This is a genomic window from Eisenibacter elegans DSM 3317 (assembly GCF_000430505.1).
Taxonomy (GTDB): Bacteria; Bacteroidota; Bacteroidia; order Cytophagales; family Microscillaceae; genus Eisenibacter; species Eisenibacter elegans.
In genome coordinates, this window is record NZ_KE387152.1 from 1 (window position 1) to 115343 (window position 115343).

Genomic DNA, 115343 nt, shown 5'->3' on the forward strand with positions numbered 1-115343 from the left:
GGCAGCCATGCCCTCCGGTCTCGGGGGTGGGGATTAAGGGACAAATCGCAAGACTAACCGCCCCGTGAAGGTTCGAGTCCTTCCCTTACAGCCAGTGTTTTTAATGGCAAAAATACCCAAACATTACACCCGTTTGCCTTTGGCAAGCGGGTTTTCAAATGATTTTTTGGCAAGGGGAAAATTGTCGGTACTTAGTAACCGAAAGTAGGAGGGACTTTTGGGCAAGTGCCAATAAATCCATAATTTTGCTGTGCGTTTGGCATTCTCATTTCTCAATCCCCTACTCCATGTCTAAAATCATCATTGCTATCGATGGATACGCAGGTTGTGGCAAAAGTACTACTGCCAAGCAGGTAGCGAAAGCGCTCAACTATGCCTACATCGATACCGGCGCTATGTATCGCGCAGTTACACTTTACTTCCAAGAGCAGCAAGTGCCTCTTGATAATGTAGCGGCTATCGATGCAGCGCTCGAACAGATAGACATCCGTTTTGAGGCCAATCCCGCCCAACAACGCAATGAGACTTTCCTCAATGGACGCAATGTCTCCAATGAAATCCGAAGCCTGAGCGTTTCGGAGCAGGTGAGCGAAGTAAGCGCGCTCCCTGCTGTACGCAAAGCCATGGTTGCCCAACAACAACGAATGGGGCAAGCAAAGGGGGTCGTGATGGATGGGCGCGACATAGGCTCCAATGTATTCCCCGAAGCCGAACTGAAAATCTTTATGACTGCTGACCTAGAAGCTCGCGCCCGCCGCCGCCAAGTAGAGCTGCAAGGCCAAAACCAATCGGCTTCGCTCAATCAAATCGTAGAAAACCTACAGAAAAGAGACTTCTTGGATACTAGCCGCGCCGAAGCCCCGCTTACCCAAACCGCCGACGCAATAGTCATCGATACCACCACACTGACGATTGCCGAGCAAACCGACCGCGTATTGGCGCTTGCCACACAAATCCTTGCCAAACAACAAACAATTTGATTCAAACAAATTGTTACCTCTTTGAGAATAATTCACCTAACCCACCCTCCTAACGGCACTGCAAGGTGTCTATGTGTATGCTAAAAGTAACCATCGATAAAAATTCAGGCTATTGTTTTGGTGTGGAATATGCCATCCAAATGGCTGAGGATGCACTCGACGAAAGCGGGCAGCTCTACTGCCTTGGAGATATTGTACACAATGATAAAGAGGTTAAGAGGTTGAAATCCAAAGGATTGCAGGTGATTTCGAGAGAAGAATTAAAAACACTACACGACTGCAAGGTGCTGATTCGCGCTCACGGCGAGCCTCCCGAAACCTACCAAACCGCCCTCCAAAACAATATAGAGCTGATAGACGCTTCGTGCCCTGTGGTACTCAAGCTCCAAAATCGCATCAAAAATGCCTATGACAAAGCCACCGACGAAGCAGGGCAAATCGTCATCTATGGCAAAGAAGGCCACGCAGAAGTCATCGGGTTGAATGGCCAAACCAACCAAGAGGCCATTATTATCACTACGCTCGAAGACCTCGACAAAATCGACTATACTCGCCCCGTTACGCTCTTCAGCCAAACAACTAAGAGTACCCAAGGGTTCTATCAAATAAAAGAGGTCATCAGTCAACGCATCAAAGCCCACCACCCAACACCAGAGGCGGTCTTGTTTGATGCTAACGATAGTATCTGTAGGCAAGTTTCCAACAGAGAGCCACAGCTCGAACAGTTTGCCCAACAACACGATGTCATCCTGTTTGTCAGTGGCAAAAAAAGCTCCAACGGCAAAGCCTTGTACCAAGTGTGTAAGCGCTACAACGAACGCAGCTTTTTTATTGAAGACGAGCAAGATATTCAGCCCGAATGGCTCGAAAACACCGAGACGGTGGGCGTTTGTGGCGCTACCTCCACGCCCATGTGGCTGATGGAGCAAGTGGCCAACTTCGTAACAGATACCCCCGCGCACAGCCTCTCATAAAGAGGCCAAAAAGTAGCTTTAGGCAACTGATTTTCTTGCGAATAAGTGCCTCCCAACTAAGGAAATATCGGATAATTTTATATTTTTGCATCAAATTCAACGAAATTTATATCATTGAACCCTGATGAGAGTTAACATACGCAAAGGCTTCGACATTAATCTGAAAGGCAAAGCCGCCAAAACCTTGGTGGAAGATGTGCGTCCCAATTTGTACGCGCTACAGCCTACTGATTTTGTGGGTATTAGCCGCCCCAAAATACTGGTTCAGCCCGGTGATAACGTACAGGCCGGTACGCCCTTACTTTTTGATAAGTTCAACCCTGAAGTAATGTTTACCGCTCCGGTCAGCGGCGAAGTTACGGAAATAGAGCGTGGCGACCGCCGCAAGCCCTTGGCCATCAAAATATTGGCGGACAAGGAGCTGAGCTATGTCAGCTTCCCCAAGTATGACCTAGGGTCGCTGGCTGGTGTTTCGGCAGAAGAAGCACGCAGCAGCTTGCTCAAAAGCGGTGTATGGGTCAACCTAATCGAGCGCCCCTTTGGCTTGGTAGCCAACCCCGAGCACACGCCCAAGGCAATCTTTATCTCAGGTTTTGACTCTGCGCCCCTAGCTCCTGACTATGAGTTTGTTTTCAAAGGCCAAGAGCAGTACCTACAAGCAGGGATTGATATCTTACAAAAGCTGACTCCGGGCAAAATCCATATCAGCACCCACACCCAACAAGGTGCCGGCTCCATCTTCAAAAAGCTCCAAAAGGTAACCCATCACGAATTTGCAGGCCCACACCCTGCGGGGAACGTAGGTGTTCAAATCCACCAAATAGACCCCATCAACAAAGGGGAATATGTATGGACAGTTACGCCTTATGGACTTCAACAAATCGGACGATTGTTCTTGGATGGCCGCTATGATGCCTGCAAAGTGATTGTGCTTGCCGGCTCAGAGCTGAACCAACCCCAATATTATAATATCATCAATGGCGCACAACTGAAGCCATTGCTCCAAGGCAACGTAAACAACAGCAATGTACGCGTAATCTCGGGCAATGTCCTCACAGGCACCAAGACCAGCGAAGAAGGATTTTTGGGCTTCTACCACACTCAAGTAAGCGTATTGCCCGAAGGCAACCACCATGAGTTCTTGGGCTGGATTCTGCCCAGCACCAAAAAGCTGAGCTTCCAGCGCGCTTTTGGCCTGCTTTCATTCCTCAATGGCAAAAACCAAGAATATGTGATGGATACCAACCTCCACGGCGAGGAACGCGCATTCGTACAAACGGGTGTGTTTGAGCAGGTACTCCCAATGGATATCTATCCAACCTTTTTACTCAAGGCCATCTTGTCTCGTGATTTCGAAGCGATGGAAGAGCTTGGTATCTATGAGGTGCTAGAAGAAGACTTCGCCCTCTGCGAGTTTGTGGACGTTTCCAAAATGGAAATCCAAGCCCTTATCCGTGAAGGTTTAGAAGCACTACAAAACGCCTAATCTTCACATCACTAGCACACTGTTCGTATTTCAATCATAAGCGTATATACTGATGCAATTCATTCGTAACATACTTGACAAACAAAAGCCGCTCTTTGAAAAAGGCGGCAAATTGGAGCGTTGGTATCCGGCTTTCGAGGCATTTGAGACTTTTGCCTTTGTGCCCAACCATACTGCTCCTGCCAAAGGCGCACACGTTCGCGATGCCATAGACCTCAAACGGATGATGATGACTGTCATTATCGCCATGGTACCCTGCTTGCTTTTTGGTATATGGAACGTAGGCTATCAACATTATTTGGCGCTTGGCCAAGCAGCCTCTTTCGTAGACATGATGATTGTCGGTGCTATCAAAGTACTGCCACTGGTCGTGATCTCTTATGGAGTAGGGCTAGGGATAGAATTTGGTTTTGCGGTGATGAAAGGCCACTCTGTCAATGAAGGATACTTGGTCAGCGGAATGCTTATTCCGCTCATTATGCCCGTAACAGTGCCCTTGTGGCAGGTAGCCCTCGCTACTGCCTTTGCCGTAGTGATTGGCAAAGAAGTATTTGGAGGTACAGGGATGAACATTCTCAACGTTGCCATGACGGCACGCGCCTTCCTATATTTTGCCTATCCTGTCCGTATGGCCGGTAGTACAGTGTGGACGTATGTACCCGAAGGTGCTACAGTGGTCAACGGATATTCTGGCGCTACAGCGCTAGGTGTTGCTGCCGAGAAGTCCAAACAACTTTATGATGCAAAAATAGCCGCCATACAAGCCAATGGGACTATTCCTTCTATTGAGGGGGCAATAGAATCGAGCTTTGCTACAGACTGGTGGGCTGCCGATATGTACTCGGCCTGGAGTATGTTTATTGGTACTATCCCCGGCTCTATTGGCGAAACCTCTACCTTGGCCTGCTTGATTGGCGCGGCCATCCTCATCATCACTGGCGTAGGAAGCTGGAAAATCATCGTAGGGGGCTTTGCTGGTGCTTATGCGCTTGCCGCAGCATTTTATGCCCTAGCACTCTATACAGATGCGGGCACTGCTTATATGGCGATTCCACCGCATTATCACCTGATTATGGGAGGTTTGGCCTTTGGAATTGTTTTTATGGCTACTGACCCCGTAACAGCTACCCAAACAGAAAAAGGAAAGTGGATCTATGGCTTCTTGATTGGCGCGCTTACCGTACTCATTCGCGTATTTAACCCTGCATATCCCGAAGGAATTATGCTGGCAGTATTGCTGATGAACGTATTTGCCCCCTTGATTGATTACTATATCGTAGGTGCCAACAAAGCCCGCCGCTTGAAGCGCCTCAAACTTAAAGCTGCCTAACCCATGAATAAGAACTCGAATATATACGTAACGCTCTATGCCATAGGGCTGACAGTCATCTGTGGCGCATTGCTGGCCTCTGCCTTTGAGGTGCTCAAACCCAATATTGCAGCAAACCAAGCTTACGATTTGCGCCGCAACGTGCTCTTAGCTTCTATTAAGCTCGAAAAAGGTGATAACGTAGATGCTATTTTTGAAAAGCGTGTGAAGACTTTGGTCATCAATGCCAAAGGCGAAATAGTAAAAGGCCAAGACGCTGAAAAGGTAAACCTAGCCGAAGAATATCGCAAAAAGCGAGAAGAACGCATCTACCCAGTATATATATTGGGTAAGGAAGGCAGCCCCGATGTAGTCGAAGCCTATATTATGCCCTTGTATGGCTTTGGCCTATGGGACAATATCTTCGGGTATGTAGGTATTGATACCGACGGCGAAACCATCAAAGGGGTAGTCTTTGGCCACAAAGGCGAAACTGCCGGCCTTGGCGCACGCATTACCGACAATGACATCCAACGCCGATTCATCGGTAAGAAAATCTTTGAAGGAGATAAGCTTACCCCCGTAACGATGGTCAAAGGAGAACGCGGTGGCGGAGATGTCAGCATCAAGGCCTTTGCCGACCAACCACACCAAGTGGACGGAATGTCAGGCGCTACCCTTACTGCTGAAGGCCTGTCTAATATGCTTGATGATTACCTCCGTGGTTATGAAGCCTATATTCGCGCTGAGCGTGCCAAAAAAAGTAAAAACTTATAACCTATTGATAACCCATGGCAGAAGTTGCAGTAAAAGAAGTTAAGAAAAAAGAAGCGCTTTTTTCAAAACGTAATAAAACCATATTTGCAGACCCTTTGAGCGATAATAACCCGATTACTGTACAGGTATTGGGTATCTGCTCCGCATTGGCGATTACCGCACAGATGTTGCCCGCCGTTGTGATGAGCTTGTCGGTGATTTTTGTGATGTGCTGCTCCAGTGTATTGTTCTCACTCATCAGCCGGACCGTGCCCAAAAGCATCCGTATCATGGTGCAGCTGGCTGTTATTGCCTTGTTCGTAATCTTGGTAGACCTTTTCCTTAAGGCATACCTCTACGATGTGTCGAAGCAGTTGAGTACTTTCGTAGGACTTATCATTACCAACTGTATCGTAATGGGACGCTTAGAAGCCTTTGCCGGTAACCCCGAAAACAGTGCTTGGTCTTCTTTCCTCGATGCCCTCGGCAACGCCCTCGGCTATGCCATCATCTTGATTGCCATTGCATTCTTGCGTGAGCTTTTCGGGGCGGGCAGCCTTTTCGGATACCCTGTGTTTAATCAAGTATTTGCGCTATTCGGCTCAGAAATGACTTACGAAGGCAACGGCTTGATGTTGCTCCCTGCCGGGGCTTGCGTAGCAGTAGGGGTGATTATCTGGATACAGCGCTACTGGAACGGATACGCAGAGGCTGAGTAAGCACTGCTCAAAATACATTATCACATTCAAAAGCAAATACAATTATGAATGAGTTGATTAATTTGGGCGTAAAGTCCATTTTTATAGATAACATGATTTTTGCCTACTTCTTAGGCATGTGTTCTTACCTTGCTGTCTCGAAGCGTGTGCCTACGGCAATGGGCTTGGGCTTGGCCGTAATTTTCGTACTGTCCGTTACTGCTCCGCTCAACTGGATGATTAGCAACTACCTGCTCAAAAAAGGAGCCTTGGAGTGGGTTGGCCCCCAGTTTGCGGAAGTAGATTTGAGCTTCCTCAACTTCATCGTATTTATTGCCGTTATTGCCTCATTCGTACAGTTGGTAGAGATGATCATCGAGAAATTCTCTCCATCTCTTTATGGCTCTTTGGGTATCTTTTTGCCCCTTATTGCGGTAAACTGCTCTATCTTGGGCGGCTCTCTCTTTATGATTGGTCGGGATTATACCCTGCCTCAAGCTACTGTATTCGGCCTTGGTTCGGGTATTGGTTGGTTGTTGGCCGTATTGGCGCTGGCAGCTATCCGCGAAAAAATCCGTTATTCTGATGTACCCAAGCCCTTACGTGGCCTAGGCATTACCTTTATCTTGGTAGGTCTGATGGCCTTTGGCTTCTTAGGCTTCTTGGGCTTTAAGCTCTAATATAGCCCCGGCAATTATTGTCATAAAAAAAACCGTCTCGTAAATCGTGAGATGGTTTTTTTATGTCCAATCAAGAGATATGATTGGGCTATCTTTTAGACTTCATTTTTTGTGCCTGGCGGGCGGCCAATCGGCGTTTTCGCGCATCAGGTGTATCCGTAAAAGAAGCAAGCCACATATCGCTTTTGAGCCTGTTGAGCGGGCCTTTGACCAAGATGCACAAGGTTACAGATTGTTGGGCAGCAGCCGATACTTTATTGAGAGAGTATTGTTCGGTAAAATTATTTAGAGGCACTTTTATCATCATATCCAGCGATTCGTCGAGCTGGTAGGTTCCGCCAATAGCAAAATAAATCACACTAGTGCCGATGATCATTTCGGGGATGATGAGCTTATCTTGTTTGACTTCAAAAACATTGTTCAGCGTCGGAAAATAAACAGTCTCTAGGTCTCTATTTCTGAAAATATAGCGGGAGAGTTTGATTAGAGGAGGAAACTTGACCAACACCCCGTTGACAATCCGAATGTCGGCAATGGCCTGGGTATGGCGGCTATCGAGGTTGAGGTAGGTATCAAACTTGCCTTGCATGGTAATATCAGCCGAAAAGCGCCCACGGATGTTTTGGTCGGTAAAGAAGTGTTGGCCAAAATTTTCCATCGCCACAAAAAACTGATTGATATTGACACGGTCAATATCGGCATTGAGGGTTACGGCCAAAGAGTCTTGGTTTTGTACTTCGATAGAGGCATCTAGGCTGATAAGCCCCTCCAAGGCGTGCATCGAGAGGCGTTCGAGCTGGATACTACTATCGGCAATATGGATGGCTGCGTGGATGTCGCGGCCTTTGATTTTGCGAAAACTGAGGCTGTCGATAGTGCCTTCGAGGTCTAGATCTATACGGCTCGATGTTGCCAAGGAGTACATCTTGCTTTGCTTGAGCGCTACTGGGTTGAGCTTGCGCAAATGAGATTGGTATTTGAGCGGATTGCGATGCCCGGCTTTGTTGAGCTGAATAATCTCGCTGACATCAATGTAGTGAGATTTGAAAGCGGCCTTGAGCTGTAAGGCATTGTCTCCCAGTAGAAAAGGAGCCAGATTTACAAAGTTGCCGCTGAGGGTAAGATCGCTTTGGCCAATAGACACACGCATTTGTTGTACCTTCACATAACTGCTATCAAACTGAAATAGCCCACTTACCCCGCTGAGCGCTATGCCTAGGTTTCGAAACTTGACGTCGAGGCTGTCAGGGCGTACATACCCTTTGATGAGCATGGGCGCATCGGGGTTGTCTCGAAGGTCATTGAGTCGCCCCTTGAATACTACCATCACATCAGCGGCTCCCCGCATTTTTTCAATACCACTATTGCCAATAATCTCGAAGACGTGGGCAAGATTCAGCCGCCCTTGGCAGCGAATATCAATCTCGGGGTCGCTTAGGTCATTGATTTTCAGCTTGATATCCAAAGGTTTGCCATTGTTGAGCGCCTCTATAGATTCAAAGCGCAGCTGCGTGGTTTTGGGCGAAGGCAATACACCTTTGATGGTATTGGCAAAGCTCCCCCTGAGCTTTAGTTGGCTGAGGGTGTCTTGCAGAGGGCGATTGATGAGGAGCAAATCATAACAAGAAAAATCTACCCGCACCTGTGGTTGGTTGTTGGGAACAAACCTGCCATATAGGTTGAGGTGTGCATCGAGTGTACCCTCGCTCTCGTAGTTGGCCACAATGCTCTGGAGTCGTGGAGGGAGAAACCCAAAAGCTTGCAATAGCCCAACCTGCGGCAGGCGGACACTTAGGTGATAGCTGTTGGCCTCCCGAAAATTGATTTTCATTTTGGCTTCTATGGGCGTGTGGTCAAGCTCAAAACGCGAACTCTCTATCAGCAGTTGGTTTTGTACTATATCAAACCCTGCCTGAAGGTCGATAGAGGCGTATTTGTGTAGCAAAAAATCATTTTCAGGAACACGCCTGCTAAACGACAAGCGCTCTATGGTCAAATCGCCCCGCAGGCGGCCACCGAGCTTCCCTGTTTGTAAGCGTGCTTGGTTCAGCAAAACATCTTTGAACTGTAGGTGGATGTCGCTTTTTTTGGCGATGTTTTGTGAGCGGAATGATACCCCTACCAAACGGATACGAGGCAAGCGCCCCAGGGAAGTTAGGGTCTCTGGAAGAGACTTGGCGGGGGTATCGGTCTTGTCGCGTGGTTTTTGGATGTCAAAAAGTTTTTGGTCTTGCGCATCGTGAACGAGGGCTATCTCGCCGTTGTATAGCGTCAGGCTGTGCAAGCGGATTTTCCCACGCAACAAGGGGCGCATTTGAAGCCTGATATCTAGCGCGGCTAAGTGAACAACACTGGGACATATTTCGGGGTTCAGGCTGGGTAGGTCGATGTGGTGTAGGCGCACCCCCACACGAGGAAAGTGCCGTAGCCACGAAATACCCACATAACGAATCTGTGGGCGAACTCGGAGTTGAGCCGCGCCAAAGGTCTCTAGCTGACCCTGTGCCCACGGTTGGGCAAACCACGAAACACCTTGTAATAGCCCTTCAAAAATCAATGGCAAGAGCAAGGCCAATATCAATAGTCGCTGATAACGCTTGTTGAATCGATAGTTTCGACGCATAGGAATAGCATTCGGTCAAAGATGCTTAAACGCACTTTGCTTTATTCTGACAAAAAGATAACCAAAAAAAACTAGGTTTCGATATGTCAGCGTTTTTTTTTACCTTTGCTGACCAATGGTCATTTTTTGACCATATTCATAATTGCATTTTATTATGGCTTATATCGAAGATTATCACCAGCTCAAGGCGCTATCCGAAGCACTCCCAGTAGGGGGGGCAGGGGTGTACCAAAATTTGACCTTGCGTAGCCTGACTTTTCAGTCCAATATTGATACGGTCTTCCCCGGAGGCCAACAATATTATACCCCCAAAGCAGAAGGCATCAGTATGCAGGCTTTTTACAAAGCCTTGGCCGACAATACGCTGGATGGCATCATTCAAATCAGTGATGCTGAAATAGCCGAAAATAAATCTTTTCGATACCTGCTCTTACAGCCCAAAGAGCAGTTACGCAGTCAAGAGCTGATTATTTTCTTTCACGGCCTCAACGAAAAAGACTGGAGCAAGTACCTCCCTTGGGGGCAGGTTTTGGCCTCGCGCACAGGCAAGAGCGTGTTATTTTTCCCGCTGGCTTTCCATATCGACCGTGCCATAGAGACTTGGGTGAGCAGTAGGCCTATGAACCAACTCAGCAAAATACGTACACAGGCTTTTGATGGGCTGACAGAAAGCTCTTTTACCAATGCGGCGATCAGTGCGCGGCTACACTTGGCTCCCGTGCGTTTCTTCCTTTCCGGGTTAGCCACTTACAATGATGTGATCCAGTTGGTTACTCAGATTCGGATGGACAATCACCCGCACATCCACAACCAAGCCTCGGTCGATTTCTTTGGGTTTTCGGCAGGTGCTTTTCTGACCCAAATCCTGATGATGGCCAACCGTGGGGGCTTGTTTGAGCAGAGCCGCGCCGCGCTTTTCTGTGGAGGCAACTTGTTGAGTGATATGCGCCTGACTTCGCGCTACATCCTCGACAGCTGCGCACATCAGGCTGTGCTTGATTTTTTTGTGCGCAATCTGCCCACACACCTCGACCAAGACCCTTTTCTGCGCTTTTTGTTCCAATCGGCCAGCACAGGGGGGGCGTATTTCCAAGCTATGCTCAGCGACGGGGATGAAGCCAGAAACCGCCTGCGGCAAGACCGCTTCGAGACCCTGAGCAACCGGTTGGCGGCTTTCAGCCTAGCCAAGGACAATATTATGCTTCCCGAAGACATCCAGAAGGCGCTGCGCTTTGATACCACTACCGCGCCCATTATTCACCGCTGTTTTGACTTTGACTTTCCCTATTCGCATATGAATCCCTTCCCCATCCAACCAAAATACCAAAACGAGGTAATGCAGGCGATGGATGAAGTATTTGGGGCAATGGCGGACTTCTACACACAGAGTGCTCCCAATGCATCCACAACCGCCAAAATGCATAAAATGTCTACATTGTAGCAGCTACGAATGCGCACGGAGTAGCATAAGTTTAGTGCATTCGCAGCCAAACTGAAAGCCAAACATAGAAAAAAGTCATCCCAAAAATATTTCGGGATGACTCAGCTTTGTCCAAACACTAGACAACCGTTGGTATGTTTAACAAAAGATGTTATTCTAGGCGGGTGCTGTTGCCGTCAGGTTGGTAGATGTAGCGGAAAGTATAGTAGCCTGTGGGCATAGAAGAGGTAGGTTGTGCAGGCGCATTTTGGTAATAGCTCAAGATTTCGACCTTGGCAAACTTACCATCGTGGGTACGGAACACCAACACACGCCCCGGGATAGGCGTAATAAGGTTGTTGGATGAGTTGTAGTTGTACCAGCCATTGCCGCTACCAGTAGGAATGGCGTAGTTCTGGCCGTTATCTTGCACAAACTCACTGGCTGCTGGTACGGTCGTAACCTCTTCAAACGTAGCTGTTCTGATGACAGCTGCCGCATTGCCGCTGCGTGTCTCAGTGTCGCGGCTAGAGTTTCCCCCATTGATGATGATGGTCGTTCCTTTGAAGGCAATATCCCAGTTATTGCCCGTTACAACTTGTCCGGTAGCGAAAGAGAATTTCACAAACGGGTTTGCTTGGGTTACTTGCCCGGTCGTACGGTCTATCACATCGTTAGGTGCGTGGATGTTTTCTGCAAGGAGAGCCTCCAGTACTGGTGGTGCCTCGTCTTTTTTGTTGTTACAAGCGCTGAAGGTAGTGAGGCAGAGCAAAGTAAAAGCCACTAATCGGGTGAGATACGTTGTTTTCATTTTTGTGTTATATTTAATTAGACTTATAATAAATAATTGAATAAAAATTTTTAGAGCTGACAGCTCAAGCTAGCCCACCATAGCCTACCAGGCATATTGGGCATCATTTGTTGATTTTGTTGGTTAAGTAAGTTTTCACATCCTACTTGAAACTGGAACATCTGCTTATAGAAGCGCTTGGCAGCGGTGGCGTTGAGCGTCCAAAAGCCGGGGACATACTCGCTGTCATCATCGAGGATAAGGTTGCCGTTGCGGTCTCCAAAGCCATATCGCCCACGGTATACAGCGCGCAAGTTGGCAGTAGTACCTGTCTTTTCGTGGTTGTAGAAGAGCTTCACATTGGCCATATGCCGGCTGCGGTTGAAAAGCCCACCATAATCTTGGCGAGTGATGCGTCGGGTGATGAGTGTTTGTGGGTCGCGGCTAAAAAGCTGTCCGGCATCGATTTGATCCAATACTTCTTTGTCTTTGGCATCCAAGAACTGATACCCACCCGAAAGCGTGAACGAAGGACTGAGTACGTAGCTCAGGTCTGTTTCTACTCCTTGGGTGTAGATGGCGCTCAGGTTTCGGTAGCTGAAGATATTCTGCCCGTTGGTGCGCCGCGCTACTACTTGGGTCTCGATCAGGTCTTGGACATCATTGCGGAAGAGGTTGAGTGTCCAGCGGAGCTTGGGCAAGGGCCTGGCACGAAAGCCAAGGTTGTAGGCTGTAGAGCTTTCGGCGCGGATGTTACCCAATAGTGTAGGGTCGAGCAGTAGTTCCGAAATAAGCCCCTGGCTTTGCCACTCGCCAATGATGCGTGGCAGTTCCTCTGCCCCCAATACAGCATATCCGGCAGCGGCATTGTTGAAATTGAGGTATAGTTGGCGAAAATCAGGCGCTTTGAACCCCCGCCCTACGGAGGCCCTCAGTGCCCATTTGGGGCTAAACTCATATTGGAGGGCTGCCTTGGGGCTAATCTGGCTGCCATAAACCGAGTGCGCATCGAGGCGCGCCCCGGCGGTGATATTCCAACGCTCGGACGGAGTCCATTCATATTGGGCAAAGCCATAAATGGTTTCAAACAGCTGCTTGCGTTCATAACGGGTAGCGCTCACATCTTCCCACAGATGCCCGATGCCAAGGGTAAGGTAATGGTTTTCGTGGATGAAGTACTCTGTCTGGTTTTCGAGGCGGGTAAAGTGCTGCGTAAAAAAGGTAGCCTCATACAGGCTGTTGTCTGACTGGTAATTGAGCGCTGAGCGCGTTTGGTATTGCGAATGATAGAGCCGGAAGATGCTTTTCCAGCGCTCACTAACACGCCACTCAAGCGTGGGCGCTAGGTTGTAATCCTGTACCAAACCTTCGCCGCTGATGCGCTGCTCGGCGGCTGTTCCGCTGTTGAGAGCAAAATTACTAGCCTGTGTTTCGCTATAAAAGCGCCCCGAAAGTTGCAGTTTGAGGGCTTTATGGAAAGTATAATAGAGCTTGGTTTGGAAGGTGTAGGCCGCAAAAGGCTCTATGGTTTGCCCAAAGGTTTCGGGCGTGAAGTCGTAGCCGCCGCTGGCATAGCGGTTGGCAAAGAGGTACACACCTAAGTCCTTGTTTTTGAGGTTGATGCCTGCTGATAAGTCTGCTGTGCGGTTAGTACCATAGCGGCTGCTGAGTTGCGCACTGGTGCGGGTGGGGGTCTCGGTAATGATATTGACGACCCCGGCCAAGGCCTCGGAGCCATAGAGGCTCGAAGTAGGGCCTTTGACAATCTCGATTTGCTTGATATTGCCCACCGCAATGCGCGAAAGCTCCAGCGTACCGGCAGTGCGCCCTACCAGCGGCTCTCCGTCGATGAGGATGAGCGTATAGTCAGGGTCAAAGCCCTGCATCTGGATGCCTTGACCGTGGTTGGTAACGATGGCGAGGCCGGTTTGCTCCTGCAAAATCTCATTGAGCCGCAGGCTGCCCATCTGCCGAATTTGCGCCTGATTGATAATCGTTACCGGCATCGGGACGGTACTCAGCGCCCGCTCAGTGCGTGTAGCCGTAATGACCACATCGCTCAAATCCATTTGCCGAAGGCTGTCTCCGGTATTTTTGGCTACTTGGGCCGACAGTGTGCCGCCGTTAAGCAAGCAGATGCTCAGAAGCCCAAGGCAGCGCAAACAGCATATACAAAAACAACACTTAACACGATACATAACAGAGAGGGTTGGTGCGTATGTCCTATGATTTGATGCTGCAAAGATAGAGACTATTTATAATCAATCCAAATAAACTAAACAGATTATTTGTAATTAGTCCAAATAGTTTTAATTTTGCAACATCAATGTGTTCCAAACACCATTTTCAAACCTTTTCCAATGATTGTCCAACCCTTATCTTAAAAGTATAGCAAGATGAAAAAACGCACTCTAACTACCCTGTGGGCTTCTTTGGCGCTGTTATGTGGCGCTGTAAGCTCTTTGAGCGCCCAACAAACATATGACGACAAGCTCCAACAAGACCGCGAAGCTATCAAGGCCATGTGTGGTTGTTATGAAGTAACCTTTGAGTTTGGGGAGACCTTCGCCCCCGATACCAACTATACCTTCAAGCCCAACTACCGCTCAGGCGGCCTCGAATGGGTAACATTGGTAGAAGACAGTGACCGCAAGCTGGTGCTCCAACACCTGCTCATTGTAGGCGACAACAGTATCGTCAAGCACTGGAGGCAAGACTGGCTCTACGAAAATACCGACCTCTATCTATTCGACCAAGGCAACCACTGGCGCTATACCCGACTGCCCAAAAACGAAGTGCGCGGTCAATGGACACAAAAAGTGTTTCAGGTAGATGACAGCCCCCGCTACGAAGGGTCGGCTACTTGGGTACACGTAGACGGTCGCCACTTCTGGGAAAACACCACGCCCGCCCCGCTACCCCGCCGGGAGTTTACCCAACGCAGCGATTACAACGTCATGATACGCCGCAATCGACACGAAATCACCCAATACGGCTGGATGCACGAGCAAGACAACAACAAAGTGCTCCGCTCCGAAGCCGGCGACAAGCTCATTGCCGCTGAAAAAGGCCTCAACCCCTATCGTAAGGTAGACGATAGCCGTTGCAAACCTGCCCAAGACTGGTGGAAAGAAAATCAAGCCTTCTGGGCCAAAGTGCGCACCGAATGGGATGCCCTCTTCGCCCAAAACAAAAACCTAGAACTGCACGGCAAGCTCGACGACAAACCGCTCTTTATGCACCTCTTTGCCCTGCCCGCCGATAGCGACCAAGCCGCCATCCGTCAGGTAATCCAAAAATTTGTCAAAAACTAACCCGCCCTCCTCATCAGGCCAACAACCCAAAAAGCTACCCAGCCTTATGCTCGGTGGCTTTTTTTGATACCAACGGGAAGCAACCTTCACCATTATTGTCGATTTTCTTGGGGGTACTTCCCCCGCGCCCCGGTTGTGTAGCTTCGTTCTTCGCAGAAGACTTGTTAGATTTTTGAAAACTTGACGGGTCTTCGTTGAGACAAAAAGCGTATAATGCAAAGCTTTATTGCAGATGTACTGCTTTTTGAGTATTATTATCTCTTCTTTTGTGGATATTGGGTGAGTTGTATCCCAAATATTTGACTATGAGCAGATTATCCCAACAAACATATCACACCTGGTGTCTATTCTCATTCAAGAATATTACCACGAAATAGAGCAACTCATCCAATATGGCGGCAGCCGTCAAGAAACCTCTATCCGCAGGGCGTTTGAGAAACTGCTCAATGAATACCCCAAAAAGCGTAACTTGCTGTTGGTAGCGGAGCTGGACTACCAAGCCAAGCTCGGCACAACCGTTTATCCTGATGGTACACTCAAAGATGCGATGCGCTTAGACTGGGGCTACCGGGAAATCAAAGACGAATTTGATTCGCTCATGCCTGTTTGCAGCAAGGAAGTAAAAGTAGGCAAAGGCAACACAGAGGCAATTTTTGAACTATTTTCAAGTGGAGTTAAAAGCCAGCGCGACGAATGGGCATATGATTTTTCAAAAGAAGCGCTCACACAAAAAATCCGCTTCTTGACCGATGTGTACCAAAAAACCATTCAATCTAAAGACAACCCAGAAAAATTTTTAATCAAGTGGGATAGAGAATTAGAGAAATATCTCAGCAGAAGCATCAAGAAGAAATTTGAGGCCAAACAGATTGTCAAAAGTATTTATCGCCCATATGTTGCCCAATGGTTCTATTTTGACAAGCATTTCAATGGAATGACTTATCAGTGGTTTAGCATTTATCAGAATGAGAACACGGATAAGAGTATTTGTATTTCTGGTATAGGGTCAAGCAAAGATTTTCAGACATTAGCAACAAAGCATATAGGTGGACTTGATTTTCTTGAAAAAACCCAATGCCTTCCCCTCTACCGCTAAGATGGGTCGGACAATTGTCGGGATAACATTACGGACTGGGCCTTGGAGCAGTTTCGGGCGCATTATGGCAACAAAAAACTCACTAAAGAGGCCATTTTTCATTACGTATATGCCGTATTGCACCACCCCGCCTACCGCAGCAAATACGAGCAAAACCTCAAGCGCGACTTTCCACGCATTCCGCTCTACCAAGACTTTGGCGCTTGGGCAGCGGCAGGTCAAAAGCTGATGGAATTGCACTTGCATTATGAGCAAGTAGCACCCTATGCCGGCATCAAAATCGTGCAGGCCGATAAGCCCAAAGCCGAGCCTAAGGCCAGACTACAACGCGATAAAGAAATCAATGATATTGTATTGGATGAAAACACCACACTCACAGGCATCCCGTCCGTGGCTTTTTTGAGTACAAACTGGGCAACCGCAGCGCCTTAGAGTGGATACTCGACCAATACAAAAAACTACGTTGCTTTTTTTTAAATATGATTTAACGAAAAAAGAGCACAAAAGTGCTCTTTTCCAAGGCTTGCTTTAGGGCTACCTATCAAACGATTGGCGGGGACTTATACCGGTGCAGTGAGCCATTCGGGGCGATTGGTTTTGACGGTAGCGCCCAGCTCGTTGAGCATCGAGTATAGTCCAAAATACGTACGGTTGATATAGAGCGAATGGCGCGAGCCACGGGCTTTTTTCGACTCTCTCAACTCTTTGAGGGTAGACATATATTCGCCAAACTCATAAATTTCTTTGAAGTAGGCATCGTCGCTGAAGTCGAAGTTGTCCTCGCGGAAGGGGCGGCAGAGTAGGCCAATCATATGCTTGAACAAGCCCATAAACAGCTCCACCTCCTGCGGGGTATCGTCTTCGAAGAGGAAGTCCATTGTATAAAACACCTGCTTGAGCTTCTCTTCGTTTTCGAGCAGGTAGGGATTTACGACCACGAAGTAGTTTTGATAAAATTCTTCGGGCACGACCTTGATACAGCCAAAATCGAGGATGGACATCGTACCGTCGGCACGCATCAAGAAATTACCTGGGTGTGGGTCGGCGTGGATGCTCTTGAGGGTGTGCATTTGGAAGTCATAAAAATCCCACAGGGCTTGGCCGATTTGGTTGCGCACCTCCTGCGAGGGGTTGGTGGCCAAAAAGTCCTTGAGGTGCATCCCGTCGAGCCACTCCATCGTCAGCACACGCTGACACGAGAGCTCGGGGAAGTACTTGGCAAAGGTGATATTGGGCAAGTGGGCGCAGGCCTCCGACATTTCGATGGAGCGGCGCAGCTCCAGGTCATAGTCGGTCTCTTCTATCAGTTTTGACTCCACCTCTTGCAGATAATCGTCAATATCTTTGCTGGGCAACTGTAGGATTTGGGCGGCAAAAGGCTTGACCATCTTGAGGTCGGAGCTGATGCTTTCAGCCACGCCCGGGTATTGGATTTTGACGGCCAGCTTCTGCCCATCTTTGTATGCCACGTGTACTTGGCCGATAGAGGCCGCATTGACAGCCTCCATCTCAAAGCTGTCGAAGAGCTGATGGGGGGATTTTTTAAAATATTTCTGAAAAGTTTTTACCACCAAGGGGCCTGATAGCGGCGGAGCGCTATATTGCGCCATCGTAAAGCGGTCGGCATAGGCTTGGGGCAGCAGGTTTTTGTCCATACTGAGCATCTGCGCCACTTTGAGCGCGCTGCCTTTGAGCTGGCTGAGCGAGTCGTAAATGTCGCGGGCATTGTCCTGATGCAGCTCATCTTTGGAGAGGCTGGGGTTAAATGCCTTTTTGGTATAATGCTTTACATAATTCCCTCCTACTTTGACACCCGTCTGCAAAAACTTGGTAGCCCGTTGGACTTTACTGGTAGGGATATTTTTTTGTGATTTCATAAACAATCAAGCTTAAAAGGTAACGAAGAAACGTTAGGTGAGTCTTAGCGATTCTGGAGCATATAGCGCAAGTAGTCCACAGAAGAGTCTACGAAGCTACGGTTCATTAGGTCAAAAGCGAGGTTGACATTTTTCTCAATAAACACGTCCGTTTTTTCAAAGGCGGCGCTCATATCTTTGAACCAAAAATCCAGAATCAATCGGAGTTGGCCCCAAAGTATACTAGGGTATTGGTCGGTGATGAAGATACGTTGTGCAATTTCGTTGCTTTCTACCCCTTCTTGTATCAACTCTTGGGCATAGCGGATGAAATGTTGGCGCATCTCCTTAAATATCGCAGGAGATAGGCGGCTATCGGGGGGGAGTTGTTGATAGCTCCATAGAAAAAAGCTGCGTTGGGATTTTAGCTCCTCAATAAAAGTATAATAAAAGGCCAGTAATTTCTCCCGCACACTATAGCCGGCATACACTTCTTCTTTTTCGACACGGGTGCGGCTATCGGCGAATGTTTGTGTCCAAATGGCCGCTTCTACGGCTTCTATGGTGCCATAGGTGTCATAAAAATCAGCTTCTTTGAGCTTGCTATTTTTACAGAAAATATAAACATTAGGCCGCGCATTGTGCTCTAGCACATACTCGATATAGGCTTGTGTGATTTTTGCTTGGGTGCTCATAAAAACGCTTGGGTTTGTCAGTTTTATTAACTGATAATCCAAACAGATAGTTTTCTTTTGCAGCCTCGAAAAAATAAAAAAGCCACACAATCATCAGACTGTGTGGCTTTGTTGCAGAGAGAGAGGGATTCGAACCCCCGGACCCGTGAAGGTCTCCGGTTTTCAAGACCGGCGCGATCGACCACTCCGCCATCTCTCTTTGTTTGCAGCTCATTGCTGCTTTCGGGATACAAAGGTGATACTTTTTCTGAGACTGTGCAATACTAGGCGGGTATTTTCTTTTAAAAAAAATACAATTGCCTCATAATCAGTGATAAAAATTATGATATAGCATTGTTGTATCGTTGTGTCAAGGGCTTTTTTTGTAACTTGCTGCTTTTTGAGTACCGATACAACATCAATCACCATATGACTCCACTTACCCGCCGCCCGCGCCGCAATCGCCAGACAGCCGCCCTACGCGCCCTGACAACCGAAACAACCCTCAGTCCAGAGCACCTTATTTTGCCATTGTTTGTGGTAGAAGGGCACAACATCCAGCAGCCCATTGTGTCTATGCCCGGTATTTACCGCCACAGTCTCGATCGGCTGCTTGGCGAGGTAGAGGCCGCGTTTGCGCTTGGAATCAAGGCTTTTGCGCCTTTTCCGAGCCTGCCCGATAGCCGCAAAGACTCACTGGCTACCGAAAGCTACCGCCCCGACGGCCTGTATCCCAACACCATCAGGGCAATCAAAGAACGATTTCCGGAGGCAGTCTTGTTTACAGATGTGGCGATGGATCCCTACAGTAGCGACGGCCACGACGGGCTTGTGCGCGATGGGCAGATTCTGAACGACGAAACCCTGCCGATTTTGGCACAGATGGCCATTGTCCAAGCTCAGGCCGGCGCCGATTTTATTGCGCCTTCAGATATGATGGATGGCCGTGTAGGGTATCTGCGCCAAGCGCTCGATCAAGCAGGGTTTAGCCAAGTGGGCATTTTGGCCTACAGCGCCAAATATGCCAGTGCTTTTTATGGCCCTTTTCGCGATGCCTTAGATTCGGCACCAAAGTTTGGCGACAAGAAGACCTATCAGATGAACCCTGCCAACCTACGCGAGGCGCGTGAGGAAGCCGCCCTCGACTACGCCGAAGGTGCTGACATCCTCATGGTCAAGCCAGCAATGCCCTACCTAGATGTCATCAGGGCTTTGAGAGAAGACTTTGATATTCCCATCGCCGCATACCAAGTCAGTGGAGAATATGCGATGCTTCAGGCCGCAGCCCAACAAGGATGGCTCAACCTCTCACAAACAATGAACGAGAGCTTGCTGGCCATACGCCGCGCCGGAGCAGATATGATTTTGACCTATTTTGCCAAAGACTTTGCACAACAGTACAAGCAGCAGGTCTCATAGTCTAGGGTAAAGGTTTTGCACACCACTGGAGTAGCTTGGTGCTCCAGCTCCGAGACAAGCTCATGAGACTTAACCCGTTGTTTTACACCCAACCAAAATTGCTTTGGGAAATGTTATGTGCTAAGAATCTTTGAGAATCAAGAAAATCAAATTTTGTGAATCTTGGTATAAAAAGCCATCCCCAAAAAACTGAGGATGGCTTATTATGCTTGATAAGTATGTAGTGTACGGCCTTATGCTTAGAGCTTGTCTAAAATTCTCTTCATTGACACCAAAATCAGCTGTTTTGAGCGCCGCGCTAAAAACTTAGTAAGCTCTTAGCCTTCGACTGTAATTGTGGGAGGGCTGAAAATTTAGACAATTCTTAGAAAACACTCATCTCCACGCGGCGATTATTGCGTTTGCCCTGTGGGGTATTGTTTGTATCGATAGGCTGAAGTTCACCAAACCCTGCCGAGGTGATGCGCTCAGGCTCGATGCCTTTGTTGATGAGGTACTGGCGTACAGAAGCCGCACGTTGTTCGGAGAGCACCTGGTTGGCTTCTTCGGTGCCGTCACTATCGGTATGGCCTTCGAGGTGTAGGCGGGCTTTGGGGTATTTCTTGAGCAGGTCGGCCACACGGTCAAGCTCAGGGTAAAACTCCCGCAAGATGACAGCACTGGCGGTGTTGAACTGCACACGGCTGGCCGCCTTGAGAATTTCCTTCTCCTCTTCTTTGATGAGTTCTGGGCAACCTTTGTTGCTCTTGGGGCCGGGCTCGTCGGGGCAGAGGTCTTCCTTATCAGGGATGCCGTCGCCGTCGCGGTCAGGGTCGGGGCAACCACGGTTTTTCTTGGAGCCGGGCTTGTCGGGGCAGTCGTCGTAGATGTCGGGGATACCGTCGCCGTCGGAGTCTTTGAGCGTGCAACCGTATTTGTCCACAGGCTCACCTTTCTTGGTATCAGGGCAGCGGTCGTTGAAGTTGGGCACGCCGTCGCCGTCATCGTCGGGGAAGCATCCAAATTCGTTGACGTGAACATAGATAGAGTCACGGCCATTGATGACGAGCAAGTCGTTGTGTAGGCTCATACTGACACTGTCTTTGCTGCCCACATACACCCATACTTTTGAAGGAGTGGAGGGGCACTTGTCCGCATCACCGACCACACCGTCGCCGTCAGGGTCGCGCTTGTAATATTCGGGAACATATACAGAATTTTTGCGGGAGTCTGCCTCAGCGCGGATGCGTTGGCGGCTAAGGCGATAAAGGATGTAATGATTGCCGTCCTTGGTTTTCTGGTTGGCTATTTCCTTAAAAGAGACCTCGGTATTGGCATTGGCAATGCGCGACATAACGGAGCGGGTGGTATCTCGCTGCGCCCACAGTTGCTGCGAAGCGCCTAAGGATAAGCTAAAGCAGGCCAAAAGTAGCAATAAGGGGCGCGGCAGCCGGACTAAATAGTTCATAATTGTAGTGGTGAAAATCACAATAGTAAAACACTGAGGAGCTTATCGTTGGGTACGAGAAGTGCTACAAAAAAGATTCCACGATTGCTTAGCCGTAATTTTTTTATGATAATCGAAGCATTATTCCCTGCCTGCACTCAAAAATTGGTGAGTGCAAAGGCCACCAAGTTGGCTCCCATCTGTAGGGCGGCGCGGCGGATGTGCTCGGGGTCGTTGTGGATGGAGGCATCTTCCCAACCATTCCCCAAATCGCACTCATAGGAGTAAAAACAGACGAGGCGGCCTTGATAGATCAGGCCGAAGCCTTGGGCGGGCTTGCCATCGTGTTCGTGGATTTTGGGCAGGCCTTCGGGGAATTTGAACTTTTGGTGGTAGATGGGGTGCGAAAAGGGTAGCTCTACAAACTCTAGCTCTGGGAAGACTTTTTTCATCTCGCGTCGCACGTAGGAGTCCATCCCGTAGTTATCGTCGATGTGTAAAAAGCCGCCCGACATCAGGTAACGGCGCAGGTTGAGCGCCTCAGCATCGGTAAAGACGACATTGCCGTGGCCGGTCATATGTATCCAAGGATAGGCAAAAATATCGGGGCTGCCGACCTCTACGATGTCCTCTTCGGGGGGGAAATTGGTGCCGAGGTGTTGGTTACAGAAAGCAATCAGGTTGGGTAGAGAAGTTTTGTTGGCATACCAATCGCCACCGCCACCATACTTGAGTTTGGCCAACCTAAAGCCTGTGGATTGTGCTTGGAGCGACAGGGCAGCGGTATAAAGGAGTAATCCTAATAGAAGGGTGCGTAGGGTTTGGAGCATTGTATGGGCAAAATAGGCAGGTGGTGAGCTGTTGTGGGTGGGTGAAGCGCTCCCCCACGCGCTGTGTCAGTGCAGACAGTGGAGGAGGCAGCATCAAGTGATTCTGTAGGCAAGTTACTTATTTTCGACGAATTTCATCGCCACCGAATTGATGCAATAGCGCTTGCCGGTGGGAGGTGGGCCGTCGTCGAAGATATGGCCAAGGTGCCCATCACATTTGGCACAAAGCACTTCGGTACGTACCATGCCGTGGCTGCGGTCGTCTTCAAACCGAATGGCACCCGGGCGGAAGGCTTCAAAGAAGCTAGGCCAACCGCAGTGAGAATCGTACTTGGTGTCGGAGTGGAACAACTCATTGTCGCAGCCGGCACAAAGGTACAAGCCCTTGGCTTTGTGGTTCCAGAAGGCTCCAGTGTAGGCGCGTTCGGTGCCTTTTTGGCGCAAGACTTGATAGGCTTGCGGGTCGAGGACTTGTTTCCATTCTTGGTCTGTTTTGACGACCTTTTCTGATTCGGGAATGGCTTCCGTGCGGGGAAGGTTTTTACTGCTCTGATCTATCATACGGGCATTGGAGTTTTGTTGGGCGCAAGCGCTGAAGCTGACCAAAAGCAGCCCCAAACACAAGCTACTAAAACGAGAAAGAAAATGAGTTTGCATAAGCGTTGAATCTCTAGGTTCACAGAGGTTGTCTCTGTGTTTTTAACTCTTTTATGTGTAAATTTGTTACGAGTGGCTTCGGTAGATACCCAAGGCGTTCCCTAAACCCAAACCAGCCGTTGGCATACTTTTGTGGCAATTGTACCGATAATGTCTTAATATCACCCAATCAAACTCCCAAGCGTATGCCAACTACCAAAACCAGTAGCTTATTTTTCATCCTAACGCTCAGCAGCTGGGTGATGCTTTGTACCAACCTCTATGCGCAAAAAGGGTAGCCCTTAATCCTCTCAAAAGCGACACCTATACCCTACAAGTGGGAGAGCGCGTCCACTACAGTGCCACCGAGCACCCTTCGGTAGGATACACCTTCGCATACACTATCACCAAGCCCGCCGTTGTAGCACTGCTAGAAAAACAAGAAGTGTACGAACAACCGAACCCCAAACTGCGCGGCGGTGACGGCGAACGGGTCACCACTACGCTGATTTTTGAGGCCAAACAACCCGTTAAGACAATCATCAAAATCACCCACTTCTTTAGAGGAGAGGAAAAAGAACGCCATCTATTCGATATTCTAGTGTTAGATGAGAGGCTGCACCATCGGACATTTTTGGTTTTCGTTGTGCTTATTTTGCAGGCTGTAGTTTTTCAAAAACAAGCTACGAGCCCACGGTAGGAGGGCAATTTGCCTTGCGCTCAACTCTTTTCTTTGTAGATTTGTTATAAAACAATTGGGTGGATTTTGAACCACCCAACAAAAGGATATTTTTGCAATCACAAAGCGGAGTATTTCCGCCTTATGCTTATGGTTCGTGTACTTTTTGTTTGTTTGGGCAATATCTGTCGTTCGCCCATTGCTCAGGGTGTTTTTGAGCAATTGTTGGAAGAACGTGGTTTGAGCGATCAAGTCAGCGCCGATTCTGCCGGTACAGCAGCCTACCATATCGGAGAGCTGCCCGATGAGCGCACCCGCGCCAATGCCCGCAGCCACGGGATAGAGTTGACACACCGCGCCCGTCAGGTGTCAGCAGCAGATTTGCAGGCTTTTGATTATGTCATCACGATGGATAAGAGCAACTACGACAATGTGCTCAAACTCTACCAAACCGCCGGGGGCAAGGCAAAGGCTCTGCTACAGATGATGCGTAGTTTTGATGTCTCTCCCGACGATGTGGATGTACCCGACCCTTACTACGGGGGGGCGGAGGGCTTCGAGCACGTCTATCAGATTGTCCGGCGTAGTGCCGAGCGCCTCATCGACTATCTCGTAGAGCGGCATCACCTCAACCCCAAACAAGTCTGATAGGTATGCCTAGCCAAAAAGCCATTTTTCTGGATCGAGATGGGGTACTCAACCGCGAACGGGGCACATACACCTATAAGGTTTCCGATTTTGAGGTGCTGCCTGGTGTTCCCCAAGCATTGGCACAGTTGAAAGCAGCAGGGTTTTTACTCATTATCGTCACCAACCAAGGCGGTATCGCCAAAGGATTGTATGCGATGGCTGATGTAGAGGCCTGCTTTGCCCATTTGCAACAAGCCTGTAATGGACTCATTGATGCACAATATGTTGCCCCCGGGCACTCAGAGGTAGGAGCCTCGCTCTCGCGTAAGCCGGGCACACTGATGATTGAGCGAGCCTGTGCCAAATTTGACATCGACCGCAGCCGCTCGTGGCTCATAGGCGATAGCCCCCGCGACCTCGAAGCCGGACACGCCCAAGGGCTGCGCTGCATACACATTGCCGAAAACGCCCCCTCACATCCCCTAGCCGCCGCCACTGTGAGTAGTTTGGTAGCCGCTACAGAGGTGATACTAGGCTCATAAAAATACCAGACTTATTTTATGTGACTTCTGGGCTTTCATCTTGGTCTTGACACAGCCGCTTTCGCTTTCCTAGGACATAATGACTTCTCAAGAATACACAAAGTCACTGTCTTTGCTCTTCTCTGTGTTCTTTGCGTATACTTTGCAGTTATATTGATGTTGAGAACCAGAGGAGGTAAAATGAATGTGGTGTCGACAAAAACCAAAAATGTCTAACTGCGGATATCCTACATTACCTCTTATTTTTGGAAAAGCAGTGCTGATGGTGTATTTGAATCCTCAAATCAAGGAAGTCTTGGGATAAAAACAGCGTGGCGCTTTGTGTCGTCTGTAGCGCGCCGGCAGCGGCGAAATGATGACCAAGGGAGCTTCAATTTATAAAATAACTTAAATTTCTCCAGCGTCGACGATAAAAGTTGGGCTTGTTTGTGATGTTAGCAATACCTTTTTAACTTTGCGAACTCAATACGCCAAAGGTTGTGTGCCTGCTTATTGAACACTCCACTCTACACAGTGCACTGTCAGGCGCTGTATCACACACAAAAAGGCTGTTACTGTCCGAATGAAAGAACTTATTGATATAGAAGGGCTTCCCAAACACGTGGCCGTGATTATGGACGGCAATGGCCGTTGGGCGAAGAAGAAGGGAGCAATGCGTATTTTTGGCCATAAAAACGCCATCAAAGCTGTCAGAGAAGTAACAGAAGCCAGCGCCGAGCTGGGGATTCAGTATTTGACATTATATGCCTTTTCTACCGAAAATTGGGCCAGACCCAAAGACGAAGTAGATGGGCTGATGCAATTGCTAGTGTCTACCATCCGCAAGGAAATCAAGACTTTGACCAACAACAACGTGCGTCTCCTTACTATCGGCGACATCCAAAGTCTGCCTGCTTCTTGTCAAGAGGAGTTGCAGGAAGCTGTCCGGATGACTGCCCACCATACCGGCTTGACCCTGATACTGGCCTTGAGCTATAGTGGTCGTTGGGATATTCTCAGTGCTGTCAAACAGCTTATGGAGGCTCAAGCGCAAGGGACACTCCCTACCGATGTGCCGCTCGAAGAGCTATTTGAGCAGCATCTCAGCACAGCCAATATTCCTGATCCAGAGCTACTTATCCGTACTAGTGGCGAAATGCGCATCAGTAATTTCTTATTGTGGCAATTAGCATACACCGAAATATATATATCCCCTATCCTGTGGCCTGATTTCAGAAGGGCGCATCTCTATGAAGCGCTCATAGCCTATCAACAACGTGAACGAAGATTTGGAAAAACAAGTGAACAATTACAGAAACACCCCCAATAAGCGCCGCTTCCTTCGTCTCGGCCTTTTTATCAGCTTTGTAGTGCTATTGTCAGGCGGATTATGGTCGCCTTTGCAGGCGCAATCACAGAAAGAAATCGCTAGCCTAACCGTTACGGGCTCGCAATACCTCGACCCCAACATCATCGCCAATATGTCTGGCTTGCGTGTGGGCGACAAGGTCAATCTGTCGGGCAAAGACCTCAGCGACGCTATCCGCAAGCTCTGGAAACAAGGGCTTTTGGCCGACGTGGCCATCGATATTGTCAAGGTCGAAGGCGAACAAGTCTCGCTCAATATCCGTGTACGGGAGCGGCCTCGCCTGCTCGACATCAAGTACAAGGGCTTGCGCAAAGGCCAAGTTACGACGCTCGAAGAAAAGGCTGTCAGCCTCACAAGGGGCAAAATCGTAACCGATGCGATGCTCAAAAATACCGAGATGGGCATCAAGAAGCACTTTGCCGACAAGGGCTACGCCAATACCAAGGTGCGGATAGACCAAAGGGTAGACAGCAACTCCAACAACCGCGCTGTATTGACCATTTATATCGATAGGGGCAAGAAGGTAAAGGTAGAGCGTATCAATTTTGAAGGCAATACAGCTTTCAGCAACAAAACGTTAGAGCGAAAACTAGGAAAGACCAACTCGGTGAAGTTCCGCAACATCCTCCGCAACACCAAGTATATCAAACGCCAATACAAAGAAGACAAACAAAAGCTGATTGCTTGGTATAATACCAAGGGACACAGGGATGCCCGTATTATTGCTGACTCGGTGTATGTAGGCAGCAACCCTGACCGTGTACGCATTGATATCAAAATAGAAGAAGGACGGAAGTATTACTTCCGTAATATTACTTGGACAGGCAACTATCTCTATGATGATGAAACGCTCTCAAGAGTATTGGGTATCGAAAAAGGAGACGTATACGATACAGATCGAATGCAGAAAAAGCTGCAATTCAGTATGAATGACATAGATGTGTCCTCGCTCTATATGGACGATGGCTATCTGTTCTTCAACGTAACACCGGTAGAGCTGGCGATTGTCGGCGATTCTATCGATGTGCAGATGCAGGTTTTTGAAGGCCCCCAAGTAGATAACAACCGCATCATTGTCAATGGCAATACCAAGACCAGCGACAATGTCATCATCCGAGAAATACGCACCTCCCCGGGGTATAAGTTTAGCCGTGCTGACCTTATCCGTACGCAGCGTGAGTTGAGCGCTATAGGGTATTTTGACCCCGAAAACATCGGAATGCAGCCTAAACCCAATATGATGGATGGCACAGTAGACATAGAGTATACCCTCGAAGAACGACCCAATGACCAGATAGAACTCTCTGGTGGCTGGGGTGGTGGCTTTGGCTTTGTGGGCTCGCTCGGCTTGGTGTTCAACAACTTCTCTGCGCGAAAAATGTTGAACCTCAAAAACTGGAGACCATTGCCTTCTGGTGACGGCCAACGCCTCGCACTGCGCTTTCAGGCCAATGGGCGTGCTTTCCAAACATACTCCTTTACGTTTACAGAGCCGTGGCTCGGTGGACGCAAGCCCAACTCTTTTTCTATCAGTCTAAGCCACTCTGTCCAAAATATTACTGCCGGTGCGTTGGGCAACCCCTTTGGCTTTGGTGGTCTAGGAGGCGGCTTTGGCGGCGGCTTTGGCGGTGGTTTTGGTGGCGGGTTCGGCTTCAATCAAGGGCCTGTCGTACAGTCATTCAAGCTCTATGGCATTACCCTCTCTTTAGGTCGTCGTTTGCGCTGGCCAGATGATTTCTTCACAATGATTAACTCATTGACCTATAACTACTACGACCTCTTCAACTTTAGCGTTGCCAGGGACTTGTTCTCGACAGGTATAGCACAAAACCTTAACTTCAATACCACGATTGCCCGAAACAGTGTCGACAACCCAATGTATCCCCGTGGTGGTTCCAATATCTCACTCAGTGCTACATTGACACCACCTTGGTCGCTCTTCAGGCCTGATGTCAACTACCAAGAGCTGACCCCTCAGGAGCGTTTCCGACTGATTGAGTACCACAAATGGATGTTTGACGGCTCGTGGTTTACGACCATCACCGGCAAGCTCGTGCTCAGTACCCGTATGCACTTCGGCTTTATCGGTACTTACAACAAAGACGTAGGGATAGGGCCTTTCGAGCGCTTCCGACTAGGGGGGGCGGGTCTTGCCGGTTTCAACTTCTTGCTCGGCACAGATATCATCGGCCTGCGTGGTTATCGAGACAACTCCATTCCGCCGCCGACTTTGTCGCCGGGCGGGGTAGTATACAACAAGGCCGTGATGGAGCTTCGATATCCTCTATCGCTCAACCCCTCGGCTACTATTTATATACACAGCTTCCTCGAAGGAGGGAATGCCTGGGATAACTACGAAGAGTTCTCTCCCTTCAACTTCAAGCGTTCTGCTGGTGTGGGTGCGCGTATCTTTATGCCAGCCTTTGGCTTGTTAGGGATTGACTGGGCCTACGGCTTCGACCGTGTGCCGGGAGCAACAGGCATCTCCGGTGGGCAATTCCACTTTACTATCGGGCAGCAAATTCGATAAACGACCAAAGTACAGTGATTAAAAAAACACCTTCCTTCGGGGAGGTGTTTTTTTGTATACCCAATCAAAACTGGTTTGGTTACGTCACGGGATATTTTCCAAATCCCACAGTTAAAACTGCGGGCTAAGTCTCATTTTACCCTCAAATCAAGAGAGGTTTGGTATAACTTGACATTGCCTGACAGGGAGTATCCCCCTCATCGTTGATTAATTGAGTACCAATGCAAATGCAAAAATAACTTTTGTATTGTTTATTATGTAATATATCGACAATCAAGTGAGTAAAACAGCTAAGCACTCAAAATTAAAAACTCATAACTACTTAGAAGTGAGCAACTGTGCTTTTGCTTTCTTCTGAAATAGGTAGATAGCCAGCCAAGCCATCAGGCTGTATCCTAGCGCCTGAGCCCCAAGTGTTTGCCAGGCGATGCTTGCTTGGGCTGTAGTACCGCCGGCGATGCCCATTGTTCTATAAATCTGCAAGAAGGGGGTAAGAGGAATCATTTGTGCGACATACTGTAGCCACAGGGGCATTTGGCTCAAAGGATAGGTAAATCCACTCAACACAAAGCTTGGGGTCGCAATGACCATCAACAACTCTGTGGCTTTGAGCTGGTTGGGAATGAGAGCACTCACTGCCACCCCTAGACCCGAAGCCGCCACCATCAGCAAGAGGGCTGCCAAGCTCAAGAATTCCAGTTGTTGGGGTAGAGGAATATGAAAACCGAGATGGAGTATGCCATAAAAAAGCCAAATCACGCCGGCCATTAGCAAATAAGGCAAGACTTTGACCAACCACCAATAACCCGCACTTTTGCCCAAGGGCAAAAGCATCGTTTGCCAGCGTTGGTGTTCCCATTCGGCTGCAAAACTCAGGGCAAGCCCCAGTAAGAGCACCTGCTGGAGCACAGTGGCCAAAATTCCCGGATAGAGAAAAAAGGCATAATTGGCGCTTTCGTTGTAGCGGCGATGATAAAACACCCGGATTGGCTGCAACTCCTGCAATGCTACGGCCTCGGCCTTGCCTTGTTTTTTGAGTGTTTCCAAGCTTAACCCGGCATTGAGTGTGGCCAATACTGTTTGGATGGCCTTGGAGGCATAGTTGGCTGTCAAGATATTGGCCGTATTGATTTCGACCATTAACTCGGGGCTGCGCTTATACAAAATATCGGCTTCAAATCGTGATGGAATGACGATCATTGCCTCATAGGACGGCATCTGGGCGGCAGCCAGAGCCTGCTGTGGGAGTACCTGCTTTACGACAAGTGTTTCGGTATCTTGCAACATATCAATTAGTTGCCGGCTTAGCGGCGACTGGTCCTCATCAATCACAATAATGGGCAGTTCATTGACCGTACCCTTCTGATAGACCGCCCCCAGCAATAGGCCATAGAGGAGGGGCGCACCTAGGAAAATGATGCGCAACACACTGTTTTGCCAAAAGAGCCTAAACTCTCTCAGGATAAGATTGAGCCACAACTTCATGGTTGCCACAAAACGGTTTGGTGAGTCAATAGGGCTTTTGCTTCCATAGGGCGCAGCTTGATTTCATACAAGGCCTCACTAAGCGCATATTGCGGATAGGCACTGCTGATATTGGCATAGGCCGGTAGCGGGCGGATGCTGATGGTTGTGGCCTGAAGGCTTTCTTGGGTATGGGGCAGGGTGAGTGTCCATTGTTCGCCCGGTTGGTGTTTTACGGCTATGGCCTCTGGTACTGAAAGGCGGATGTAGGCGGTCTTTTGAGCATAGCCCCTGAAAAGGGCATACCCAGGCAGGGCCAGCTCCCCTTGGTGTAGGGTGATAGTCTCGATGGTCATCGCCTCTGGGGCAATCAAGACACGCTCGCGTTCAGCAATGGCGACTTCTTGCTGTACACCGGCCACTTGTGTACGCTGCCCCAAGGCAGCTTGGCGCATTTCGGTGCGTACCCCTTGTTTGACCTCGGCGAGGCCGGCAGCGGCAGCCTGCCACTGGGCGAAGGCCATTTGGTATTTGGCTGTAGCTTCATCAAACGCTTGGGGGGCAATAAGTGAATCTGTAACCAAAGCTTCGAGGCGCTTGAGGGTTTTGCGTGCAAACTCATACTGATCTTTGGCGGCTTGGTGTTGGGCTTCTGCCCGCTTGATTTGCTCTTGTGTAGCACCGTTATGCGTCATTTGGTACTGGGCATCGGCTGCTTGCCACAAGCCCTCAACCTGTTGTCTTTTGGCCTCAACTTCTGGGATTTCGAGGAGGGCAAGCGTATCGCCAGCCTGTACTTCCATCCCTTCGGTTACATAAATCTTGGCCACACGACCAGCAATTTTTGGGGCAACACTGATGACCTCTCGATAGACTTTGCCTTCAAAGGTCGGTGTTTGTTCGGGTTGGCAGGCAGACAGTAACAGCCCTAATGCCAAACACCAGACAATCAACTTGTTCATATTAATTTAAGGGGTTAATTAGGGAATAAATACGGTTTCAATGTCTTAGAAATCAAAGGCTTGCTGGAGGTCATAACCAGCAGCACGCCAATAGCTTCGTGCGGCAGCTCTCTGTTGTATGACAGCCTGCTGATAGGCCAATGAGGCCTGTTGGTACTCTTGTTCGCTGGTGAGCCATTCGCTCACAGAGAGCAGCCCAATACGGTAGCTTTCGCTGGCCGTCAGGTAGTTGTGTTGGCTTATGTCTAGTTCTTTGGCTTTTAGTGTCAACAGCTGTTGTGCTAAGCTATGTTCGCGCCAGGCTTTTTCGTAGGCCAAGGTGAGCTGTTGTTGTTTGTATTGGCGTTCAAGAGCCTGACTTTCTTGGTTTATTTTGGCACTTTCGATGCGGTGCTTTTCCTCTAGGCCGTCAAACAGTGTCCATTTTAACCCTATACCCACTAGGAGTGCAGGGCGAGCCTGTAGCTTGTCGAGGTGTAGGCTGATGGGGGCTTGTTGCCCGCCGGGTAGCATAGCCTCTGTATGCAGTCCTTGGCCAAAAACTCCTAGGTAGCGATAGCTGGCAAAAGCCTGTATTTTGGGTAGATAAAAATTTTTGGCCATCCGCACCTTGGCTTGATAGGCCTCTTGTTGGGCTTCGAGGGCTTGCCATTCGGCCCTGTTTTCGAGCTGTATTTCAAATGGACTGGCCCATAAAGGCGCTATTTGGGCTGTATCTATGGGAATTTGGGCTTCGGGTAGCCCACTCAAAAGACTTATTTTTTGGGACAATAAGCTGAGCTGGTGTTCATAGGTTTTTTCCTTGCTTTCGAGCTGTAGTAGCGCAGCCTCAATCTTATTGCGTTCGTAGGGGGTGGCCAGCCCTTGGGTGATGGCCTTTTGGACACGCAGCTGTTCTTTTTCGAGACGTTTGCGGCTTTCGTCCAAGAGCACCCTACTTTTGTGTAAGAGCAAGAGTTGCTCATAATGCTGCAACAATTCTTCGGCAAGAGCTTGTTCGGCAGCGGCTAAGGCATAGCGCTCGGCCTTGTCTTTATGAACTAGGGTCTTGCTTGCTAAGGGGATTTGTCGGCCACTGAACAACAGTATCTTGGCCGTAAGGCCGGCAGTGGCGGCGTGCCCATAGGTAGTAAAGTGGGATGCACCTTCAAACAAGTTTGTCCCGGCGGGAATACCCATCCCTAAGCCGATAGGCATCAAGGCTTCTGGTAGGGCATCGGCCAAAGGAAGATAACGGGTGGGTGCATCGGCCTCTATTTGGGTATGAAAATAGCCATACAAGGCATCGGCCTCCAAACGTGGAAGATAGCGCTGGCGGAGTGCCTGTTGTGCTAAGTGGGTTTGTTGTTGAAGGTGATGCTGAGCCTGCAAACTTAGGTTGTGCTGGAGCGCCTGCAAAACCAACCACTGCTCGGTATCGTGGAGAGATTGCTGCGCCTGCACAGGCCAATGACTCCCACACAGGAGGGATAATGCCGCAAAACTACAAAAGGCCAGCCTCTTGGAGAGGCCTGAAAAAGCATTCATAGCATATAAAATTTAGGTTGTATAAACAATGGTTAATAAGACAACTATACGATAACGGAAATCAAAATTGATTAGGGAGGCGAATGTGTAATAAATCCTTGATAATCAACAAAATAACCCCATATAAACCCTCTAATAGAGGGAGCCTTGGTCTAAAATCAGCCCTAGCCTAAGGCCGCTGGGTATGCCTTCAGTCCTTGCGCAAGTTCTGATAGACTAGATACAACACCTCCCGGCAGATGAGGATTTTCTCAGGGTCAATGCCTATAAGAGCTTCATCGAGTGTTTTTTGTGCCATCGCTGTAGCTTCTTTTTCTAAGACTTTGCCCTTGTCTGTCAGTAGAATACGCTTGATGCGTCTGTCTTTGGGATCATCCTGCCGAACAACGAGCGCCTGTTTTTCGAGCTTATCGAGCAGTCGGGTGATGCTCGGCTTGTCTTTGAATGTTTTCTCGGCCAGCGCCTGTTGTATCTGCCCATCTTCTTCCCAAAGTGCCACCATCACAGCCCACTGTTCTTGGTTAAGGTCCAGACCTTGGGCTTTGAAGTTGTGCAAAAGGCGGCGGCTGATAGCCACCGAGGTGCGGCCTGTCAAAAGACCGTGTAAATCCTCTACGCTGAAATTCATTGTTAATGCAATAGTTGTTAATGCAACTACAAAGATAATAGCTCATTCAGAAAATACCAAACAACGCGGCTCAAATTTTAGATTTTTTGCAAAAGCTTCAAAAGAGCGCTTCTGTAAAGGATTATCCAAAAAATAACCTACCAATGTTCCCGCAACTACGTTGCTCGGGAAAAATCATACGTCTGTGTCTCTATAGGCGCTAGTAAGACACTATTCAAAAGCGCATCTCTGGCCGTTTGTGAGGCGCAAACAATGGACATCAAAAAAAGTCATCCCAAAAATCTGGGATGACTCATCATCAGCGCAAAGACTGTTGGCGGTAGCGATACTACAACACTTCAGCAAGTGGAGTGAAGGGCAGCTCAAAGGCTTCGGCTACGGCGCGGTATACCACCTTGCCGTTGATGATATTGAGGCCTTCGCGTAGCTCCACATTATCTTGGCAAGCTTGTTTCCAACCTTTGTTGGCCAACTGGATGGCATAAGGTAGGGTCGCGTTGGTAAGCGCCAAGGTAGACGTATAAGGTACAGCTCCGGGCATATTGGCTACGCAATAGTGTACGATATCGTCGATGATATAGGTGGGATTCTCGTGAGTGGTAGGCTTACAAGTCTCGATACACCCGCCTTGGTCTACGGCCACGTCTACGACTACCGTACCGGGGCGCATTGTCTTGAGCATATCGCGGGTGATGAGGTGTGGGGCTTTGGCACCTGGGATAAGTACTGCGCCTACGATGAGATCGGATTGGCGGACGGCCTCGGCGATATTGAACTTATTCGACATAATTGTCTGTACGTTGGCAGGCATAATGTCGGCCAATTGGCGTAGGCGTGGCAGGCTGATGTCCATAATAGTTACATTAGCACCCAAGCCGGCGGCCATTTTGGCGGCTTGTGTTCCTACAATCCCGCCTCCGAGGATGAGGACATTACCGGCGCGTACTCCCGGTACGCCACCGAGCAATACTCCACGGCCTTTTTTGGGTTTTTCGAGGTATTTGGCACCTTGCTGTACGGCCATACGTCCGGCTACTTCCGACATCGGAATCAAGAGAGGCAGCGAGCCGTCGGCACTGGTTACGGTTTCGTAAGCCAAGCAAGTAGCTTTGCGCTCAATCATAGCGCGGGTCAATTCTTCAGAAGAGGCGAAGTGGAAGTAGGTGAATAACAATTGTCCTTCGCGGATTAGGGCGTATTCTTGCTCAATAGGCTCTTTTACCTTGATAATCATCTCGGCTTTGGCGTAAACCTCTTCGGCAGTAGCCAAAATTTCGGCACCTGCTTGGATATACTCCTCATTCACAAACCCGCTGCCTTCGCCGGCGCTAGACTGAATGTATACCGTGTGGTTGAAGCGCTTCAATTCTGCTACTCCGGCTGGTGTCAGGGCCACACGGTTTTCGTTATTCTTAATTTCTTTTGGTACGCCAATAATCATAGTATTCTTGTTGTTGTTAAGGGGGGATTACTACAAAATGAGCAAGCCAACTACAAAGGCTTGGCTTGTTTACGCAAAGATAACTTAAATACAAGCAAGCCTACAAAAAACCCAAAACAAAATTTTGCACACCGATCATTTTTGCCCATTACAGAACCTGAAGGCATATTTTGTAGGCTTATACACCTGGCGCGGGTATGACACGCCCGCTGCGGCGTATGTCGGTTTGGAGGGCTTGGGGGCGATGGTGATAATACACTGTACCGCTTTCGAGGATGGTTGCAGAGAGGCTGCGTATGGGGTAGAGATGAACCTCATTGTAGTAGTCGTGGAGGATGTTGCAGTGTTGGGCAATGAGTGATTGGGCAAAGATTTTACCCAGCCCGTGATTTACAAAAATCTCCAACTCCTCTACACGCCCTTGCCAAGTAATACGAGACACACTTTTGGCGCGCAGGTTGATGGTCTGAGCCACGAAATGCCAGTCCAAATCGCCGGTTCCTTCGCAGTATACCTCTACTCTAGGCTGACTGAACAACACGCTGTCTTGGGTCAGGATGGGCGCAAAGCCTAATTGTTCGATGCGGACAAGGTCTTTTGCGCCCACGCTTACCCGTAGGCGGCTACCTTGGCCGGGGCGTAAGGGGCGGCAGCTACTGTTGTCGGAGAGGGTCAAGATGCCATTTTGTACCTCGGCTTCCAGCCTGTTGTGGAGGTTTTGAGCGCCACTGATGTGGATAGTAGGGTCGTTGTCATTGCGCAACACAATCTCTACACCATCGATAGCGCGCAGCGTATGGAATGGCAACAGGGTACGCTCGCTGGTCGATTGGTCTCCCAAAGGTTGTAGACAAGAAATGGGGTTACAGGCACTAATTGCCCAAAGCCCCAAAAGAAGCAAAAATGTGCTTGGTACTAATAGTTTATGGATTCGATGTAGATACATAACAATCATAATTTAGGCCAAAATAAGTAGTAATATCTCTGAAAGTAAGCGAGATAACATTTTATTGAAACCTCACCTCATAGGCGCGTGGCGGTAGCGCTCCACCTATTTTCTACCTCTTCTTCCAATGGTATCCCAGCCCTAGCTCAATCGCTTCGGCGGCGCCATAGTGTGTTTTGATACCAAAGTGCCCAAACCATCGGTAGCCTGTTTTGGGGGGATAATAGCGGATAGCCAATCGTTGGTACAAAGCCGTGTCTATCGCATCAAAAGGATGGTAGACATACCAGCCAACTTGAGTGTAGAGAGCCCAAGGCCCCACCAGCCAATCGTGTGAGACAAACAAGGCCACCCGCCTGAAATCCGATAACTGTTCGATAGCCCCGATGTTATAGCGGGCGTTCATCTCGGCATAGTGCAACTGACTGTGTGAGTATTCTACGCCGGTAGTGAGCAAGCTACGTTGCCCCAGTTGTTTGCCAGCCCCAATCATCAGGTTGAAAATAGCGTAGCGTTTGGGGTCTCCAGCGGTACGCGACACAGCGCTGCCGATGGCGGCAGTGTGTACAAACCAAGGGCTTGATTTACTTAAATCAGTGCTCGATTTGGCAGGGCGATCAAGCGGAGGGTTGCGCGGTGGCTGATAGCGCAGCCCGGCAGTAAACATATGCATATTCATACCGGCATTGGGTAGGTGATATGCCCCACTCGAGTAATGCACCAACTCTGTACCTAGGCGCAACGACAACTGTTGGGAAAGCCGTTGTTGGTAAGTGATAGAAAAAATCATTGCAGCATTGAGTGCGCCTCCCAGCATCGTATTCTGTTCATTATCAGTTAGGTCAAAAGGGTTGTCGGCATAACACAGTCCCGAACCTATCTGAAAGTGCAGACTGCTTTTTGGGCGTTCAACCCAAGTAAATTCCATCACCGGAATAAGCGCCAAGGTACGCCCCAGAGTAGGGTTATTGTAGTCGGTATATTGCATCAGCAGCCCAAACTTGGGGTATCGATAGCTGCTGTGCCAATCGGCGCTGCCATCAGTTGTACGATAGGCCGCCAGGCGGACAGCGCTTGGGGCTTGGGAAGTCAGGTGCCGAACATTGTCTTGAGAGTTCCAAAGATACCCTCGACTAAGGCTCGCTTCTAGTGTATAAGGAATGATTTTTGTGCGTTGGGCATACAGTGGTGTATGCCATAGGGATAAACTACCCACTAATAGCGTCCATATTCCTCCCCAAAAAAAAGATGATTGCATATCTTTGGTGTGTTTGTCGGATGATAAGCCGCTGGCAAATACATACTAAGGTTTACTTGATTCAAGAATTCACTTGATAATCAATGATTTTCAGAGCATACATTTTCCAAACTAATTTCGATTGGGTATATCTAATGCTATGGTTCTGGGCTGGGGTTTTGCCCAAGGCTTGGGCCCAAGATGCCCAAGGCTACTACCAAGAAGCTCTCAGCGCTTACGAAAATCGGCAGTTGGAAGTTGCCCTACAGCAGCTCAATCAGGCACTAGCTGCCGATACCGCATTTGCCCCTGCTTATGCGCGTAGGGGGCTGTTGTATTATGAGTGGTCAGATTATCCGGCGGCCATCAGCGACTACAACCAAGCCCTGAGCCTAGCGCCTGAGGCCGAAACCTACTACCAGCGTGCAAGCGCCTATACACAGTTGGGGCAATACACCATAGCCCTTGCAGACCTTGACCAAGCCTTGGCGATTGCCCCCAAAGCGACATATCTTGTGTTGAAAGGGGTTTTGTTGGAGCAGACTAACAAACTCAAACAAGCAGACCAAGCCTATACTGCGGCCTTGGCATTGGACGAAACCTACACCTTGGCCTATTATAACCGGGCGCTGCTGTATTTTGAGCAATACAACAAACCTAAGGCATCACTGATTGACCTCAATCAAGCCCTTGCCCTAGTTCCTGATTATGCGGATGCGCTACTGCTGCGGGCAGGAATTTATCTTGACCAAAAAAAATGGACAGATGCGCTGGCTGATTATGACAAGGTATTGACCAAAGACCACCAAAATGCACAAGCATATTTAGGGAAAGGCTATGCTTATTGGGGGCAGAAATCCCCCCTACAGGCCTGCCAAGCTTGGCAAAAAGCCGCCGCTTTGGGTAGCCTAGATGCCCAAGAGGCTTTACAAACCTATTGCCCCTGACCCACGTATGAGAGAAAATATGCGACAAATATGCTGTTTTTGCTATATTTTTGTAGGCCACAAAACCCACAATACTACCAGAATGTCTTTTCCCAATATGTTGCGTACCTTGATGATGGCCTTGCTGTTTTTCGGTACACCAATGCTTGCAAAGGCGCAAATCAATATGTTTCAGGTTTCACTCGAAAGCCCCCGACGTGCGGTATATTATGCGCAATTGGAAGCGCTAATACGAGAGCAAAAAGTAGTCGGAATCATTAATCAAGAGTACAACCCCTTTACCAAGGAGTATAAGCGCATTATCTTGTGGGAAGATGATTTTGTGGCTGAGGTATATTTTGTACACGAACAAAAAGGCTGCTTCTGTGTAGTATATCGCAATTCAGTAGACGAACACTATGTTTTGTATGTCGATGAGCACGGGTCCTTACAACGCCAGTATCTTGGCTGGGAGGTTAAGAGAATTATCTATAAAGAAATCAATCAATATACCATCTTGTTTGTGCTCAACTATGACAGCAACGACACCGGCGAGCAGATGGAGAAGTATGATGTATTTGTCAAGGATAACGACGACTGCTATAGCCGGCATTTTGTGATAGAGCAGTGGCTCAAAAGCCCACGCCCCAAGGTAGGCGGCCAGCTTGAAACAATTTATGTGGCAGACATAGCTTTTCAGGAGATAGATTATGAGTTTTTTGTGATACAAAAATATACTCACCCAGAGCAACGTGTTCGAACATATAAGTTTGACTTTAATATCGGAAGGTTTATTATCTACTAAAACCAACTGCTATTCTTCGAGCTAAAATATACCCCGCCCGTGTTCGTATCCTCGTGAGCAATCTAAAATATAACTTTAGCCTTGAATAGTGCCAGTATACCACTTTTAATAAACCTCTGACAATCATAGAATTTTGGGCAATATGCCGTTTCACCAAAAAAGCTTATTATTTTTGCCTGTATGAAAAGACTGCTTTTATTTTTGAGCCTGCTCAGCCTGAGCGCCTGCTACCAATATCCCGAAGTAGTAGCCATCGATTCGGTCAAGGTGTTGGATGTCAAAAACGACTCTATTTTTTTGGAGGTACAAATAGAGGTCTACAATCCGAATAAATTTACAGTGTCGCTCAATAACATTGATACTGACATCGAAATCAAGAAACTAAAACTAGGGCACTCTGTGAGCAAAGGCAAACTAGCACTCAGCCCAGAGCAAAATACAGCCACTACCTTGATGACCTCGCTGAGCCTCAAAGACGCAGCACATATCTACCCCGAAATCATTGATAAAGACAGTATCTTGGTTGGCCTCACAGGCAACTACCAATGGCAAACTTGGTTTGGAGCATACAATTTTTCTTATACCCAACAAAACTATATGAGTCCGAAGCGGCTGACAGCCCAAACAATGAAGCAGGTACTCTTAGATACAAAGCTGGGCATCAAAAACTACAAATCGCAGCTGGGTACAGAGCAGATTTATTTCAACATCTTACTCCAAATCGAAAACCCCTATTCTTTTGACCTAGGCCTTGATGAGGTCAATGTAGACATCAACATTCCCAACACTGATACGAAGCTGACTCAGTGGCGTTTGCCACAGGGGCGTATTATCAAATCGCGTGAAACCGCCTTGGTATCCGTAAAAGTCTTTATTGAAAGCAAAAACTTGGTTTTGATTTTACCCAAGCTATACCTTGATGGTAAGCCCACGCTCGCCGCCGAGGGGATGTGCAAGGTCAATATTGAAGGAGAAACATTTGAGCTGCCTATCAAACATCACCTGACCTTGCCATACATTCGATTGATGTAAGCCGCCCCTTGATTTAAGCTAGGGCTATAAAGCCGACAGACACCTATTTTGACACTCAATGACATTTTTTACCAATCCTACCACCGGCATTACCGGTTGGCTACGTCCTTATTACCAATTTCGCAAAACCTACAGCCCTTGGCTTTTGGTGCTTTTGGCTTTGGGTGTGCTTTGCTTGGTTCCGGTGGGGATGATTGCCTATCATCTGCTCTTGGGCAGTAAGTCAGCCGTTTGGCAGCATATTTATGAAAACCTGCTTTGGGGCTATATAGCCCAGTCTTCGGTTTTGCTCTTGGGCACGGCCTTGCTGTCTTTGTTGTGGGCTGTCCCCACGGCTTGGTGGGTAAGCGTGTATGATTTTCCGGGACGGCGCGCCTTTGAGTGGATGCTTATTCTACCGCTGGCCATTCCGCCATATTTGGCAGCCTATGCCTATGCTGGTATTTTTGACTATACCGGAGCGCTGTATACAGGGCTAAGGAGCTTGGGGGTAGCATCTCGTTGGATACAGGTGATGAATCTCTATGGGGCAATATTTGTGATGTCGGCGGTGTTGTTTCCTTATGTGTACTTGGCTGCCCGAACGGCCTTCTTGTTACAATCGCGCAACCTCCTAGAGGCAGGCAAGAGTTTAGGTGTATCAGGCTTTCGCCTGTTTTGGCGGGTGGCCTTGCCCTCGGCGCGCCCGGCCATGGCGGGGGGCTTGCTGTTGGTCTTGATGGAAGTACTCAACGATTACGGAACGGTCAAATATTATGGGGTAAGCGCCTTTACTACTGGTATTTTTAGGGCTTGGTTTGCGCTCGAAGACCTTCAGTCTGCACTCAACCTATCGGCGTGGTTGATGCTCTTCGTGATAGCCATTATCGCCTTGGAGCGATACCAACGCAATAAAGCACGCTACAGCAGCAATGTGGCTGCACGCCCTTTGTTGCGCAGCCGCCTAACGGGCTGGTGGCGATGGCTGATTCCGGCGCTGTGTATGCTGCCACTGGCCGCAGGATTTTTGTTGCCAATGGCTCAATTGGGGCACTGGGCTTGGATTGCCGGCGCCAAAGTTTGGAACGAAGACTTCGGGCGTATCCTCTGGAATAGCTTCGCATTGGCCGTGTTGGCTGCGCTGGTTTGTGTATTCGTAACAGTCTTGTTGGTCTATGCGGCACATACGAGCAAACACCTCTGGGCCAAGGGTTTGGCTCAGTTAGCAGTATTGGGTTATGCTGTGCCGGGGGCAGTGATAGCTGTCGGCATTATGAGTTGGGTCATCGGCCTAGACAAATGGCTCATAGCTGTGGCTGCGCGTTATTTCGATTGGCAAATAGGGCTGTTGCTTTCCGGCTCTTGGCTCTTGTTGGTCTATGCGTATATGGTACGTTATTTGGCTGTATCATACAACTTCATCGAGGCAGGCTTTCAGCGCATTGCTTTGGGGTTGGATGAGGCCGCACAGGCCTTGCGTATAGGCTCTGGCCTGCGTTTGTGGTTGATTCATATTCCTTTGTTGCGCAATGCCTTATTGGGTGGGGGGCTGTTGGTGTTTGTGGATGTACTCAAAGAACTGCCCCTGACCTTGATTTTGCGACCCTTCAACTTCCACACACTGGCTACAAGAGCCTATCAGTATGCCTCCGATGAGCTGATTACGCAGTGTGGGCTTCCGGCAGTAATCATTGTCTTGACGGGAGTGCTGCCTATTTTTCTAATCAACCGGTTGCTGAAGGCCAACATCTAGTGGCGAATAATCAGCTTCTCGAACATCGTGCGGCCTTGCTTGTTTCGTCCCTTCAACAAATACATCCCATCAGGCAGTCGAGGTAGCGTTAGTCGGTGTAGGCCTTGGTCACGGGGCAGCGCAAAGCTTGCTTTTTGTTGCCCATCGAGGCTGTAGAGTTGTAGGTTTTCGGGCAAATCAGTGCCTTCTACAGTCAGGCTACCACTGCTGGGATTGGGATAAATGCGCCAGTCAGTGGGTGGGCTTACCGGCTCAAACCCCGTAATGGGAGGTGTATTGACTTCTCCAAAAACAGGCCGTAGTAAGAGACTGCCCCGCAGCTCCGTATTTTGTTGCCAATTGCGGTCTAAGAAAAAGAAAATATCATTTCCAGAGTCGTTATTCTTGTCGTAGCCTATGGTCAGCCGGGTGTCTGTGGTTTGTTGCCAGCCAATGAATATAGTATCCTGTACCGGAATAGGCCGTTCTAGTGTGTAGGTCGTCAGCTCGTCCCTGTTGGAATATGTGATGGGCAGGCTGCGCGCCGATACCAAGGACTCGGGGCGGTTGTCAAGCCGGCTCCATACGGCCAACACAAAGGTTTCGCCGATAAGCGAGCGCTCAAAAGGCACAATATTGATTTGGATGGCGGTCAGGGTATCGGGCGTATTGAGCACAAAGCGATAGGCCACACGAGCCAAGCGCTGATTGACCCCTACAACATACTCTGCCGAGCCATCATCATAGGCATAGTAGTCGCCCAAGGTGGTAAAACTGACAATACTGTCGTTGGGTGTAAAGAGCGCAGGGTCACCAGTAACGACACTGAATTTAGTTTTGAGTGTTTTGGGGTTGTTATTGAGCGGAATCAGCGAGGCACTGAGCGGTGCTTGGACAGCTATGTTGCGCGCTCCGGCATTGATGAGTACCGACTCATTCAGAATCTCTACCGGACTACTTTTGGCAATGGTATCCTCTATAGTACAGCGGTAATTGATGACATTGAAAAAACTATTGAGGTTGTTGAGGCTAGTATTCACAAACGCGCTTAGCTCCTCTGTGGGGCGGGCGTTGAATTGCCGCACAGGCATTGCTCGATAGCGGCGTAATAATGAGGTAGGGGCTTGTACTGTAGCCACATCGAGGCGGGCGATGTCGATGGCGCTGCGGTTACGGTCTAGGTAAACATAATCGACAAACCAATGATCAAAAGGCCCAGAAAGACGGCCAAAAGATTGGAATCGAAACTGAAACTGCGCGTGCCAATAAGCAGGGTTATTGTTGAGCGGGATGAATACCTGCGCAAAATCTTGGGTAACACCACTGCCCCGCTGTACCCATACAGTATGCCATATATCGGCATTGTCCTTAAACTGTAGCCGGATAGAATCATCCCCATCCGGTACTTCGCCTAGGCCAAAGGCCTGCCAATAAAAACTCAAGAACACATCATCAGAAGCTTGGATACTGCTGAGGTCTATGGGGCGTGAAACCAGCTGATCTGCAAGGCCATTGGCCAATGGGTTATTGAATACATAAGGCTGCCCTTGTGCGTCAGCTCCATCGAAAACGGCTACGTTCAGGGTTGGGGGAGCTATACTGATATTGTTGCTGATATAAGTACCCCCGTTGGGCAGCCAATGAGCGGGGTTAGGGAGGCGGCTGGTGGTTGAGAAATCATCAAAAAAAGGCAGGCTCAGCGGTGTTTCTGTACTTCGAGGAGCATAACGCCCATCTGGGGCGGTATAAGTACTATGGTTGGGGGAAAGGATGAGCTGCGCTTGCGCCCAATAGGAAGCCAACAACAAGTATCCGCAGAACAAACAGAGAATGAAAGGCTTGATATTCATAGGCTTGAAGTAACACATCGGTGCAAGCACCCCCGGGTGTGGTGTATGGTGAATTGTGGGGTAGCAGCCTCTATAGGTATGAGAGGCTGCTACCCCACAAAGAGGAGACTATTCGTCTTTTTTCTTGTTTTTATCTTCTTTTTCCTTCTTACGTTTTTGGATGTCTTCGAGTTGTTCGAGGGTTTTGGTGCCCACTACGTTGTCGTCTTCATCTTCGTCGTCATCTTCACGAGCACCGGGGGCGGCATTGCCCGAGACCCAAAGATCCACACTGCGTCCGGCGCGAATCATATTGACGGGGCGGGTATCGGCAGGGCTGCCCGGGATGATGCCTTTGGGCAAGCGCCCGGCACGAACAGCAGGGATTTGCCTCAACACCGTGCCGATGTCGCGGCTGCTGTTGTATTCGTAGCTGATGGTACCTACTTGTAGGTCGCTGCCTTTGATGACCATAATGGCTTCGTCGAGCGGCAGGCCTACGAGGCTCGGCACGGGGAACTCCGTCTCGCCGAGGCCATCGCCCACTACAAGGTCTATCTTAGAGCCTTTGGGGATAGAATCACCAGCTTTGATTTCGCTACTTTTCCACCATTGCTCTAACACGGCATTGGTACTGTAATCGGGGCGGTATTTTACGCGGCCTACCTCTAGGTCAAGGTTGCGCAACATCCGTTCGGCATCACTAAAGGGCACATCCTTGAGCTGAGGCATACGTACTTTGGGTGGGTTGAAGGGCGTTACGATGACATAAATCTTACGGCCTTGTTTGACGGTAGCGCCCGGCTCAGGCGATTGATTCAGAACGGTGTAAGGCTTGACGTTCTTATTATAAGTAGAGTCTTTGACAATAAACACCATCCGGCGCTCACGCATTACCTGTGCTACTTCGTCGACACTCATTCCTATCAGGTTGGGTACTGTTACGCTTTCGCCATAACTTGTAATCCAAGGCAGGTAGCTGCTAAAGAAAAACAGCACGAACAAAAAGGCACCCACGACGATGATGCCTAAGTGGATGAGGAGGTCATAAACTGTGTTGCCTTTGACGAGAATAAGGCGCTTAGGTGCTTCCATAGTATATTATCGTGTTTCGGAGAGGGCGGTTGGATTTTGTTTGGCCAATGCAAAGGTAAGAATTGCGTCAATGAATTGGTAGGGTTTGTACTGATTCAGTGCGGCTTGATGAAAAATGACGGTGGCCGGAGTCATTCCGGGCAGGGAGTTGATTTCAATCACAACAACCTCGGCGCGGCTTTGGTCATACACTCGCACAAAAGCATCAATACGGGCGTAGCCCTCAATTTGGAGTATTTGGGCTACCTCAGCCAAACGTTGTTGTACTTGTGCCAGCAGGGCTTGGTTGGCTTGAGGGTCGGCAGCGAGGGGTGCCGGGGTGATGTTTTGACCTTCACCGGCAAGAAACTTTTCCTCCAGCGAGAGTACATCGCCAAGGGCAGGTGTTTCGGAGGGTAATAAGACTTCATAACGCAGGGAGCCATCGGGCTGATGATGGGTCAGCAGGCCGCAAGTGATTTCAAGAAAGCGTTGTGCGCCCTTGGCATCAATCAACTCCTCAACCAAGAAATATTCTTTTTGAGGAAACTCCTCACTAGGTTTGAGGCGCAGGGTGGTGCTTGCTTCGGGCAAAAACTCCGGTGTTGGGCGGAACATCATCTGTGCAAAAGCCGTCAAGGCTTGGCGAGAGGTGATTTTTTTTACTGCCGAGCTACAGCCATCGTCAGCAGGTTTGGCGATGAGTGGATAGCTAAACTGCGCTTCGAGTCGGTCGAGCAAGGCTTCGGGGTTGGCCTGCCATTCGTGGCGCTCTACCAAGGTATGGCCTGCTACGGCGATGCCCTCTTGGCGCAGGCGTTTGTTGGTTTCGTACTTGTTGATGGTCAGCTGTGAGCTGCTTACACCTGAGCCATTGTAGGGGAGGCCTACCTTTTCGAGTTCGGCTTGGAGCGCCCCATCTTCACCCGGTCTGCCGTGTAGGGCGATGAAAACGGCATCGGCCATCGCAGCCAGCTGCGCATAGTTGAGTTTTTTAGGATGCATCAAGGGGCTTCCGGCATACTTGCGGCGCAGGTCGGCAGTTTCATCAATGATTTGGGTCAAGACCTCACTCCCCAAACGGTAGACACCGGCTTCGTGGTGTTTGATTTTTTCGCGGGTATCGTCGGCATTGTCCTTCAACATAATATTGATAGGAATATGATACAGCTCGTGCGCTTGGTCGGAGCCTGTCAAAAACACGGGGAAAGGCTCGTACTTGGTCGAGGAGGCTAGTTTTTCGTAGACATTTCGCCCGCTCTCCATCGAGATATGGCGCTCGGAGGAGTAGCCACCCATCACCACAGCCACCCGTATTTTGGCCAGCTCTTGGGTTTGTGCTAGGTTGATTTGTGCATCGAGCTGTGTGAGCAATGCTTGGGCTCGGAAGCCAAACTTGCCGTTTTGGTGGCGTGCTTTGAGCGAAGTACGGATGAGGTAGGTCAAAAACTGCGAGGGGTTCAGCCCTATTTCAGCTGCCTGATGGAAGAAAAACGAAGCCGGCATCATCCCAGAGGTCGTATTGGGGTCATTGAGGTAGATATTGCCCTCATTGTCCAAAAACCCATCAATACGCGCATATACTTGGCAGTGGAGCGTCTGAAATAGCCGTTCACAAGCCTGCCGTATTTCGGCTATTTTTTCGGGCGTGGTTTCTATCGGGGTAATCTTGCGGCTGATGCCGGGCAAGTATTTGGCGCGGTAATCGAAAAGGTATTGGGTTTTACGAATTTCGGTAGGCGGCAACGCCACTACACGCGGGGCGTGGGGTTGGTGCGCTTCTTGCTCAATTACAATACACGAAAACTCTTTTCCTTCGATAAAAGACTCCAACAATACCTGTGTTTCGGGCTGCTCGGCTTCGAGCGTTAGCTGCTGCCCCGGGTACTGCTCCAGCAGGGCATACAACTCTTGAGGGTGGTACAGAACCGTCTCGGTGGCATCGGCTGCGTCAGGTCGTAAGCGCACCGGAAAGCCCAAGCCCTCGCGGATGTCCGTAAATTGGTACAAGAAGCGCTCTTTTTCGACAGTACTCAAGCTGCGCCATTGGGCGAGGTCAATGGTTTGGATAAAAAAGCCCTTGTCTATGGCCTGTGCCAGCGCTTCAGCACCTTGTTGCTCACGCACAATGCTGATACCAATAGAAGACCCTTGGTTGGGGGCTTTGACTACTACCGGAAACTGCACGGACTGTTGTACCAATTGTGTAGCCCAGAAGCCGCGTTGGTCGTGGGGCTGTGCCAGCCATTCTTCACGGCTGATGAGCTGCTGCTTGGGGCGCAAGAAGCCCGCCTGCTTCAGAATCTGTCCCTGGATTGTTTTGTTGATGCCAATGGCCGAAGGCAGAATACCCGAGCCTGTGTACGGAATTCCATACCATTCGAGCAAACCTTGGATGTTGCCATCCTCACCGTACCCCCCGTGGAGCGCCAAAAAGGCCACATCCATCAGTTGGGCAAACTCATGTGGATATATCCGGCGCCCCACCTTGGCCACTACAGCCTCTAAGTCGGCGGCAGAGAGCTGCCCTAGGCTTTCGAGATAAATCTGAAAGCGGCTGCCCGCCTCGCCACGCAATCGTTGGATTTCGGCCACCGGAGGGTAAAAATCACGGATAGTCCCCTTATACACATAGGGCCATTCCAGCAAAATAAAATTCCCGAGGCTATCCACAAAGATGGGTACAGGCTCAAAAAGCTGTTTATCGAGGTTGTCATATACGGTGCGTCCACCGGCAAAAGATACTTCACGCTCGCGGGACTGCCCGCCAAAGAAAATGCCTACTTTCATAAATGTATAAACCCAATCAAAATTGGTTTGGGAAGTGTATGTACTGAAAATCCTTGGGTATCAAGAAAATCAAATCCTGTCAATCCCCAAGTCAATTGAATCTTGGTATAAGTTCAGGGCAAGGTACTTCGGGCATTGTATGCTTCTTAGGTACATTGTTGCCGAAGTTCCGCTCTTGTTCAAGAGATAATCCCATAATCTCTGTAAGTATGTTATTCCCCCAACCACTCCTGTGCTTCGGCCACATCCTTAAAAGCAGCGATAGGGATAGTCGGCATTGCTTTTTTGAAATCATCGATAAATTGTTCCTGCGCAACTTGGGCAAAAAAATCAACCGAAAGCACCACTGCAATACGGCGAATAGGATGCTCTTGTGTCAACTGTCCAAACCACTCGACTAACGTATCTTGATTATCAGGAGTGAGAATGTGTTTACAGTTACTCCATTCGAGCAACAGCCGATGGGCTGCCTGTGAGCCTAAGCCTTGTCGTAAAGCCTCTAGCTCCTGCGCAAACGCTTCATCCTCAAGAGTAGGATGAGAAGCCCAAGTGTGTGTCAGCTGTGCCAAAGTCTCATCATATTGAGTGTGGCTGTATTGCGGTTGGTTTGTTGCCATAGTCCCCAAAAAGAAAGTTTTCTGATGTTGATCGCAGGTATATTGAGTAAATATACACAAATCAGTTGGGAATATCGGCGGCCTCCGAAGCCGCAGTATTATTTTCTGTGCTGCTTTTGCCGTTGGGAAGCGCTTGAGACACATCAGTGAAGAGAAAGGCAAACAAAATCACAAACACCCCCACAAAGATAGAAGAGTCTGCAATATTGAATATCGGCCAAAAGGCATAGTATTGATCTCCGATCAGCGGAATCCACGATGGCAGATACCCTTTCCAGATATCGACATAAATCATGTCCACGACCTTGCCGTGAAACCAAACCGTAGGCGCATCTGCCGGTGCATTGCCCAAGGCCCAACCATAGAATGTACTGTCAATCACATTGCCGGCAGCGCCCGCCAAGATGAGTGCCAGCGCGCCACTAGTCCAGCGGGGATAATTTTGGTCAATGATATATTTGAGATAAAAGGCAATCCCAATGGTAGCCAACAAACGGAAAAGCGTCAAAAACAGCTTACCATACACAAAATCCAACTCCAGCCCGAAGGCCATCCCCGGGTTTTCGATGTAGTGGATTTTGAACCAATTGCCCAAGACCTTAATCTCTCCGGCATCCCCCATGGGTATATTGAAATGCACCCAAAGCTTGCTGCCTTGGTCTATTAAAATCACTAACAGCGCTAGCAAATAATAAGGTAAGTACTTCATGTGTGATTAATTTCGATATATCAGGCAAAAGTACGAAATCTTTTGAGGATTTCACCCTTCCCACACGCCACTGGACATTTTTGGAAAAGTAGCTCGGAGCTCAAGCCCCGAGGCAAGCTGAGGCCTTCTTTGTGGACAACATCATGAGGCTTAACCCACAGTGTGATTTGGAAAATATCCAGTAGCATGACTTTCCTATAAATTCCCCGCGCTTTTGCAGGGCATACCCTGACCCAACAATATTTGACGCAAATCATGTGAGCAAGAAGATAGTTTTGCGAAGATTATTCTAAGCCAAAGTTAAGTCGTTTTGTGCCCAGGGTTGAATTTGTAAATCGTTGATTAATAATGTTTTTTAGTGCTTACAATAGTCTAAAGAAGAATATGCTGCATCGGAGCTGCAAATCGAATTAAAAAACTTTTTTGTGGATTATTTTGAAATATAATTGAAACCGGCGTAATTAGCGAGCTAATGCTTACGATGTTAGTAGTTGTGTTTTTCAATCACTAACAAATCAGTATAATTTCTTTCAATTCTCACTTAAACAATCAATTACATGAAGAAAGGTTTACTATTAAGCCTGACCTTGCTGCTCTCCTTCTTATATGTAGGAGTATTTGCACAAGGCAGATTGAGTGGGGTGGTTACCGATGATAAAGGGGAAGGCCTTCCCGGGGTAACCATCACCATTAAGGGAACAACCCAAGGTACAGCAACAGATATCAATGGACGTTATTCATTGTCTGTACCTGCTAACGCGATTCTTGTTTTCCGTGCTGTTGGTATGGAGAGCCAAGAAATTAGTGTTGGAGGACAAAGCACCTTAGATGTGTCAATGGCACCAAGTGTACAACAGCTACAAGATATAGTAGTTGTAGCCTATGGTTCACAGCAAAAGAAAGAGTTGACAGGAGCCGTTTCTTCTGTAGGTTCGGAACAACTCAAGGATTTACCATTATTAGGTATTGAACAAGGGTTACAAGGGCGAGCCGCTGGTGTACAAGTTACACAAAACTCTGGTACTCCGGGGAGTGGTATTGCTGTCCGTGTGCGAGGGCCTAGCTCTATCTCTGCAAGCAATGAGCCATTGTATGTAGTAGATGGCGTGCCAATCAACCAAGGTAACTATTCAAATATTGGAGTGGGTAACCAACAAACCAATGCTTTGGCAAACATCAACCCATCCGAAATCGAATCTATGGAGGTTCTTAAAGATGCCGCAGCAACTGCTTTGTATGGTTCTCGTGCATCTAATGGTGTGGTTTTGATTACTACCAAGCGTGGTAAAGTAGGACGCAGTGAGATTAATGTCAATTACTATACTGGTATTCAGGAAACTTGGAAAAGACTCACTCCCTTGACCGGACCTCAGCAAGTAGAGCTTTACAACGAAATGTTTGCTAATAGACTCGGATTGCCTATAGGCTCACCTGCTGCTATTAATACGGCGTTTAATTTCTTTGGCTCTCTGAATCCAAATGATGAGTTCAGGACACTCAATATATTCCAAAACCCTTCATTAGCTACTACTACTAATTGGCAGAATGAAATATTCCGTACTGCGGCCATACAAAATATAGAGCTATCAGCCTCTGGAGGTGATGCCCGTACTCAGTATTATACGGCTGTTAACTACTTCGAACAAGAGGGTATTATCAAAGGCTCTAAGTTTTCACGTCTATCTGGTCGTATAAATTTAGACCATCGTATTTCCGATCGCTTCAAATTTGGTACTAGCCTAGGTTTTTCTCGTGCAGTAAATTCACGTATCAACAACGATAATAACATTTTCGGGGTACTGTCTGCTGCCTTGTTGAATGCTTCGGATATTCCAGCAAGAAGATCAGATGGTTCTTATGCATTTGACCCTGCCTCATCAACTGACAACCCTCTAGCACAAGCCCTAGAGCCCACCAACTTGGCGATTAACAACCGTTTGTTTAATAACACATTTTTGCAAATTGATATATTACCTGGCCTTAGCTTCCGCCATTCTTGGGGTCTAGATTATGTGTATTTCCGCGAAGACCGTTTCATTCCCACCACTGTTCGTCAGGGTGTTGGTGCTAATGGTCAGGGCGATGTAAGTTCAGCTCAAGAAATCAACTGGTTGAATGAGAACGTATTGACTTACGGAAAATCTTTCGGAGATCATACAATCTCAACTTTGTTAGGTTTTTCTGTACAAGAATCTCGATTTGAGCGTGTAGCAGCACAGGCAACTAACTTCCCCGGCAATGATATCCGAAGATTGGCTGCTGGTGCCGTAAAATCTGAAGCTACATCTACTGGAACCTCTTGGGCACTAACTTCTTATTTCCTTCGTGCTAATTATGATTTCAAAGGTAAGTACTTGTTTACGGCTAGTATCCGTGCTGACGGTTCTTCTCGATTCTCTGAAAACAACCGATATGGTGTCTTCCCTGCGGCTTCAGTAGGATGGCGTATTTCTGAAGAGGGTTTCATGGACAATTTGACTTTTGTTAATGAGTTGAAACTCCGTGGTGGTATTGGAGTTACTGGTAACCAAGAAATCCCGAACTTTGGAGCCTTGGGCTTGTTTGGTGGAGGGGCTAATTACCTACAATTGGCAGGATTAGCACCTACTCAGATCGCCAACAATGATTTGAAATGGGAAACAACTGTACAGTATTCAGCTGGTTTGGATATAGGGTTATTCAATCGTGTAAACATTACAGCGGATCTCTTCCTAAAAGATACACGCGATTTGTTGTTGAATACGCCAATTCCTGCTACTTCAGGCTTTTCTACTTACTTGCTTAATGTGGGTGCGATGGAGTCTAGAGGAATTGAATTGGGCATCTCTGCTTCGCCATTAGGCGCAGACAAAGCATTCCAATGGACATCTGACTTCAACATCTCGTTTATTCGTAACAAGATTACACGGCTGGCTGACAATGTACCTCCCTTCGCACAAGGATTTGCCTCTTGGGTAGAGGTTGGGCAACCTCTTGGTACTTTCCGTGGTTACCGCGTAGAGGGTATTTTCCAGTCTCAAGAGGAAATTAACGCAGCCAATGCCCTGAACCCATCAGGTCCTTATCAACTAAATGCTGCTCCTGGTGATATCAAATTCCGTGATTTGAACGGTGATGGACGTGTAACTAATGATGATCAAGAAATCTTAGGCAACGCTCAACCAGATTTCTTTGGTGGATGGACTAACACCTTCCGTTACAAAGGCTTCGACTTGATGATTTTCTTGCAGTACACTTATGGCAACCTGATTTATAATAATACTCGTGCGTTCACCGAAGGCATGAATAGTGTATTTGGTCAAACTGCTGGTGTTTTGAATCGTTGGACTCCTACCAACACCAATACTAATGTACCACGTGCAACATTCGGTGACCTCAATAACAACCGCCGTACTTCTGATCGCTGGCTGGAAGACGGGTCATTCTTGCGTGTGAAAAACGTTGTTTTGGGCTATAATTTCTCTAAAAATGTAACCAATACCCTAAAATTGCGCAGCCTCAGACTTTATGCGTCTGCTCAAAACTTGTTTACATTTACCAACTACTCGGGTCTAGATCCTGAAGTAAATACCTTCAGTGGATCTAATACCGCCTTAGGAACTGACTTCCTTACTTTCCCTCAGGCGCGTACATACACCTTTGGTATCAATGTTGGACTATAACTTGAAATAACTTATGAAAAATAAATTTTTAACATATGCTCTTGGTTCGGCACTTCTGTTTACAGGGGTAGGCTGCCAGCGCATCATAGAAACACAAGAGCCGCAACAATCAATAGCGGCAAGTACCGCCATTAATTCGCGTAGTAGCGCTACTGCCGCGATGTTGGGTGCCTATAGTAGTTTACAATCTGCAAACTATTATGGAACACGCTATCTGTTATTACCCGAAATGCACGGGCAAGGTAATGCGAATCATTCTGGGACATTCCCCTCTTTTGGGCAATTTGCCAGACGCGCAATCTTAGATGATAACGTAGAAGTGGCCAATATGTGGGCTGCCATTTATTCAGGAATCAATCGTGTTAACCAAATCATAGATCGAGTTCCACGTATTGATGAGGCTGCATTTACAGCAGAGCAACGACAGGCATTATTGGCAGAAGCACACTTCTTGCGAGCCTTCCATTACTTTAACCTTGTACGTTATTGGGGGGGAGTACCTCTTATCACAAGACCAACCAATGCCGTTGAAGGAACTACATTGCAAGTACCCAGGTCAACTGTTAATGAAGTATATACACAGATATTAGCTGATTTGGATGTCGCACTTGCATCAGCACCAACAACATATGGAGCTACTGCTGCTACCAAAGGAAGAGCAACCCTAAGAGCAGTACAGGCTTTGAAAGCTCGTGTACACCTGTATCGCTCATCGCTAGGGATAGCCACTGAATGGGATCAAGCAATTCAGTTTGCAACATTAGCGGGTACAGGTGCTTCATTGACAACGAATTTTGTATCGTTGTTTGAAGATAAGAATACTGTTGAAGCTATTTGGGAACTACAATTTGACCCCACAAACAGTAATTCAATTGCCTTTTTCTTACTACCAACTGCTTTGGGGGGTAGAAATGAAATACAACCTAATGCAAATTTAGCCGGCGCATTCCCTGCTGGAGATGCCCGCAGAATTACGGCTGGTGCCGCTACCAATGTACGCTCACGGGTTAAATATTTCAGACCAGGTACTGGAGATGATCACGTCATTATATTTCGTTTAGCAGAGATGTTACTGACTCGTGCTGAGGCTCTGGTTGAACGTAATACAGGTACTGATTTAGCAGATGCTGTAACCTTGATCAATCAGATTCGAACTAGAGCTGGCATAGGAAATTATGCTGGTGCGGTTGATCAAGTTTCGTTGCGCAATGAAGTGTTCCTACAGCGTCGCTTAGAATTAGCCCTAGAAGGACATTACTTCTTTGATGTGGTTAGAACAGGACGTGCTGCAACTACCTTTGTTGACTGGAACCCCAATCAAGCATTGTTGCCAATACCTTTCCGTGAGTTGAATGCCAATCCAAATTTAACTCCAAACCCACGATAATAGCAAGTGAAGTTAAATTGCTTTCCAAAACCCCACTTTGGTGGGGTTTTGGTATTATATGGTAATTCGTTTCAAGTAAGCTTAACTATGATACCGAACAAACACTCTGTATAAACTAGGAATTCCCAAAGGACAATAGCATTTTGTAAGGCTTTAGCTAACCTGAGAAACCATTGCTTTAATAGAATGAAGTACTGATAAGTAAAAACAGTTTCAATTTTCTACAAATAAAAAACCAAAATACACTTATTTGTTAAAATTTAATTTCAAAAAATTGTTAAAAATATATTTGAGACAAAAAAAAAACCCTAACCTTTGTATATGTTCAAAAAACAGATTAACTAGCGTTAAGAGTCTATGTAACCCAAATGATAGCTTATATCACTATTACAAGATTCTTAATGGTTTATTCATCAGTTAATCAAAATCAGTTAAAATGAACAGAGGTTTACTATTAAGCCTGACCTTGCTGCTCTCGCTCTTATATGTAGGAGTATTTGCACAAGGCAGAACAGTAACCGGAACAGTAACCGACGAGAGCGGTGACCCAATTCCGGGTGTTACTGTAGTAGTGAAGGGAACAACCCAAGGAACTGCTACAGACATCAATGGTCGTTATTCTATCACTGTGCCTGAAAATGCTGTTTTGGTGTTTAGTGGTGTAGGATTGACCGCTCAGGAGGTTGTAGTAGGCAACCAAACCAATATCAGCCCAACAATCAACTCAGATGTGAAAACACTAGGGGAGGTTGTGGTTGTAGGTTATGGTACTCAAGAAAAGAGAGAAGTAACTGGCGCCATTACACAAATCAAAGGCGCTGACATTGCCAACCTAGCAACTACTAGTTTTGACCAGCAGTTAGCTGGCCGTGCAGCAGGTCTGACAGTTACAGTACCTTCTGGTGTATTGGGAGAGTCGCCTCGTATTCGTGTACGTGGTACCAACTCTATCACCTCAGGCTCATCTCCTTTGATTGTTATCGATGGAGTACCCATGTTTTCTGGTAACTTGAGCAACGGTACTACCGTAAACAACGCTCTTGCAGACCTCAACCCCAATGATATCGAATCATTTGAGGTATTGAAAGACGGTGCTGCAACAGCTATCTATGGTTCTCGTGCCGCCAACGGTGTACTTTTGATTACTACTAAAAGAGGTAAGGCGGGACGCTCAAAACTAACCTATGACACATGGTTTGGTTGGTCTCAAGCGGCAAACCGTTTTGATTTGCTCAACGCTGATGAGTTTGTTCAGATTCAAAACGAAAAACTTGCGGCTGCTGGTGATCCTGCATTGTTTAATGTAAGTGGAATCAATACCAATTGGCAAGACTTGATATTCCGTACAGGCTTCCAACAAAGCCACAACGTATCGTTGAGCGGAGGTACAGAGCGTACAACATACTTCTTCTCTGCTAACTGGACCAAGCAAGAGGGATTTGTGCAAAGCAATGAGTTCCAAAGAGCAGCTATCCGTGCCAATGTTGATCAAAAAGTAACCAATTGGTTGAAAGCTGGTATGAGTACCTCACTTGCAAGATCTCAAAACATTGGTCTGAACACTGGTCGTAACTCACTGAGTGGTAACATTACAAACGCTTCTCGTTTGTGGCCTAACGTATCTCCATTTGATGCAAACCACCCAACAGGCTTTAACATCGAGGCTGGTAACAGACTAGGCAGAGGTGTAAATGGTGTGCCAATCACCTTTAACTACCCCAACATTGCTTTTGTATTGGCCAACAACCTCAATAACTCAAGCTCTTATCGTTTGTTGAACAACGTATATGCAGAGGTGAATATCCCAGGTATAGAGGGGCTTACAATTCGTACCCAATATGCGACTGATATCGCTTTTGTAGACGATTTTACTTTTTGGGATTCTCGCCACGGAGATGGTTTTGGTTCAAATGGATTGGTAAGCCAAGGTGCTTCTACCTATATGCGTTGGAACTGGCAGAACACAATCAATTACTCCAAAACTTTTGCCGATGTGCATAAAATCGGTGTTATCGTTGGGGTAGAATACCAGCAAGACAAAAACAGAGCAGCAATTGCTCAAGGTCAGAACTTAACGAATGACTTTTTTGGCCGTACCAATATCGTCAGTGGTTCATTTGAAACACCTACAGTAACAGGTGGCGCTACTCAAAATGGTTTTGACTCTTACTTTGGCCGTTTGAACTATGCCCTCAAGGATCGCTACTTGTTCAACATCAGTGTTCGTAATGACGGGATATCAGCACTATTGCCCCCCAATAGAAGAGGTACATTTGTTGGTGGTTCAGTAGGATGGCGTATCTATGAGGAAGGCTTCTTCCAGAATGCATTGGGCAACATCTTCTCTGATTTTAAAATCCGTGCAAGTTATGCCCAAGTAGGTAACGTGGATATCGGTAACTTCCCTGCTGTAGGAACCTTTGGTATAGCCCAGTATGGCTCTCAACTAGGTATCAGCTACAACCGCCTTGGTAACGTAGCCAACCCTGATTTGCAATGGGAAGTAAGTAACAAGCTTGATGTTGGCGTTGAATTTGGATTGCTGAGCAATAGAGTTTCAGTAGAGTTTGACTACTACCGCAACGATATTGACAAGCTTATCCTAGCTACGCCTACTGCACCTTCTTTAGGATTACCAGATAATAGCATCAACAGAAATATCGGTGGCATTGTCAACTCAGGGATAGAGCTACACATTGCAGCCGCAGTGTTAGAAACTAATGGAGGCTTCCGATGGAATACCGACTTCAATTTCTCTACTAACAGAAATGAGATTACTGCACTCAATAACAATGAGGACATCCTCTTTACATACAACATCAACCGTGTAGGGCAGCCTATTGGTAGCATCTACGGATTTGATTTTGTAGGTGTAAACAGTGCCAATGGTAATCCTATCTATAGAAAAGCCAATGGTGATTTGGTACAGTATCACTTGACAAATGGTGTGTCAGGAAGCTACCGTGTGTTCAATCCTGCTAACCCTGCCAACATAGCAGAGGCAGCTACATTGACAGCCAATGATCGTGTGTTGTTGGGTAATCCTAACCCTACTTGGTTTGGTGGTTGGTCTAACAATTTCTCTTACAAAGGCTTCGATATGGAGATTTTCTTGCGCTTCTCAGGAGGTAACAAGATTATGAACGTTACCCGACAAGAATTGCTTTCATTGAACTTCGTAAACAATGGTCGCGAAATTCTTGAGCGCTGGACTACTCCTGGTCAACAAACCAATGTACCTAGAATGGGCTCTGGCACTGGTGCTACCAACTTCTTGTACAACAGTGGATTTGCTGACAGCCGATTTGTAGAAGCTGGAGATTTCCTACGTATTCAAAATATCGTGTTGGGATATACCCTGCCTAAGCAAATAGTAGAACGTGTTAATATGCAGCGTCTGAGACTTTATGCTCAAATGCAAAACGTACTGGTCTTCACTAAATACAAAGGGCTAGATCCTGAGTTGAACGCCAACCCTAACTCCAACAGTCAGTTTGGTATCGACTTCAACGGTAACCCGCTTCCAAGAACTATTACCTTTGGTTTGAACGCTACGTTTTAACAATTAAACACTGATAATCAATGAAAAATCATATAAGAAAAGTAAAGATAGCGCTGCTAACCCTCTCTTTTGGGGTGTTTAGTGCCTGTCAAGTAACGGACTTACAGCCGATTAACTCGATAGACCAACGCACAGCATTTAGTAACCCTTCTCTTGTAGAAGCATCTGTGGTTGGGGTATATAATGCTGCCCAGTCAGGATTTTATGACCCTCTAAACGGTACTGGCAACCAAACTAGAGGATATCCTTTTGGGGCTGCCTCCATTCAGCAGGCGGATAACCGAGGTGAAGATGTGGTAGACCAAGCAGGTTTTTTTGGTATTACATATGGCACAGCCTATGGCCCTAATACGCCTAACAATGTGAATATGTGGAATACCCTTTATTCACTCATCAACCAAGCCAATGTAGCTATTGATGGCGTTAAAGGTGCGGCAGCAAGTGGCATTATTACCGCAGCAGCAAGTATCCAATATGAAGCCGAAATGCGATTCTTGAGAGCATTGGCTTACCATGAGTTGTCGATTCATTTCTGCCGACCTTTTTCAGATAACCCAACAGCTCCCGAGGGTGGTGTGCCTTTGAGACTTACCGCAATAGTGGATGGTCAAGATGCAACGGCCGCTTCTCAAGTTCGTCGTGCAACGGTTGCTCAAGTATATGAGCAAATCTTGGCTGACTTGGATTTTGCTGAAGCTAACTTGCCTGCAACTAGAACAGGAAGTTTAAGAATAACTCGTGCCGTTAGAGGTGCAGCTATTGCCCTTAAAGTACGCGTTCGCCTACACCAAGGTGAGTGGAATGCTGTTCTGACAGAAGGCGCTAAACTAACTGGTGTTTATACCCTAACAGCTACTCCAGAGGGGCCATTTGTTAGCAATGCAGCTAACTCTGAGAGCATTTTCTCTATCGAAAACAATGCCCAAGATAACCCCGGTGTAAACGGAGCTCTACCTTCTTTCTACAACCGCTCAGGCCGAGCATTGACTGCTATCAGCCCAGGTATCTGGCGTGCGCCTTGGTGGTTGCAAAGTGATTTGCGTAGAACACAACTCACCCAACCCTTGGGTGGAACTGGCAGTAGAGCCAATCAACGCTACTCTTTCAAGTACAGAGACGTAACCAACCGTGCTGATTTTACGCCAATTATTCGTTATGCAGAAGTTATATTGTCTATGGCAGAAGCTGAAGCACGTGCTAATGGTGTAACAGCTACAGGTCTTGGATATCTGAACCAAGTGCGTAACCGTGCAGTAACTAACGCGGCTGATCAATTTACGCTTACTTCTTTTGCTACAACAGATGAGTTTATCACAGCAGTATTGCGTGAGAGAAGAATAGAGTTTTTGTGTGAAGGTCGTCGTTGGCCTGATATTCACAGACTTGCGCAAGATCCTGTACACTCAGTAGGAGGTATCCCTGCGAAGTTCTCTTCAGCACAGTCTCAAAATGGAGCGCTCTATATTGATGCAGCATTGCCTACCCCTGCATTGACAGCGATTCCTTATAGCGATTTTAGATTCTTGTGGCCTATTCCACAACAAGAAATTATCTTGAACCCTACGGTTATTAGGCAGAACCCAAATTGGGGGTAACAACCCCTTCAAAACCCCACTTAGGTGGGGTTTTTTTTATTACCTAGAAGACTATAGTATTTTAGCAACATAAATACTGAATGTGACTGTGATTTGGCTGTTTTTGTATAATTTGGGTAAAAATTTGGCCTAATACATTTTTTACCAAAGTATACGATTATGAGTTATCAGGATACTTATCAACTTTCTATCAAGGAGCCACAGCTTTTCTGGAGCCAACAGGCGGCGCAGCTGCCTTGGTATACTTATCCCAAGCAGGTGCTCACCAAAAACGAGCAGGGTTTTTATCGTTGGTTTGAAGGGGGGAAGCTCAATACCGCCTATATGGCCGTGGATTGGCACATTAAGCAGGGGCGGGGGGCGCAGCTGGCGCTAATCTATGATTCGCCCGTAACCGATACCGTCCGACGTTATACCTATCAAGACCTCGGAGAGGAGGTAGCGCGTTTGGCAGGCTTACTCCGGCAACTGGGGGTGCAAAAAGGGGACAGGGTCATCATCTACATGCCAATGATTCCTGAGGCTGCCTTTGCGATGCTTGCTTGTGCGCGACTAGGCGCCGTGCACTCAGTAGTTTTCGGAGGGTTTGCTGCCCACGAGTTGGCGCTTCGTATCGATGATGCCTTGCCCAAACTCATCCTGACGGCTTCCTGTGGGATAGAAGGAGATAAAATTATTCCTTACAAACCCTTGGTTGACAAGGCGCTGCTCGAATCTTCACACCAACCTCAGGCCGTATTGTTGTACCAACGTCCACAGTATACCGAACAGCTTGCTGCCCCTTATATCGACTGGGCTGAGGCGCTGTCGGGTGCTCCCTTGGCTGATTGTGTGCCTGTCGATGCCCACGACCCACTCTATATCCTCTATACCTCTGGTACTACGGGCAAGCCTAAAGGTATTGTCAGAGACAATGGCGGGCACGCTGTGGCGATGTATACCAGCTTGCAACACACTTACGGGATGCAGCCCGGGGAAGTGTTTTGGGCGGCTTCTGACCTAGGTTGGGCCGTGGGGCATTCATATATCGTCTATGCTCCCCTGATTTTGGGCTGTACGACAATCTTGTTTGAGGGCAAGCCTGTCAAAACACCGAATGCCGGTACGTTTTGGCGTGTCATTGACCAACACAAGGTCCAAGTCTTTTTTACAGCGCCAACGGCTTTCAGGGCTATCAAAAAAGAAGATAGTCAAGGACTTCTACACCGAACATATGATACCTCAAGCTTGCGTTACCTTTTCTTGGCTGGTGAGCGTTGTGATGTAGATACATACAATTGGGCCACGCAGCTTTTGGGCGTACCGGTGATAGACCACTGGTGGCAGACGGAGTCAGGACACCCCATGTTGGCCAACCCCATCGGTCTAGAGCCTTTGCCAATACGCCCAGGCTCTGCCGGAAAGCCCGCCTGTGGCTTCGATGTCAGGGTATTGCGTGAAGATGGGCAACCTGCCGCCCCTAACGAAGAAGGGCTGGTGGTGGTAAAGTTGCCGCTACCGCCGGGCTGCCTGCCTACACTCTGGAACGATGACACACGCTTTCAGGAGGCGTATATGAGCCGCTTCAAAGGGTTTTACTTTACCGGAGACGGTGGGTATCGTGATAAAGACGGTTATGTATTTATCACCGGAAGGGTAGATGACCTGATCAATGTAGCCGGCCACCGGCTTTCTACTGCCGAAATGGAAGAGATGGTGGCCGCTCACCCGGCGGTGGCGGAGTGTGCCGTGATTGGCATTGCAGATCCCCTCAAAGGACAACGTCCGGTGGGTTTAGTGGTATTGAAAGATGGGGTATCTATCAGTGCCACACAGTTGGAGGCCGAGTTGGTGGCCAAAGTACGCGAAGATTTGGGCGCGGTGGCTTTTTTCAAAAATGCAGCGGTAGTTAAGCGCTTGCCGAAGACCCGCTCCGGCAAAATCTTGCGGCGGGTGATGCGTAAAATTGCAGATGGTGAGCCGTTTACAATGCCTTCTACGATAGATGACCCTGTGATTTTGGAAGAAATCAAAGAGACCTTGGCAAGTCGTGGTATCGGTATAGCCTTTGAAGCAGAATAGACTTACCAAAACCGTTGCCAATGGCTGGTTTGGTGTGTATGTCGTTTTTGGACGATATTCCAGATACCGTGTTCGTCTAAGACATCTAAACGTACTGCGTCAAAGGCGTGTAAAATATAGCGAGAGGCGGTGGGCATACGTGCCTGCCATCCTTGAGGCAGGTCTTCGGGGTTACAGACGATGCCTACGTGTATGATGCGCCCATCGCTAGGGCGGGCGAAGAAGGCCAAATCAGCCGTTTGGCTAGCCTCCAAAGTGTCAATACGTAGCCCTTGTGTGGCTTGTTGATATGCGTCGCGGAGCAGCGGATGTCCAGCCAACTTCCAGATTTGCTGCGTAAACCCAGAACAGTCTATGCCTAGAGGGTGTTTGCCTCCCCAAAGGTAGGGGCTGTTCCAGTAATTCCAAGCAGCCTGCCAAGCTTCTAAAGCGCTCAGCTTGGTAGCGGTATCGTATACTTTGCCCAGCCATTGGTAAGTTTTTCCGTTAAAACTGCCGCGCCCGGTGTGGATATCAAATTCGGGCAGGTGTGCGCCTAGCGGCAACCAACTGCATAGCCCATCTTCCCAAATTAGCTGGGCGATGGGCTCGCCACTAACAATAGGTGCTTTTGTGGGTACTGATGACAGGCTGATATATTGAGATTCAGACAGATACCCCTCATAACCATCCCATTGATTACGGATATGTAGCCATCCATCTTTGTTGCCCAATACTTCATATATTTCTCCAAAGAGCAATTGGGTAACCATTTCGTATCGCTCGCCGGCATCTTGTCGGATAGCGACTACAGGCAGCCCCACAATACCATATACATTACTTGACATACTCATTTGCTATATTTTTGTTGGATAGATGGCCTTGGTTTAGCGGCGTGTTAGCTTTTGGCCTATGGCCATCAAGAGAGGTCGCTCATACCAAGCAATTAAGGCCAAAAAGACACCTATCAGTCCCCAGTGTAGCCCAAGGCTAGGCCAAAAGCTCCACCCCTGTACTGCCCAATGCCCCACGACAATCAATACCGTGGCAGCGGCAATCAAACTGAGCGCATAACCTACCTCATAAGGAATGGGATAATGCTTTTGTCCCCAGAGGTAGCACACGACCATCATCGTAGCATAAGCGACCAAGGTCGCTATGGCGGCTGCGGGATAACCCAACTGGGGAATAAGGGCAAAGTTGACCCCCACTGTTATCAGTGCGCCCAAACCTGTCAGCCAAGCACCGGCGATGGTACTGTCAGTAAGTTTGAACCAAATACTTAGATTTTGGTATACCCCCAAACACAAATTGGCTAATAACAGAAGAGGGACAATCCAAATGCCCTGGCGATAGACTTCTTGGCCTAAGAAGTACTGTAACCAGCTCAGATTGAGGCTCACTCCCACATAAATCATACAACAAGCCAACACAAAATAGCGCATTACCCGGGCAAAAGTTTGGGGTGCTTTCTTGTCGGCTGATTGGCCAAAGAAAAACGGTTCTGCCGCATAGCGGAAGGCTTGGGTAACCAAGCTCATAAAAATAGCCAGTTTGTATACTGCCGAATAAACGCCTACGGCCTCTATTGGGCTGAGGTTGGGGTAGTAGTGTGCTGGCAGCCAATACTTGAGCAAGGCCCTGTCGGATACCTCATTGACCATCCCAGCCAAGCCCATCAACATCAGTGGCCAAGCATAATGCAAAACAGGCTTTAACACCGACCCGTCCCAGTCCCAGCGGAAAGCGCTGAAAATAGGCCAAAACCATAAAATCACTGCGCCATTGGCCAATAGATTGGCCAAAAACACATAACCAATGCCTAGCTCGGGCTGGAAGAGGCGTTCTCCTAAAGGTTGTAAGGCACTACCATAAGCGCCGCCGGCCATTTGTCTACAAATAACCAAGAAAAACACGTTCAGCAACACATTCAATCCAATATTGAATACCCGCGCTGCAGCAAAGCGGCTTGCCTTTCCCTGAAGCCTCAGCTGGGCATAAGGCAAAGCCAGCAGGGTGTCTATCGACAGTATTCCGATGAGCCAGTAGAGCAGGTACGGACGGTCGGTATAGCCCAATGCGCTCGAAAGGTTAGGCGTAAGCCACCACAAAAGAGCTGAGAACAATACCGTGCTGACCAACATACAGCTCATCAATTGGTTGAAAACACGTTGTTTGCCAGCTGCGCTGGGTTGGGCTGCCGCAAAGCGGAAGAAGGCCGTTTCCATCCCATAGGTGTAGAGGATGTTGAGAAAGGCTACATAAGCATATAGCTCCGAAAAAATACCATATTCTGAAGCGCCAAAACCATAGTGTATGTGGGTATGTAAGGGCACTAGTAGGTAGTTGAGCATGCGGGCAACAATACTGCTGATGCCGTAGAGGGCTGTTTGGCCAGCCAATTTTTGGAGTAATCCCATAGTGCTGCGCTTGATGATAGTAGCGCGGCAAAGTTACACAAATTTGGATGGATTGGTATGATGGGCAGCAGCGATAGCAATGTGAAAAACATAGAGCCAAGCAGCAAAAAAGTCATCCCGAAAGCGCGGGATGACTGCTGTACTAAAGCCTTAGGTAAGGCGTAGGAGAGTCTGTTTGAGAAGAAGTCAAGGGTTGTTTAACCCCGTTTTTTGAGCCAAGCAGTATATTTCTTATCATTGATAACGTTAGCAGCAGGGAAAGCAGGCAAACCACCACAGCCTCTTCCATAGTTGGCATTGGTGAGAAAGCCTAGCTGCTTGGGACCGCTTTTGTCTAAATAAAAATGGTAATCACGCGCTACAATCTCATTATAGGGCATGTTGTCGATGTAGAATGGGCTCAGCCCTTTATTTTCTACAATGAATCCACCAAGCATCATGCCATCGACACGTACCGAGAAGCGGCTCTCATCGTAATCACAGACTTCGATGCTGACAGAACGCACCAAAACCAGCTTCCCAACATAACGGTCGCCGCCATACTCTTGGGCTACCTCGTCGCAGCAGTCGCAAAAATCCATAATATAGCCCTGTGTTTTGATTTTGGCCGCTAGTTGTTCGGCTTCGCTACGACTCATGCAGTCGTCAGGGTCTGCCCACACACTCAAAGGAAAGAGGAGTAGTAGGCTGGCGGCCAATAAGCGGCCATAGAGGGAAGTAATGTTTGTAAACATAGATTTGGAAGTAGAAATTAGAAAAGGGTTAGGAAAACGTTGTCATTACGTAGAAGACCAGCACAAAGATTTGTCTAAAGCCTTAGACTTTATGAAAGGCAGGCTTTAGTTTACAAACAGGAGATTGGTGTAATGCGCCTACTGTGAAGGCAAAGGCTGAGAGGCTTCTTTGTCTAGTTGTCGGAGATGGGCTTTACGGTTGTGGCGCAGCCGTGTTTTCCAGGTTTGCAAGGCATCCTGTTCTTCTTGATGGAGGGTTTTGATCAGCGCCAATGTTTTGCGCTGCCTTTCAGCATCAGCCCTGACGCTATTGATGCGTAAGTAATCACGGTAGCTGTGGTCTTGACTGTGGCGGATGAGTTCGTAGTAATGCTGTTGGATTTTTTGAGAGGTGTGGCCGAAGTGTTGTGCTTGTCTGATGAGCGCCGGCGCATCTTTAGGGGTAGCACCTCTGCGCTCCAATTCCCAAGCGAGCATCCCGATTAGGGCTTCCCATAAGGGATTGTCTGCCCGAAATTCAGGAATTTGCCCACTTCGGATTTGCTTGCTATATTGCTGCATTTGCACGATAGCACGGTAATGTTCCCAAGCCGATTGTTGTAGGATACGCTCCGTTTTTTGTCGCTCAGACAAACCACGTTCTAGCTGTAAGGCCAGTGCATGGCTTTGCTCTGTATAGCGTTCCATAGTTTGTTGTTGTTTTTTTTGCCAGCGTAAATGAGCCCACATAGCTTGGCTGAGCGGTTCGGGCTGTCTTTGGAAAAGCGCCACTACTTGCATAGGAGCCATACAAAATCCTATTCCTAGCCCCAAGACTATCAGCCCGACTTTGAGAATACCCGCATCGCTCAACTTAAGATAACGGGTGAGCACTTGACGGTGGCTCTCCGGAATCTGAATGGATTGCCCACTGCTATGACGCTGCGCGACTTCGTGCTGGAAGCGGCGGTAGAGGTGGTCGCCACGAAAGCGATGGCGTAAAAAAAGCCCTGCCAGAAGTATGGCCGGAAGCAGGCCAATACCCCAACCCAAGAGCAAGAGCCAGTGATACATTGCCAAAGCCGCTACCAACAAGTGTAATATGCTCCACAACAAACAGAGCCACAAACCCAAACGCAGATACCGCAGCTTGTGGCTGATACCCGAAACTTCTAACCAAGGAGTGTAGAAGAGGTTGCTACGTTCTGTTTCGTAAGCATAAAGCCAATGTACCCACTGCCATTGCTTGCGCAGCAGCTTACGAAACAAACGCCACTTGCTCTGTGCCTTAGCTTCCATGATGGGGTCTATGATTTGGGATTTACGATTTACGGATTCGTAGTTTGTCAATCGTAGTTCGTCAATCGTAACGCTGTCGCTCGGTGTATATTTTTGTAAAGTTTAGATAGCTTCAAATTTGAAGAAACGGGCGATGTATTTTGAGGGGGCAGTGGTGCGCATGCGATTATAATCGAAGCTCAACTGATTGAAACGCTTGGTTTGTGTGCGCAGTTCGTCTCCCACACGATTTATTTCTGCCTGAAAATCCTGATAAGCAGGCAGCTCTTGTATGTCATTTTGTTGGGCAGCCCATCCTTCTACGGCTTGTTGTAGTTGGGTAAATTTACCGGCCAACAATATCTTCTGAGTATTGTCTTGGGCTTTATTGATACCATCGCCCAACGACACGATGGTATTACACAGGGCTTCGTCAAGGTTGGGGTGCGCCTTGATGGCCTCAATCAGGTGTAGAAAACAGTTGTTCTTTCGTTCTGAAAGCGCCACAATGGTGTCTACCGTTTCTAGAAGGTGTTGTTGGAGGCGCAGCAAGGTATTGTAGTTTACAATAGCCACCAAAAACAAAAACCCGAAGAAGGCCAATACTAGGGGGACAAGCCCAACTAAATCAAGATAATCTTTCATAAAGTATTTTGTGCTAAAACAACCAGCTATACGTAACCAAAATTGGTTTGGTAAATGTGTGTGCTGAGAATCCTTGAGAATCAAGAAAATCAAATCCTGTAAATCCTCAAATCTTGTGAATCTTGGTATAAATTTAGGCCAAAGCTACCCAATAAACAGCCAAAAGCCAAGCTTGTTTGTATGAGCGCAGAGCTAGTCGGCTACTTTTTCGGAGGGCACATCATCTGCGGAAGGGGTGGCGGGGGTGGCGGTGTTTCCTTTGTTGTAGCGCTCACGCAGCCAGTGTTCGATAGGGGCGATACTCAGAGCCAAGATAATATTCATCACCAGCTTGAAAACAGGGATATTGCCCGAGAAATCGTCGACTGTAGGCTCCAGCAAGAGTACCAAAAACTCGAAGAAGGTAATCAGCGTTACCAAGGTAAGCACACGCGAAATGCGCGAGCCGCGTTTGACGACAAAGAAAGAAACCACCAACAAACTCAGGAAAAACAAAACCTGAAGGGCGTAGAACCACATCGTCTCCCAAAAAGGAGGCTTGATGGTAAAGTCAAAGACTTGTATGGGGCTTTCTTGGCCAAAAGTATTTTTGGCTTTGACGTGTAGCCGGTATCTGCCAGCCGGCAACATAGGGAAGCTCAAGGTGTTTTGTTCCGACCAGCCAGACCAGTCTTCTTTGGCGCGTCTGTTTTCGAGGTTTTGCAACCAGTATTGGTATTGCGTTTGACGTTCGTTTTGGAAATAGGGCGCAGCCAGCTGGAAGTGGAAGCTCATTCCCTTGGGGTCAAAATTCAGCACAAGGTTTTGGAGCGCCAGTGTTTTTTGGTCTTTGTCGCGTACTTGCCGGATATGAAGCGCAAACTGTACCTTGGGGTCAATGTTGGCGCCGGCTTCTAGGCGGTAGAGTTGATGTTGGTTGACAACCCAGAGGTTGCCCTGTGCGTCTTGGTAGAGGTTTTCTATATCATCAAAAAGCCCCAAATAGGCCAAAAACGCCGGTTTGTTTTTGTTAAGCGCCTGTAAGTTTTGCCATTGTCCATCTTTTTGGCTCCAGGTGTAGCCTTGTTGGTCGTAGATGAGATTGTTGCGTGCGTCATAATATGGGTTCCAAGAGGTATCAGGTACGAAGCCTTTTTTGCCATCAAAAACCCGTACCCCAGAAGACAAGAAGCAAACCACCTTGTTGTCAATCACACGCAAGGTAGAGTTGCTGGTATAGGTTCCTTCGAGGGTATATTCTCCAAAACCTATTGGTTTGAGTACTTCGTTGAGCTGTAGTGAGGCTACTTTGCCATCCATCCCCAGCCATAGCATATTCCCCTGCTCAGCGGCAGAATAAATCTCTTCGCGCAATGCTTTAGAGATAGGGAAGACCTCCCAGAATCCTTGCTTTTTGGTGGCGGCAAACACCCCTTTGTCTGTACAAACATAGAGCGTATTGGCAAAACTAGTCGAGGGGAACAGGTAGTTGACATTTACATCTTCCAAAAGAGCGAGGCTCTTGCCTTCTTCACCCTCGATATTGAGTAAGTAAAGCCCGGTGTTGGTGCCGACAAATACTTGATTGCCAACAGCGCTAAACTGTTTGGCCTTGGCATAGAGGTTTTGAAAAGGCTTGTAGACATACGGAATCGAATAGGTAGCATACGCCTGACGACCTTCTTGGCGCTCATAGGCCACTGTTTTCTGGGTAGTGGCTAGGGTGCGGGTGGGGCGTTCTTCAGTTTCGGTAGATTCTCGGGTGCGTATTTGGCGCTTTGCTGCTTTGCGCCCTTCGTTGGAGTGTTGATAGTTGAGGCGTAGCCCGTTGTTGCCCTTATCAGCAATAGGTTCTTGAATCTGCACCACCTTGGTTACGGTCTCGACGGTTTTGAGGTATCGGGCTTCTTTTTTGATAAAGCCCTTGACTTCGTCAAACTTCTTGACCTTGGTCAAGAAAAACACCCCTTGACTAGTGCCCACATAAAGCTGCCCGTTGGGCTGAGGCAAGACACAAGTAACATTACCATCGAGCCCCGCATAAGTAGAAAACAGCCGCAGCGGCAGGTTGAGGTCTATACGAGAAATCCCCTTTTCGTGGCACACCCACAGGCTGCCGCTTTGGTCTAGAGTTAGGGCCAATACCTCGTCGTCGGGCAGGCCGGTTTGATAGTTGATGACCTTCAAAACAGCGCCATCGGCCTTGTTGAGCATCAGGCAGCCCCCGGTCAATGTGGTAGTCAGGAAGCGGTTGTCGTCGATGTTGTAGTTAAAATTGAGCAGGTTGGCCTTGAGGTAGTCTTCGGCTTGATAGCGATAAGGGATAAGTTTGAGGCCATCAAAGACATAGTGTTGTAAGTCATCAAAGGCGAGTAAGGTTCTGACCTTGGTAAAGGGCATAGCCGAGCGGATGGCCGTATTTTTAAAACGCTCTGCGTCGTGCATGAGGGGCTGTAGTTGTTGGCCGGCTACTTTGTGAAGTCCCTTGGTGCGGATATTGAGGTAGGGTTGTTGTTCGTGAATAAAAAAGCCGGTATAGTTGATGGTCTCCTCCGACAGCAAGTTGGCTCCACGTGTGCTACTGAGCCAGTGGAATAAGTATTTTTTGCTCTTGTGTTGTACCTTAATGAGGCTTTGCTCTCCATAAAAAAACACCTCTTCTCCTAAAAAATGAATTTGCTTTAGCTTGCCAAGCTTGTCCTTAAAATCTTTGGGGATGGCCGAGCGATAGTGTTCTACACCGTTGAGGTCGCGCTCTAGGTAGCCATAATCATCTTTACAGCCCACATATATCGTACCGTCGCTGGGGTGTTTGGCCAAGGCATAGGGGGTGCTGAGTGTTTCGATAATCTGCCAAAAAACACCATCATATACCAAAATACCCTTGGTATTAGCAAAATAAAGATAGCCATTGTTTCCTTGAACAACGGCCAAGTTTTTATTATCGAGGTTATTGAGTGGAATTTCGTAATTTTGTAAGAAGTAATCCCCGTCTTGGGCTTGTATGGGCAGTGCCACAGAGACAACCAAGCCAAAGGCTATAAAGAGGATACAGACGATATATCGAAGCATAAATAGGGGGGTAGTCGAAATGTGAAGAAGTGTCGGTGATGTGCAATGCAGCATCAAAATCAATGCCTAAACCCTAACACTTTACGTAAAATGGCGCAACAAAAATTTTATGTCGTATGGAAAGGGCGCAAGCCCGGTGTGTATAGCTCTTGGCCTAGTTGTGAAGCGCAAATCAAAGCCTTTAATGGTGCGAGTTATAAATCTTTCGCCACCCGCAGTGAGGCCGACGCGGCCTTCAAGGCTGGACCTCGATACAGCCCCAAAGCCAAGGCTGCCAAAAGCAGCAACCCACCTATCCTCAACAGCCTCTCGGTAGATGCGGCTTGTAGTGGCAACCCCGGGCTGATGGAGTACCAAGGAGTACATACCCAGACAGGGGAGCAATGGTTTCACCAAGGCCCTTTCCCAGTAGGCACCAATAATATCGGCGAGTTTTTGGCCATCGTACACGGCCTTGCACTACTCCAAAAACAAGGACTGGACCTACCTATCTATACTGACTCGCAAACAGCGTTGGCCTGGATTCGTAACAAGAAAATCAAAACAACCTTAGACCGTAACGCCCAAACAGAAGGACTCTTTGCCTTGGTAGACCGCGCCATCGATTGGCTACACCACCACCACTACCGAACCCCCATACTCAAATGGGAAACAGAAAGCTGGGGCGAAATTCCGGCAGATTTCGGTCGAAAATCCTAAAGTTTTGCGCAAAAAGTGCTACTTTGCTTTCCCATTGGTTAGGCCACATCATAAGGCCTAATTCCCACAACACCATTGATATTCTAGCATTCAATTATGAGATACAAGCGCCCCGACAATCAACTTTTTGTCAAAAATCGCCAAAAACTGGCCACATTACTCCAGCCCAAATCCCTTGCTGTATTACACGCCAACGACATTATGCCGACCAATGCCGACGGCACAATGCCTTTCATACAAAACAGCGATATTTTTTATCTTTCCGGCGTAGACCAAGAGGAGAGCATCCTCGTGATTTTCCCAGATGCCCCCGAGGCCAAACACCGCGAAATACTGTTCTTGCGCGAAACCAATGAACATATCGCTATTTGGGAAGGAGCCAAGCTCGATAAAACACAGGCTACAGAGGTATCGGGTATCAAAACTGTATACTGGCTACACGAATTTGAAACCATTTTCCATAAACTCATGTCGCAGTGTGACTATGTATACCTTAATAGCAATGAGCATAATCGCGCCGAGGTAGTGGTCGAAACACGTGATGCACGCTTTATCCGTAGCTGCCAAATGAAGTACCCGCTACATAAGTATGAGCGACTAACCCCCCTATTGACACACCTGAGGGCCATCAAAGAGCCAGAAGAGGTAGCGCTCTTACAAGAAGCCTGTAATATTACCGAAAAAGGGTTCCGCCGCATCCTGAATTTTGTCAAACCAGGGGTGCATGAATATGAAATCGAAGCCGAATATGTGCACGAGTTCATCCGAAACCGTTCCAGAGGCTTTGCCTATACCCCCATTATTGCTTCGGGAGCCAATGCATGTATCTTGCATTATGTCGAAAACAACGCTGCCTGCCAAGCAGGAGACTTGCTACTGATGGATGTGGGCGCTGAGTATGCCAATTATAACGCCGATATGACACGGACAATCCCCGTCAGCGGGCGCTTTACCCCCCGCCAAAAGGCAGTGTACAACGCTGTGTTGAATGTATATAATTTCGCCAAGGAGTTACTCAAGCCCGGCACGCTCATCCTCGATGAGTATCACAAGGCTGTAGGCGAAACAATGGAACGCGAGCTTGTAGGGCTAAACCTACTCAGTATGCACGATATCCGTACCCAAAATCCTGATATGCCGGCATACAAAAAATATTTTATGCACGGGACTTCGCACCACCTCGGCCTTGCTGTACACGATGTGGGCGATTGGTTTAGGCCTTTTACTGCCGGGATGGTCTTCACCTGTGAGCCGGGAATCTATATCCCCGAAGAAAACTTGGGCATCCGCCTCGAAAACGATATTCTCCTTACCACTGAGGGCAATATCAATCTCATGGCCAATATCCCCATCGAGGCCGAAGAAATCGAGGAACTGATGAATGCTTAAGGCAACAAAACCTTACCCCCTAACCCATCACCGTGTGCCGATTATCATACGGCGATGGGTTGGATAATCTCACCAAATCACCAAGCTTAACCCCAAGAACCTGTCTACCCTCTTTGCGGATATGAATAAAACCCTGCTACTTGTTTTATTGAGCCTAAGCTGTAGTCTAGGCTTGCTTCAAGCCCAACATCAAGCCTCGACTGAGGAACGCCGCGCCATCCAAGAACTAATCGACCAGCTCTTTGAGGCAATGCACAGCCGTGATACAGCTGCCCTAAAAACAGTATTCTACCCATCGGCCCTAATGCAGAGCATCAATGCCGAAGCCACACTCAGCCCAATACAAAACTATGAGGCTTTTGTAAACAATATCGCCGCTGTTCCCAAAAGTACCAAAATAGAAGAACGCCTGATGGGCTACAGTATTTGGGTAGATGGCTCCATGGCGACTGCTTGGACTCCCTACGAGTTTTATGTCAATGATACTTTTTCGCACTGTGGAGTCAATGCATTTCAACTCCTACACACAGCCCAGGGCTGGAAAATTATTTATATCGTAGACACACGCCGCCCGAAAGATTGTTCTCAATAAATTTTAGGTACAATAATTGACACTTGATACGACTACAGACACTTGAAATGTAAAACATTCGTTATATTTGGCCAGTGTTTCGCGCCTCTTTTGCGCGGGCTTCAACATTGTGTACAGTTCATTTTCTCGGTCTCGAAGGCAATCTCCCCATGGATAGCATCTATACATATTACCAACACTTGAAGCAAGCGCGTATGATTGTGTCTTATACTGGCGCTGTCGATGGTGAGCTGATTGATTTGCTAATCCAACTAAGCGAGCATAGGCTCAGTAACACCGCCATCAAAAAATCGACCCGCAAAAAGGTAATCAATATCCTGGTCGAAAGTTTGCAAAATATCTATCACTACACCCAAGCCTATCAAACGCTACCCGAAGTGTATGATTCGCCCTTTGTAGTGTTACAAGAGGCCGATGACGAGATTTGGCTACACGTAGGCAATTATGTAGACCAAGACAGGGCGATCTTTCTGGCTGCTAAGCTCGCCGAGATAGAGGTAATGAGCACCGATGAGCTTCAGGCGTATTATGTCAACCGCTTGGCTTCGCTCAGCCCCCCACCCGACGGAGAGGGAGGCGCAGGTCTAGGCCTGATAGAAATAGCCCGCAAATCGGCCAAAAGAATGCACTTCGCCCTCGAAAATACAGATAGCGAATATAAGTGTTTTACCCAATCTATCGCCATACAATTGTAGCAAGTCTGAGACCTAAAAAAACCGGAATTATGGACAATATTCACATAAAAGCTACTTCTAAAACCCCAGCTGTTAACTTTGATTATGCCAAAGGTTTGCTCGAAATCAGCGGGCGGTCTATCCCCGAAAACTCGTATCAATTTTACGACCAACTACTTTCTTGGCTAGACCATTACGCAACCAAGCCCCAAGAAGCTACTACGCTGATTTTTAAGCTCGACTATTTCAACACGGCCTCTTCTATGTATATCTTGGGTATCTTGAAACGGGTAGAAAAAATACACCTCGAAAGCAAAAAGGAGGTTAAAGTACAATGGTTTTTTGAAACGGATGACGAGGATATGCTCCAAACCGGCGAAGACCTGCGCCAAGTCGTCAGTATCCCTATCGAAACCATAGAAGTAGACGCTGACGAGCTTTAGGCTGTACGAGCTTAGTGAGTAGGCTGTTTGTAGAGTCTAATGCCAAACATTTTTAGCTCCGGAACAAGGTCTTGGCGCATATACTGCTTCAGGCGCAAGGTATACTGCCCAGCTGCTGGAAAGCGCAGCTCATCCAAAGCCTGCATATCTTGGCGATAAACATCCCTAAACCATTGCTTCTGCCCATAAGGCTCCCCTGTTTTGGGGTGCATAAAGGTAATGTTCTGAAGCTGGGTGTCCAATACAGCTGCCGTAGGGTTGTAGCTCAAATAATAGGTTACATACAGGTTGTAATAAGGATAAGCCGAGGTGTTTTCCATCAAATAGTCTAAACCATAAGTAGCAGAAGTATCCTGTATCTCAAAACTATAGCTCAACAGAGAGTCGATATGCCAACCTTGCTGTGGTAGTGGCTTGGTTTGCTCATATACCACCACGACCTCCGGCTGACAAGAGGACAACAACAGCCCTGATACCACTGAAAATGCAAGCAGAAAAGCTTGTGGAAAAAGATGCTTCATAGGGTTTTGGCTCAAATACACACATTCATAGCAAAGCTCCAAAGCTACACAAAACCCTTTAATAATCACAATAATCTTCAGAGATGGAATGTGGTAATTAGCAACGTAGTTGCGACACATCACGTCGGTAGAATTATTAATCTGATAGTTTCAGTCGTTTGACCAGTGGGCTGATGGTTAGTCCTTGCACAACAATAGAGAAAATCACGATGATATAGGTCATACACACGATCATATCCCGAGGGGGCATCTGAGAGGTGAGCGAGAGCGCCAGTGCGATAGAGATACCCCCTCGTACCCCGCCCCAAGTCATCAGGGTGATGGTGTTTGGAATAAAATCGCGGGTTTGTTGCAAGAGTTTGATGGGTACACCTATAGCTACCCAGCGGGCAAACAACATGACCCCAATGCCAATCAAGCCGCCTGCAAAATAGGCAGGTTCGAAGTGGATAATCAAAACTTCGAGACCGATAAAAACGAATAGCAAGGCGTTGAGTACCTCATCGACCATCTCCCAGAACTTATCGACATACTCTCTTGTCGTATCAGACATGGCCAAGATACGCCCCCGGTCGCTCATCATCAAGCCCGTAACCACTACGGCCAGCGGGCCGGAGAAGTGTAGTAGCGCCGCCAATGAGTATCCGCCCGTTACCATGGCCAGTGTGATGAGCACTTCGACGACGTAGGCATCAATCGTTTTGAGCATTCGATAGCCCAACCAGCCTACAGCCAAGCCCAAGGCAATCCCTCCGCCGGCTTCTTGGACAAACAGTGTCGCAATTTCGCCAAAATTCACTATATCATCGCCCTTACGGACGATATTGAAAATACTCAAAAACACTACTACCGCTACTCCATCATTAAAAAGGGACTCGCCCGCAATCTTTACTTCCAAATCCTTGGGAACATTGGCTTTCTTGAGTATCCCCAACACTGCAATGGGGTCAGTGGGTGTAATGAGTGCGCCAAACAGCAAGCAATACATATACGACATCGGCAGCCCTACCAAGGGCAATAAAAAAAACATCGCCGTACCGATAATAAAGGTAGAAATCACCACCCCAATAGAGGCAAAAATCATAATCGGCAGCCGTTGTTTGGCCAAGGTTTGAATGTCTACGTGGAGCGCGCCGGCAAAAAGCAAAAAGCTCAACATAATATCCATCAATACTTCTTCAAACTTGGCTTTGGCAATAAAATCCTCCACCATTTGCTCATACTCGGGCATATATTGCCCCAAAAAAATAACCCCCAAAGAGGCAGCTAAGGCAATCAGCATAATACCGATGGTGTCGGGTAGCTTGAGGTACCGCTGGTTGAGGTAGCCAAAAAAGGCAGATAATACAATCAGAATTGTAAAGGCTTTGAATAATTCCATGGGTTTCAGCGAATATTGGTGTAGTTAGCCCTTTTGGTGGAGCAGGATTTGATGAAGCTTGAAGTTTGCGAGGCTAAATAGCCAAAATCCCCTCAGATTTCCAAAACCTAAGGGGATTAGTTGTGAGCTGGTATGCCACAATTGTGTCTACGAGAGGGTGTTATGTTATAGTTATACCCCATCAAAATTGGCTGGGGAATGTGTCCGCTGAAAACCCTTGAGAATCAAGAAAATCAAATCCTGTGAATCCTCAAATCTTATCAATCTTGGTGTATTTTTACAATGGAAAGCCCATACTGCGCAGATTTCGCTCGTAAAGTTTGTAGAGCAAGTGTAGGGAGGAGAGGTGCGTTTGCAGCGCTAGGTCGAGCAGGTAGATGCCCGTAGTGGGGCGTGAAGCCTTACTTTTGCTCATCAGGCTTAGGATTAACTCGTCAACGCTGCGGCCTTCGCGTTCGGCCAGCTCGTGCAACATCTCCACCAGAGCTTCTTCGGAGGGGATTTCGGTTTGGGCAAGTGTGGTTGCCGTATTTTTGGCGCTGACTTTCTCTACATCGACCAATTGGCTGGGCTGCTGCTGCAAAAAATCGGCGGCTTTCTCTGGCTTCGTTGACTCTTTAGCGCCTTGGGTCTCTTTCAAAAAGCTGCTCAGCTCACTCAGGGTAGGTTTGCGTTTGATAGCCATAACTCTTATGATTGGGTATATTGAACGATTTCTTTCGTAATGTGCAGGTATTCTTTTTCGGGCATAATGGTACTGAACTGCGCATAGATATTTTTCTGAGGCACAAACTGCTCGGGCAGAATTACCCGCAGGTCTTCGAGTTGTTTATGGATGCCTACCACACTCGTGCGGCTGTGAAGTCGGTTGGGCAATACAACCAACTTCAGCTTGGGGTTGAGCTGTTGGGCGGGGCGCAGGTCTTCGATGGTTTGGTAGGTAACCAACAGGTCGTTTTGGGAGAGGCTCGTAGGCACGATGACCATATCGCTCTTGATGGCCAATTGTTTGATATACTCATCAGTGGTTTTGCCGGCGCTGTCAATGACGAAGTAGTCTGGGTTTTCGCGCTTTTGCAATACCTCGATATCTTCCAATACGCCGGCATCGTCGGAGCCGATGATTTTGAATACCGAATCGGGTTTGGCCGACGATTGGTGCAGTTCCATCTGGCGCAAGGTACTCAGGGTGTAGTTGGTGTCGGTCTCTATCAAGACAACCTTGTAACCCAAGCTATGCAGCACCGTACTGATGTTGATGGCATTGGTGGTTTTGCCCGTGCCTCCTTTGCGGCTGATAAAAGAAATGATATAAGCCATGATTTTGGTTTAGATAGGTTTACCAAACATACAGGCTTTGCCTACAAAATCCAAATTTTATCCTGACTATTCAGGGTTTGACACGCTGTCTACTCCCCCGACTACCAACACAATTTCGCCCTTGGGGGGATGTTCGGTATAGTGTTGGGCTAGCTCGGCCAATGTGCCGCGTCGGGTTTCTTCGTAGAGCTTGGTCAACTCTCGGGCTACGGCAGCGGGGCGACCCTCACCCCAAGCTTCGGCCAGTTGGCTGAGTGTTTTGACGAGCCGGTGGGGCGATTCATAAAAAACCATCGTGCGGGTCTCTGCCGCCAATAGTTGAATGCGGGTCTGCCGCCCTTTTTTGTGGGGCAAAAAGCCCTCAAATACAAACTTATCCGTAGGCAGCCCCGAATTGACCAAGGCCGGCACAAAAGCCGTCGCCCCGGGCAGGCATTCCACCCTGACATCAGCCTTGAGTGCCTCACGGACTAGTAAAAAGCCCGGGTCTGAAATAGCAGGCGTGCCCGCATCAGACACGAGCGCAATATTTTTGCCTTGCAGTAGCCGTGCCACCCACTGGCGCACCAGCTGGTGTTCGTTGTGGATATGATAACTCTGCAAAGGTTTTTGGATTTGATAATGCTTCAGCAGCACGCCCGTAGTGCGGGTGTCTTCGGCCAAAATCAGGTCTACCTCTTGCAAGATACGCACTGCGCGGTAGGTCATATCTTCCAAATTGCCGATAGGCGTAGGAACTAAGTATAGGGTAGGGGAAACAGGTGTTGTGCTCATCGTGATAAATAAAATTGTGTCGTATTAACCCAAGGTTGTTGTATGTGCAGAAAACCAGAGATACCCGGGTGTGTTCGTGTGTCAGATACCGATTCCTAGCCAAACCAGCAAAACGACCAGTCCTATATTGACCGCCCACCACATCAAGATTCCTGTGTTATTGGTTTGGGGGAATATATTTTCGTATAAGAACGTATCGAGTTGTTCGTAGAGCACCTGTCCGGGTTCATCGACTTTGTTTTGGCGGATGTCATCGGCCAAGGCTGTGAGCCATCGTTCTAGGGGAGCGAGTATAAAAACTAGTTTTATGGCTCTTTGCAAGGGGACAGGGAATCGGTTGACACTTTTCTTGAGTAGCTTGGGCAGCTGTAAGTGGCGCACCAGTGTTGTGCCGGTGGGGTTTTTGGTCGAAACACGCACTAGCTTGACTAGCTGCTCGGCAATCAACTGGCAAATATAGGCGAAAAATGGCTGAAGAGCGGCCTCATACAAAGAGCGTACGAGCGCCATCCGACCTTGGCAATAGGCTTGCCAACCTACATATCCTGTCGAGACTATCCCTACCAACACAATACCGACCAAGGAGGGAAAGGCCATCCAACCGAAACCTGACTGCCATACCTTGCTCAAGGCCCATATAAAGAGCAGCAAATTACTCAATACCATCCCCAAGACCAATATCAGCCAGCCAAACACCGTTCTCACAAATCTCAGCCCTTGTTGGCGAAAGCCCTGCCAATAGTGCAGTACGTGTTGTTTGAGGGCTTGTTTTTGAGGGCTTTCAGCTGCGGTGTCCATCATATTCGTTGTTTAGAGCTTAAGTTAATCGGCATCCTGCCGGACATTTTTGGAAAAGTAGCTCGGAGTTCCAGCTCCGAGATAGGCTGAGGCCTCATTTTTTTGGGGGGTAAAACGAGACTTCGCTTGCAGTTTTGATTGTGGGATTTGAAAAATGTCCAGTGCCTTGTTTAATCGGTATAAAAGTACAAAAAGTCTTCTATACCCCGAATCGAGCAGAGAAGACTGTTTGTGCTGTGTTGGAAGGGGGAATATTTTCGGGCTTCTCAGTAGCATAAGCTGGGCAAGGAAATGAAGCCTTGCAGGCATCAAAAAAATCCTTAATGACAGGCTCTCAAACCTATCACTAAGGATTTATGACAAAATTATGGAAGAGTCAATAATACAAAAATGCTTACTTTTTCTCTTCTTTTGCAGGTTCTTTGAAATCAAGCATTTCTACTTCAAATATCAACACTGCATTGGCGGGGATAGCACCACCTGCGCCATTAGGCCCATAAGCCAAGTGAGAAGGAATAAGGAAGGTTGCCTTTTCGCCTTTGGGCATTAGTGAGATACCTTCGTCCCAGCCGGGGATTACTGCACCTACACCCACAGGAAACTTGAAAGGCTCTTTGCGGTCTACTGATGAATCAAACTTAGTACCATTGAGCAACATTCCGGTATAGTGTACCGTTACTTCGCTGCCAATCTGGGGTTTGTCGCCGGCTCCAGCCTTTGTTTGTACATAATATAAGCCTGAGGCTTGTTTTTTGGCATCGAGTTTATTTTTCTCGATATATTCCATAATCAGCTTATCGTCAATAGCTTTTTGAGCGTCTGCTTTTGCGGTTTGTTCTTTTTCAAAAGTTTCGCGGTCTTGTGCTTTGGTAAGCTTGAAGATATATTTCAGTTTTGAGCCTTTGGGGATAAAAGGAGGGAGTTGTTGGCCTGTATATTTCTCCAAAGAATCTGCACTGGTAAGTACAAAAATGCTGTCGCCTAGGGCCATCATTGTAAAAATCTCCATCACATCGCCGGGATAGGCAGGAGTTTCTAAAGGAACCATAGTAGCAGGGCCTGATATTTTGTCACTGTTGAGCAAAGAGTCTTCTTTACCTTGTCTGACTACATACATAGCGTACTCAAAGTCGAGTAAATCGCCGATTTTGGCCTTGGTTGCTTTTTTATCCTTGGCAAATAGCACCCCTTCAAGTCCGCTTTCAGTGCTAAATTTTTCGCCTTTATTTTGGCCACAGCCATAGTTTACTAGAGTAGCTGCTGCCAAACAAGCAAACAGCGATATTCTTTTGAGATGCTTCATCACGTTGTACAAAGGGTGGGTAGTAATACGAAATTTAAGATAAGATGCCGCTATCGGCGGTGTAAAGTTAAGCTGTTTTATAAGATTTATCCCAAACTTTGCGCTGTTTTTGTTTGTGAGTCTTTCAGTCAGTGCTCGACCAGATATCCCAAGCCTTTTCTGCTTGCAGGTACAGCATTTCGAGCCCATTTTTAGTGGTAGCGCCTTGGGCTTGGCCTTTTTGTAAGAATAGAGTCAGCTCAGGGTTATAGACCAAGTCATAGAGCGCGAATTTGCTATGTAGGCGCTCATAAGGTAAATCAGGGCAAGTGTCAGTATGGGGATACATCCCTAGGGGAGTAGTGTTGATAAGGAGCGTGTATCGCTCAAAATCAGGCCAGGTAGCTAGCTGGGTATAACTGAGTGTTTCGGCTTGAGGCTGGCGTGATACAAGTCGATAGGTGATGCCTAGTGTTTTGAGAGCTGCTACCACAGCCTTAGCGGCACCTCCATTACCCAATATGAGGGCTTGGTGCTCAGAGTGAAAAGCCTCCCAATTTTGTAGCGATTGTAGGAAGCCGTAATAGTCACTGTTGTAGCCTATTTTGCGGCCATCAGCGGCAACAGCAATCACATTAACCGCCCCCACAAGCTCAGCAGAGGCATCGAGGACATCAAGATAGGGGATGACGGCGCTCTTGTAAGGGATGGTTACGTTGAGGCCGGCCAGTTGGGGGGTATTTTGTAAGAGCATTGGCAACTCAATGATTTCTGCCAGCTCAAACAACTCATACCGGGCATCTGTGATGTCCTCTTGAGCAAATTTTTTAGAAAAATAGTCTTTGGAAAAAGAGTGTTTGAGCGACTGCCCAATAAGTCCGTAGGTGCGCATATTGGTGGTTGGGCTAAGTTATTGGGCGCTTTGAGCACACCTAAAGCCTACATCAGCTCGCGAAACCTCTACGGGCAGCCCCATTCGCAGTGACGGGCGGAAGCTATGTCGAGGCTTGTTGGTGTCTATACCTCCCCTCAAAGCCATTGGCTGGTTAAGACGTTTGTTGTAATAAGCTTGTTGGCCGTAGGGGCGGTAGGCGTTATCACACCATTGCCACAGCTCGCCCTGCATCCCTTGTAGGTGGTAAATGTGGGCATTACGGGCGGCATATTCCCATTCAAACTCGGAGGGCAGGCGCTTGCCCAGCCATTGGGCATAGGCTCGAGCATCGTTCCAGCTGACTTGTGTAACAGGGGCTTCAGCGGGTGCTCGTTCTTTTTCGGGGCCGTAGGGATATTGCCAAGTAGCTAGGGCTACCTCTTGCCACTGGGCACTGCTGGAGTCATAGACCAGCCCATAGCCACGGCGCTCGGCATCTGTTTTGTAGCGGGTAACTTTGACAAACAGCCGAAACTCCGCCACCGTTACCGGGGCGAGGTCTATTTTGAAGTCGCCCACCCATTGCTCAAAAGCAGGTGCTTCGTTTTCAAAGCCCTGCATTTCGCCAATAGTAGTTTTGCCGGATTTGAGCAAGGTCATCTTATCGGCAGCTTGTGCCCAAGCGCCCAGCGCCGGTGTTAGGAACAGGGAACCAAAAAAAAGCAAAAATAGTCTCAAACTCATAACATCATAGCCAAAACAGTGGTATCATCTTTAGGGCGCTCGGCGCTTTGCTGATAGGCACGCAGGGCTTGCTCTAAGGCTTCTTTCTGTTTGGGTAAGGGCAAATTGGCCAACTCGCTTCGTAGCAATTCTTTAAACCAAGCCTTGCCTTTGTCGCCGTTGTGCTCATCCGTAAATCCATCAGAAGTAAGGTAGAGCAGGCTGCCGCGTTGTACCTCTATACAACGGTTATCAAAAGAAACCGTGGTATTGGGCAGCCCCACACTCTGTGCCGTTCCTTTGAGTTCGGTTACTTGTGAGTGTTGGACATAGTACAATGGGCGCTTCGCACCGGCAAAGGTAAGAATCATTTTGTTTTCGTCATAGTCCGCTTTTTCGAGCATACAGAGGCACAGGTCTATGTAGGCTGGAGCTTCGTGGGGTTGTTGGGCATTGATTTGCATCAGTCTTTGGTGCAGCTCTTCCAAAATTACCGCCGGGGAGTGGACTTGTTGTTGGCGGACGATTTCGTTGAGCAGGGCGCTGCCTGTGATACTCATCAGTGCTCCTGAAACACTCTGGCCGCTACAGTCGGCTACAGCAGCAAAAATTTTGTCGTTGGTGGCTGTCATCCAATAAAAATCACCAGAGACACTGGAGGCGGCTTGTCGGATTACAAAAAAATCATCGACATAATGCCGAATAAGCGCCGGCGCAGGCAATAGGGCTTGTTGGAAAACACCGACTTGCTCTAGGGTATGCCTGTATTGTAGGTTGGCTTCTTGGATTTGCTCTCGTTGGCGTTCGAGCCGCACTTGTTGTTGGTACAGTTGGTTATCTTTTTGTTGGAGGTGTTGGTGGTGGTCTATGGCTAACTGACGTTGGCGTACCATCATATAGCCCGAAGCAATCAACAGGCCTACGACACCAACCAAGGATAAGCCGACTATCGACCATAAGAGCCGCTTTTGTAAGGTGTCGGCGCTTTTCTGGGTTTCATATTGTTGTTGTTGTTGTTTCATTTCTAGGTTGAAGCGCGTGTTCATCTCCGTAACGACCGAGAGCCTTGTTTCGTGGAAAAGCGAATCATTGTAGCGCATAAATTGCTGGTAGGCTTGGAGTGCCTCTGCATCTTTTTTGTCTTTCTCAAAGCTCTTGGCCAAGAGGTAGAAGTTATTGCGCAGCAGCTCTTTGTCGCCGGTAGGGAGCGTAGCTTTGATAGACTGTTGGAAATAAGGAGTGGCCTTGTCGGGCTGCTCAGCGACCCAGTAGGCGCGCCCTAGATTATAGAGGGCTTGGGCGATGGCAAAAGACTCTCCCGATTTCTTAGCCAAGCTCAATCCTTCTTGATACAGAGCCAGGGCTTGATCCATATCCCGTCGACGTAGGTACAAGCCAGCCAAACGGTTGAGTGGTGAGAGCAGTTGGGCGTTGTTGGCCACGCGGCGGCCTGCAAGTACCGAACGCTCAAAATAGACTTGGGCGGAGTCGTAGCTGCTGATATCGTAGTAGGTCTCTCCAATGTGGTAGAGTGTGCGGCTCATCAGGCCTTGGTCTTGGAGTTTTTCGGCACTGCTAAGCGCATTGTTGAAGTAGCGCAGGGCTTGTTGTGGATGTTGATTGGCCACATAAACACTGCCGATATTGGTCATCGTTACAATAGTTCCTTCAGCTAGTTTGAGTTGTTTGTATAGCGAAAGGCTTTGGTGGTAATATTCCAATGCCAACTCATAATCGCCCATACGGAAATTGGTACTACCCAACTCATTGATGATTTTGGCCTTGAGGTCATCCTGATGCCTCTTGTCTTCTATAAGCTTAAAGCTGCGCCCATAGTAATGTAGCGCTTTGTGGTGGTCGTTATTATCAAAAAAATAATTCCCAATATGATACAGCGCCTGAGCCAACAGAATATCGTCTTGTAGTTGGCGGGCAATACGCAAACTTTTTTGGATATACTCATAAGAACGAGGCACATTGTTGAAGCGCTTGATACTGGCAATTTGGTTGAGCAGGCGGGCTTGTTGTGCGGGGTCTTCGGTACGAGCCAGACTGTGTTCTAGGCTATCGACAGGAGGGTCATTGTCAGGTAAAACCGCCAGACGTACCTGTGCTTGGGCGCTATTTGCCCCCACAAGTGTATATATGGCTAGCAATAATGCTATTGGAATCCACTTCATTGCGTTTGCAGAAAAAGAAGGTATGTTGAGTGTACTCCTTATTGCTAAGCAAATTTTGCACCGAACCGCTGGTGATGGGGTATTTTTTACAAAAAATAGGCCTGTAGGTTGAAGCCCCATAAGTTTTTTGTACAAAATCTATGACACACCACAAAGTTGTGTTTATTTTTACTATATTTGCAGCCCTAAACAGGCAGACGAGATCTGCGCATGTTTCACCTTTATTATTTTACAAATACGCAATGGCAGTAAAAATTCGTTTAGCGCGTAGAGGCCGCAAGAAAAAGCCTATGTACGACGTGATCGTAGCAGACGCGCGCGCACCACGTGATGGTCGCTTCATCGAAAAAATCGGTACTTATAACCCCAACACCAACCCGGCCAGCATCGAGCTCAACAATGACCTCGCGCTGAAGTGGTTGATTAATGGTGCTCAACCTACTAATACCGTTCGTGCGATGCTATCGTACCGTGGTGTTTTGTACAAGAAACACCTTCAAATCGGGGTTATCAAAGGGGCTATCACCCAAGAAGAAGCCGATACCCGTTTTGCCGCTTGGACGCAAGAGAAAGAATCTAAAATCGCAGGCAAAGTAACACGCTTGGCTCAAGAAAAAGAAGCCGCTGCCAAAGCTCGCCTCGAAGCCGAAGCCAAAGTAAGTGCTGCCCGCGCCGAAACGCTCCGCAAGAAGCAAGAAGAAGCTGAAGCTGCTGCTAAAGCCGCTGACGCTCCTGCCGAAGATGCACCCGCAGCTGAAAGCGACGCAACTCCCGAAGCTGAAGCCTAATCGCTCCTCCCTCTAGTAGAGGCGCTTTTTGCCACAGGCCGCTCCGGCGTTGCCTAGGTTATCGGATAAATCATCCCCATTCAATTCCCTAAAATACACATAGACCATGGCTAAGAAAGGCAACAGAGTTCAGGTGATTTTGGAATGTACAGAGCATAAAAACAGCGGAATGCCCGGCACTTCGCGCTACATCACTACCAAGAACCGTAAAAACACTACGGAGCGCTTGGAGTTGAAAAAGTACAACCCCATCCTGAAGAAATATACCGTTCATAAAGAAATCAAGTAATCCTATGGGTGGGCTAACCCCACCCGTTGGTTTCACCCCCTTAAACTTGTACAACAATGGCAAAGAAAACCGTCGCAACCCTAAAAGACCGTTCCGCCAAAGGATTCGCCAAAGTAATCCGTGCGGTAAAGTCGCCTGAAACCGGTGCGTACACCTTTGTAGAAGAAATCGTCGGCGTAGACGATGTTCCTAAGGTACTCGCCAAGAAATAAGCACCCAAAAGCTGTATATGGGACCTATTACCAATAATACGGCACAAAGTTTTTGTGAAAGAAGTCTTTAATCAAGGCTTCTTTTTTTGTATTATTGCTACATCAGCCAATGCCTAACCCCAAAGCACGTAGTTTCGGAGCTTCCCTTACCATATTATGGATGAGGCGGCAATCTTGAGGAACAACAAACAGCCTTCCAATCACTTCAATACACCTCCTCTATATCACACAAGCTCGGCTTGCACTAGCAGACAGCGGCATAACCCCGCATTACTTACTATTCAAAACTCATCACTCAAAACAACCGCCTTATGGGAATTTTCGGATTTTTCAACAAAGAAAAAAAAGAGTCGCTTGACAAAGGACTCGAAAAAACCAAAACTTCTTTCTTCAATAAGCTCGGCAAAGCCGTAGCCGGTAAGTCTAAGGTTGATGAGGAAGTACTCGATGAGCTAGAAGAAATCCTCATTAGCTCAGATGTTGGATTAGAAACTACTATCAAAATCATCGAGCGGATAGAAGAACGTGTAAAGCGTGATAAATACCTCGGCACTCAGGAGCTAGACCGTATCTTGCGCGAAGAAATAGCTGCCCTACTGACCGAAAACCAATCAGAAGACCAAACCGCCTTTGACCTCCCGCCCCAACACAAGCCCTATGTCATCATGGTGGTAGGGGTAAATGGGGTAGGCAAAACAACCACTATCGGGAAGCTGGCCGCGCAGTTTCATCAGGCCGGCAAAAAGGTAGTACTAGGAGCCGCCGACACCTTCAGAGCCGCTGCGGTAGACCAACTGGGCATCTGGGCCGAACGCGTAGGGGTGCCCCTAGTATCACACGGGATGAATACAGACCCTGCTTCGGTAGCCTTCGATGCTGTCAAAACTGCTGTCGACCAACAAGCAGATGTAGTCCTGATTGATACCGCTGGCCGACTACAGACCAAAATTCCGCTCATGAATGAGCTAAGCAAAATCCGTCGGGTGATGACCAAGGTAATCCCTGATGCGCCACACGAAGTCTTGCTCGTTTTGGATGGTAGCACCGGCCAGAATGCCATGGTGCAGGCCCGCGAATTTACCAAGGCTACTCAGGTCAGCGCTCTGGCCATTACCAAACTCGACGGCACAGCCAAGGGGGGGATTGTGATTGGCATCTCTGACCAGCTCCAAATACCTGTCAAATATATCGGGGTAGGAGAACGAATTCAAGATTTACAACTCTTTAATAGACAGGCTTTTGTAGCGTCTCTTTTTGAAAAAAACAACGACTAGGCTAAGAATAACTTGCAACGGTGTATCATAATAACCGCTATCTTGCGTTCATCAAGATGATTACCCAATCAAGATTGGTTTGGGAAATGCGTGTATTGAAAGGCCCTGATAATCAGGGAAATCAAATTAGTCTTGGTATAAAAATGTTGACTAGAAAAATTGCGAATGTAGCCTTTTTAGGCTTGTTTATGGCCTGCTTGAGCTTAGGCACAACAGCCTGCGAACCACGCCCAGGCGGCACCACCATCACCATCCGCAACCAAGGCGGGCAGAAAAACCCTCCGGGATGGAATAAAAACCCCAAAAACCCTCATCATCCAAACTCTACCAACCCGGGACACCATCGCCACAAACAAGGCCACCCGGGTAAGGGGAAAGGTAAGGGCAAAGGCCCCAAATAAGTAACAAAGGCCACTGGATAATGTCAGAAAAGAGATATGCAGTATCAGCTTCGGAATCATAAGAGACCTCATTTTGGTGCACTCATTCGTCGAGTACACGGAGCCTATCACAATATCCAGTGGCTTTACAATCAACCAGTTTAGAACAACTCCTTGACCGCCTTTTTGAGTACTTTTCCCATCGCATTGCGGGGTAGCTCCTCACAACAAGATAGTAATACTGGAATTTTGTAGGGCGCTAATTTAGTTTTGGCCCAATCTCGCAGCGCTTCTAAACTTAGTGTATCAGCTACCGAACGGGGTACATAGGCTACAGCAATGCGTTCGCCCATCGCTACGTCGGGTAGCCCTACTACTGCACAATCTGCAATGAGGGGGTGCTGTCGGAGTACTTCTTCTATTTCTAGGGCGGATATTTTGTATCCTCCAGACTTGATGATATCCGTACTCTTGCGTCCTAAGATACGATAATAGCCCTCTGCATCACGTTCGGCAATATCACCGGTCTGAAACCAGCCGTCAGGGGTAAAACTGGCAGCAGTAGCTTCTGGCTTTTGCCAATAGGCTACAAAAAGGCAAGGGCTTTGTACCTGAATTTCACCAGGCTCCCCCCAAGCTTCTATGGGTGTGCCTTGCTCATCGACGAGACGGACGCGAACCTCCGGCAAGGGCAAACCTACTGTGCCGGCCTTGCGAACTCCTTGCAATGGGTTGGACAAAGCCATTCCTATTTCTGTCATCCCATAGCGCTCTAGCAAGGTATGTCCGCTCAACTTCTCCCAAGCCTCTAAAACTTGTACGGGCAGCGCTGCTGAGCCAGACACCATCAAGCGCATCTGTCGGCAGGCTTGAGCAAAGGCCGTTTGTGCGGCTATGTCGGCTTCTGCGTGTGTGGCCAGCAAACGATGATATATGGTAGGGACAGCCATAAACAAGGTATAGCGCCCGCTACTCAGCGCTCGATACACGCTTTGAGCCTCAAATTTGGGCATCATAACTACCTGCGCCCCAACCCATAAGGCTGAACAAAGCACATTGATTAGCCCGTGGATGTGGTGTAGCGGCAAGGGCAACAAGATACAATCATCGGCCTGCCAAGCCCAAGCCGTTACCAAGGTCTGGATTTGTTTTGCGATAATCTGATGAGTGCTGACTACACCCTTGGGCTTACCTGTAGTGCCACTTGTATAAATCATCAGTGCAGGCGCTTGGGCGCTTACCTCGGGCAGGCTTGGCGGATGAAGCATAGGATTGCCTAACAAAGATTCAAAACTTAACAACTGAATGTCGGGATTTGCATCTTTGAGGGCTTCAAACTGTGCAAGTAGCGCGTCAGGCAAGATGAAATGATGAGCTTGACTGTCGGTTGCCAAATAAGTTATTTCGGGCAAAGGATAACTTGTACTGACTGGAACGGCGATACCCCCCGCCAACCAAATCCCCCACTGAGTGCTCACATAGGTTGCATCTGCCAATGCCCAATGTAGTACACACCCTCCCGGCTTAAGCCCTTGCGCGCAAAGTTGGTAAGCTATTTGTAGTGCTTCTGTGTACAGTGTGGCATAGGTATATTGCTGTTCGTTGCTATAAAGCGCTACGCGTTGTCCATAGGTGGAGACTCGCGCCAACAGAGGAATGTTTGAATCAAGCATAGATTTGAGTATCAGTGTGGTAAGTGAGATAAAAGTAACATACTTACACGACAAAAAGGGTTAAAAACAGCTTATATCCAAATAGATACACTCACAAAATACGTATCTGGCTTAAAAATCGGCAACCAATATACCGATAGCACCCAACACAGCGGCTTACACAATTTACTATATCGGGATAATGGTGCAAGGCGCATCACTCCTGTCAAATTTTGCTCCACATATCAGCCATATCAAAATTTGCTGTTGAACGTATAAGAAGTGCTCTCAAAATCGTATTGTACAAAAATTATCAATACTCATTATTTATGAAAGGAACGATTCTGAAATGTTTAGAAGAGATGGTCAAGACCAATTACGGCCATCAAGTATGGGAAGAATGCCTAAAAGCTTCCAATTTACCTGTTTTTCATATGTTTTCAATCACTGAAGACATCAACGAGAAGCTCTCTATAGACCTGTTTGTCAGAACTGCCGGGGTAGTCAAAAAAACTGTTCCCGAAATTTTTGATGAGTTCGGCATCCATTGGTCGTGTGTGTATGCACCAAGAATCTATGCCGCCTTTTATAAAGGAACACAAAGCACCAAGGAGATGGTGTTGAAGCTAGATTCTATCCATAATTTTATGACCCAGAGTATTGCCAATGCGCGCCCACCACGCTTTCAGTATGAATGGCTCAATGAGCGGGAGTTGCGACTGCGCTATAACTCTCAGCGTGGTTTGATTGATTTGTTCATCAGCTTGCTCAAAGGACTTGACCAACACTACAGCTGCAATACCAAGATAGACAAACGTTCGGAAGAGGAATTGGTCTTGGTTTTTGACTAGCACGGTGTCAACAACAGAGTCATCCTAAAGGTACACCACGACCAAGTTAGCCAATATTCAATTATAATACCCCAAAGAGTCATCCTGAGGTTTTCGGGGTGGCTTTTTTTGTTACTTTTAGGCACGCCATAGGCATTTATCTTGCTTGGCTTTGGCGGTAGTAAAAACGGTCAAATTCATAGAGCAGGGCGCTGAAGAGCATTTCGGCAACTACTCCTGCGCCGCGATTGGTGAAGTGTGTAAAATCTTTGGTTGCTAGGGGAGGGTCAGCATATACCCAGCTTGGCATGGCATTTTGCCCCCCCATCGCCTCATACAAATCCCAAAAAGGCAGACCTGCCCGAAAAGCAGCATTGCGCTGTGCATCACGTACTTGGGTGATATTGGGATACGAAATATAACGAGTCCCTTCTTTGAGCGACATATCTGATACTCCGACTACCAGCACGACCAAGTCCGGCGAAAGTTGTTTGAGAAACCGTAGTTGTTGGTAATACAATTCTTCAAAATAGCGGTAATCTTGTCGGATATAGGGCACTACATTGACCCCAAACTGTACGATGAGGCACTTGACACCCATTGTCTTGATTTGATGTTTGAGGCGCTCGGCATCCATCCTTGTAAACTCTGTTCCGGAGCTACCCCGCCAAGCGACATTATCCACATTGACCCCCGAGCGGCACTCCAGCCCAAAGGCGTAGATATCGGGAGAAACGCCGGACTTGGTTTCGAGGCGCAGCTCCAAAGGCTGCCATTTGAACTGTGCCAGCGGGTATTCGTAGGTGCCGTGGTAAGGCGCGGCTCCTACTTTGAGTGTTTGGGTTGCCGCGCCTTCTTGGAGGCTCAGCTCAAAAGGTTTGGGGCTGCGATAAAAAATGCGGAGTATTTCGGCTTCCTGAGCCAGCTCGAAAGCCAAGCGAGAGGGGTTGAGGCGTAGCGTGGCCGATGGTGGGTCAAATCGGAACACTCCCCCCCACAACCCTACTTCTTTACTGCTATTGCGCGCACTGAGCAGGGTATAGGCACGCCAGTCCGTACTGTGTTCTTGGGCTAGGGTGAGGCGCGAGGGTTGGGTCATTGGAAAGAGCGCACCCGTGCCACAACCTCCAAAGCGCTCTTGTAGCTTTTGGCGCAAAGCCGAGGTAATACGGTCGCCTTCGAGTTGAGAATCCCCAAAATGGATTAGCCTTACCGAGCGCTCCTCGTAGCTCAGCGCCAACAAAGCGCGCATCAAGGGCTGGAGTAAAGTATCTGGGGTATTGGGGGGAAACTGTATCCTTTGTTGTTTGGAGAGCGCTTTTTCATCAAAAACGTAGGCACCGCCGGGTGCTAGGCTGTCTGTTGGGGCTTTGCCGGGCGAGACTTCTACTTCAAAGCTGGTATTGCCCTCTGGGGTACGCAAAGCACTGACTTGGCGGCGGCGCGGGCTCTCAAATCGTTCACGAATATCAGTGATATCGGCGTAGTGGTCGCGTGGGGTGGCCCACACATCTTTCCAGCTGGGGATATGAATCAGCTCTGCGTCGGTAAGTGGCAGTGTTTGGGGCAAAACCCAGCCTAATATCGCCAAAAAAGCCAATACATACGCAAAAAGCCAAAAGCCGCGTATGGGGGGGATGAGTTTGAAGCCATAATACCGCATTGCTAACAGGGGTTATTCGGCAGAGGGCTCGGCGGCTGTTGCCGGTTGGTGGCTTTCTATCACAGGTAGTAGCGCCAAATGCTCTTCGCGTTGCAAAAGCCCAGTATCAAGTTGAGGGAGCAAGAAGTGCATCAAATCTGCCAGACAGCTGATGCGCCCATCGGTGGGGAAGTATTTGTTGACCACAATCAGGCGCTTGCTCTTGAGGATGCAGTAACCTGATTTGAAATTCCCTTTTTCATAACGCACCATGTAGCCCATTTCGGCAAACATTTCTTCTAGGGTGCTCAGGGTACTTTTGTTGTATTTGAGTTTGCTCATAAACACAGAATCAATCGAGAACACAAGGGACAATGGCCTCTTTTTATACAAATTTAAAGAACTTTTGTGGCTTGCCCAACCTAGCGCAGCCCGAGCATGTATGTATGGAGACCTTTGGTGAGGAGGAAAACATACGGTTATGCACCCACTTGCCCCGAAAAGAAGACAAAGAAACTAATCATCATCAACATTATCAACACAAAATATGACACAAAGAACAGCCCTATGGCTAGTATAGCGCGTAACAGCCTTCCCGGCCAAGCCTGCCCAAGTAGCCACTGACAGATTCCAGAGGTAGAGAGGGAGGCGTAAGATGCCTAAAATAGCGGTTTGCGACGACATATACGCATTGAAAACCCAGTGTTCGGCATAGTTTAGCCCCTCTCTGCGAAACAAAAACCAAGAGAAAAAGGCAATAAACGGCTGGCCGAATTGAGCAGCTCCCCAAAACATATTCTAGCAGCATTACTCTTTTGGCCACAGCTGTGGCAATAATCGCCAATGAGTATTGTTTGGCAATTTTCACATTCCATAAAATGTCATTTTTAGTGATTTTAGCCCATTGTGCGCAATAATCTTGCCGTGAGGCTAAAAAAACCGTTCTGCTAGCTGTTGAATGTGTTTGACCCCTATGGGTTTGGTGAGATAATCTAAAATCAGAGGATATTTCTTGGCCTTTTCCATATCTTGTTCGTTGGACGACGAAGAGAGGATAAAGAGGCGGATGTCGGCCACAGGCTTGCCCAGTTTTTGGTAGGCTTCCATAAACTCCCAGCCGTTCATTACGGGCATATTGATATCCAATAAGATAAGAGAGGGGAGCATGTCGGATGTTTGTAACGCTTGTGTGATGTTCGCCAGTGCCTTGGTGGCTTCTTCAAACAAAACGACCTCTTCTATCAATCCAGATTTCTCTAGAATTTTCTTACACAAAAAATTATTGATGGTGTCATCATCAATAAGGTACGCTCTACGGATTTTTTTTGCGGACATATTACTTGACCTCAGGGTTTGGTGAATCATTTGATTGACATCTACTCTATACAGTAAACGAAGCTTTTTGAGGTTTAGTTGAATTTTTTGGACGTTTGGTCGAAAACTGGGAACTTTTTATTACAGACTTTTGGCGAATTATCCACAAAACTACACATTTGCTCCCAATATGCAAGATACGAAAAAGTAATGTGTGAAAGATAGGTTTTTGCCCTTGAGTTTGTTGGCAAATCTTACTACTGTGTGCCAAACAGCCTGCCAAACCGCACATATAGGATGTTCTTGTGGTTATCTGTCGCAAATAGGATGGTTGGGCAAACTATTTGGAAAACTGGCTTGTTATTTTAACAAAATAGTGTTTCCTACCAAGGTATACTTGATTCACAGATTCACTAGATTTGATTATACGATGATTTTCAAGTCATCAGTTTCTCAGACAAACTTCTATTGAGTATACATTCAACTCACCTCTATACATAATGGTTTACACATCGTTACGCAGCTTTTGTTGGTGTTTATTTTTGGGTTTTTTTATGGTCTCTGGACTAACAAACAAATTGCAAGCCCAAGCAGATACGCCTATTTCGGTCATTCATTTTGACGAACTTGACGCACTGATGGCCATCGAAGACGACACACTTCGGGTAATCAACTTCTGGGCTACTTGGTGTGCGCCTTGTGTCAAGGAGCTGCCTTATTTTGAGCAATTGGGGACTACCTATGCCAACAAAGCGCTCAAGGTATATCTAATCAGCCTGGACGATGTAGAAAAGCTCGACCGTGTAACGGCTTTTAGGAGCAAGCGCCAACTCCAACAGCAAGTACTATTGCTTGATGAGGTAGATTACAACGCTTGGATTAACCGCCAACTGCCCGATTGGTCAGGAGCCATTCCGGCGACGGTAATCCTACAAAACACACCTGCGTCGAACCATAAGCCGCTCCGCTTTTTCCACGAAGGCGAATTAGACTATGCGGCTCTAGAGCGTATCGTCAAGCCCAGACTCTAATCACTATCTAGCAGCATTTACTACCTTTATCCATAGTTTATTTACTCCCAAACAGATTCTCTTATGAAAAAAGTACTCTTTGGTTTTATGGCTACAGCGCTGGTAGCGGCTGTAGTGTTGTTAAGCAGCGCCCGTAGCAACGATGGCTATAAAATAGGTGACAAAGCCCGCGACTTCAAACTCAAAAACGTAGATGGCAAGATGGTCTCTTTGGCTGATTATAAAGATGCGAAAGGCGTAATTCTTATCTTCAGCTGCAACCACTGCCCCTATGTTGTTGCATATGAAGACCGTATGATTGCGCTACACAACAAGTACGCTGCCCAAGGCTTCCCTGTCGTAACTATCAACCCCAACGATCCTGTGAAGCAGCCAGAAGATTCGTTTGAGAAAATGCAACAGCGCGCCAAAGACAAAGGCTTCCCCTTTGCCTATCTCTTGGATGAGACCCAAGAAATTGCTCGTACTTATGGCGCAACCAAAACCCCACACGTATTCTTGTTGAAGAAAAAAGACAATGATTTTGTGGTCAAGTATATTGGTGCTATCGACAACAACCACAAAGATCCCAACGCCGTTACCGAAAAGTATGTAGAGCAAGCCGTAGACGCGCTCCTCGGCGGCCAAAAAGTAAACACCAACACTACCAAGGCTATTGGCTGTACCATCAAGTGGCGTGAGATGTAATCTCATTAGACAAACGCTTATTCCCTCCTTGCAAAGCGCCTACTTTGCAAGGATTTTTCGTAACTTGTGAGCCTAATTGAATTGCTTTGTATGAGATGTGAGTATGAATTATGGAATACACACGATATGAACAAACAATGATGGGCTAGCGGCCTAGTTCACGTCTCATCGACTCATCATCATCCATCACTCATAACTCTTCGTTATCTATGCAAACCATACGCATCTTTATTCTTGCCTCCTTGGCCTGGCTTCAGGTCTCCGGCTTGGCTATGGCCCAAGACCAAGCGTTGCCTGTAATGAGCTTCGAGCAAATTGTCCATGATTTTGGCCAAATTCGCGAAGAAGGTGGCGCAGTAGTATACCAGTTTGACTTCATCAATACCGGTAGCGCACCACTTCGGATTGATAGTGTGCAGGCCTCTTGTGGCTGTACTACGCCTGACTGGAGCCGCGAGCCCATTGCGCCCGGGGAACGGGGGTATATCATTGCCAAGTATGACCCGCTTTACCGTCCGGGCAAGTTTACCAAGTCAATGACGGTGTATAGCAATACCGCCCAACGGATGCACGCTCTCATTATTGAAGGAGAGGTGTTGCCGCGCCAACTGACTGTAGCTGATACGCTACCTACTAAGCTGGGTGTATTGCGTATGCGCTACCAAAGTTTCAACATGGGGCGCATTACTACCCAAGCGCCGGCTACTCAGAGCTTCGATATTTATAATGATGACCCCGAGCACGCTCTCCACTTTCAGCCTGCCGAAACCCCCCCACACATACAGATACGCTTTGAGCCGGCAGTACTCCAGCCCAAAAGCTTTGGCAAGATGCTGATTAGTTATGATGCTAAAGCGCGCAATGACTATGGCTACCTCTTCGAACAAGTAGGCATTAGCTGGCTCTATAATGCCCGCATCAGTAATCAAGGAGTATACATTGTGGCCGATATTCAGGAATATTTCCCCCCAATGACCGATGAGGAAATGGCCAAAGCTCCGCATATCGAATTGGCCAAAACCGACCACGACTTTGGCACGCTCAAAGACGGTGAAAGCGCTACCACGCAGTTTGTGTTTACCAATACTGGTCAAAGTCCGCTCTACATCCGCCGCGCCAAAGCCTCTTGTGGTTGTACGGCTACCCAGCCCGACAAAGATGTGCTCCAGCCCGGTGAGAGTAGCTTTATCCAGGTTACTTATAGCGCTTCTGGTACAGGGCTCCAACAAAAAACGGTCAATATCTATTCTAATGACCCCAAAAACCCCAACCAAGAAATCGTGATTCGCGCCAATGTGAGTCAGTAAGATTTGTTTTTTTTGTGCCAAGATAGACTTGATTTAAAAGCTTCTTGGTACTCAAGGATTTTCGGCGCATCCATTTCCCAAATCTATTTTGATTGGGTATGCGCTTCAGACCACTGGGCAACTGTCAAAGCCGATACTCAAAACGGTGGGTGAAGCCTGCCCAAAGCCCTCATTTTGTGCCAAAATAAGGGCTTGTGTTGTCCCGGAGCTGAAGCTCCGGGCTACTTTCTAAAATTGTCCAGTGGTGTGTCTATACGCTTTTTCTCCTACTGCCAACACCACAGCTCTCGGACAAACCCATACGCCCCTTGCTCCCATGCCTAGCCCCGAACGCATCACCCGCTTTGTAGACGTAATCATCCCGTTGCGTGTGCCCAATACCTATACTTACCGCTTACCAGTAGAGTTGAATGACAAAATTTGTGTGGGCGCACGGGTCATCGTGCAGTTTGGCCGTAGCAAGGTGCTGACGGCAGTCGTGCAACGCATTCACGAGCAAGCCCCCGCCAACTATCAGGCCAAGTATGTACTTGATTTGCTCGACGAATACCCACTGGTTACAGAAGCACAGCTCCGACTTTTTGCGTGGATCGCTGAGTACTATATGTGTACCCTTGGGGAGGTGTTGATGGTGGCGCTGCCTTCGGGGCTCAAGATTACGAGTATGTCGCGCATCCAGCGCCACCCCAGTACCGATGCGAGCCAGTTTACGCTTAGCGCCAAAGAAGAACAGTTGTTACAAGCCCTAGAACACAGCTCTTCGCTGACATATGAAGAGGCTGCGCAAATATTGGAGGTGAAAAATGTCTATAATCTTATCAAGTCGCTGATTCATAAAGACTTAATTATCGTGTATGAAGAGCTAAAGGACAGCTACCAGCCCAAGCGCCTCAAAAAGATACGCCTCCACGCCGACTATGCCTCCCAAGAGGCGATGCAGGCCCTATTGACAGCCCTAAGCGACCAACCGCGTAAGGTCAAGCAACTTGATGCGCTGATGTATTATATCCAGACGGCTGACTGCCTACGCCACCCGGCAAAAAACCAAGATGGCCTTGAGAAGCAAATACTCACGGAGCAAGGCGGTATTTCGCAAGCGGTGCTGAAGGCCTTGCGCGAGCAAGAGATTTTGGAGGAATTTGAAGTCAATATCTCCCGTTTTGAGGAGTTGTTGCCCACGGCTTCTATTGATAACTTACAGCTTTCGGAGGCGCAAACCCGTGCATACCAAGAGCTGCACCAGCAAATCAGCCAACATACCATTACCTTGTTACACGGCGTGACGGGCAGCGGCAAAACCGAAATCTACATCCGCCTCATTCAGGATGTGCTCAACAGTGGGGCGCAAGTACTCTTCTTGTTGCCCGAAATCGCCCTGACTACCCAGATTGTTGCCCGCTTGCAGCGCTTTTTTGGCTCTTCGATGGGTGTTTATCACTCTCGTTTTTCAGACAATGAGCGCGTAGAGGTATGGCAGGGCATTGTATCGGGCAAATATTCGTTTGTGGTGGGGGTACGCTCCGCCGTATTTCTACCCTTCGACAACCTAGGGCTGATTATCGTTGATGAAGAACACGAGCCCTCGTACAAACAATATGACCCCGCACCCCGCTACCACGCCCGCGATGTGGCGACAGTCATCGCCCAACAACAGGGCTGTAAAGTACTTTTTGGCTCGGCTACGCCTTCTATCGAAACTTATTACCAAGCCTCCCACGGCAAATATGGCCTTGTAAGCCTCAGCGAACGCTACGGGGAGGCGCAGTTGCCCTTTATCGTGCTTTCGGATATGAGAGAAGAGCGCCGCGCCAAGACTATCCAGCAGCATTTTGGGCAACAACTGCTAGGGCAAATGCAGGAAGCCCTAGGCAGACAAGACCAAATCATCCTCTTCCAAAACAGGCGTGGCTATGCCCCTTTTGTGATGTGCCGTACCTGTAGCTGGGTGCCCAAATGCCCCAACTGCGATGTCAGTCTTACCCTACACCTCCATAGCCAAGAACTGCGCTGCCACTATTGTGGGCATCAGGCCGCACCCATACGCTCGTGCCAAGCCTGTGGTGCGCAGGATATCGAAACGGTAGGCCACGGTACCGAAAAAATAGAAGAAAGCCTCAAAAGCCTGTTGCCCCAAGCCAAGGTAGCCCGTATGGACTTAGACACTACCCGCCGAAAGAGTAGCTACCAGCGTATTTTGCAAGAGTTTGAAGCCCGACAAATCGATATCCTCGTAGGAACACAGATGATCAGCAAGGGGCTTGACTTTGACCATGTCAGCCTGGTGGGTATTTTTGATATCGATAGGATGATGCACTTTCCTGACTTCCGAGCTAACGAACGGGCGTATCAAATTATGACTCAAGTAAGTGGGCGCGCAGGGCGCAAACATAAGGCTGGCCTCGTTATTATCCAAACCTATGACGCGACGCAGCCTCTGTTCAGCCTCGTACAACAAAACGACTATCTGGGGCTCTATCACCGAGAGATAGAAGAGCGAGAGAAGTTTCACTATCCTCCTTTTAGCCGGCTCATCCAGATTACCCTCCGACATCCCGAAGCGCACCTGTGCGAAGCCGCCGCTAGAGAGCTCAAAACACTATTAGCTAGGCGGCTGGGGGAGCGTTTGCTAGGTCCCGAAAAGCCGCTTATTGGCCGTATTCGCAACAAATACCTCTACCATCTTATCATCAAGATAGAGCGCCAACATCCACAGATGAAAGCCATCAAGGCCTTTATTCAAGAGCAATGCGACAAGTTGTTGTTGCGCAAAGAATATCGTCAGTTAGATATTCTGCCTGATGTAGACCCTGTATGAGACCCCAAAAAGATGTGCATGCCCAGAGCTTTTACCAAAAATCTTTTTGAGAACCAATAAAGTCAGGACTACTGCCTAGGCCACTATAACGAAAATTGCGCTTGAGCTTTTTTCGCTGGCTGTAGTAGAGGCTGAGCTGATTTTGAGAGTCAGGTTTTTTGTAGTTTATGCGGATCTTCTGTAGCTGCTCAAAGGGATACAGATAGAAATAGAAACACATACAAAGCGCCTTGCCGAAGCCCAAAACCAACAAAAGGCTTTGTTACAAATTACTTGGCAAGGCGCACACGAATGGGTGAAAGTGGGTAGTTTGGTTATTAAGACCCACTTTCCGCACCCCTTATTCTAGTTTATAGTACTTACGGATATTTGGGGAGAATAAGCCGAGGATTTTCCTGTGCAAATCATTGATATTTATCAAGATAGCCTGTTTTTACTCTGCGATGTAGAGGTAGTGAATCTCTTTGAGCAAAAAAAACCATTTCATTGTTGGGCTTATGGACGATTTTACCAACGTGTCGCATTCTACCAACGTGTCGCAACTACGTTGCTAAAAAAAGCCTGCCCTTCTCGGACAGGCCTCTTTTTTTAGGCTTACATATTCCTCCTATACTGCCCGCCTACTTGATAGAGGGCGGAACTCATTTGCCCTAAGCTACAAACTTTGGCACATTCCATCAGCGAATCGAAGATATTGCCGTTTTCGATGGCGGTCTGTTGCAGTTTTTTGAGGGCTGCTTCTCCGGCGGCTTGGTTGCGCAGGTGGAAGGCATCGCGGGCGGCTATTTGGTACTCCTTCTCTTCGGTAGTAGAGCGGATGACCTCTGCCGGGATGATGGTGGGAGAGCCTTGGGGGTCGAGGAAGGTATTGACCCCGATGATGGGCAGCTCGCCGGTATGTTTTTTCATTTCATAAAACATACTCTCCTCCTGAATCTTGTTGCGCTGGTACATACGTTCCATAGCACCCAATACGCCGCCGCGCTCACTGATAGATTTGAACTCGTTTAAGACGGCCTGCTCTACCAAGTCGGTCAGCTCTTCGATGATAAAAGCACCTTGGAGTGGGTTTTCGTTTTTGTTCAAACCCAGCTCGTGGTTGATAATCATTTGGATGGCCATTGCCCTGCGCACAGACTCTTCCGTAGGGGTGGTGATGGCCTCGTCGTAGGCATTGGTATGCAGTGAGTTACAGTTGTCGTAGAGCGCGTAGAGGGCTTGCAAGGTCGTGCGGATGTCATTGAAGGCAATCTCTTGTGCGTGTAGGCTGCGCCCCGAGGTTTGGATGTGGTATTTGAGCTTTTGGCTGCGGTCGTTACCCTTGTATTTGTAGCGCATGGCCTTGGCCCAGATGCGGCGTGCCACCCGTCCGAGTACAGAATACTCAGGGTCCATTCCGTTGGAGAAGAAGAAGGAGAGGTTGGGGGCAAAATCGTCGATATGCATCCCACGACTGAGGTAATACTCCACAAAGGTAAAGCCGTTGGAGAGGGTCAGTGCCAATTGGGTAATGGGGTTAGCTCCTGCCTCGGCAATGTGGTAGCCCGAAATGCTGACCGAGTAGAAGTTACGAACCTTCTTGTCGATGAAGTACTGCTGGATATCGCCCATCATACGGAGGGCAAACTCTGTAGAGAAGATACAAGTATTTTGGGCTTGGTCTTCTTTGAGGATGTCGGCTTGTACCGTGCCGCGTACTTGCGAGAGGGCTTTGGCCTTAAGTTGTGCATAGACCTCGGCAGGCAGCACTTGGTCGCCCGTAACGCCTAGGAGCATCAAGCCCAGTCCGTCGTTGCCTTCGGGTAGTTGGGCGGCATTGTAGCGGGGGCGGGGCACGCCTTTTTCTTTGTAAATAGCTTCAATTTTGGCTTCTACTTCTGCTTCCAGTCCATTTTCTTTGATATACAGTTCACACTGTTGGTCGATGGCGGCATTCATAAAGAAGGCCAAAATCATAGGAGCAGGCCCGTTGATGGTCATCGATACAGAAGTAGCCGGATTGCAGAGGTCAAAGCCGGAGTAGAGCTTTTTGGCATCGTCGAGGGTGGCTACGCTCACGCCGGAGTTACCGATTTTTCCATAAATATCGGGGCGATGGTCAGGGTTTTCGCCATAGAGTGTTACCGAGTCGAAAGCCGTAGAGAGACGCTTGGCAGGCAAACCTTTGGACACATAGTGGAAGCGTTTGTTGGTACGCTCAGGACCGCCTTCGCCTGCAAACATACGGGTAGGATCTTCGCCTTCGCGCTTCAGTGGGAATACCCCCGAAGCATAGGGGAAGAAACCGGGCGCATTTTCTGTCAGCAGCCAGCGCAAAATATCGCCCCAGTCTTGGTATTTGGGCAGCGCCACCTTGGGTACTTTGGTACCCGAAAGCGAGGTGTAGTACAGGTCTTGTTCTATGACCTTGTCGCGCACTTGGAAGCGGTACTTGTCGGCCTTGTAGCGAGCCTTGGTTGCACTCCAGTTGGCCAGCATTTGCTTACATTCGGCATCGAGTTTGGCTTCCAGTTCGTTGTATTGGGCAATAAGGTCTTTGAGGTATTCCGGTTCGCCTTGGATGTGTTGTACTGCCGTAACCAGCTCGTCGGATTGTTCTACAATCTCTACGCGCTCTTTACCGATATTGGCACGCAGTAAATCTACTGTGCCCTTGAGTTGGTACATTTTGCGGGCGAGGTCAGACTGTTCCTTTACAAAACGCTCGTATTGTTCGCTATTTTCGCAAATTTCGGCCAAATAGCGCACACGGTCAGGCGGGATGATGTAGATTTTCTCCGACATTTTTTCGGTAATCTCAAACCCTGAACGGAGTTTTTCGGCCTTGGTTTTCTCTACAATCTTGTCCATCAGCTTTTTGTAGAGCGTGTTCATTCCCGGGTCGTTGAATTGCGAAGCAATCGTGCCGTAAATGGGCAACTCTTCATCGGGAGTTTCCCAAAGGTTGTGGTTGCGCTTGTACTGTTTTTTCACGTCGCGCAGGGCATCGAGTGAGCCGCGCTTGTCGAATTTGTTGATGGCGATGAGGTCGGCAAAGTCGAGCATATCGATTTTTTCCAACTGTGTGGCCGCCCCATACTCAGAGGTCATCACATAGAGCGATACGTCGGAGTGTTCAGTAATTTCGGTGTCTGACTGTCCGATACCTGAAGTTTCGACAATAATCAGGTCATACTCAGCAGCCTGACAAATATCGATGGCATCTTGCACATAACGGCTGAGGGCTAGATTGGATTGACGTGTGGCCAAAGAACGCATATAGACCCTGCCGTTGCTGATGGCATTCATACGGATACGGTCGCCAAGGAGTGCACCGCCCGTTTTGCGCTTGGAGGGGTCTACCGAGATGACGGCCATAGTCTTATCTTCAAAATCCATCAAAAAGCGGCGCACCAGCTCATCTACCAACGAGGATTTACCCGCCCCGCCCGTACCGGTAATTCCCAAGATGGGCGCTTTATGAGCTTCCTTGCGTCGGATGACCTCCGACTTGACGGCCAGATATTCCTCAGGGTAGTTTTCGGCAATAGAAATCAACCGTCCGATGTGCAGCGGATTTTTATGGGGCAGTGCCTCGGTGAGCGCCTGCAAATCATCAAAAGCCTGCTGCTCCTCCTCTTCGCCGTCGGGCAATACGGGGACATTTGCGCCTTTTTTGCGGTAAGTAGAAAAATCACATCGTTGCAGTACATCATTGATCATTCCCTGCAACCCCATCGCCCTGCCGTCGTCGGGGTGGTAGATGCGCGTAATGCCGTAGGCGTGCAGTTCTTCTATTTCGGAAGGCAGGATAGTACCGCCACCACCGCCAAAAATTTTGATATGCCCTGCTCCTTTTTCTTTGAGCAGGTCATACATATACTTGAGGTACTCTACGTGCCCCCCTTGGTACGAAGTCATCGCAATGGCTTGGGCATCTTCTTGGATGGCGCAGTCCACTACTTCGGCTACAGAACGGTTGTGGCCAAGGTGAATAATTTCAGCACCGGAGGCTTGCATCACACGGCGCATAATATTGATGGCGGCATCGTGCCCATCGAAAAGAGAGGCTGCCGTTACGATACGGATATGGTTTTGGGGTTTGTATGGGACGGTAACTTGTGCGGACATAAGGGCGTATCTTTATGGATTGACTGAAAAAACACAAAGTGCTTGTTGAATAATACAAAAATACGAAAATAGTTGGTTTTCGTGCAGGCTTTTGCTACAAGCTTAGGCCGTGCTTGTGAGGTGTGCAAGGGGACTGAGGCAACAGATGGTGTAAGGATTGTCCCAATAGCCGAAAGATATACTGCCAGCAAGTATTCAGCTTAGATAAGCTTTGGTTTTGAGGCGAATTCTAAGAAAAGCGGTATAAGGTGCAATATCCTGGTATCTAATTTCGGAATGCCCTAATTTTCTTATTTCCAAATCCCTCAATATTTGCGCTGTATAAGCACCACCTCTGACTTGTGATTGGCTGTGGATTTTGACAAATTTTGTACCTTTGTGCCAGCAACATTGCTTTTCCTCTTTTGCTTGCATTATGTACAGTACCACCGAAATCACTTCTACAGCGCTCAGCTCCGACAATCCTATACATCAACGGCTATTGGCGGCCTATTTGGTAGCGCAGCCTCACCTTTGGGGCGAGGTACTCGAAATTGGCTGTGGGGTAGGCCGGGGCTTAGAAATCATCCGACAAAAGGCCCAACAATATACGGCCCTTGATAAAAATAAGTCCCTGCTGGAGAGTCTTTCGGCGCAATATCCCGATGTCCGGTTTATAGAGGCCAACGTTCCACCGCTAAGTGCCCTGCCCGATAATAGTTTTGACTGTGTGGTCTCGTTTCAGGTGATAGAGCATATCCAAGATGACGGCCTGTTTCTGGATGAAATCCGTCGGGTGCTTAAGCCTGGGGGGAAAGCCTTCATTTCGACACCCAACCGCCTCCGCTCGCTGACGCGCAATCCTTGGCACACCAGAGAGTATACCGCAGAAGAGCTAAGCGCTCGGATGAAACCCTATTTTTCTACCATTGAGGCGCTGGGTATCGATGGTAGCGAAAAAGTGCAAGCATATATGGCCGAAAACGCGGCTGCTGTCAAAAGGATTACGCGTTGGGATATTCTCAACCTACAATACCGACTACCGGCGTGGATGCTGAGAGTACCTTATGAATGGCTGAACCGCCGCAACCGCAACCGGCTACAAAACCAAAACCAAAATCTCGTCAGTAACATCACCGAAGCTGATTATCATTTGTCTGATACCCCCCAAAAGAGCCTTGATCTATTCTACATAGCTACTAAATAATGGAGCTGTGCTAACCATTGGAGCTCTGGAGTATCCGTTTTTAGGGCACTCAAAAAAAGTTACCTTATTAATCGACCCTGAAGGGAGCTAATGTTTATTGCCACACAATGTACCAAACATACGCTCTGTATGGGGTCTACGCCCAGCGGCCAGTGTGCTCGAAATATTTCACCCCTTCGGGATTGCATTGAAATAAGGAGATATTCGAAAAAACATCCAACATCACCATTGTATCCTCTGTGGAAATGGGTAAGCCATTTATTGCGCAGCCCCATACACCAAGGCCATATTTGATGTAAGGTTTTATTGGGATTGATTTTCCTTTGTGGCCAGTGGTTTTGAGACCATACATTTCCCAAACACCATCAAAATTATCCCAATCAAAACTGACTTGGGATAATATGCGCGTTAAAAATCCTTGATAATCAGGTAAGTCTTGGTATGATGTTGCTTGGACACAACACTAAAAATCAGCCACGAATATACGAATAAAAAAATTTGTGCATTCGTGGCGAAAAGTCAAACTAATGTTAGTCGGTGAGCTAGTAGCTGAAATCGTTACCGCCATCAAACCCAGAATTATAGTTTTTTCTAGGCCGCAAAATGCGTTTGCGTTTGGTATTATCTTGTATGGGCTTATTGGTATTGGGTCGGTCGTCGGTGCGTTGTACCACACTTTGGCTTTGTTGTGGATAGCCTTGGCCTGTGGGGGTGTTGGCATTGATGTTGCTTTTGCGTTCAAAAGACATGTTGGAACTAGAGAGGCCGAGGTCGTCGATGGTAAAGTCAAAATTGCTGTTTTCGCGTTGTGGGCGGCTTGGCTTGCGCTGTATTTGGTTGCCACTGCGGCCGCGTTGGCTGCGAGGGCGTGTGCGGGTTTTTCTGGGTTTGGCGGCTTCTGGGCTATACACAAAAGGGTTTTTCTCACATTCGCGCAAGCAATTGATGATAATAGGCTCAAAGTCATCGGGATAGGCATATACCTTTATTTTCCAGTCATATACCCGCGCCTTTGTTTTTGGGGGCAATGAACTAAAAATTTTATAATAGGCATCTTTTACTTTGTTACCCACATAGGAGAGCATCCTGTCTCCGTGTGGATGTGTGTGATAGTTGTGCTTTTGAGCTACCTGAAATACTGTGATCATTGGATTGTAGGGGATTTTAGGATTGGAATTGTTGTATGTATCTACCGTTCGTTTTTATATAAGTTTGAAAAGTAAAAAGCAAGCCAAGAAGTAGGTGTTGTAGGTCGTTTGGGTTGAGACATAGCCGTTTTCGAGTCCTAAAAATAGGCTGATACGGATAAATATACAAATTGTGTTAAGAAGGAGCAAATGATAGCAATTATTTTTCGCTGTAAAATTTTTTGGCACTATTTTTATCAAAACCAAAATTTTGTTTTAATTGTAGTCAATTGATTGGGCTTTTTGCAACAACTGCATAGCGCGGGGTTTGAGTTCGCTTTCGGGATAATTTTCGACAAAGCGCTGCAAATCAAGCTTGAACGTGATGGGGTCAGAGACTTTGATGCTAATCAAAACACGCAAGAAAGCAAACTTATCATTCATCCCAGTTTCGGGATAAGCAGCAAGTGTTTGCCCTATGACAGAAGAGGCTTCGGCAAACTCCCGTTTTTCATAGAGTTCAAAGGCTTTTTTGTAAGCATCCAATACTTCTTGTGCGATGGTTTCGGTTTCGTGTAGGTAGTTAGGGTTTTGGATAAGCTTGGCATACAGGGAGTTGGGGTATTTTTTAAGGATAGTTTCTTTGTGATGCTGCTCTTGTCCTTTTTGTTCTAGGCTTTGGTGTGCCAAATATAAGAAATAATGAGCTTCGGCAGCTTTTTCTGTATTAGGGAATTTTTTGAGTAGGCGTTCAAAGCTGACAATAGACTTGGCTGGGTCTTGGAGTTGGTAATAATAAATTCGACCTAGGCGGTAGAGGCTGTTTTCGAGTCGGATGTTGGAGGAGTCGAGTTTGGCTTCCGTATCAGGCAATTGGGTTAGGAGTGCTTCTTTTTGCTTGACGACCCGTTGTTTGATAAGGTCTTCACGCGAGATTTTGATTTCAACGACCCTGTCAAGGCTGTCCGTACTTTCATTGAAGGGCTTGTCGCTGCGCCGCCAGTTGTCTTCGAGGTCTCGTTTGCCCCATTTTTTCAAAAAGGCAGCCCTACCGGTAGTAAGGGCAGTGAGATTGTCAAAATACCAAACGGCTTGCCCACCACCGGGGCGGTTGGGGTCATTGAGGGAACTGCCCGTGCTGCGTCGTTGGCGGCGCTCGGCTAGGGCAGCTTGGCGCTCTATTTCGTCTTGGCGGCGGGTTTCTTGTTTTTGCAGCTCATAGTCAAGGTAGGCCGAGCGGGCTTCGGGTTCCATACGTGCGAGGCGCTGGAGGCTGTCTTCGAGGCGTACGGTTTGTAAGTGGAGCACAAACTCATCCAACACTGCACGCCGTTGCTTGGTTTGTTGGTAGCTCTCGGCGGTTTTGGGCAGATTGACCAAGGCGCTATCATAATACACCTTGGCTCGTTCGTATTGTTCTAGGTATTCAAAATTGACATCAGCCAATTTGAGAAAAGAATAGGCACTCTGGATAAGGTTGGGCTTGTCTACCTCAACAGATTTTTGAAGATAATCGACCGCCGTCGGAATATCTTTTTTGTTGAGATAATAGACCCCCATTTCGTAGTAAATCTTGTCTTCATAGTCAATATTTTTGTCATCCCTCAACAGCTGTTTGTAGGCTTTCATCATCTTATTCTCAGGTATATTCTGTACGACTGCCACACATTGGAGCGCATACAATTTGCTGAAAAAAGTGAGGTCATAGTTGGGGTTGTTCTTACGTACCAGGTCATAGTGGTAATAAGCATCTTTGGGGTCGCCATATTTTTGGTATACCTGCCCCAGTATGAAGGCAATACGGGCTTTGTGTTCGCTACGTGGCATCAATTCCAGCGCCTTGGTCAGGTACTGGGCTACTTGCTTGTAGCTGCCTTGTTTGCGGTAATAGTGAGCCCGCATCAGGTGAAAAGCCATTTCATTGTCCTTGTTGAGGGTCTGCCGGCTAAGGTAGCTTATGGCCGTGCGCGCATCATCATATTGTTCGGTATTGATAAACAAACGCATCAACTCTAACAATGCCTGAAAGCGAGTCTGTTCTTCGGGGCTTTTGGTATTGACATACTTGAATGTCGTGGCCGCATCAGTATATTGATGGAGATAATATCGCGCCTTTCCTGCCAGAAAATAACTATCATCTACCCACTTGCTGTCTTCGTGCCACTGGATGACCTTGGCGGCCTTGTCGAGGCAGTCTTCCATCACAGAGCGCTGCGCATTGACCGCGCCGGAGTCTTGAGGCGCGTCTACCTGCAAGATATTGTTATAATCCTCTTGCCGAGCGTGGAAAATCTCCCGCTCAGCTTCTTTCATCCGCTCCTTGGCCAAAAAATAGGCATTGTAGCGGGCTGTCATATTATCATAAGCATTTCCGGCGTTCTTACTACTCTTGCAGCCCATTAGCAACCCTCCCAAAGAGAGGCCGCTAAGCACTAGCAGGAGCAGGTATGGCCTTAGGCTTGCATTTTTAGCAGGTATCATACCGATAAATTTGAGAAAAAATTCTAACTTGCACAAGTTCATCAATTCTCAGGGAGCTTTGAAATTCAGAAAAACACTTTATACTTGGCTCACGACCCGTTACAGGCTCATTCTTCGCAATGAAGAAAATTTTGAGGAAACCCGCAACTTGCCCGTAACGCCGTCGGCCATTATTTTTTTCATCGGCACGGGCTTGCTCGTGGCTATGTTCAGTGGCTTGTTTTTGGGCAAATTACTCTTTGACCGCCACTCCGGTATGGGAGACAAAGACGGCAAACACCTCGAAGCCCTACAACGAATGGATAATACCATCGACTCACTGCTGACAGAAATCAACCGACGAGAGGTCTTCTTGGCTGATTTGCGTAAGGTCATCGGAGGTGATGTCAACTATTTGCGTAAAGAAGCCGATGAGCTAAAGCCTAACAAAGATACAACGAACAAAGCAGCTGCAAAGCGCTATGATACCATAAACATTGATTATCTTAGCTCGGTAGACAAAAAGTTCCGCCAAGAGTTTGAAGGCCGCCAAGTACGCAGCACTGTCGGGGGTGGGGCGAGCGGAATGGCAGTAACTTTTGACGAACGGATGTTTTTCTCCCCTGTTAGAGGGATTGTTACCGAAAAATACCGCAGCTCCGACAAACACTACGGCGTGGATGTGGTCGCCAAAAAAGACGAACCCATCAAGGCAATCGCCGGAGGAACAGTTATCCTCTCTTCTTGGACAGATGACACGGGCTATGTCATCGCCATCCAACACCAAGGAGACATTATCTCTGTTTATAAGCACTGTTCTGTTTTAATGAAAAAAGTTGGTAACTTTGTAGAACCCGGAGAGATAATAGCCCTTATCGGTAATTCCGGAAAATATACTACAGGTCCACACCTACACTTTGAGCTATGGTACAAAGGAAATCCTTTAGACCCTGAAAAGCACGTAGTTTTTTAAAAAAAACTTAAATTTGCACGATTATGGCAATGTTCGGCGCTATTAACAACAACAAGGAAAAAGAGATTCCAGTGGAAGCAAACTCTAACTCAGCTACTATCATCGGCAAAGGCGCGATGATGGAAGGAAACATCGAAACCCACGGCAATGTCCGTATTGAAGGACGGATTGTCGGCAATGTAAAATGCAAGTCCAAAGTCGTTTTGGGCGACTCGTCTTATCTCGAAGGCAGCATATTGTCTCAAAATGCTGAAATCTCTGGCGAAGTAAAAGGCTTGATTGAAGTAGCCGAAATCTTGGTGCTCAAGTCTTCGGCCATTGTCAATGGAGACGTATTATGCGACAAACTGATTGTCGAAACAGGCGCTGTCTTTAATGGTAGTTGCAAGATGGGCCATACGATGAAAGAAATTCGCATAGGGGAGAAAAATCTCAACAGCGCTAAGCAAGCTAGCAATGCCAAGCCAGCCCAACAAACCACCGCTTAACGACTACGCCAAATACTCTGGCCTGGCCTTTCAGATGGCTGCCGTTATAGGATTGTCGCTTTGGGTAGGGATGCAGCTCGACAAATACCTTGGGTTGGCGCAGCCCCTGTTTACGGTGTTGTTTATCTTGATGGGTGTGGTAGGAGCAATGCTTTGGCTTATCCGCTCACTACAAGGATAGACTGGCCTAAAAAGCAATATCAAAATTTGTTTGTTTTTTAACATAACATTACCCAAATCAAAGTCAATTGGGAGTCCTATGACTGTGTGTAGTGGTAGTGTGTTGAAAATCAAATGCATCTAAGAATACCTAGATGACTCAAACAAAAACCCTACAAAATATTTCACTTTGTAGGGTTTTTGTTGGTTGGGTAGCTTCTCAAGCGTCGCAACAGCGCCACCGACCCTTATTGTGCGCCAATAGCGCTCAAAATTTCCTTGCCCATAGGGTCTGCGCCAGAGGCAAAAAAAGCAACTGCCTTGCCGTTTTCATCAATGAGGTATTTGCAAAAATTCCAAGAAGGCTCTTTGCCGGTCTGCTCCGTCAACCAACCATAGAGGGGGTGTTGGTCTTTACCTTTAACAGAGATTTTTTCCAGCATTTGAAACGAAACTCCGTAATTTTTCTGACAAAAGGCCGCTATATCCTCTTGTGAACCAGGCTCTTGGCCTCCAAAATTATTGGCAGGCACGCCAATCACTACTACCTTGTCGCCGTGTGTTTCGTGTAGGGCTTGTAGTTTGGCGTACTGAGGTGTATAGCCACACTTAGAAGCCACATTGACCAACAGCACTTTCTTGCCCTTAAACTGGCTGAAATCAATCTCTTGCTCTGAGTTGAGAGCCTTGAGCGAAAACTCATAAAAAGACTTAGACGAAGTAGCCGTATTTGTACTCATCGTGTTTTGAGGGTTAGTGTTTGAGCCGCAAGCCGCCAACACAAGGCCGCCCACAGCAAATAGTTTGACAAAAAAAGAAAGCATATCTGTAGTAGATTGGGGTGAATAATGTGGTAAGTAGGGGGCAATCTCACACCACTGGGCATTTTTGGAAAAGTAGGTTAGAACTCCAGCTCCGATACAAGCTGAGGCTTCATTTTGGGGGTATTTGAAAAATGTCCAGTGGCGTGGAGCAATCTTATAACATCGTCTGAAAAACGATTGTTTGAAACAAAGCCTCCTTTTCGCAAATTTATGTCAAGATGTACTCGATTTGAGGATTCACAAGGTTTTATTTTCTTGAAGCTCTAAGAATTTGAGCGCATACACTGCGGGGCTACTTGGGCAGTGTTTGAGAGGCCTGTTTTTTTTCATAATGGCGGCAGTATTGGCTAATAGCGCAGCTATCACATTGGGGGTTGCGGGCTGTACAGACATAGCGCCCGTGCAAAATAAGCCAATGGTGTGCTCTTGCTATTTGGCTATCAGGGATATGTTTGATTAAGGTTTTTTCGACTTCGAGGGGTGTTTTGGCGTTTTGATTGACCAAGCCCAAGCGCTTCGACACCCTGAATACGTGTGTATCAACGGCCATTGCAGGCTGGTCATACAAAACAGATACGATGACATTGGCCGTTTTGCGACCTACCCCGGGCAAGGTCTGTAAGGCTTTTACATCTGCCGGAATCTCACCCCCATATACTTCGATTAACCGCTGCGCCATCCCGATGAGGTGCTTGGTCTTATTGTTAGGATAAGAGATACTGCGGATATATGGAAATAGCTCGTCGAAGGTCGCCTTGCTCATTGCGTGCGCGTCGGGATAGCGCTCAAACAAGGCCGGAGTAACCATATTGACCCGCTTATCGGTACATTGAGCACTCAAAATCACCGCTACCAATAGCTCGAAAGGGCTGTTGTATTGTAGCTCGGTTTCAGCACTGGGAAAATTTTCAGCAAAATAAGCCATCAAGGCTTTGTAACGGTCAGAACGGCGCATGAGAGGTTTTGAAGTGTGATGAATGAAGTATGGTGTTTGGACAACTAAGGACACCCAAGGCCGGAGCAGCCGGCTCGTGTCTGTACGATGTTTAGGAACACAACAGCCGAACTATCCCTAGGTCATCATAGTTGGCCTGTTGGTGTTTGCTGCGCAAGATATTGTATTTGCGCACCAACATTGTCGGAATTTGCTGCATTGTTTCGTCTTGTAGAAGGTAACGCATTGGGTTGGGGCTGCTGGGCTCCGGCTGTAAGGCCCTGAAAGTCTGCACACCGTCGGTACTGATGGCGATGTTTTTAGGGTTTTCAAAGAGCCTGAGTTGTGTGTGTTCGCGGAGCCAGTCGATAGCCTCTAGCCCCCAATGGTAGGCGGGGTAGTTGGGGGTATTGTTCTGGTCTACTTCATATAGTTTGTTATCGACCATCATCACACCGTCTCCGGCAATGCGTACAGCAGCTTTTCGCGCAGTGGTATCATATACCATCAACAACAAGGTAGCCAATGCCTCCGAAGTACTGAGCTGCATCAACTTGCAACTGTGCTTCCAAGCCTCAAACCAATGGGTGGCCAAATGGTCTATTTGCGCCACGAGGGTGTCTTGTGGCAAGGGAGCACTATGCGCCAATACTTTTTGTAGCACCTTGGCCATCAGTGTGGAGGCAAAATGTGCGTCTTTTCCCGAAGAGCAGCCATCCATCACGGCGGCCACGATATATCTGCCACCCCAAGGCCTGTCGGCAGGGGTATGGTACAAAAAATCTTCACAAAACACTGGATGGCCTTCACCTTTGCGGAGTAGCGTATATATTTGCATAAGCAAAATGTTTAAAAATGTGGGGGCTTGCTTCTCCATAACGCAAAAAAGGCAAAATAGTTAAACAAAAGGCCTTTTGTGTGTTTGCGGAGGTCATATCACCCCATACTTTTCCCCTTTCGTGCCGAATGTATATTTATAAAACCCCTGCTTGGCTCAAAAACTGCTGGGCTGCCTGTGAATGGGACCACTCCCAATATCCAGAACCCAAGACTGTTTTCTTGACCTTTGATGACGGCCCTATCCCAGAAGTTACGCCTTGGGTGTTAGATACGTTGGCGACATACCAAGCGCAAGCCACGTTCTTCTGTGTGGGGGACAATATCCACAAGCACCCAGAGGTTTTTGAGGCGGTGTGTGCTGCCGGGCATCGGGTGGGCAATCACACCTACAACCACCTCAATGGTTGGAAAACCCCTTTGGAGGTGTATCGGCAAAACGTGACCCAATGTGCCGAGGTATTGACATTGCCCAATGCGGTGGCGCAAAAGCCGCTTTTCAGACCACCTTATGGCCGACTAACACAGGCGCAGTTTCGAGCATTGGAAGGGCAATACCGCATCGTGATGTGGGATGTGTTGACTCACGACTATGACCGCCGCCTAGCGCCGGAGCGCTGCCTCCAGAAAGCCCTCCAATATACTACCCACGGCTCTATAGTCGTCTTTCATGACAGTCTCAAAGCCGCCCCCAACTTGCGGGCGGTGTTGCCAGCGTATTTGGCTCAGTTGAGCGCAGAGGGATATCGTTTTGCAGCATTATAAACCATTCGCGCATCGCTAGGGTATTATTTTGTGAACATCACTCAAGCATTGATAAAACCTGTGATTTATGAAAAAACTTACTATCTTGTTGGGGCTAATGAGCCTCTGCTGCTGGCAGGCCTGCCAGTCTCCTTCAGAAAGCAATCAAGAAACTGCTGCTATTATGACACAAACCCCCGACCCACACAGCTTTGCCCAGCCCAAGGCCGTACAAATGACGCATTTGATACTAGACCTCAAGGTCGATTTTGAAGCCAAACAACTTCAAGGGCAGGCGCAAATCCACTTCCGTCGCCACCAAACCACTGCCGATACACTCACACTCGATAGCCACGGCCTTCAAATAGCGGCCATCACCAATGTCCAAGGGCAGCCCCTGCCCTATACACTGGGCGAAGCCCAACCACACCTAGGCCAAGCCCTGCGCATACAGATAGGCACTGAGGCCGCCGACACAGTGGTAGTGGTGCAATACAAAACTGCTCCCGATGCGGGAGCGCTGCAATGGCTCACCCCTGAGCAGACGGGCGGCAAAAAACAGCCTTTTCTCTTTACGCAATCGCAGGCCATCTTGGCCCGCACTTGGATTCCCTGCCAAGACAGCCCGGGTATCCGCTTTAGCTACGAGGCCCGCATCCGTGTGCCCAAGGAGCTGATGGCGCTGATGAGCGCCGAAAACCCCCAACAACGCAGTGCCGACGGGCAGTACCAATTCCGAATGCCGCAGCCCATCCCGGCTTACCTGATGGCTTTGGCCGTAGGCGACTTGGCCTTTGAGGCCATCGGCAATACGACAGGCATCTATGCCGAGCCGGCCATCTTGCCCAAGGCAGTGGCGGAGTTTGGCGACCTCGACAAGATGCTCCAAGCCGCACAGGAGTTGTACGGAGAGTATGTGTGGGGGCGCTACGACTTGCTCGTGCTGCCGCCTAGCTTCCCCTTTGGTGGAATGGAAAACCCGCGCCTGACCTTTGTAACGCCTACGCTGCTGGCCGGAGACCGCTCGCTGACTTCGGTGGTGGCGCACGAACTAGCCCACGCTTGGTCGGGCAACTTGGTTACCAATGCTACTTGGGAAGACCTTTGGCTCAACGAGGGCTTTACGGTATACTTTGAGCGCCGCCTGATGGAGAAGCTCTATGGAGAAGATTATGGCCAAATGTTGGGCGCACTCGGTGTGCAAGACCTACACCAAACCATCGCCAAGATGGGCGAGACCAACCCCGATACCCGCCTCAAGCTCGACCTCAAAGGCCGAGACCCTGACGAGGGCATCAGCGATATTGCCTACGAAAAAGGGTTTTTGATGCTCTATGCCCTTGAGCAAGCCGCCGGACGAGAAGCGATGGATGTGTTTTTGAAAAAATATTTCAGCACCCACGCCTTTCAGTCGATGGATACGGAGCGCTTCTTGACCTATGTGCGGGCGCAATTGCCCGAAGCGGCCAAGGCCATCGACCTCGACGCTTGGGTGTTTCAGCCCGGCCTGCCCAAAACGGCTCCCAGTATCGAGTCGGAGCGCTTTGCTGCCGCAGAGGGGGCTTGGTTTGACTGGAACGAGGGGATGCCGGTGGCCAAACTAGGCACGGACAAATGGAGTAGCCACGAATGGCTACACTTTTTGCGCCGCCTGCCCGACTCCCTCAGCCAAGAGGAGATGTCCGCGCTAGACCGTGATTTTGGGTTTACCAAGACCGGCAACGCCGAAATGCTGACCGAATGGCTCAGCAAAACGCTGCCCTTGGGCTATGCCCCTGCCTATGATGCAGCGGCGGAGTTTTTGACCTTCGTAGGGCGGCGTAAGTTCCAAATTCCGATTTATCAGGCGCTGCTCAAAACGCCTAAAGGCCAAGCACGGGCAAAAGAGGTGTATGCCAAAGCCCGACCTAATTACCATTATCTGTCTACCCAAACCTTAGACAAACTGTTGAGTCAATAAGGGGCAAAGGCCCTCGCCCTTATGCCTAGAGTGGCGCGAAGAAATACCGGCGTAAGCGGCTTAGGGATAGGCGAGCAGTACCCCACAGCACGAAGTGCGAGGAGTACAGCCGCCTAGCCCGACCCCCGCTTGCGGGGGGAAGCCCCAAAAAGCGCTCGAACAACTAAAAACTACCAAACCAACCTGCCCAAATCGTATGCCTACCCAATTTAAGTTTGCCCTACAACATTCCCCTTGGTTATTGTTGCTCTGCTTGGGGCTGGCCATTGCCTATGCGTGGCTGCTCTACAGTGCCAAAGCGCCTTGGTCGGCAGGGTTGAACAGGGCCTTGGCAGGGGTGCGCGGGGTAGTGGTTTTTGTGATTTTGGTTTTGCTGCTGCTCAATCCGCTGATTTTGCAACGCAGCTATCAGGCCGAGCGGGCAACGGTCGTACTGGCGATAGACAACTCGGCTTCCTTGGCCTTGGTACACAGTCCGGCGTTTTTGGACAGCCTCCGGCGGCAGCTCAACGCGCTGGAGCAAAGGCTCAAAGGGGCAAATATCGATACAGATATTCAGTTATTGACTAGCAGCGAGCTACCGAAGGGCTTTGCTTGGGACAGCCTGCGCTTCGACGGACAGGAAACGAACCTGCAAAAAATGTTGCGCCAAGTGCAAAACAACTACGAAAACCGTAACCTTGACAAGGTCGTGCTGCTGTCGGATGGCATTCATAATCAAGGGCTTTCGCCGGCTTTTGTGCAGTATCCGTTCCCGATTTATAGTGTTGGCTTGGGCGACCCCACCCCTAAGCGCGACATCCGCCTGGCCACAATTTTGGCCAATAAGATTGCCTATCAGGGCAACCGCTTCCCGATAGTGGCCGAAGTGGCACATAATGGCTATACCGAGCGGGAGGTGCAGGTCTATTTGTCGCAGCAGGGGCGTGTGATAGACCGCAAGACCGTGCGCCTGGGCGATGACGAAGGCCTGAGCCAAGTAACCCTGTATGCAGAGGCGGCACAAAAGGGAATGCAGCGTTATACGGTATCGGTCAATGTATTGCCGGGGGAGTTTAACAAAGAAAACAACAGCCGCGACGTGTATGTAGAAGTGATAGACGGACGCGAAAAGATACTCATTGCGGCGGCGGCTCCCCACCCTGACCTCAAGGCGCTGCGGGCTGCGCTGGCCAATAAGGACAATTACAGCCTCGAAATCTACATCCCCGGCGTTACGCCCGAGCCGAAAGAAGCCCGCTACGACTTGGTGGTGTTGCACCAAATACCCAACCGTTTTGGGCGGGGGAATGAGCTGATAAAGCGCTACGAGCAGAGTGCGCGTTGGTTTATCCTAGGTACACAGAGCGATGTCAATACCTTTAACCAACAAAAACTGGGGCTGCGGATTGATGGGCGTATGGGGCAGGTAGACAAGGTAACGCCAGCGCTGAATGCGCAGTTTAGCTTGTTTACCCTAGAGGCTACCCAAGCTGAGAGGCTGCGCAAGTATCCGCCGCTGACTGTGCCTTTTGGAGAATATACCCTTACGGGAGAGGCGCAGGTACTGCTTTATCAGCGTGTGGGCAATATCGAAACAGAAAAGCCGCTGCTATTGCTCAACAATACGGGCGAAAAGCCGGTGGGCATCTTGACCGGCGACGGCCTCTGGCAGTGGCGGATGGAGGAGTTTGACCTGAGCGACAACCACGAAGCGGTGGACGAGCTGCTGACCAAGACGGTACAACTGCTGACGACCAAGGAAGACAAGCGCCGCCTGAGGGTATACCCTACGGACAATGAGTTTTATGATTTTCAAAAAATCAGCTTCGAGACCGAGCTGTACAATGCCATCTATGAGCGGGTATATGATACCAAAATAAGCCTGACCATCACGGATGAGGAGGGCCAACAGCGCCGCTACAACTATACCCCCACTGCGGGCAATACCCGCTTTGATATCAGCAGCCTGCCCAAAGGGGTGTATCGCTATGCGGCCTCGGCCAATGTGCAGGGCAAGACCGAAACGGTAGGAGGGGAGTTTGTGGTCAAGTCGGTGCAGCTCGAATCTATCCAAACGACTGCCGACCACGCCTTGCTCCAACAACTCTCCGACAATAGCGGAGGGGCGTTTTTTGCCCCGCAAGCCTTTGAGCAATTAGCCCAAGCCCTCATCGAAAACCGCAAGCCGGACTTGCTCCACAGCAGTGCCTCCCAACAATCACTCATCCACTGGTATTGGCTCTTCGGGCTTTTCTTGGCGCTGTTGACGCTAGAGTGGGTGCTGCGCAAATACCAAGGGGGGTATTGATTGTTTTTGGATAGTTACCAAAGCCTGATTATGCTCGTTACGCACCTCCCAACGCTAACCACAAAATAGACGCAAAGAGGGATAGCCCAGCGTGTAGGCTATCCCCATCGAGGTTTGGCTTGGCCGCAGTTTTACACAAACCCTTCGCCGCGTTTGCGAGCGTCTTCTACAAACTCTCTGACGCGCTGCTCTTGGTCTTTTTTGCAGATGAGTAGGACATTATCAAACTCGGTTACGATGTAATCATCCAAGCCTTGGATGACCACTAGGCGGTCTTTGGGTGCTTTGACGAGCGTATTTTTGGTTTCATACAGTTGTATGGTTCCGGAGCTGACATTGCCGTGTTTGTCCTTGGGCAAGACTTCGTACACAGACTTCCAGGTACCTAAGTCGCGCCAGCCAAAGTCGCCGGTAATGACATAGACATTGTCGGCTTTTTCCATCACCCCATAATCAATCGAGATGCTCTTGCACTTGGTATAGGCCGTTTCGATGGCCTCGGCTTCCTGTGCTGTACCAAAGTGAGGCAGGGCTTCTACAAAGTTTTCGGCTATTTCGACCAGATGGGTTTCGAGGGCTTGTATGATGGCCGACACACGCCAGACAAAGATGCCGGCGTTCCAGACAAAGTCG

The 115343-nt window shown here is 48.2% G+C and carries 94 protein-coding genes, 1 tRNA gene and 1 pseudogene (1 of these 96 running past the window's edge); 47 read left to right on the forward strand and 49 right to left on the reverse strand.

Going from position 1 to position 115343, the window contains the following annotated elements; translation table 11 throughout:
- The first annotated feature begins 287 nt into the window (after nucleotides 1–287).
- From cmk to nqrE, 7 genes are all read left to right on the forward strand, one after another.
- Nucleotides 288–980: a (d)CMP kinase gene (gene cmk, locus G499_RS0110265; RefSeq protein WP_026999869.1), complete on the forward strand. Its 693-nt coding sequence runs from the start codon at nucleotides 288–290 to the stop codon at nucleotides 978–980.
- Nucleotides 981–1051: 71 nt separating this feature from the next.
- Nucleotides 1052–1954: a 4-hydroxy-3-methylbut-2-enyl diphosphate reductase gene (locus tag G499_RS0110270; protein ID WP_245576728.1), complete on the forward strand. Its 903-nt coding sequence runs from the start codon at nucleotides 1052–1054 to the stop codon at nucleotides 1952–1954.
- A gap of 124 nt (nucleotides 1955–2078) precedes the next feature.
- Entirely contained in the window at nucleotides 2079–3440 is a 1362-nt protein-coding gene (locus tag G499_RS0110275) for a Na(+)-translocating NADH-quinone reductase subunit A (protein ID WP_026999871.1), read from the forward strand.
- A gap of 52 nt (nucleotides 3441–3492) precedes the next feature.
- Entirely contained in the window at nucleotides 3493–4770 is a 1278-nt protein-coding gene (gene nqrB / locus G499_RS0110280) for an NADH:ubiquinone reductase (Na(+)-transporting) subunit B (RefSeq protein WP_026999872.1), read from the forward strand.
- A gap of 3 nt (nucleotides 4771–4773) precedes the next feature.
- The gene (nqrC, locus tag G499_RS0110285; RefSeq protein WP_026999873.1) at nucleotides 4774–5526 is read left to right on the forward strand and encodes an NADH:ubiquinone reductase (Na(+)-transporting) subunit C; all 753 of its coding nucleotides are present in this window, start codon (nucleotides 4774–4776) and stop codon (nucleotides 5524–5526) included.
- Between the two features lie 14 nt (nucleotides 5527–5540).
- Nucleotides 5541–6224, forward strand: a complete 684-nt coding sequence (locus G499_RS0110290; RefSeq protein ID WP_026999874.1) for an NADH:ubiquinone reductase (Na(+)-transporting) subunit D — start codon at nucleotides 5541–5543, stop codon at nucleotides 6222–6224.
- Between the two features lie 44 nt (nucleotides 6225–6268).
- A complete protein-coding gene (gene nqrE, locus G499_RS0110295; protein ID WP_026999875.1) occupies nucleotides 6269–6883 on the forward strand; it encodes an NADH:ubiquinone reductase (Na(+)-transporting) subunit E in 615 nt (204 codons plus the stop codon).
- Between the two features lie 88 nt (nucleotides 6884–6971).
- On the opposite strand, the gene G499_RS0110300 is transcribed toward nqrE, so the two are convergent.
- Nucleotides 6972–9506 (reverse strand): AsmA family protein, encoded by a 2535-nt coding sequence (locus G499_RS0110300; protein ID WP_081413751.1) that lies wholly within the window; start codon nucleotides 9504–9506, stop codon nucleotides 6972–6974.
- A gap of 154 nt (nucleotides 9507–9660) precedes the next feature.
- Between G499_RS0110300 and G499_RS0110305 the strand changes: the two genes are divergently transcribed.
- Nucleotides 9661–10947: a DUF6051 family protein gene (locus tag G499_RS0110305; RefSeq protein ID WP_026999877.1), complete on the forward strand. Its 1287-nt coding sequence runs from the start codon at nucleotides 9661–9663 to the stop codon at nucleotides 10945–10947.
- Between the two features lie 151 nt (nucleotides 10948–11098).
- Here the strand turns inward: G499_RS0110305 and G499_RS0110310 are convergent, their stop codons facing one another.
- Nucleotides 11099–11737, reverse strand: a complete 639-nt coding sequence (locus G499_RS0110310; RefSeq protein WP_026999878.1) for an HmuY family protein — start codon at nucleotides 11735–11737, stop codon at nucleotides 11099–11101.
- A gap of 50 nt (nucleotides 11738–11787) precedes the next feature.
- Nucleotides 11788–13914, reverse strand: coding sequence for a TonB-dependent receptor plug domain-containing protein (locus G499_RS0110315; protein ID WP_081413752.1), 2127 nt, complete (start codon nucleotides 13912–13914; stop codon nucleotides 11788–11790).
- 198 nt (nucleotides 13915–14112) lie between these two features.
- On the opposite strand from G499_RS0110315, the gene G499_RS0110320 reads away from it, so the two are divergent.
- On the forward strand, nucleotides 14113–15030 hold the full coding sequence (locus tag G499_RS0110320) for a DUF6607 family protein (protein ID WP_026999880.1): 918 nt from the start codon (nucleotides 14113–14115) through the stop codon (nucleotides 15028–15030).
- Between the two features lie 598 nt (nucleotides 15031–15628).
- A pseudogene (locus G499_RS22330) lies at nucleotides 15629–16558 on the forward strand (type ISP restriction/modification enzyme).
- 128 nt (nucleotides 16559–16686) lie between these two features.
- Here the strand turns inward: G499_RS22330 and G499_RS0110335 are convergent.
- The 3 genes from G499_RS0110335 to G499_RS0110345 form a co-directional block, all read right to left on the reverse strand.
- Nucleotides 16687–18003, reverse strand: coding sequence for an ABC1 kinase family protein (locus tag G499_RS0110335; protein WP_026999881.1), 1317 nt, complete (start codon nucleotides 18001–18003; stop codon nucleotides 16687–16689).
- 44 nt (nucleotides 18004–18047) lie between these two features.
- Entirely contained in the window at nucleotides 18048–18677 is a 630-nt protein-coding gene (locus G499_RS0110340) for a TetR family transcriptional regulator C-terminal domain-containing protein (RefSeq protein WP_026999882.1), read from the reverse strand.
- A 114-nt stretch (nucleotides 18678–18791) separates the two neighbouring features.
- A tRNA-Ser gene (locus G499_RS0110345) sits at nucleotides 18792–18876 on the reverse strand.
- Between the two features lie 209 nt (nucleotides 18877–19085).
- Between G499_RS0110345 and hemB the strand changes: the two genes are divergently transcribed.
- Nucleotides 19086–20075, forward strand: coding sequence for a porphobilinogen synthase (gene hemB / locus G499_RS0110350; RefSeq protein WP_035727247.1), 990 nt, complete (start codon nucleotides 19086–19088; stop codon nucleotides 20073–20075).
- A 364-nt stretch (nucleotides 20076–20439) separates the two neighbouring features.
- On the opposite strand, the gene G499_RS21160 is transcribed toward hemB, so the two are convergent.
- The 3 genes from G499_RS21160 to msrB form a co-directional block, all read right to left on the reverse strand.
- Nucleotides 20440–21522: an OmpA family protein gene (locus G499_RS21160; protein ID WP_051296158.1), complete on the reverse strand. Its 1083-nt coding sequence runs from the start codon at nucleotides 21520–21522 to the stop codon at nucleotides 20440–20442.
- A gap of 137 nt (nucleotides 21523–21659) precedes the next feature.
- Nucleotides 21660–22331: a DUF4159 domain-containing protein gene (locus tag G499_RS0110360; protein WP_026999884.1), complete on the reverse strand. Its 672-nt coding sequence runs from the start codon at nucleotides 22329–22331 to the stop codon at nucleotides 21660–21662.
- 114 nt (nucleotides 22332–22445) lie between these two features.
- On the reverse strand, nucleotides 22446–22988 hold the full coding sequence (gene msrB / locus G499_RS0110365) for a peptide-methionine (R)-S-oxide reductase MsrB (RefSeq protein WP_081413753.1): 543 nt from the start codon (nucleotides 22986–22988) through the stop codon (nucleotides 22446–22448).
- A 316-nt stretch (nucleotides 22989–23304) separates the two neighbouring features.
- On the opposite strand from msrB, the gene G499_RS0110375 reads away from it, so the two are divergent.
- The 5 genes from G499_RS0110375 to bamA all read left to right on the forward strand — a co-directional run bounded on the left by G499_RS0110375 (nucleotide 23305) and on the right by bamA (nucleotide 28696).
- Nucleotides 23305–23667 carry a hypothetical protein gene (locus G499_RS0110375; protein WP_026999886.1) on the forward strand — a complete coding sequence of 121 codons (363 nt, stop codon included), beginning with the start codon at nucleotides 23305–23307 and terminating at the stop codon, nucleotides 23665–23667.
- Nucleotides 23668–23796: 129 nt separating this feature from the next.
- Entirely contained in the window at nucleotides 23797–24294 is a 498-nt protein-coding gene (locus tag G499_RS0110380; RefSeq protein WP_026999887.1) for a low molecular weight protein-tyrosine-phosphatase, read from the forward strand.
- A 5-nt stretch (nucleotides 24295–24299) separates the two neighbouring features.
- Entirely contained in the window at nucleotides 24300–24818 is a 519-nt protein-coding gene (locus G499_RS0110385) for a D-glycero-alpha-D-manno-heptose-1,7-bisphosphate 7-phosphatase (protein ID WP_026999888.1), read from the forward strand.
- A 562-nt stretch (nucleotides 24819–25380) separates the two neighbouring features.
- Nucleotides 25381–26127: an undecaprenyl pyrophosphate synthase gene (locus G499_RS0110390; RefSeq protein WP_026999889.1), complete on the forward strand. Its 747-nt coding sequence runs from the start codon at nucleotides 25381–25383 to the stop codon at nucleotides 26125–26127.
- Complete coding sequence (gene bamA, locus G499_RS0110395; RefSeq protein WP_161627732.1) at nucleotides 26099–28696, forward strand: outer membrane protein assembly factor BamA; 2598 nt, start codon at nucleotides 26099–26101, stop codon at nucleotides 28694–28696. Before G499_RS0110390 ends, bamA begins: the two co-directional genes overlap by 29 nt.
- Nucleotides 28697–29014: 318 nt before the next feature.
- Here the strand turns inward: bamA and G499_RS0110400 are convergent, their stop codons facing one another.
- From G499_RS0110400 to G499_RS0110435, 7 genes are all read right to left on the reverse strand, one after another.
- Nucleotides 29015–30181, reverse strand: coding sequence for an ABC transporter permease (locus G499_RS0110400; RefSeq protein WP_026999891.1), 1167 nt, complete (start codon nucleotides 30179–30181; stop codon nucleotides 29015–29017).
- A complete protein-coding gene (locus tag G499_RS0110405; RefSeq protein ID WP_026999892.1) occupies nucleotides 30178–31122 on the reverse strand; it encodes an HlyD family secretion protein in 945 nt (314 codons plus the stop codon). Before G499_RS0110405 ends, G499_RS0110400 begins: the two co-directional genes overlap by 4 nt.
- Nucleotides 31123–31167: 45 nt before the next feature.
- Nucleotides 31168–32649: a TolC family protein gene (locus tag G499_RS0110410; protein WP_026999893.1), complete on the reverse strand. Its 1482-nt coding sequence runs from the start codon at nucleotides 32647–32649 to the stop codon at nucleotides 31168–31170.
- Between the two features lie 190 nt (nucleotides 32650–32839).
- Nucleotides 32840–33277: a MarR family winged helix-turn-helix transcriptional regulator gene (locus G499_RS0110415; protein WP_035727250.1), complete on the reverse strand. Its 438-nt coding sequence runs from the start codon at nucleotides 33275–33277 to the stop codon at nucleotides 32840–32842.
- Between the two features lie 328 nt (nucleotides 33278–33605).
- Complete coding sequence (gene ald, locus G499_RS0110420) at nucleotides 33606–34718, reverse strand: alanine dehydrogenase (RefSeq protein ID WP_026999895.1); 1113 nt, start codon at nucleotides 34716–34718, stop codon at nucleotides 33606–33608.
- A gap of 178 nt (nucleotides 34719–34896) precedes the next feature.
- A complete protein-coding gene (locus tag G499_RS0110430; RefSeq protein ID WP_161627733.1) occupies nucleotides 34897–35559 on the reverse strand; it encodes a GIN domain-containing protein in 663 nt (220 codons plus the stop codon).
- 217 nt (nucleotides 35560–35776) lie between these two features.
- Complete coding sequence (locus G499_RS0110435) at nucleotides 35777–36922, reverse strand: acyloxyacyl hydrolase (RefSeq protein ID WP_026999897.1); 1146 nt, start codon at nucleotides 36920–36922, stop codon at nucleotides 35777–35779.
- A gap of 134 nt (nucleotides 36923–37056) precedes the next feature.
- On the opposite strand from G499_RS0110435, the gene G499_RS19570 reads away from it, so the two are divergent.
- From G499_RS19570 to G499_RS0110455, 4 genes are all read left to right on the forward strand, one after another.
- Nucleotides 37057–37848: a tetratricopeptide repeat protein gene (locus G499_RS19570; protein WP_026999898.1), complete on the forward strand. Its 792-nt coding sequence runs from the start codon at nucleotides 37057–37059 to the stop codon at nucleotides 37846–37848.
- Between the two features lie 82 nt (nucleotides 37849–37930).
- Nucleotides 37931–38632 carry a hypothetical protein gene (locus tag G499_RS0110445; RefSeq protein WP_154658405.1) on the forward strand — a complete coding sequence of 234 codons (702 nt, stop codon included), beginning with the start codon at nucleotides 37931–37933 and terminating at the stop codon, nucleotides 38630–38632.
- Nucleotides 38633–38812: 180 nt separating this feature from the next.
- Nucleotides 38813–39664, forward strand: coding sequence for an LEA/WHy family protein (locus G499_RS0110450; RefSeq protein ID WP_026999900.1), 852 nt, complete (start codon nucleotides 38813–38815; stop codon nucleotides 39662–39664).
- 58 nt (nucleotides 39665–39722) lie between these two features.
- Nucleotides 39723–41396, forward strand: coding sequence for an ABC transporter permease (locus G499_RS0110455; protein WP_051296160.1), 1674 nt, complete (start codon nucleotides 39723–39725; stop codon nucleotides 41394–41396).
- On the opposite strand, the gene G499_RS19575 is transcribed toward G499_RS0110455, so the two are convergent.
- The 5 genes from G499_RS19575 to G499_RS19585 all read right to left on the reverse strand — a co-directional run bounded on the left by G499_RS19575 (nucleotide 41393) and on the right by G499_RS19585 (nucleotide 48394).
- Entirely contained in the window at nucleotides 41393–43225 is a 1833-nt protein-coding gene (locus G499_RS19575) for a T9SS type A sorting domain-containing protein (RefSeq protein ID WP_161627734.1), read from the reverse strand. The genes G499_RS0110455 and G499_RS19575 overlap by 4 nt on opposite strands.
- Before the next feature lie 108 nt (nucleotides 43226–43333).
- Nucleotides 43334–44299, reverse strand: a complete 966-nt coding sequence (locus G499_RS19580; RefSeq protein WP_051296162.1) for a PASTA domain-containing protein — start codon at nucleotides 44297–44299, stop codon at nucleotides 43334–43336.
- A 6-nt stretch (nucleotides 44300–44305) separates the two neighbouring features.
- On the reverse strand, nucleotides 44306–47068 hold the full coding sequence (locus G499_RS0110470) for a D-alanine--D-alanine ligase family protein (RefSeq protein WP_026999902.1): 2763 nt from the start codon (nucleotides 47066–47068) through the stop codon (nucleotides 44306–44308).
- Nucleotides 47069–47280: 212 nt separating this feature from the next.
- The gene (locus G499_RS0110475) at nucleotides 47281–47685 is read right to left on the reverse strand and encodes an STAS/SEC14 domain-containing protein (protein ID WP_026999903.1); all 405 of its coding nucleotides are present in this window, start codon (nucleotides 47683–47685) and stop codon (nucleotides 47281–47283) included.
- Between the two features lie 61 nt (nucleotides 47686–47746).
- Entirely contained in the window at nucleotides 47747–48394 is a 648-nt protein-coding gene (locus G499_RS19585) for a lipoprotein signal peptidase (RefSeq protein ID WP_051296163.1), read from the reverse strand.
- 557 nt (nucleotides 48395–48951) lie between these two features.
- Here G499_RS19585 and G499_RS0110490 point away from each other — a divergent pair.
- From G499_RS0110490 to G499_RS0110510, 5 genes are all read left to right on the forward strand, one after another.
- A complete protein-coding gene (locus G499_RS0110490) occupies nucleotides 48952–52056 on the forward strand; it encodes a SusC/RagA family TonB-linked outer membrane protein (RefSeq protein ID WP_026999905.1) in 3105 nt (1034 codons plus the stop codon).
- A gap of 13 nt (nucleotides 52057–52069) precedes the next feature.
- On the forward strand, nucleotides 52070–53443 hold the full coding sequence (locus G499_RS0110495) for a RagB/SusD family nutrient uptake outer membrane protein (protein ID WP_026999906.1): 1374 nt from the start codon (nucleotides 52070–52072) through the stop codon (nucleotides 53441–53443).
- Between the two features lie 436 nt (nucleotides 53444–53879).
- The gene (locus G499_RS0110500) at nucleotides 53880–57005 is read left to right on the forward strand and encodes a SusC/RagA family TonB-linked outer membrane protein (RefSeq protein WP_026999907.1); all 3126 of its coding nucleotides are present in this window, start codon (nucleotides 53880–53882) and stop codon (nucleotides 57003–57005) included.
- A 20-nt stretch (nucleotides 57006–57025) separates the two neighbouring features.
- Entirely contained in the window at nucleotides 57026–58600 is a 1575-nt protein-coding gene (locus G499_RS0110505) for a RagB/SusD family nutrient uptake outer membrane protein (protein ID WP_035727254.1), read from the forward strand.
- A 159-nt stretch (nucleotides 58601–58759) separates the two neighbouring features.
- Nucleotides 58760–60661: a propionyl-CoA synthetase gene (locus G499_RS0110510; RefSeq protein ID WP_026999909.1), complete on the forward strand. Its 1902-nt coding sequence runs from the start codon at nucleotides 58760–58762 to the stop codon at nucleotides 60659–60661.
- 2 nt (nucleotides 60662–60663) lie between these two features.
- Here the strand turns inward: G499_RS0110510 and G499_RS0110515 are convergent, their stop codons facing one another.
- From G499_RS0110515 to G499_RS0110540, 6 genes are all read right to left on the reverse strand, one after another.
- Nucleotides 60664–61488 (reverse strand): C40 family peptidase, encoded by an 825-nt coding sequence (locus G499_RS0110515; RefSeq protein WP_026999910.1) that lies wholly within the window; start codon nucleotides 61486–61488, stop codon nucleotides 60664–60666.
- A 39-nt stretch (nucleotides 61489–61527) separates the two neighbouring features.
- Nucleotides 61528–63060 carry a polysaccharide biosynthesis C-terminal domain-containing protein gene (locus G499_RS0110520; RefSeq protein ID WP_026999911.1) on the reverse strand — a complete coding sequence of 511 codons (1533 nt, stop codon included), beginning with the start codon at nucleotides 63058–63060 and terminating at the stop codon, nucleotides 61528–61530.
- 197 nt (nucleotides 63061–63257) lie between these two features.
- On the reverse strand, nucleotides 63258–63794 hold the full coding sequence (locus G499_RS21165; protein WP_026999912.1) for a hypothetical protein: 537 nt from the start codon (nucleotides 63792–63794) through the stop codon (nucleotides 63258–63260).
- Between the two features lie 138 nt (nucleotides 63795–63932).
- The gene (locus G499_RS0110530) at nucleotides 63933–65072 is read right to left on the reverse strand and encodes a hypothetical protein (protein WP_026999913.1); all 1140 of its coding nucleotides are present in this window, start codon (nucleotides 65070–65072) and stop codon (nucleotides 63933–63935) included.
- A gap of 102 nt (nucleotides 65073–65174) precedes the next feature.
- Nucleotides 65175–65696: a LemA family protein gene (locus tag G499_RS0110535; RefSeq protein WP_026999914.1), complete on the reverse strand. Its 522-nt coding sequence runs from the start codon at nucleotides 65694–65696 to the stop codon at nucleotides 65175–65177.
- Between the two features lie 192 nt (nucleotides 65697–65888).
- Nucleotides 65889–68747, reverse strand: coding sequence for a triple tyrosine motif-containing protein (locus G499_RS0110540; RefSeq protein WP_026999915.1), 2859 nt, complete (start codon nucleotides 68745–68747; stop codon nucleotides 65889–65891).
- 90 nt (nucleotides 68748–68837) lie between these two features.
- Here G499_RS0110540 and G499_RS0110545 point away from each other — a divergent pair, with 90 nt between their 5' ends.
- The 5 genes from G499_RS0110545 (at nucleotide 68838) to G499_RS0110565 (ending at nucleotide 72544) form a co-directional block, all read left to right on the forward strand.
- Nucleotides 68838–69446, forward strand: coding sequence for a ribonuclease H1 domain-containing protein (locus tag G499_RS0110545; protein ID WP_026999916.1), 609 nt, complete (start codon nucleotides 68838–68840; stop codon nucleotides 69444–69446).
- Nucleotides 69447–69542: 96 nt separating this feature from the next.
- Nucleotides 69543–70835 carry an aminopeptidase P N-terminal domain-containing protein gene (locus tag G499_RS0110550; protein ID WP_026999917.1) on the forward strand — a complete coding sequence of 431 codons (1293 nt, stop codon included), beginning with the start codon at nucleotides 69543–69545 and terminating at the stop codon, nucleotides 70833–70835.
- A gap of 121 nt (nucleotides 70836–70956) precedes the next feature.
- A complete protein-coding gene (locus G499_RS0110555; RefSeq protein WP_051296164.1) occupies nucleotides 70957–71427 on the forward strand; it encodes a nuclear transport factor 2 family protein in 471 nt (156 codons plus the stop codon).
- Between the two features lie 149 nt (nucleotides 71428–71576).
- Nucleotides 71577–72122 (forward strand): SiaB family protein kinase, encoded by a 546-nt coding sequence (locus G499_RS0110560; RefSeq protein WP_026999919.1) that lies wholly within the window; start codon nucleotides 71577–71579, stop codon nucleotides 72120–72122.
- Between the two features lie 29 nt (nucleotides 72123–72151).
- Nucleotides 72152–72544, forward strand: a complete 393-nt coding sequence (locus G499_RS0110565; RefSeq protein WP_026999920.1) for a DUF1987 domain-containing protein — start codon at nucleotides 72152–72154, stop codon at nucleotides 72542–72544.
- Between the two features lie 11 nt (nucleotides 72545–72555).
- On the opposite strand, the gene G499_RS0110570 is transcribed toward G499_RS0110565, so the two are convergent.
- From G499_RS0110570 to G499_RS0110620, 10 genes are all read right to left on the reverse strand, one after another.
- On the reverse strand, nucleotides 72556–73065 hold the full coding sequence (locus tag G499_RS0110570; RefSeq protein WP_026999921.1) for a gliding motility lipoprotein GldH: 510 nt from the start codon (nucleotides 73063–73065) through the stop codon (nucleotides 72556–72558).
- 136 nt (nucleotides 73066–73201) lie between these two features.
- Nucleotides 73202–74446 carry a cation:proton antiporter gene (locus G499_RS0110575; RefSeq protein ID WP_026999922.1) on the reverse strand — a complete coding sequence of 415 codons (1245 nt, stop codon included), beginning with the start codon at nucleotides 74444–74446 and terminating at the stop codon, nucleotides 73202–73204.
- 277 nt (nucleotides 74447–74723) lie between these two features.
- Nucleotides 74724–75131: a hypothetical protein gene (locus tag G499_RS0110580; RefSeq protein WP_026999923.1), complete on the reverse strand. Its 408-nt coding sequence runs from the start codon at nucleotides 75129–75131 to the stop codon at nucleotides 74724–74726.
- Nucleotides 75132–75136: 5 nt separating this feature from the next.
- Nucleotides 75137–75766: a ParA family protein gene (locus G499_RS0110585; protein WP_026999924.1), complete on the reverse strand. Its 630-nt coding sequence runs from the start codon at nucleotides 75764–75766 to the stop codon at nucleotides 75137–75139.
- Between the two features lie 66 nt (nucleotides 75767–75832).
- Nucleotides 75833–76540 (reverse strand): 16S rRNA (cytidine(1402)-2'-O)-methyltransferase, encoded by a 708-nt coding sequence (gene rsmI / locus G499_RS0110590; RefSeq protein WP_026999925.1) that lies wholly within the window; start codon nucleotides 76538–76540, stop codon nucleotides 75833–75835.
- A gap of 81 nt (nucleotides 76541–76621) precedes the next feature.
- The gene (locus G499_RS0110595; RefSeq protein WP_154658406.1) at nucleotides 76622–77341 is read right to left on the reverse strand and encodes a hypothetical protein; all 720 of its coding nucleotides are present in this window, start codon (nucleotides 77339–77341) and stop codon (nucleotides 76622–76624) included.
- A gap of 391 nt (nucleotides 77342–77732) precedes the next feature.
- On the reverse strand, nucleotides 77733–78641 hold the full coding sequence (locus tag G499_RS19595) for an FKBP-type peptidyl-prolyl cis-trans isomerase (RefSeq protein WP_051296165.1): 909 nt from the start codon (nucleotides 78639–78641) through the stop codon (nucleotides 77733–77735).
- A 124-nt stretch (nucleotides 78642–78765) separates the two neighbouring features.
- The gene (locus G499_RS0110610; RefSeq protein WP_026999928.1) at nucleotides 78766–79512 is read right to left on the reverse strand and encodes a shikimate dehydrogenase family protein; all 747 of its coding nucleotides are present in this window, start codon (nucleotides 79510–79512) and stop codon (nucleotides 78766–78768) included.
- Between the two features lie 18 nt (nucleotides 79513–79530).
- Nucleotides 79531–80238, reverse strand: coding sequence for a formylglycine-generating enzyme family protein (locus tag G499_RS21170; RefSeq protein WP_051296166.1), 708 nt, complete (start codon nucleotides 80236–80238; stop codon nucleotides 79531–79533).
- A complete protein-coding gene (locus G499_RS0110620) occupies nucleotides 80235–82397 on the reverse strand; it encodes a tetratricopeptide repeat protein (RefSeq protein WP_161627735.1) in 2163 nt (720 codons plus the stop codon). The genes G499_RS21170 and G499_RS0110620 overlap by 4 nt, the downstream gene beginning before the upstream one ends.
- A 242-nt stretch (nucleotides 82398–82639) precedes the next feature.
- Here G499_RS0110620 and G499_RS0110630 point away from each other — a divergent pair, with 242 nt between their 5' ends.
- The 5 genes from G499_RS0110630 (at nucleotide 82640) to G499_RS22090 (ending at nucleotide 85361) form a co-directional block, all read left to right on the forward strand.
- Complete coding sequence (locus G499_RS0110630; RefSeq protein ID WP_026999930.1) at nucleotides 82640–83185, forward strand: 30S ribosomal protein S16; 546 nt, start codon at nucleotides 82640–82642, stop codon at nucleotides 83183–83185.
- Nucleotides 83186–83291: 106 nt separating this feature from the next.
- Complete coding sequence (gene rpmG, locus G499_RS0110640) at nucleotides 83292–83474, forward strand: 50S ribosomal protein L33 (RefSeq protein ID WP_026999931.1); 183 nt, start codon at nucleotides 83292–83294, stop codon at nucleotides 83472–83474.
- 56 nt (nucleotides 83475–83530) lie between these two features.
- On the forward strand, nucleotides 83531–83686 hold the full coding sequence (locus G499_RS21505; protein ID WP_081413761.1) for a DUF4295 domain-containing protein: 156 nt from the start codon (nucleotides 83531–83533) through the stop codon (nucleotides 83684–83686).
- Nucleotides 83687–83997: 311 nt separating this feature from the next.
- A complete protein-coding gene (ftsY, locus tag G499_RS0110650; RefSeq protein WP_026999932.1) occupies nucleotides 83998–84960 on the forward strand; it encodes a signal recognition particle-docking protein FtsY in 963 nt (320 codons plus the stop codon).
- Between the two features lie 143 nt (nucleotides 84961–85103).
- Nucleotides 85104–85361: a hypothetical protein gene (locus G499_RS22090; RefSeq protein WP_154658407.1), complete on the forward strand. Its 258-nt coding sequence runs from the start codon at nucleotides 85104–85106 to the stop codon at nucleotides 85359–85361.
- Nucleotides 85362–85501: 140 nt separating this feature from the next.
- Here the strand turns inward: G499_RS22090 and G499_RS0110660 are convergent, their stop codons facing one another.
- On the reverse strand, nucleotides 85502–87013 hold the full coding sequence (locus tag G499_RS0110660) for an acyl-CoA synthetase (protein WP_035727257.1): 1512 nt from the start codon (nucleotides 87011–87013) through the stop codon (nucleotides 85502–85504).
- A 308-nt stretch (nucleotides 87014–87321) separates the two neighbouring features.
- On the opposite strand from G499_RS0110660, the gene G499_RS0110665 reads away from it, so the two are divergent.
- A complete protein-coding gene (locus G499_RS0110665; RefSeq protein WP_026999935.1) occupies nucleotides 87322–87843 on the forward strand; it encodes a heme NO-binding domain-containing protein in 522 nt (173 codons plus the stop codon).
- A 136-nt stretch (nucleotides 87844–87979) separates the two neighbouring features.
- On the opposite strand, the gene G499_RS0110670 is transcribed toward G499_RS0110665, so the two are convergent.
- The 4 genes from G499_RS0110670 to G499_RS0110685 all read right to left on the reverse strand — a co-directional run bounded on the left by G499_RS0110670 (nucleotide 87980) and on the right by G499_RS0110685 (nucleotide 90799).
- A complete protein-coding gene (locus tag G499_RS0110670) occupies nucleotides 87980–89485 on the reverse strand; it encodes an SGNH/GDSL hydrolase family protein (protein ID WP_026999936.1) in 1506 nt (501 codons plus the stop codon).
- Nucleotides 89486–89497: 12 nt separating this feature from the next.
- Nucleotides 89498–89806, reverse strand: a complete 309-nt coding sequence (locus G499_RS21175) for a hypothetical protein (RefSeq protein WP_154658408.1) — start codon at nucleotides 89804–89806, stop codon at nucleotides 89498–89500.
- 174 nt (nucleotides 89807–89980) lie between these two features.
- Nucleotides 89981–90259: a hypothetical protein gene (locus tag G499_RS0110680; protein WP_026999937.1), complete on the reverse strand. Its 279-nt coding sequence runs from the start codon at nucleotides 90257–90259 to the stop codon at nucleotides 89981–89983.
- 135 nt (nucleotides 90260–90394) lie between these two features.
- Nucleotides 90395–90799, reverse strand: a complete 405-nt coding sequence (locus tag G499_RS0110685; RefSeq protein ID WP_026999938.1) for a response regulator — start codon at nucleotides 90797–90799, stop codon at nucleotides 90395–90397.
- Nucleotides 90800–91356: 557 nt separating this feature from the next.
- Here G499_RS0110685 and G499_RS19610 point away from each other — a divergent pair.
- The 4 genes from G499_RS19610 (at nucleotide 91357) to priA (ending at nucleotide 96618) form a co-directional block, all read left to right on the forward strand.
- Nucleotides 91357–91809, forward strand: a complete 453-nt coding sequence (locus G499_RS19610) for a TlpA family protein disulfide reductase (protein WP_051296168.1) — start codon at nucleotides 91357–91359, stop codon at nucleotides 91807–91809.
- A 63-nt stretch (nucleotides 91810–91872) separates the two neighbouring features.
- Nucleotides 91873–92496, forward strand: a complete 624-nt coding sequence (locus G499_RS0110695) for a thioredoxin family protein (RefSeq protein WP_026999939.1) — start codon at nucleotides 91873–91875, stop codon at nucleotides 92494–92496.
- Between the two features lie 209 nt (nucleotides 92497–92705).
- The gene (locus G499_RS0110700; RefSeq protein ID WP_026999940.1) at nucleotides 92706–93803 is read left to right on the forward strand and encodes a DUF1573 domain-containing protein; all 1098 of its coding nucleotides are present in this window, start codon (nucleotides 92706–92708) and stop codon (nucleotides 93801–93803) included.
- A gap of 316 nt (nucleotides 93804–94119) precedes the next feature.
- The gene (gene priA / locus G499_RS0110705) at nucleotides 94120–96618 is read left to right on the forward strand and encodes a replication restart helicase PriA (RefSeq protein ID WP_026999941.1); all 2499 of its coding nucleotides are present in this window, start codon (nucleotides 94120–94122) and stop codon (nucleotides 96616–96618) included.
- A 594-nt stretch (nucleotides 96619–97212) separates the two neighbouring features.
- On the opposite strand, the gene G499_RS0110715 is transcribed toward priA, so the two are convergent.
- The gene (locus G499_RS0110715) at nucleotides 97213–100728 is read right to left on the reverse strand and encodes a methylmalonyl-CoA mutase family protein (RefSeq protein WP_026999943.1); all 3516 of its coding nucleotides are present in this window, start codon (nucleotides 100726–100728) and stop codon (nucleotides 97213–97215) included.
- A 415-nt stretch (nucleotides 100729–101143) separates the two neighbouring features.
- On the opposite strand from G499_RS0110715, the gene G499_RS0110720 reads away from it, so the two are divergent.
- Nucleotides 101144–101914 (forward strand): class I SAM-dependent methyltransferase, encoded by a 771-nt coding sequence (locus G499_RS0110720; RefSeq protein WP_026999944.1) that lies wholly within the window; start codon nucleotides 101144–101146, stop codon nucleotides 101912–101914.
- Nucleotides 101915–102456: 542 nt separating this feature from the next.
- On the opposite strand, the gene G499_RS0110725 is transcribed toward G499_RS0110720, so the two are convergent.
- Nucleotides 102457–103062 (reverse strand): hypothetical protein, encoded by a 606-nt coding sequence (locus G499_RS0110725; protein ID WP_026999945.1) that lies wholly within the window; start codon nucleotides 103060–103062, stop codon nucleotides 102457–102459.
- Between the two features lie 255 nt (nucleotides 103063–103317).
- Nucleotides 103318–105522 carry a type IX secretion system periplasmic lipoprotein PorW/SprE gene (gene porW, locus G499_RS0110730; RefSeq protein WP_035727260.1) on the reverse strand — a complete coding sequence of 735 codons (2205 nt, stop codon included), beginning with the start codon at nucleotides 105520–105522 and terminating at the stop codon, nucleotides 103318–103320.
- Nucleotides 105523–105580: 58 nt separating this feature from the next.
- Here porW and G499_RS19615 point away from each other — a divergent pair, with 58 nt between their 5' ends.
- From G499_RS19615 to G499_RS0110745, 3 genes are read left to right on the forward strand one after another with little or no spacing between them, the layout of a single operon-like run.
- A complete protein-coding gene (locus G499_RS19615; RefSeq protein WP_154658410.1) occupies nucleotides 105581–106474 on the forward strand; it encodes a M23 family metallopeptidase in 894 nt (297 codons plus the stop codon).
- A gap of 23 nt (nucleotides 106475–106497) precedes the next feature.
- Complete coding sequence (locus tag G499_RS0110740; protein WP_026999947.1) at nucleotides 106498–106962, forward strand: bactofilin family protein; 465 nt, start codon at nucleotides 106498–106500, stop codon at nucleotides 106960–106962.
- Nucleotides 106931–107143 (forward strand): AtpZ/AtpI family protein, encoded by a 213-nt coding sequence (locus tag G499_RS0110745; RefSeq protein ID WP_026999948.1) that lies wholly within the window; start codon nucleotides 106931–106933, stop codon nucleotides 107141–107143. The genes G499_RS0110740 and G499_RS0110745 overlap by 32 nt, the downstream gene beginning before the upstream one ends.
- Before the next feature lie 226 nt (nucleotides 107144–107369).
- Here the strand turns inward: G499_RS0110745 and G499_RS19620 are convergent, their stop codons facing one another.
- The 3 genes from G499_RS19620 to G499_RS0110760 form a co-directional block, all read right to left on the reverse strand.
- The gene (locus tag G499_RS19620; protein WP_081413802.1) at nucleotides 107370–107861 is read right to left on the reverse strand and encodes a glutathione peroxidase; all 492 of its coding nucleotides are present in this window, start codon (nucleotides 107859–107861) and stop codon (nucleotides 107370–107372) included.
- A 376-nt stretch (nucleotides 107862–108237) separates the two neighbouring features.
- A complete protein-coding gene (nth, locus tag G499_RS0110755) occupies nucleotides 108238–108900 on the reverse strand; it encodes an endonuclease III (protein WP_026999949.1) in 663 nt (220 codons plus the stop codon).
- Between the two features lie 91 nt (nucleotides 108901–108991).
- Nucleotides 108992–109717 (reverse strand): protein phosphatase 2C domain-containing protein, encoded by a 726-nt coding sequence (locus tag G499_RS0110760; protein WP_161627736.1) that lies wholly within the window; start codon nucleotides 109715–109717, stop codon nucleotides 108992–108994.
- Nucleotides 109718–109845: 128 nt separating this feature from the next.
- Here G499_RS0110760 and G499_RS0110765 point away from each other — a divergent pair, with 128 nt between their 5' ends.
- The 3 genes from G499_RS0110765 to G499_RS0110775 all read left to right on the forward strand — a co-directional run bounded on the left by G499_RS0110765 (nucleotide 109846) and on the right by G499_RS0110775 (nucleotide 114710).
- Nucleotides 109846–110481 carry a polysaccharide deacetylase family protein gene (locus G499_RS0110765; RefSeq protein WP_026999951.1) on the forward strand — a complete coding sequence of 212 codons (636 nt, stop codon included), beginning with the start codon at nucleotides 109846–109848 and terminating at the stop codon, nucleotides 110479–110481.
- Between the two features lie 67 nt (nucleotides 110482–110548).
- Nucleotides 110549–112420: a M1 family metallopeptidase gene (locus tag G499_RS0110770; RefSeq protein ID WP_026999952.1), complete on the forward strand. Its 1872-nt coding sequence runs from the start codon at nucleotides 110549–110551 to the stop codon at nucleotides 112418–112420.
- Between the two features lie 196 nt (nucleotides 112421–112616).
- Nucleotides 112617–114710 (forward strand): vWA domain-containing protein, encoded by a 2094-nt coding sequence (locus G499_RS0110775; RefSeq protein ID WP_026999953.1) that lies wholly within the window; start codon nucleotides 112617–112619, stop codon nucleotides 114708–114710.
- A gap of 131 nt (nucleotides 114711–114841) precedes the next feature.
- On the opposite strand, the gene G499_RS0110780 is transcribed toward G499_RS0110775, so the two are convergent.
- A protein-coding gene (locus G499_RS0110780; RefSeq protein ID WP_035727424.1) for a mannose-1-phosphate guanylyltransferase crosses the window boundary here: on the reverse strand, nucleotides 114842–115343 show its 3' end. It continues 572 nt past the right edge of the window; only the last 502 of its 1074 coding nucleotides appear in the window; its start codon lies off the right edge, out of view — the gene reads right to left on this strand; the stop codon is at nucleotides 114842–114844.

Bases quoted from the DNA above. Each gene is read 5' to 3' on its own strand.
- G499_RS0110450 (WP_026999900.1), top strand. From the start codon at position 38,813: ATGAAAAGACTGCTTTTATTTTTGAGCCTGCTCAGCCTGAGCGCCTGC.
- G499_RS21170 (WP_051296166.1), bottom strand. From the start codon at position 80,238: ATGAGTTTGAGACTATTTTTGCTTTTTTTTGGTTCCCTGTTCCTAACA.
- G499_RS0110620 (WP_161627735.1), bottom strand. From the start codon at position 82,397: ATGAAGTGGATTCCAATAGCATTATTGCTAGCCATATATACACTTGTG.
- G499_RS0110685 (WP_026999938.1), bottom strand. From the start codon at position 90,799: ATGTCCGCAAAAAAAATCCGTAGAGCGTACCTTATTGATGATGACACC.
- G499_RS0110700 (WP_026999940.1), top strand. From the start codon at position 92,706: ATGCAAACCATACGCATCTTTATTCTTGCCTCCTTGGCCTGGCTTCAG.
- G499_RS0110385 (WP_026999888.1), top strand. From the start codon at position 24,300: ATGCCTAGCCAAAAAGCCATTTTTCTGGATCGAGATGGGGTACTCAAC.
- G499_RS0110310 (WP_026999878.1), bottom strand. From the start codon at position 11,737: ATGAAAACAACGTATCTCACCCGATTAGTGGCTTTTACTTTGCTCTGC.
- G499_RS0110335 (WP_026999881.1), bottom strand. From the start codon at position 18,003: ATGAAATCACAAAAAAATATCCCTACCAGTAAAGTCCAACGGGCTACC.
- G499_RS0110540 (WP_026999915.1), bottom strand. From the start codon at position 68,747: ATGCTTCGATATATCGTCTGTATCCTCTTTATAGCCTTTGGCTTGGTT.
- G499_RS0110670 (WP_026999936.1), bottom strand. From the start codon at position 89,485: ATGCGGTATTATGGCTTCAAACTCATCCCCCCCATACGCGGCTTTTGG.
- G499_RS0110545 (WP_026999916.1), top strand. From the start codon at position 68,838: ATGGCGCAACAAAAATTTTATGTCGTATGGAAAGGGCGCAAGCCCGGT.
- G499_RS21175 (WP_154658408.1), bottom strand. From the start codon at position 89,806: ATGAGCAAACTCAAATACAACAAAAGTACCCTGAGCACCCTAGAAGAA.
- G499_RS0110410 (WP_026999893.1), bottom strand. From the start codon at position 32,649: ATGAATGCTTTTTCAGGCCTCTCCAAGAGGCTGGCCTTTTGTAGTTTT.
- G499_RS0110415 (WP_035727250.1), bottom strand. From the start codon at position 33,277: ATGAATTTCAGCGTAGAGGATTTACACGGTCTTTTGACAGGCCGCACC.
- G499_RS0110390 (WP_026999889.1), top strand. From the start codon at position 25,381: ATGAAAGAACTTATTGATATAGAAGGGCTTCCCAAACACGTGGCCGTG.
- G499_RS0110305 (WP_026999877.1), top strand. From the start codon at position 9,661: ATGGCTTATATCGAAGATTATCACCAGCTCAAGGCGCTATCCGAAGCA.
- G499_RS19570 (WP_026999898.1), top strand. From the start codon at position 37,057: ATGCTATGGTTCTGGGCTGGGGTTTTGCCCAAGGCTTGGGCCCAAGAT.
- rpmG (WP_026999931.1), top strand. From the start codon at position 83,292: ATGGCTAAGAAAGGCAACAGAGTTCAGGTGATTTTGGAATGTACAGAG.
- G499_RS0110535 (WP_026999914.1), bottom strand. From the start codon at position 65,696: ATGAAAGATTATCTTGATTTAGTTGGGCTTGTCCCCCTAGTATTGGCC.
- G499_RS0110490 (WP_026999905.1), top strand. From the start codon at position 48,952: ATGAAGAAAGGTTTACTATTAAGCCTGACCTTGCTGCTCTCCTTCTTA.
- G499_RS0110570 (WP_026999921.1), bottom strand. From the start codon at position 73,065: ATGAAGCATCTTTTTCCACAAGCTTTTCTGCTTGCATTTTCAGTGGTA.
- G499_RS0110530 (WP_026999913.1), bottom strand. From the start codon at position 65,072: ATGGAAGCTAAGGCACAGAGCAAGTGGCGTTTGTTTCGTAAGCTGCTG.
- G499_RS0110565 (WP_026999920.1), top strand. From the start codon at position 72,152: ATGGACAATATTCACATAAAAGCTACTTCTAAAACCCCAGCTGTTAAC.
- G499_RS0110380 (WP_026999887.1), top strand. From the start codon at position 23,797: ATGGTTCGTGTACTTTTTGTTTGTTTGGGCAATATCTGTCGTTCGCCC.
- G499_RS0110405 (WP_026999892.1), bottom strand. From the start codon at position 31,122: ATGAACAAGTTGATTGTCTGGTGTTTGGCATTAGGGCTGTTACTGTCT.
- G499_RS0110760 (WP_161627736.1), bottom strand. From the start codon at position 109,717: ATGCAAATATATACGCTACTCCGCAAAGGTGAAGGCCATCCAGTGTTT.
- G499_RS0110660 (WP_035727257.1), bottom strand. From the start codon at position 87,013: ATGCTTGATTCAAACATTCCTCTGTTGGCGCGAGTCTCCACCTATGGA.
- G499_RS0110665 (WP_026999935.1), top strand. From the start codon at position 87,322: ATGAAAGGAACGATTCTGAAATGTTTAGAAGAGATGGTCAAGACCAAT.
- priA (WP_026999941.1), top strand. From the start codon at position 94,120: ATGCCTAGCCCCGAACGCATCACCCGCTTTGTAGACGTAATCATCCCG.
- G499_RS0110695 (WP_026999939.1), top strand. From the start codon at position 91,873: ATGAAAAAAGTACTCTTTGGTTTTATGGCTACAGCGCTGGTAGCGGCT.
- G499_RS19580 (WP_051296162.1), bottom strand. From the start codon at position 44,299: ATGGAAGCACCTAAGCGCCTTATTCTCGTCAAAGGCAACACAGTTTAT.
- G499_RS0110715 (WP_026999943.1), bottom strand. From the start codon at position 100,728: ATGTCCGCACAAGTTACCGTCCCATACAAACCCCAAAACCATATCCGT.
- G499_RS0110495 (WP_026999906.1), top strand. From the start codon at position 52,070: ATGAAAAATAAATTTTTAACATATGCTCTTGGTTCGGCACTTCTGTTT.
- G499_RS21160 (WP_051296158.1), bottom strand. From the start codon at position 21,522: ATGAACTATTTAGTCCGGCTGCCGCGCCCCTTATTGCTACTTTTGGCC.
- nqrE (WP_026999875.1), top strand. From the start codon at position 6,269: ATGAATGAGTTGATTAATTTGGGCGTAAAGTCCATTTTTATAGATAAC.
- msrB (WP_081413753.1), bottom strand. From the start codon at position 22,988: ATGCAAACTCATTTTCTTTCTCGTTTTAGTAGCTTGTGTTTGGGGCTG.
- G499_RS19595 (WP_051296165.1), bottom strand. From the start codon at position 78,641: ATGAAGCATCTCAAAAGAATATCGCTGTTTGCTTGTTTGGCAGCAGCT.
- G499_RS0110340 (WP_026999882.1), bottom strand. From the start codon at position 18,677: ATGAGCACCCAAGCAAAAATCACACAAGCCTATATCGAGTATGTGCTA.
- G499_RS19620 (WP_081413802.1), bottom strand. From the start codon at position 107,861: ATGAGTACAAATACGGCTACTTCGTCTAAGTCTTTTTATGAGTTTTCG.
- G499_RS0110630 (WP_026999930.1), top strand. From the start codon at position 82,640: ATGGCAGTAAAAATTCGTTTAGCGCGTAGAGGCCGCAAGAAAAAGCCT.
- G499_RS0110500 (WP_026999907.1), top strand. From the start codon at position 53,880: ATGAACAGAGGTTTACTATTAAGCCTGACCTTGCTGCTCTCGCTCTTA.
- G499_RS0110275 (WP_026999871.1), top strand. From the start codon at position 2,079: ATGAGAGTTAACATACGCAAAGGCTTCGACATTAATCTGAAAGGCAAA.
- G499_RS22090 (WP_154658407.1), top strand. From the start codon at position 85,104: ATGTTGACTAGAAAAATTGCGAATGTAGCCTTTTTAGGCTTGTTTATG.
- G499_RS0110610 (WP_026999928.1), bottom strand. From the start codon at position 79,512: ATGCGCACCTACGGACTTATTGGGCAGTCGCTCAAACACTCTTTTTCC.
- G499_RS0110740 (WP_026999947.1), top strand. From the start codon at position 106,498: ATGGCAATGTTCGGCGCTATTAACAACAACAAGGAAAAAGAGATTCCA.
- G499_RS0110435 (WP_026999897.1), bottom strand. From the start codon at position 36,922: ATGCAATCATCTTTTTTTTGGGGAGGAATATGGACGCTATTAGTGGGT.
- G499_RS21165 (WP_026999912.1), bottom strand. From the start codon at position 63,794: ATGTTTACAAACATTACTTCCCTCTATGGCCGCTTATTGGCCGCCAGC.
- G499_RS19575 (WP_161627734.1), bottom strand. From the start codon at position 43,225: ATGAATATCAAGCCTTTCATTCTCTGTTTGTTCTGCGGATACTTGTTG.
- G499_RS0110520 (WP_026999911.1), bottom strand. From the start codon at position 63,060: ATGGGATTACTCCAAAAATTGGCTGGCCAAACAGCCCTCTACGGCATC.
- G499_RS0110725 (WP_026999945.1), bottom strand. From the start codon at position 103,062: ATGATCACAGTATTTCAGGTAGCTCAAAAGCACAACTATCACACACAT.
- nqrC (WP_026999873.1), top strand. From the start codon at position 4,774: ATGAATAAGAACTCGAATATATACGTAACGCTCTATGCCATAGGGCTG.
- G499_RS0110510 (WP_026999909.1), top strand. From the start codon at position 58,760: ATGAGTTATCAGGATACTTATCAACTTTCTATCAAGGAGCCACAGCTT.
- G499_RS0110560 (WP_026999919.1), top strand. From the start codon at position 71,577: ATGGATAGCATCTATACATATTACCAACACTTGAAGCAAGCGCGTATG.
- porW (WP_035727260.1), bottom strand. From the start codon at position 105,522: ATGATACCTGCTAAAAATGCAAGCCTAAGGCCATACCTGCTCCTGCTA.
- G499_RS0110580 (WP_026999923.1), bottom strand. From the start codon at position 75,131: ATGGCTATCAAACGCAAACCTACCCTGAGTGAGCTGAGCAGCTTTTTG.
- cmk (WP_026999869.1), top strand. From the start codon at position 288: ATGTCTAAAATCATCATTGCTATCGATGGATACGCAGGTTGTGGCAAA.
- G499_RS0110455 (WP_051296160.1), top strand. From the start codon at position 39,723: ATGACATTTTTTACCAATCCTACCACCGGCATTACCGGTTGGCTACGT.
- G499_RS0110775 (WP_026999953.1), top strand. From the start codon at position 112,617: ATGCCTACCCAATTTAAGTTTGCCCTACAACATTCCCCTTGGTTATTG.
- hemB (WP_035727247.1), top strand. From the start codon at position 19,086: ATGACTCCACTTACCCGCCGCCCGCGCCGCAATCGCCAGACAGCCGCC.
- G499_RS0110770 (WP_026999952.1), top strand. From the start codon at position 110,549: ATGAAAAAACTTACTATCTTGTTGGGGCTAATGAGCCTCTGCTGCTGG.
- G499_RS0110300 (WP_081413751.1), bottom strand. From the start codon at position 9,506: ATGCGTCGAAACTATCGATTCAACAAGCGTTATCAGCGACTATTGATA.
- G499_RS0110360 (WP_026999884.1), bottom strand. From the start codon at position 22,331: ATGCTCCAAACCCTACGCACCCTTCTATTAGGATTACTCCTTTATACC.
- G499_RS0110290 (WP_026999874.1), top strand. From the start codon at position 5,541: ATGGCAGAAGTTGCAGTAAAAGAAGTTAAGAAAAAAGAAGCGCTTTTT.
- G499_RS0110515 (WP_026999910.1), bottom strand. From the start codon at position 61,488: ATGTCAAGTAATGTATATGGTATTGTGGGGCTGCCTGTAGTCGCTATC.
- G499_RS0110470 (WP_026999902.1), bottom strand. From the start codon at position 47,068: ATGAAAGTAGGCATTTTCTTTGGCGGGCAGTCCCGCGAGCGTGAAGTA.
- nqrB (WP_026999872.1), top strand. From the start codon at position 3,493: ATGCAATTCATTCGTAACATACTTGACAAACAAAAGCCGCTCTTTGAA.
- G499_RS0110505 (WP_035727254.1), top strand. From the start codon at position 57,026: ATGAAAAATCATATAAGAAAAGTAAAGATAGCGCTGCTAACCCTCTCT.
- G499_RS0110475 (WP_026999903.1), bottom strand. From the start codon at position 47,685: ATGGCAACAAACCAACCGCAATACAGCCACACTCAATATGATGAGACT.
- G499_RS21505 (WP_081413761.1), top strand. From the start codon at position 83,531: ATGGCAAAGAAAACCGTCGCAACCCTAAAAGACCGTTCCGCCAAAGGA.
- G499_RS0110680 (WP_026999937.1), bottom strand. From the start codon at position 90,259: ATGTTTTGGGGAGCTGCTCAATTCGGCCAGCCGTTTATTGCCTTTTTC.
- ald (WP_026999895.1), bottom strand. From the start codon at position 34,718: ATGATTATTGGCGTACCAAAAGAAATTAAGAATAACGAAAACCGTGTG.
- G499_RS0110320 (WP_026999880.1), top strand. From the start codon at position 14,113: ATGAAAAAACGCACTCTAACTACCCTGTGGGCTTCTTTGGCGCTGTTA.
- G499_RS0110585 (WP_026999924.1), bottom strand. From the start codon at position 75,766: ATGGCTTATATCATTTCTTTTATCAGCCGCAAAGGAGGCACGGGCAAA.
- G499_RS0110720 (WP_026999944.1), top strand. From the start codon at position 101,144: ATGTACAGTACCACCGAAATCACTTCTACAGCGCTCAGCTCCGACAAT.
- G499_RS19585 (WP_051296163.1), bottom strand. From the start codon at position 48,394: ATGAAGTACTTACCTTATTATTTGCTAGCGCTGTTAGTGATTTTAATA.
- G499_RS0110745 (WP_026999948.1), top strand. From the start codon at position 106,931: ATGCCAAGCCAGCCCAACAAACCACCGCTTAACGACTACGCCAAATAC.
- G499_RS0110555 (WP_051296164.1), top strand. From the start codon at position 70,957: ATGAATAAAACCCTGCTACTTGTTTTATTGAGCCTAAGCTGTAGTCTA.
- G499_RS0110575 (WP_026999922.1), bottom strand. From the start codon at position 74,446: ATGGAATTATTCAAAGCCTTTACAATTCTGATTGTATTATCTGCCTTT.
- G499_RS0110315 (WP_081413752.1), bottom strand. From the start codon at position 13,914: ATGTATCGTGTTAAGTGTTGTTTTTGTATATGCTGTTTGCGCTGCCTT.
- G499_RS0110765 (WP_026999951.1), top strand. From the start codon at position 109,846: ATGTATATTTATAAAACCCCTGCTTGGCTCAAAAACTGCTGGGCTGCC.
- G499_RS0110595 (WP_154658406.1), bottom strand. From the start codon at position 77,341: ATGATGGACACCGCAGCTGAAAGCCCTCAAAAACAAGCCCTCAAACAA.
- G499_RS0110445 (WP_154658405.1), top strand. From the start codon at position 37,931: ATGTCTTTTCCCAATATGTTGCGTACCTTGATGATGGCCTTGCTGTTT.
- G499_RS0110550 (WP_026999917.1), top strand. From the start codon at position 69,543: ATGAGATACAAGCGCCCCGACAATCAACTTTTTGTCAAAAATCGCCAA.
- ftsY (WP_026999932.1), top strand. From the start codon at position 83,998: ATGGGAATTTTCGGATTTTTCAACAAAGAAAAAAAAGAGTCGCTTGAC.
- rsmI (WP_026999925.1), bottom strand. From the start codon at position 76,540: ATGAGCACAACACCTGTTTCCCCTACCCTATACTTAGTTCCTACGCCT.
- G499_RS0110270 (WP_245576728.1), top strand. From the start codon at position 1,052: ATGTGTATGCTAAAAGTAACCATCGATAAAAATTCAGGCTATTGTTTT.
- G499_RS0110400 (WP_026999891.1), bottom strand. From the start codon at position 30,181: ATGAAGTTGTGGCTCAATCTTATCCTGAGAGAGTTTAGGCTCTTTTGG.
- nth (WP_026999949.1), bottom strand. From the start codon at position 108,900: ATGCGCCGTTCTGACCGTTACAAAGCCTTGATGGCTTATTTTGCTGAA.